At 53.7% G+C, this 109,489-nt stretch carries 130 protein-coding genes and 3 tRNA genes (2 of these 133 running past the window's edge); 53 read left to right on the forward strand and 80 right to left on the reverse strand.

Going from position 1 to position 109,489, the window contains the following annotated elements:
- On the reverse strand, positions 1 to 569 hold the 5' end (the start) of the coding sequence (locus ACYOR7_RS07340; RefSeq protein ID WP_479913524.1) for a thiamine pyrophosphate-dependent enzyme. 1,216 nt of this gene lie to the left of the window's left edge; 569 of the gene's 1,785 nt are visible here — the first part of the coding sequence; it begins with the start codon at positions 567 to 569; its stop codon lies beyond the left edge, outside the window.
- 133 nt (positions 570 to 702) lie between these two features.
- Between ACYOR7_RS07340 and ACYOR7_RS07345 the strand changes: the two genes are divergently transcribed.
- The 3 genes from ACYOR7_RS07345 (at position 703) to ACYOR7_RS07355 (ending at position 2,269) form a co-directional block, all read left to right on the forward strand.
- Entirely contained in the window at positions 703 to 1,344 is a 642-nt protein-coding gene (locus tag ACYOR7_RS07345; protein ID WP_479913525.1) for a 4Fe-4S dicluster domain-containing protein, read from the forward strand.
- A 47-nt stretch (positions 1,345 to 1,391) separates the two neighbouring features.
- Positions 1,392 to 1,868 carry a phosphopantetheine adenylyltransferase gene (locus tag ACYOR7_RS07350; RefSeq protein ID WP_479913526.1) on the forward strand — a complete coding sequence of 159 codons (477 nt, stop codon included), beginning with the start codon at positions 1,392 to 1,394 and terminating at the stop codon, positions 1,866 to 1,868.
- Positions 1,869 to 1,930: 62 nt separating this feature from the next.
- Positions 1,931 to 2,269 (forward strand): hypothetical protein, encoded by a 339-nt coding sequence (locus tag ACYOR7_RS07355; protein ID WP_294808139.1) that lies wholly within the window; start codon positions 1,931 to 1,933, stop codon positions 2,267 to 2,269.
- Here the strand turns inward: ACYOR7_RS07355 and ACYOR7_RS07360 are convergent.
- Positions 2,266 to 2,562, reverse strand: a complete 297-nt coding sequence (locus ACYOR7_RS07360) for a hypothetical protein (protein ID WP_479913527.1) — start codon at positions 2,560 to 2,562, stop codon at positions 2,266 to 2,268. The two genes, ACYOR7_RS07355 and ACYOR7_RS07360, sit on opposite strands and share 4 nt — an antisense overlap.
- Complete coding sequence (locus tag ACYOR7_RS07365) at positions 2,559 to 3,725, reverse strand: tryptophan--tRNA ligase (RefSeq protein ID WP_294808134.1); 1,167 nt, start codon at positions 3,723 to 3,725, stop codon at positions 2,559 to 2,561. Before ACYOR7_RS07365 ends, ACYOR7_RS07360 begins: the two co-directional genes overlap by 4 nt.
- Before the next feature lie 62 nt (positions 3,726 to 3,787).
- On the opposite strand from ACYOR7_RS07365, the gene pheS reads away from it, so the two are divergent.
- The 4 genes from pheS to sepF all read left to right on the forward strand — a co-directional run bounded on the left by pheS (position 3,788) and on the right by sepF (position 8,547).
- The gene (pheS, locus tag ACYOR7_RS07370) at positions 3,788 to 5,290 is read left to right on the forward strand and encodes a phenylalanine--tRNA ligase subunit alpha (protein WP_294808133.1); all 1,503 of its coding nucleotides are present in this window, start codon (positions 3,788 to 3,790) and stop codon (positions 5,288 to 5,290) included.
- Positions 5,278 to 6,930, forward strand: coding sequence for a phenylalanine--tRNA ligase subunit beta (pheT, locus tag ACYOR7_RS07375; RefSeq protein ID WP_479913528.1), 1,653 nt, complete (start codon positions 5,278 to 5,280; stop codon positions 6,928 to 6,930). The genes pheS and pheT overlap by 13 nt, the downstream gene beginning before the upstream one ends.
- Before the next feature lie 158 nt (positions 6,931 to 7,088).
- Positions 7,089 to 8,135 carry a tRNA (5-methylaminomethyl-2-thiouridylate)-methyltransferase gene (locus tag ACYOR7_RS07380; protein ID WP_479913529.1) on the forward strand — a complete coding sequence of 349 codons (1,047 nt, stop codon included), beginning with the start codon at positions 7,089 to 7,091 and terminating at the stop codon, positions 8,133 to 8,135.
- A 118-nt stretch (positions 8,136 to 8,253) separates the two neighbouring features.
- Positions 8,254 to 8,547 carry a cell division protein SepF gene (gene sepF, locus ACYOR7_RS07385; RefSeq protein ID WP_479913530.1) on the forward strand — a complete coding sequence of 98 codons (294 nt, stop codon included), beginning with the start codon at positions 8,254 to 8,256 and terminating at the stop codon, positions 8,545 to 8,547.
- Here the strand turns inward: sepF and ACYOR7_RS07390 are convergent.
- On the reverse strand, positions 8,539 to 10,422 hold the full coding sequence (locus tag ACYOR7_RS07390) for a beta-CASP ribonuclease aCPSF1 (protein WP_479913531.1): 1,884 nt from the start codon (positions 10,420 to 10,422) through the stop codon (positions 8,539 to 8,541). The genes sepF and ACYOR7_RS07390 overlap by 9 nt on opposite strands.
- A 140-nt stretch (positions 10,423 to 10,562) precedes the next feature.
- Here ACYOR7_RS07390 and ACYOR7_RS07395 point away from each other — a divergent pair, with 140 nt between their 5' ends.
- Entirely contained in the window at positions 10,563 to 10,871 is a 309-nt protein-coding gene (locus tag ACYOR7_RS07395) for a TRAM domain-containing protein (protein ID WP_294807608.1), read from the forward strand.
- Between the two features lie 4 nt (positions 10,872 to 10,875).
- Positions 10,876 to 11,949, forward strand: coding sequence for an NAD(P)-dependent glycerol-1-phosphate dehydrogenase (locus ACYOR7_RS07400; RefSeq protein ID WP_294807610.1), 1,074 nt, complete (start codon positions 10,876 to 10,878; stop codon positions 11,947 to 11,949).
- On the opposite strand, the gene ACYOR7_RS07405 is transcribed toward ACYOR7_RS07400, so the two are convergent.
- The 10 genes from ACYOR7_RS07405 to ACYOR7_RS07450 form a co-directional block, all read right to left on the reverse strand.
- Complete coding sequence (locus tag ACYOR7_RS07405) at positions 11,942 to 12,403, reverse strand: SRPBCC family protein (RefSeq protein ID WP_479913532.1); 462 nt, start codon at positions 12,401 to 12,403, stop codon at positions 11,942 to 11,944. The two genes, ACYOR7_RS07400 and ACYOR7_RS07405, sit on opposite strands and share 8 nt — an antisense overlap.
- A gap of 31 nt (positions 12,404 to 12,434) precedes the next feature.
- Positions 12,435 to 12,524, reverse strand: a tRNA-Cys gene (locus ACYOR7_RS07410).
- A 73-nt stretch (positions 12,525 to 12,597) separates the two neighbouring features.
- The gene (locus tag ACYOR7_RS07415) at positions 12,598 to 13,047 is read right to left on the reverse strand and encodes a DUF2171 domain-containing protein (protein WP_294807617.1); all 450 of its coding nucleotides are present in this window, start codon (positions 13,045 to 13,047) and stop codon (positions 12,598 to 12,600) included.
- A gap of 53 nt (positions 13,048 to 13,100) precedes the next feature.
- A complete protein-coding gene (locus ACYOR7_RS07420) occupies positions 13,101 to 13,640 on the reverse strand; it encodes an endonuclease dU (RefSeq protein ID WP_294807620.1) in 540 nt (179 codons plus the stop codon).
- Between the two features lie 75 nt (positions 13,641 to 13,715).
- Complete coding sequence (locus tag ACYOR7_RS07425; RefSeq protein WP_294807622.1) at positions 13,716 to 14,648, reverse strand: EF-Tu/IF-2/RF-3 family GTPase; 933 nt, start codon at positions 14,646 to 14,648, stop codon at positions 13,716 to 13,718.
- 40 nt (positions 14,649 to 14,688) lie between these two features.
- The gene (locus ACYOR7_RS07430) at positions 14,689 to 15,084 is read right to left on the reverse strand and encodes a PKD domain-containing protein (RefSeq protein WP_294807625.1); all 396 of its coding nucleotides are present in this window, start codon (positions 15,082 to 15,084) and stop codon (positions 14,689 to 14,691) included.
- Positions 15,085 to 15,156: 72 nt separating this feature from the next.
- Entirely contained in the window at positions 15,157 to 16,653 is a 1,497-nt protein-coding gene (locus ACYOR7_RS07435; protein WP_294807628.1) for an FAD-dependent oxidoreductase, read from the reverse strand.
- A gap of 169 nt (positions 16,654 to 16,822) precedes the next feature.
- Entirely contained in the window at positions 16,823 to 17,374 is a 552-nt protein-coding gene (locus ACYOR7_RS07440; RefSeq protein ID WP_294807630.1) for a hypothetical protein, read from the reverse strand.
- A 378-nt stretch (positions 17,375 to 17,752) separates the two neighbouring features.
- A complete protein-coding gene (locus ACYOR7_RS07445) occupies positions 17,753 to 18,046 on the reverse strand; it encodes a hypothetical protein (RefSeq protein WP_294807631.1) in 294 nt (97 codons plus the stop codon).
- A gap of 95 nt (positions 18,047 to 18,141) precedes the next feature.
- Positions 18,142 to 19,371 carry a multicopper oxidase domain-containing protein gene (locus ACYOR7_RS07450; protein ID WP_479913533.1) on the reverse strand — a complete coding sequence of 410 codons (1,230 nt, stop codon included), beginning with the start codon at positions 19,369 to 19,371 and terminating at the stop codon, positions 18,142 to 18,144.
- A gap of 270 nt (positions 19,372 to 19,641) precedes the next feature.
- Between ACYOR7_RS07450 and ACYOR7_RS07455 the strand changes: the two genes are divergently transcribed.
- Together ACYOR7_RS07455 and ACYOR7_RS07460 are read left to right on the forward strand one after the other, a co-directional pair.
- Positions 19,642 to 20,205 carry a methane monooxygenase/ammonia monooxygenase subunit C gene (locus tag ACYOR7_RS07455; RefSeq protein WP_294805111.1) on the forward strand — a complete coding sequence of 188 codons (564 nt, stop codon included), beginning with the start codon at positions 19,642 to 19,644 and terminating at the stop codon, positions 20,203 to 20,205.
- A gap of 82 nt (positions 20,206 to 20,287) precedes the next feature.
- Positions 20,288 to 20,521: a hypothetical protein gene (locus tag ACYOR7_RS07460; protein ID WP_479913534.1), complete on the forward strand. Its 234-nt coding sequence runs from the start codon at positions 20,288 to 20,290 to the stop codon at positions 20,519 to 20,521.
- Here the strand turns inward: ACYOR7_RS07460 and ACYOR7_RS07465 are convergent.
- The 5 genes from ACYOR7_RS07465 to ACYOR7_RS07485 are packed head-to-tail and all read right to left on the reverse strand — an operon-like array spanning position 20,514 to position 24,308.
- Positions 20,514 to 20,735, reverse strand: a complete 222-nt coding sequence (locus ACYOR7_RS07465) for a hypothetical protein (protein WP_294805115.1) — start codon at positions 20,733 to 20,735, stop codon at positions 20,514 to 20,516. The two genes, ACYOR7_RS07460 and ACYOR7_RS07465, sit on opposite strands and share 8 nt — an antisense overlap.
- A gap of 34 nt (positions 20,736 to 20,769) precedes the next feature.
- Positions 20,770 to 21,840 carry an FxLYD domain-containing protein gene (locus ACYOR7_RS07470; RefSeq protein WP_479913535.1) on the reverse strand — a complete coding sequence of 357 codons (1,071 nt, stop codon included), beginning with the start codon at positions 21,838 to 21,840 and terminating at the stop codon, positions 20,770 to 20,772.
- 21 nt (positions 21,841 to 21,861) lie between these two features.
- Positions 21,862 to 22,032, reverse strand: coding sequence for a hypothetical protein (locus tag ACYOR7_RS07475; RefSeq protein WP_294805119.1), 171 nt, complete (start codon positions 22,030 to 22,032; stop codon positions 21,862 to 21,864).
- 51 nt (positions 22,033 to 22,083) lie between these two features.
- On the reverse strand, positions 22,084 to 23,271 hold the full coding sequence (locus tag ACYOR7_RS07480; protein ID WP_479913536.1) for a ZIP family metal transporter: 1,188 nt from the start codon (positions 23,269 to 23,271) through the stop codon (positions 22,084 to 22,086).
- A gap of 8 nt (positions 23,272 to 23,279) precedes the next feature.
- Positions 23,280 to 24,308: a multicopper oxidase domain-containing protein gene (locus ACYOR7_RS07485; RefSeq protein WP_479913537.1), complete on the reverse strand. Its 1,029-nt coding sequence runs from the start codon at positions 24,306 to 24,308 to the stop codon at positions 23,280 to 23,282.
- 114 nt (positions 24,309 to 24,422) lie between these two features.
- Between ACYOR7_RS07485 and ACYOR7_RS07490 the strand changes: the two genes are divergently transcribed.
- Positions 24,423 to 24,986 (forward strand): DUF309 domain-containing protein, encoded by a 564-nt coding sequence (locus ACYOR7_RS07490; RefSeq protein ID WP_294805125.1) that lies wholly within the window; start codon positions 24,423 to 24,425, stop codon positions 24,984 to 24,986.
- Here ACYOR7_RS07490 and ACYOR7_RS07495 read toward each other — a convergent pair.
- A complete protein-coding gene (locus ACYOR7_RS07495; RefSeq protein WP_479913538.1) occupies positions 24,979 to 26,304 on the reverse strand; it encodes a CFI-box-CTERM domain-containing protein in 1,326 nt (441 codons plus the stop codon). The genes ACYOR7_RS07490 and ACYOR7_RS07495 overlap by 8 nt on opposite strands.
- Positions 26,305 to 26,398: 94 nt before the next feature.
- Here ACYOR7_RS07495 and ACYOR7_RS07500 point away from each other — a divergent pair, with 94 nt between their 5' ends.
- Both ACYOR7_RS07500 and rnz read left to right on the forward strand, forming a co-directional pair.
- A complete protein-coding gene (locus ACYOR7_RS07500; protein WP_294805129.1) occupies positions 26,399 to 27,289 on the forward strand; it encodes a ribose-phosphate diphosphokinase in 891 nt (296 codons plus the stop codon).
- Between the two features lie 51 nt (positions 27,290 to 27,340).
- On the forward strand, positions 27,341 to 28,267 hold the full coding sequence (gene rnz / locus ACYOR7_RS07505; RefSeq protein WP_294805167.1) for a ribonuclease Z: 927 nt from the start codon (positions 27,341 to 27,343) through the stop codon (positions 28,265 to 28,267).
- Here rnz and ACYOR7_RS07510 read toward each other — a convergent pair.
- On the reverse strand, positions 28,262 to 29,197 hold the full coding sequence (locus ACYOR7_RS07510; RefSeq protein ID WP_479913539.1) for a metallophosphoesterase family protein: 936 nt from the start codon (positions 29,195 to 29,197) through the stop codon (positions 28,262 to 28,264). The two genes, rnz and ACYOR7_RS07510, sit on opposite strands and share 6 nt — an antisense overlap.
- Positions 29,198 to 29,242: 45 nt before the next feature.
- Between ACYOR7_RS07510 and ACYOR7_RS07515 the strand changes: the two genes are divergently transcribed.
- The 3 genes from ACYOR7_RS07515 to ACYOR7_RS07525 are packed head-to-tail and all read left to right on the forward strand — an operon-like array spanning position 29,243 to position 30,519.
- Entirely contained in the window at positions 29,243 to 29,590 is a 348-nt protein-coding gene (locus ACYOR7_RS07515; protein WP_479913540.1) for a hypothetical protein, read from the forward strand.
- A 54-nt stretch (positions 29,591 to 29,644) separates the two neighbouring features.
- The gene (locus ACYOR7_RS07520; protein WP_294805135.1) at positions 29,645 to 30,070 is read left to right on the forward strand and encodes a 50S ribosomal protein L32e; all 426 of its coding nucleotides are present in this window, start codon (positions 29,645 to 29,647) and stop codon (positions 30,068 to 30,070) included.
- 2 nt (positions 30,071 to 30,072) lie between these two features.
- Positions 30,073 to 30,519: a 50S ribosomal protein L19e gene (locus tag ACYOR7_RS07525; protein WP_294805137.1), complete on the forward strand. Its 447-nt coding sequence runs from the start codon at positions 30,073 to 30,075 to the stop codon at positions 30,517 to 30,519.
- A gap of 9 nt (positions 30,520 to 30,528) precedes the next feature.
- On the opposite strand, the gene ACYOR7_RS07530 is transcribed toward ACYOR7_RS07525, so the two are convergent.
- Both ACYOR7_RS07530 and ACYOR7_RS07535 read right to left on the reverse strand, forming a co-directional pair.
- Positions 30,529 to 30,861, reverse strand: coding sequence for an MGMT family protein (locus ACYOR7_RS07530; RefSeq protein ID WP_294805139.1), 333 nt, complete (start codon positions 30,859 to 30,861; stop codon positions 30,529 to 30,531).
- 26 nt (positions 30,862 to 30,887) lie between these two features.
- Entirely contained in the window at positions 30,888 to 31,709 is an 822-nt protein-coding gene (locus ACYOR7_RS07535; RefSeq protein ID WP_294805141.1) for a D-aminoacyl-tRNA deacylase, read from the reverse strand.
- Between the two features lie 70 nt (positions 31,710 to 31,779).
- Between ACYOR7_RS07535 and ACYOR7_RS07540 the strand changes: the two genes are divergently transcribed.
- From ACYOR7_RS07540 to ACYOR7_RS07570, 7 genes are all read left to right on the forward strand, one after another.
- On the forward strand, positions 31,780 to 32,382 hold the full coding sequence (locus ACYOR7_RS07540) for a transcription elongation factor Spt5 (RefSeq protein WP_479913541.1): 603 nt from the start codon (positions 31,780 to 31,782) through the stop codon (positions 32,380 to 32,382).
- 60 nt (positions 32,383 to 32,442) lie between these two features.
- Positions 32,443 to 33,111: a precorrin-2 dehydrogenase/sirohydrochlorin ferrochelatase family protein gene (locus ACYOR7_RS07545; protein WP_479913542.1), complete on the forward strand. Its 669-nt coding sequence runs from the start codon at positions 32,443 to 32,445 to the stop codon at positions 33,109 to 33,111.
- A complete protein-coding gene (gene hemA, locus ACYOR7_RS07550) occupies positions 33,108 to 34,430 on the forward strand; it encodes a glutamyl-tRNA reductase (RefSeq protein ID WP_294805145.1) in 1,323 nt (440 codons plus the stop codon). Before ACYOR7_RS07545 ends, hemA begins: the two co-directional genes overlap by 4 nt.
- Positions 34,405 to 35,409, forward strand: a complete 1,005-nt coding sequence (gene hemB / locus ACYOR7_RS07555) for a porphobilinogen synthase (protein ID WP_294805146.1) — start codon at positions 34,405 to 34,407, stop codon at positions 35,407 to 35,409. Before hemA ends, hemB begins: the two co-directional genes overlap by 26 nt.
- 43 nt (positions 35,410 to 35,452) lie before the next feature.
- A complete protein-coding gene (locus ACYOR7_RS07560; RefSeq protein WP_294805148.1) occupies positions 35,453 to 36,073 on the forward strand; it encodes a hypothetical protein in 621 nt (206 codons plus the stop codon).
- Between the two features lie 52 nt (positions 36,074 to 36,125).
- Positions 36,126 to 36,203, forward strand: a tRNA-Gly gene (locus tag ACYOR7_RS07565).
- A 59-nt stretch (positions 36,204 to 36,262) separates the two neighbouring features.
- The gene (locus ACYOR7_RS07570) at positions 36,263 to 37,051 is read left to right on the forward strand and encodes a class I SAM-dependent methyltransferase (RefSeq protein WP_479913543.1); all 789 of its coding nucleotides are present in this window, start codon (positions 36,263 to 36,265) and stop codon (positions 37,049 to 37,051) included.
- A 2-nt stretch (positions 37,052 to 37,053) separates the two neighbouring features.
- On the opposite strand, the gene ACYOR7_RS07575 is transcribed toward ACYOR7_RS07570, so the two are convergent.
- Together ACYOR7_RS07575 and ACYOR7_RS07580 are read right to left on the reverse strand one after the other, a co-directional pair.
- Complete coding sequence (locus ACYOR7_RS07575; protein WP_479913544.1) at positions 37,054 to 37,236, reverse strand: hypothetical protein; 183 nt, start codon at positions 37,234 to 37,236, stop codon at positions 37,054 to 37,056.
- On the reverse strand, positions 37,229 to 37,690 hold the full coding sequence (locus tag ACYOR7_RS07580) for a hypothetical protein (protein ID WP_294805154.1): 462 nt from the start codon (positions 37,688 to 37,690) through the stop codon (positions 37,229 to 37,231). Before ACYOR7_RS07580 ends, ACYOR7_RS07575 begins: the two co-directional genes overlap by 8 nt.
- 170 nt (positions 37,691 to 37,860) lie before the next feature.
- On the opposite strand from ACYOR7_RS07580, the gene ACYOR7_RS07585 reads away from it, so the two are divergent.
- Together ACYOR7_RS07585 and ACYOR7_RS07590 are read left to right on the forward strand one after the other, a co-directional pair.
- Positions 37,861 to 38,061 carry a hypothetical protein gene (locus tag ACYOR7_RS07585; RefSeq protein WP_294805156.1) on the forward strand — a complete coding sequence of 67 codons (201 nt, stop codon included), beginning with the start codon at positions 37,861 to 37,863 and terminating at the stop codon, positions 38,059 to 38,061.
- A gap of 159 nt (positions 38,062 to 38,220) precedes the next feature.
- Positions 38,221 to 39,501, forward strand: a complete 1,281-nt coding sequence (locus ACYOR7_RS07590) for a hypothetical protein (protein ID WP_479913545.1) — start codon at positions 38,221 to 38,223, stop codon at positions 39,499 to 39,501.
- Positions 39,502 to 39,658: 157 nt separating this feature from the next.
- Here the strand turns inward: ACYOR7_RS07590 and ACYOR7_RS07595 are convergent, their stop codons facing one another.
- The 7 genes from ACYOR7_RS07595 to ACYOR7_RS07625 all read right to left on the reverse strand — a co-directional run bounded on the left by ACYOR7_RS07595 (position 39,659) and on the right by ACYOR7_RS07625 (position 48,433).
- Positions 39,659 to 41,287, reverse strand: a complete 1,629-nt coding sequence (locus ACYOR7_RS07595) for a hypothetical protein (RefSeq protein ID WP_294805159.1) — start codon at positions 41,285 to 41,287, stop codon at positions 39,659 to 39,661.
- 4 nt (positions 41,288 to 41,291) lie between these two features.
- Entirely contained in the window at positions 41,292 to 41,927 is a 636-nt protein-coding gene (locus ACYOR7_RS07600; RefSeq protein ID WP_479913546.1) for a hypothetical protein, read from the reverse strand.
- A gap of 309 nt (positions 41,928 to 42,236) precedes the next feature.
- Positions 42,237 to 43,829 carry an ATP-binding protein gene (locus tag ACYOR7_RS07605; protein ID WP_479913547.1) on the reverse strand — a complete coding sequence of 531 codons (1,593 nt, stop codon included), beginning with the start codon at positions 43,827 to 43,829 and terminating at the stop codon, positions 42,237 to 42,239.
- A 199-nt stretch (positions 43,830 to 44,028) separates the two neighbouring features.
- A complete protein-coding gene (locus ACYOR7_RS07610) occupies positions 44,029 to 46,101 on the reverse strand; it encodes a glycosyltransferase (RefSeq protein WP_479913548.1) in 2,073 nt (690 codons plus the stop codon).
- 62 nt (positions 46,102 to 46,163) lie between these two features.
- Positions 46,164 to 46,478: a 4Fe-4S dicluster domain-containing protein gene (locus ACYOR7_RS07615; protein WP_479914457.1), complete on the reverse strand. Its 315-nt coding sequence runs from the start codon at positions 46,476 to 46,478 to the stop codon at positions 46,164 to 46,166.
- A gap of 755 nt (positions 46,479 to 47,233) precedes the next feature.
- A complete protein-coding gene (locus ACYOR7_RS07620; RefSeq protein ID WP_366137843.1) occupies positions 47,234 to 47,527 on the reverse strand; it encodes a hypothetical protein in 294 nt (97 codons plus the stop codon).
- Between the two features lie 54 nt (positions 47,528 to 47,581).
- The gene (locus tag ACYOR7_RS07625) at positions 47,582 to 48,433 is read right to left on the reverse strand and encodes a sulfurtransferase (protein WP_479913549.1); all 852 of its coding nucleotides are present in this window, start codon (positions 48,431 to 48,433) and stop codon (positions 47,582 to 47,584) included.
- 97 nt (positions 48,434 to 48,530) lie between these two features.
- On the opposite strand from ACYOR7_RS07625, the gene ACYOR7_RS07630 reads away from it, so the two are divergent.
- The gene (locus ACYOR7_RS07630) at positions 48,531 to 49,343 is read left to right on the forward strand and encodes an NAD(+)/NADH kinase (RefSeq protein ID WP_294807136.1); all 813 of its coding nucleotides are present in this window, start codon (positions 48,531 to 48,533) and stop codon (positions 49,341 to 49,343) included.
- Positions 49,324 to 49,824, forward strand: a complete 501-nt coding sequence (locus ACYOR7_RS07635) for an NOB1 family endonuclease (protein WP_294807138.1) — start codon at positions 49,324 to 49,326, stop codon at positions 49,822 to 49,824. Before ACYOR7_RS07630 ends, ACYOR7_RS07635 begins: the two co-directional genes overlap by 20 nt.
- On the opposite strand, the gene ACYOR7_RS07640 is transcribed toward ACYOR7_RS07635, so the two are convergent.
- The 9 genes from ACYOR7_RS07640 to ACYOR7_RS07680 form a co-directional block, all read right to left on the reverse strand.
- Positions 49,814 to 50,584, reverse strand: coding sequence for a sulfurtransferase (locus tag ACYOR7_RS07640; protein ID WP_479913550.1), 771 nt, complete (start codon positions 50,582 to 50,584; stop codon positions 49,814 to 49,816). The two genes, ACYOR7_RS07635 and ACYOR7_RS07640, sit on opposite strands and share 11 nt — an antisense overlap.
- A gap of 31 nt (positions 50,585 to 50,615) precedes the next feature.
- Positions 50,616 to 51,347, reverse strand: a complete 732-nt coding sequence (locus tag ACYOR7_RS07645; protein WP_294807143.1) for an ERCC4 domain-containing protein — start codon at positions 51,345 to 51,347, stop codon at positions 50,616 to 50,618.
- 50 nt (positions 51,348 to 51,397) lie between these two features.
- On the reverse strand, positions 51,398 to 51,790 hold the full coding sequence (locus tag ACYOR7_RS07650) for a prefoldin subunit beta (protein WP_294807146.1): 393 nt from the start codon (positions 51,788 to 51,790) through the stop codon (positions 51,398 to 51,400).
- Positions 51,791 to 51,828: 38 nt separating this feature from the next.
- Positions 51,829 to 52,074, reverse strand: coding sequence for a KEOPS complex subunit Pcc1 (locus ACYOR7_RS07655; RefSeq protein WP_294807149.1), 246 nt, complete (start codon positions 52,072 to 52,074; stop codon positions 51,829 to 51,831).
- Positions 52,049 to 52,282: an eL43 family ribosomal protein gene (locus ACYOR7_RS07660; protein ID WP_148700187.1), complete on the reverse strand. Its 234-nt coding sequence runs from the start codon at positions 52,280 to 52,282 to the stop codon at positions 52,049 to 52,051. The genes ACYOR7_RS07655 and ACYOR7_RS07660 overlap by 26 nt, the downstream gene beginning before the upstream one ends.
- Positions 52,272 to 53,096 (reverse strand): exosome complex protein Rrp42, encoded by an 825-nt coding sequence (gene rrp42, locus ACYOR7_RS07665; protein ID WP_294807153.1) that lies wholly within the window; start codon positions 53,094 to 53,096, stop codon positions 52,272 to 52,274. Before rrp42 ends, ACYOR7_RS07660 begins: the two co-directional genes overlap by 11 nt.
- A complete protein-coding gene (gene rrp41, locus ACYOR7_RS07670; RefSeq protein WP_294807156.1) occupies positions 53,093 to 53,833 on the reverse strand; it encodes an exosome complex exonuclease Rrp41 in 741 nt (246 codons plus the stop codon). The genes rrp42 and rrp41 overlap by 4 nt, the downstream gene beginning before the upstream one ends.
- An 8-nt stretch (positions 53,834 to 53,841) precedes the next feature.
- The gene (rrp4, locus tag ACYOR7_RS07675) at positions 53,842 to 54,654 is read right to left on the reverse strand and encodes an exosome complex RNA-binding protein Rrp4 (protein ID WP_294807158.1); all 813 of its coding nucleotides are present in this window, start codon (positions 54,652 to 54,654) and stop codon (positions 53,842 to 53,844) included.
- Positions 54,655 to 54,769: 115 nt separating this feature from the next.
- Positions 54,770 to 55,459 (reverse strand): ribosome assembly factor SBDS, encoded by a 690-nt coding sequence (locus ACYOR7_RS07680; RefSeq protein ID WP_294807160.1) that lies wholly within the window; start codon positions 55,457 to 55,459, stop codon positions 54,770 to 54,772.
- 112 nt (positions 55,460 to 55,571) lie between these two features.
- Between ACYOR7_RS07680 and ACYOR7_RS07685 the strand changes: the two genes are divergently transcribed.
- From ACYOR7_RS07685 to rpsI, 4 genes are read left to right on the forward strand one after another with little or no spacing between them, the layout of a single operon-like run.
- Positions 55,572 to 56,219, forward strand: coding sequence for a DNA-directed RNA polymerase subunit D (locus ACYOR7_RS07685; RefSeq protein ID WP_294807162.1), 648 nt, complete (start codon positions 55,572 to 55,574; stop codon positions 56,217 to 56,219).
- 60 nt (positions 56,220 to 56,279) lie between these two features.
- Positions 56,280 to 56,630: a 50S ribosomal protein L18e gene (locus ACYOR7_RS07690; RefSeq protein WP_294807164.1), complete on the forward strand. Its 351-nt coding sequence runs from the start codon at positions 56,280 to 56,282 to the stop codon at positions 56,628 to 56,630.
- The gene (locus tag ACYOR7_RS07695; protein ID WP_294807167.1) at positions 56,623 to 57,084 is read left to right on the forward strand and encodes a 50S ribosomal protein L13; all 462 of its coding nucleotides are present in this window, start codon (positions 56,623 to 56,625) and stop codon (positions 57,082 to 57,084) included. Before ACYOR7_RS07690 ends, ACYOR7_RS07695 begins: the two co-directional genes overlap by 8 nt.
- Positions 57,084 to 57,530, forward strand: coding sequence for a 30S ribosomal protein S9 (gene rpsI, locus ACYOR7_RS07700; protein WP_294807171.1), 447 nt, complete (start codon positions 57,084 to 57,086; stop codon positions 57,528 to 57,530). Before ACYOR7_RS07695 ends, rpsI begins: the two co-directional genes overlap by 1 nt.
- Positions 57,531 to 57,570: 40 nt before the next feature.
- Here rpsI and ACYOR7_RS07705 read toward each other — a convergent pair whose 3' ends face one another.
- Both ACYOR7_RS07705 and ACYOR7_RS07710 read right to left on the reverse strand, forming a co-directional pair.
- The gene (locus ACYOR7_RS07705; protein ID WP_479913551.1) at positions 57,571 to 58,410 is read right to left on the reverse strand and encodes an adenylate/guanylate cyclase domain-containing protein; all 840 of its coding nucleotides are present in this window, start codon (positions 58,408 to 58,410) and stop codon (positions 57,571 to 57,573) included.
- Positions 58,411 to 58,579: 169 nt separating this feature from the next.
- On the reverse strand, positions 58,580 to 59,170 hold the full coding sequence (locus ACYOR7_RS07710) for a hypothetical protein (protein ID WP_294807982.1): 591 nt from the start codon (positions 59,168 to 59,170) through the stop codon (positions 58,580 to 58,582).
- Between the two features lie 289 nt (positions 59,171 to 59,459).
- Between ACYOR7_RS07710 and ACYOR7_RS07715 the strand changes: the two genes are divergently transcribed.
- Positions 59,460 to 60,323, forward strand: a complete 864-nt coding sequence (locus ACYOR7_RS07715) for a hypothetical protein (protein ID WP_479913552.1) — start codon at positions 59,460 to 59,462, stop codon at positions 60,321 to 60,323.
- A gap of 7 nt (positions 60,324 to 60,330) precedes the next feature.
- On the opposite strand, the gene ACYOR7_RS07720 is transcribed toward ACYOR7_RS07715, so the two are convergent.
- Genes ACYOR7_RS07720 through ACYOR7_RS07730 form a run of 3 tightly spaced genes read right to left on the reverse strand, consistent with a single transcriptional unit; the run spans position 60,331 to position 63,507 of the window.
- Positions 60,331 to 61,509, reverse strand: coding sequence for an MFS transporter (locus tag ACYOR7_RS07720; protein ID WP_479913553.1), 1,179 nt, complete (start codon positions 61,507 to 61,509; stop codon positions 60,331 to 60,333).
- A gap of 41 nt (positions 61,510 to 61,550) precedes the next feature.
- Positions 61,551 to 62,528: a mechanosensitive ion channel family protein gene (locus tag ACYOR7_RS07725; protein WP_479913554.1), complete on the reverse strand. Its 978-nt coding sequence runs from the start codon at positions 62,526 to 62,528 to the stop codon at positions 61,551 to 61,553.
- Between the two features lie 40 nt (positions 62,529 to 62,568).
- Entirely contained in the window at positions 62,569 to 63,507 is a 939-nt protein-coding gene (locus ACYOR7_RS07730; protein ID WP_479913555.1) for a magnesium transporter CorA family protein, read from the reverse strand.
- Between the two features lie 124 nt (positions 63,508 to 63,631).
- Here ACYOR7_RS07730 and ACYOR7_RS07735 point away from each other — a divergent pair, with 124 nt between their 5' ends.
- The gene (locus ACYOR7_RS07735; protein ID WP_479913556.1) at positions 63,632 to 64,378 is read left to right on the forward strand and encodes a DUF432 domain-containing protein; all 747 of its coding nucleotides are present in this window, start codon (positions 63,632 to 63,634) and stop codon (positions 64,376 to 64,378) included.
- On the opposite strand, the gene ACYOR7_RS07740 is transcribed toward ACYOR7_RS07735, so the two are convergent.
- Both ACYOR7_RS07740 and ACYOR7_RS07745 read right to left on the reverse strand, forming a co-directional pair.
- Positions 64,372 to 64,998, reverse strand: coding sequence for a nitroreductase family protein (locus ACYOR7_RS07740; protein ID WP_479913557.1), 627 nt, complete (start codon positions 64,996 to 64,998; stop codon positions 64,372 to 64,374). The two genes, ACYOR7_RS07735 and ACYOR7_RS07740, sit on opposite strands and share 7 nt — an antisense overlap.
- A gap of 47 nt (positions 64,999 to 65,045) precedes the next feature.
- Positions 65,046 to 66,557: a thioredoxin-like domain-containing protein gene (locus ACYOR7_RS07745; protein ID WP_479913558.1), complete on the reverse strand. Its 1,512-nt coding sequence runs from the start codon at positions 66,555 to 66,557 to the stop codon at positions 65,046 to 65,048.
- A gap of 319 nt (positions 66,558 to 66,876) precedes the next feature.
- Between ACYOR7_RS07745 and ACYOR7_RS07750 the strand changes: the two genes are divergently transcribed.
- Positions 66,877 to 67,344, forward strand: coding sequence for an Lrp/AsnC family transcriptional regulator (locus ACYOR7_RS07750; protein ID WP_294807321.1), 468 nt, complete (start codon positions 66,877 to 66,879; stop codon positions 67,342 to 67,344).
- 227 nt (positions 67,345 to 67,571) lie between these two features.
- Positions 67,572 to 68,120, forward strand: a complete 549-nt coding sequence (locus tag ACYOR7_RS07755) for a hypothetical protein (RefSeq protein WP_479913559.1) — start codon at positions 67,572 to 67,574, stop codon at positions 68,118 to 68,120.
- Positions 68,121 to 68,190: 70 nt separating this feature from the next.
- On the opposite strand, the gene ACYOR7_RS07760 is transcribed toward ACYOR7_RS07755, so the two are convergent.
- Both ACYOR7_RS07760 and ACYOR7_RS07765 read right to left on the reverse strand, forming a co-directional pair.
- A complete protein-coding gene (locus ACYOR7_RS07760; RefSeq protein WP_479913560.1) occupies positions 68,191 to 68,664 on the reverse strand; it encodes an Lrp/AsnC family transcriptional regulator in 474 nt (157 codons plus the stop codon).
- Positions 68,665 to 69,006: 342 nt separating this feature from the next.
- On the reverse strand, positions 69,007 to 69,171 hold the full coding sequence (locus ACYOR7_RS07765; RefSeq protein ID WP_294807312.1) for a hypothetical protein: 165 nt from the start codon (positions 69,169 to 69,171) through the stop codon (positions 69,007 to 69,009).
- Positions 69,172 to 69,310: 139 nt separating this feature from the next.
- Between ACYOR7_RS07765 and ACYOR7_RS07770 the strand changes: the two genes are divergently transcribed.
- The 3 genes from ACYOR7_RS07770 to ilvA all read left to right on the forward strand — a co-directional run bounded on the left by ACYOR7_RS07770 (position 69,311) and on the right by ilvA (position 71,731).
- Positions 69,311 to 69,856, forward strand: a complete 546-nt coding sequence (locus ACYOR7_RS07770) for a hypothetical protein (RefSeq protein ID WP_479913561.1) — start codon at positions 69,311 to 69,313, stop codon at positions 69,854 to 69,856.
- 165 nt (positions 69,857 to 70,021) lie between these two features.
- Positions 70,022 to 70,285 carry a DUF2024 family protein gene (locus ACYOR7_RS07775; protein ID WP_294807307.1) on the forward strand — a complete coding sequence of 88 codons (264 nt, stop codon included), beginning with the start codon at positions 70,022 to 70,024 and terminating at the stop codon, positions 70,283 to 70,285.
- A gap of 192 nt (positions 70,286 to 70,477) precedes the next feature.
- Positions 70,478 to 71,731 carry a threonine ammonia-lyase gene (gene ilvA / locus ACYOR7_RS07780; protein ID WP_294807304.1) on the forward strand — a complete coding sequence of 418 codons (1,254 nt, stop codon included), beginning with the start codon at positions 70,478 to 70,480 and terminating at the stop codon, positions 71,729 to 71,731.
- 9 nt (positions 71,732 to 71,740) lie between these two features.
- Here the strand turns inward: ilvA and ACYOR7_RS07785 are convergent, their stop codons facing one another.
- On the reverse strand, positions 71,741 to 73,141 hold the full coding sequence (locus tag ACYOR7_RS07785) for a hydroxymethylglutaryl-CoA synthase family protein (RefSeq protein WP_294807301.1): 1,401 nt from the start codon (positions 73,139 to 73,141) through the stop codon (positions 71,741 to 71,743).
- A gap of 268 nt (positions 73,142 to 73,409) precedes the next feature.
- Between ACYOR7_RS07785 and ACYOR7_RS07790 the strand changes: the two genes are divergently transcribed.
- Complete coding sequence (locus ACYOR7_RS07790; RefSeq protein WP_479913562.1) at positions 73,410 to 74,003, forward strand: nitroreductase family protein; 594 nt, start codon at positions 73,410 to 73,412, stop codon at positions 74,001 to 74,003.
- Here ACYOR7_RS07790 and ACYOR7_RS07795 read toward each other — a convergent pair.
- Positions 74,000 to 74,395 carry a hypothetical protein gene (locus ACYOR7_RS07795; protein ID WP_294807295.1) on the reverse strand — a complete coding sequence of 132 codons (396 nt, stop codon included), beginning with the start codon at positions 74,393 to 74,395 and terminating at the stop codon, positions 74,000 to 74,002. The two genes, ACYOR7_RS07790 and ACYOR7_RS07795, sit on opposite strands and share 4 nt — an antisense overlap.
- Positions 74,392 to 75,852, reverse strand: a complete 1,461-nt coding sequence (locus ACYOR7_RS07800) for a hypothetical protein (RefSeq protein ID WP_479913563.1) — start codon at positions 75,850 to 75,852, stop codon at positions 74,392 to 74,394. The genes ACYOR7_RS07795 and ACYOR7_RS07800 overlap by 4 nt, the downstream gene beginning before the upstream one ends.
- A 93-nt stretch (positions 75,853 to 75,945) precedes the next feature.
- On the opposite strand from ACYOR7_RS07800, the gene ACYOR7_RS07805 reads away from it, so the two are divergent.
- Entirely contained in the window at positions 75,946 to 77,097 is a 1,152-nt protein-coding gene (locus ACYOR7_RS07805) for a prealbumin-like fold domain-containing protein (RefSeq protein ID WP_479913564.1), read from the forward strand.
- Positions 77,098 to 77,142: 45 nt separating this feature from the next.
- Positions 77,143 to 77,766, forward strand: a complete 624-nt coding sequence (locus tag ACYOR7_RS07810) for a superoxide dismutase (protein ID WP_294804896.1) — start codon at positions 77,143 to 77,145, stop codon at positions 77,764 to 77,766.
- Positions 77,767 to 77,846: 80 nt separating this feature from the next.
- Here ACYOR7_RS07810 and ACYOR7_RS07815 read toward each other — a convergent pair whose 3' ends face one another.
- Entirely contained in the window at positions 77,847 to 79,100 is a 1,254-nt protein-coding gene (locus ACYOR7_RS07815; protein ID WP_294804894.1) for a hypothetical protein, read from the reverse strand.
- A gap of 69 nt (positions 79,101 to 79,169) precedes the next feature.
- Entirely contained in the window at positions 79,170 to 79,889 is a 720-nt protein-coding gene (locus ACYOR7_RS07820) for a YkgJ family cysteine cluster protein (protein WP_479913565.1), read from the reverse strand.
- A gap of 54 nt (positions 79,890 to 79,943) precedes the next feature.
- Here ACYOR7_RS07820 and ACYOR7_RS07825 point away from each other — a divergent pair, with 54 nt between their 5' ends.
- From ACYOR7_RS07825 to ACYOR7_RS07835, 3 genes are all read left to right on the forward strand, one after another.
- Positions 79,944 to 80,303: a hypothetical protein gene (locus tag ACYOR7_RS07825; protein ID WP_294804890.1), complete on the forward strand. Its 360-nt coding sequence runs from the start codon at positions 79,944 to 79,946 to the stop codon at positions 80,301 to 80,303.
- Between the two features lie 35 nt (positions 80,304 to 80,338).
- A tRNA-Gln gene (locus ACYOR7_RS07830) sits at positions 80,339 to 80,448 on the forward strand.
- A gap of 192 nt (positions 80,449 to 80,640) precedes the next feature.
- Positions 80,641 to 81,591: a hypothetical protein gene (locus tag ACYOR7_RS07835; protein ID WP_294804887.1), complete on the forward strand. Its 951-nt coding sequence runs from the start codon at positions 80,641 to 80,643 to the stop codon at positions 81,589 to 81,591.
- 12 nt (positions 81,592 to 81,603) lie between these two features.
- On the opposite strand, the gene ACYOR7_RS07840 is transcribed toward ACYOR7_RS07835, so the two are convergent.
- From ACYOR7_RS07840 to ACYOR7_RS07865, 6 genes are all read right to left on the reverse strand, one after another.
- Positions 81,604 to 82,563 carry a UbiA prenyltransferase family protein gene (locus ACYOR7_RS07840; protein WP_479913566.1) on the reverse strand — a complete coding sequence of 320 codons (960 nt, stop codon included), beginning with the start codon at positions 82,561 to 82,563 and terminating at the stop codon, positions 81,604 to 81,606.
- Positions 82,564 to 82,792: 229 nt separating this feature from the next.
- Positions 82,793 to 84,367 (reverse strand): phosphoenolpyruvate carboxykinase (ATP), encoded by a 1,575-nt coding sequence (pckA, locus tag ACYOR7_RS07845; RefSeq protein WP_294804883.1) that lies wholly within the window; start codon positions 84,365 to 84,367, stop codon positions 82,793 to 82,795.
- 125 nt (positions 84,368 to 84,492) lie between these two features.
- A complete protein-coding gene (locus tag ACYOR7_RS07850; protein WP_294804881.1) occupies positions 84,493 to 84,639 on the reverse strand; it encodes a hypothetical protein in 147 nt (48 codons plus the stop codon).
- Between the two features lie 127 nt (positions 84,640 to 84,766).
- A complete protein-coding gene (locus ACYOR7_RS07855; RefSeq protein ID WP_294804879.1) occupies positions 84,767 to 85,033 on the reverse strand; it encodes a hypothetical protein in 267 nt (88 codons plus the stop codon).
- Positions 85,034 to 85,060: 27 nt separating this feature from the next.
- Complete coding sequence (locus tag ACYOR7_RS07860; RefSeq protein ID WP_294804878.1) at positions 85,061 to 85,429, reverse strand: hypothetical protein; 369 nt, start codon at positions 85,427 to 85,429, stop codon at positions 85,061 to 85,063.
- Positions 85,430 to 85,462: 33 nt separating this feature from the next.
- Positions 85,463 to 86,278, reverse strand: coding sequence for a class I SAM-dependent methyltransferase (locus tag ACYOR7_RS07865; protein ID WP_294804876.1), 816 nt, complete (start codon positions 86,276 to 86,278; stop codon positions 85,463 to 85,465).
- Positions 86,279 to 86,353: 75 nt separating this feature from the next.
- On the opposite strand from ACYOR7_RS07865, the gene ACYOR7_RS07870 reads away from it, so the two are divergent.
- Complete coding sequence (locus ACYOR7_RS07870; RefSeq protein WP_479913567.1) at positions 86,354 to 86,782, forward strand: MTH1187 family thiamine-binding protein; 429 nt, start codon at positions 86,354 to 86,356, stop codon at positions 86,780 to 86,782.
- On the opposite strand, the gene ACYOR7_RS07875 is transcribed toward ACYOR7_RS07870, so the two are convergent.
- The 8 genes from ACYOR7_RS07875 to ACYOR7_RS07910 form a co-directional block, all read right to left on the reverse strand.
- Positions 86,779 to 87,087 (reverse strand): Rieske (2Fe-2S) protein, encoded by a 309-nt coding sequence (locus ACYOR7_RS07875; RefSeq protein WP_294804873.1) that lies wholly within the window; start codon positions 87,085 to 87,087, stop codon positions 86,779 to 86,781. The genes ACYOR7_RS07870 and ACYOR7_RS07875 overlap by 4 nt on opposite strands.
- Positions 87,088 to 87,126: 39 nt before the next feature.
- Complete coding sequence (locus ACYOR7_RS07880) at positions 87,127 to 88,254, reverse strand: DUF763 domain-containing protein (protein WP_479913568.1); 1,128 nt, start codon at positions 88,252 to 88,254, stop codon at positions 87,127 to 87,129.
- A gap of 6 nt (positions 88,255 to 88,260) precedes the next feature.
- Entirely contained in the window at positions 88,261 to 88,887 is a 627-nt protein-coding gene (locus ACYOR7_RS07885) for a DedA family protein (protein ID WP_479913569.1), read from the reverse strand.
- Between the two features lie 55 nt (positions 88,888 to 88,942).
- Positions 88,943 to 89,905, reverse strand: coding sequence for an ornithine carbamoyltransferase (gene argF / locus ACYOR7_RS07890; protein WP_294804867.1), 963 nt, complete (start codon positions 89,903 to 89,905; stop codon positions 88,943 to 88,945).
- Complete coding sequence (gene ftsY, locus ACYOR7_RS07895) at positions 89,877 to 91,415, reverse strand: signal recognition particle-docking protein FtsY (protein WP_479913570.1); 1,539 nt, start codon at positions 91,413 to 91,415, stop codon at positions 89,877 to 89,879. Before ftsY ends, argF begins: the two co-directional genes overlap by 29 nt.
- A gap of 20 nt (positions 91,416 to 91,435) precedes the next feature.
- Positions 91,436 to 91,987 carry a prefoldin subunit alpha gene (gene pfdA, locus ACYOR7_RS07900; RefSeq protein ID WP_479913571.1) on the reverse strand — a complete coding sequence of 184 codons (552 nt, stop codon included), beginning with the start codon at positions 91,985 to 91,987 and terminating at the stop codon, positions 91,436 to 91,438.
- Between the two features lie 83 nt (positions 91,988 to 92,070).
- Positions 92,071 to 92,685, reverse strand: coding sequence for an MEDS domain-containing protein (locus tag ACYOR7_RS07905; RefSeq protein ID WP_294804861.1), 615 nt, complete (start codon positions 92,683 to 92,685; stop codon positions 92,071 to 92,073).
- Complete coding sequence (locus ACYOR7_RS07910; RefSeq protein ID WP_294804859.1) at positions 92,682 to 92,978, reverse strand: winged helix-turn-helix domain-containing protein; 297 nt, start codon at positions 92,976 to 92,978, stop codon at positions 92,682 to 92,684. The genes ACYOR7_RS07905 and ACYOR7_RS07910 overlap by 4 nt, the downstream gene beginning before the upstream one ends.
- A 62-nt stretch (positions 92,979 to 93,040) precedes the next feature.
- Between ACYOR7_RS07910 and ACYOR7_RS07915 the strand changes: the two genes are divergently transcribed.
- Positions 93,041 to 93,454: a DUF1428 family protein gene (locus tag ACYOR7_RS07915; RefSeq protein WP_294804857.1), complete on the forward strand. Its 414-nt coding sequence runs from the start codon at positions 93,041 to 93,043 to the stop codon at positions 93,452 to 93,454.
- Positions 93,455 to 93,590: 136 nt separating this feature from the next.
- Here the strand turns inward: ACYOR7_RS07915 and ACYOR7_RS07920 are convergent, their stop codons facing one another.
- On the reverse strand, positions 93,591 to 94,631 hold the full coding sequence (locus ACYOR7_RS07920) for an NAD(P)/FAD-dependent oxidoreductase (protein ID WP_294804856.1): 1,041 nt from the start codon (positions 94,629 to 94,631) through the stop codon (positions 93,591 to 93,593).
- A 102-nt stretch (positions 94,632 to 94,733) separates the two neighbouring features.
- Here ACYOR7_RS07920 and ACYOR7_RS07925 point away from each other — a divergent pair, with 102 nt between their 5' ends.
- Positions 94,734 to 94,934, forward strand: a complete 201-nt coding sequence (locus tag ACYOR7_RS07925) for a hypothetical protein (protein ID WP_294804854.1) — start codon at positions 94,734 to 94,736, stop codon at positions 94,932 to 94,934.
- A 148-nt stretch (positions 94,935 to 95,082) separates the two neighbouring features.
- The gene (locus ACYOR7_RS07930) at positions 95,083 to 97,272 is read left to right on the forward strand and encodes an ATP-binding protein (RefSeq protein WP_479913572.1); all 2,190 of its coding nucleotides are present in this window, start codon (positions 95,083 to 95,085) and stop codon (positions 97,270 to 97,272) included.
- Positions 97,273 to 97,408: 136 nt separating this feature from the next.
- Here the strand turns inward: ACYOR7_RS07930 and ACYOR7_RS07935 are convergent, their stop codons facing one another.
- The 3 genes from ACYOR7_RS07935 to ACYOR7_RS07945 form a co-directional block, all read right to left on the reverse strand.
- The gene (locus ACYOR7_RS07935) at positions 97,409 to 97,789 is read right to left on the reverse strand and encodes a hypothetical protein (RefSeq protein ID WP_479913573.1); all 381 of its coding nucleotides are present in this window, start codon (positions 97,787 to 97,789) and stop codon (positions 97,409 to 97,411) included.
- Positions 97,790 to 97,910: 121 nt separating this feature from the next.
- Complete coding sequence (locus tag ACYOR7_RS07940) at positions 97,911 to 98,750, reverse strand: response regulator (RefSeq protein WP_479913574.1); 840 nt, start codon at positions 98,748 to 98,750, stop codon at positions 97,911 to 97,913.
- A gap of 164 nt (positions 98,751 to 98,914) precedes the next feature.
- Complete coding sequence (locus ACYOR7_RS07945; RefSeq protein ID WP_479913575.1) at positions 98,915 to 99,841, reverse strand: Lrp/AsnC family transcriptional regulator; 927 nt, start codon at positions 99,839 to 99,841, stop codon at positions 98,915 to 98,917.
- A 99-nt stretch (positions 99,842 to 99,940) separates the two neighbouring features.
- Here ACYOR7_RS07945 and ACYOR7_RS07950 point away from each other — a divergent pair, with 99 nt between their 5' ends.
- Positions 99,941 to 100,867 carry an NmrA family NAD(P)-binding protein gene (locus tag ACYOR7_RS07950; protein WP_294804844.1) on the forward strand — a complete coding sequence of 309 codons (927 nt, stop codon included), beginning with the start codon at positions 99,941 to 99,943 and terminating at the stop codon, positions 100,865 to 100,867.
- Between the two features lie 176 nt (positions 100,868 to 101,043).
- Here the strand turns inward: ACYOR7_RS07950 and leuS are convergent, their stop codons facing one another.
- The 5 genes from leuS to ACYOR7_RS07975 form a co-directional block, all read right to left on the reverse strand.
- Positions 101,044 to 103,935 carry a leucine--tRNA ligase gene (gene leuS / locus ACYOR7_RS07955; RefSeq protein WP_294804842.1) on the reverse strand — a complete coding sequence of 964 codons (2,892 nt, stop codon included), beginning with the start codon at positions 103,933 to 103,935 and terminating at the stop codon, positions 101,044 to 101,046.
- Positions 103,936 to 103,945: 10 nt separating this feature from the next.
- A complete protein-coding gene (gene alaS, locus ACYOR7_RS07960; protein ID WP_479913576.1) occupies positions 103,946 to 106,675 on the reverse strand; it encodes an alanine--tRNA ligase in 2,730 nt (909 codons plus the stop codon).
- A gap of 81 nt (positions 106,676 to 106,756) precedes the next feature.
- Entirely contained in the window at positions 106,757 to 107,104 is a 348-nt protein-coding gene (gene trxA, locus ACYOR7_RS07965) for a thioredoxin (RefSeq protein ID WP_294804838.1), read from the reverse strand.
- 33 nt (positions 107,105 to 107,137) lie between these two features.
- Complete coding sequence (locus tag ACYOR7_RS07970) at positions 107,138 to 107,323, reverse strand: hypothetical protein (RefSeq protein WP_294804836.1); 186 nt, start codon at positions 107,321 to 107,323, stop codon at positions 107,138 to 107,140.
- Positions 107,324 to 107,426: 103 nt separating this feature from the next.
- Entirely contained in the window at positions 107,427 to 107,606 is a 180-nt protein-coding gene (locus ACYOR7_RS07975) for a hypothetical protein (RefSeq protein ID WP_479913577.1), read from the reverse strand.
- Between the two features lie 152 nt (positions 107,607 to 107,758).
- On the opposite strand from ACYOR7_RS07975, the gene ACYOR7_RS07980 reads away from it, so the two are divergent.
- Positions 107,759 to 108,043, forward strand: a complete 285-nt coding sequence (locus ACYOR7_RS07980; protein WP_294804832.1) for a winged helix-turn-helix transcriptional regulator — start codon at positions 107,759 to 107,761, stop codon at positions 108,041 to 108,043.
- A gap of 24 nt (positions 108,044 to 108,067) precedes the next feature.
- On the opposite strand, the gene ACYOR7_RS07985 is transcribed toward ACYOR7_RS07980, so the two are convergent.
- The gene (locus ACYOR7_RS07985; RefSeq protein ID WP_366137428.1) at positions 108,068 to 108,517 is read right to left on the reverse strand and encodes an Lrp/AsnC family transcriptional regulator; all 450 of its coding nucleotides are present in this window, start codon (positions 108,515 to 108,517) and stop codon (positions 108,068 to 108,070) included.
- A gap of 195 nt (positions 108,518 to 108,712) precedes the next feature.
- A complete protein-coding gene (locus ACYOR7_RS07990) occupies positions 108,713 to 108,943 on the reverse strand; it encodes a hypothetical protein (RefSeq protein WP_294804828.1) in 231 nt (76 codons plus the stop codon).
- Between the two features lie 142 nt (positions 108,944 to 109,085).
- On the opposite strand from ACYOR7_RS07990, the gene ACYOR7_RS07995 reads away from it, so the two are divergent.
- Both ACYOR7_RS07995 and ACYOR7_RS08000 read left to right on the forward strand, forming a co-directional pair.
- Entirely contained in the window at positions 109,086 to 109,220 is a 135-nt protein-coding gene (locus ACYOR7_RS07995) for a hypothetical protein (protein WP_294804826.1), read from the forward strand.
- 52 nt (positions 109,221 to 109,272) lie between these two features.
- A protein-coding gene (locus ACYOR7_RS08000) for a hypothetical protein (RefSeq protein WP_479913578.1) crosses the window boundary here: on the forward strand, positions 109,273 to 109,489 show its 5' end (the start). 287 nt of this gene lie beyond the right edge of the window; 217 of the gene's 504 nt are visible here — the first part of the coding sequence; it begins with the start codon at positions 109,273 to 109,275; its stop codon lies beyond the right edge, outside the window.

Below are 109,489 nucleotides of genomic sequence, written 5' to 3' on the forward strand. Positions count from 1 at the left end.
GGCGCCGTGCAGGTGACAAGCGCGTCGGACGTGTGGTTGGCCACGTTGTGTCTCGAATACTGGCCGCGCAGCTCTTGCTCCTGCACATCTATGGGGATTGTAAGGTGGCTGACTCCCCTTTTTGCAAGGGCTGACCTGCACGCAATGTCGACTGCAGTCTCGGCGTGCTCGGGGCTGTTTATCATGTTGTTGTAGACAGACACGTCTGAAAAGAGCGCAACTAGGTCTACGTCCTGCTGGTAGCTTGACCCCATCATGTCAGAGTAGGTGCTCCCCGTGATTGCGATGACAGGCGCACCGTCCGCTTTTGCATCGTAAAGCCCCGTCAGCAGGTGTACCGCCCCCGGCCCCGACGTGGCGACGCAGGCGCCGAGCCGGCCTGTGTATTTTGCGTACGCGCACGCCATGAACGCGGCGGATTCTTCGTGCCGGACAAGGACGAACCGGATCTTGCTTGCCCTTCTCCTCAAAGCCTCGATGAAACCATTTATCCCGTCGCCCGGCAGGCCAAAGATGACGTCCACTCCCCAGTCCATCAGCGCTTCAGCGACAATGTCTGCGGTCTTCATGGAATTGTATTGCTTTTCTAGCCAATAAGGTTACAGCCAGTATCACACCCTCCCGCGCTCGTAGGCAACAGCTGGCCTAGGACAAATAACCATTTAATTAATAAATGAGTTGCACCACACCCATATCAGCATCATGTCTACCGCAACATCAACAGTCGCCGAGTATGTATGCGAAGACTGCGGGACACTTTTGACTCACACGAACCCGATTACACTCCAGAGCATGAAGGAGGTTCACGATCAACTCTGCGTAGTAAAGAGGCAGAAAACAAGGGCGGCGCAAGTGGCCGCCCCGCCGGCGCCCAAACCGGCGGCTGCAGGACCGGCAGCTGCGGCGGTTCCAAAACCGAGCGCGGCTCCGCAGCCGGCCATGCCAGCCCCAGCGGCACCTGCTGCGGGCGGAGGCAACACGACCATCTCACTCACAGGCTCTGGCACGAGCTATTCCAAGGTGGAAGGCCCGATAGACACGGGTTTCAAGAGCAAGCGCCAGATAGCAGGCCAGTTCAATGGCATCAACGTCTGGGGCCCGCTTGACGCTCCCGGACAGCTTGGAATATGGGGTACAAACGTCTGCGTCGACTTTGATATCTGCGTAGCGGATGGCGCGTGCATTGAAGCCTGTCCCGTCAACGTCTATGACTGGCTAGAGACACCCGGTCATCCTGCATCAGAGAAAAAGGCATTCATGGCAAGAGAAAAGGACTGCATCTTTTGCCTTGCGTGTGAAAACGTCTGCCCGCCGCAGGCGATCAAGATATTCCAGAAAAGCTAGTCATGCAGTATGTGTGTTAATATTTTTATTTATAGAGACACGTACGCTTGGAGTTGAAAAGATTCCGCGTCGTTGCGACGGGCGGGACGTTTGACGAGATCCATGCAGGACACATCGCGCTCTTGTCCAAGGCATTTGAGGTCGGCGACAAGGTGATAATCGGAGTCACGAGCGACGAGTTTGTAAGGGGCAAGAAAAGGATAAACCACGATTTTTCCCGGCGCGTCGCAAATCTGAAAGAGACGATAAGAAAAGAATTTGGCAACAATGTAAGCTACGAGATTGCAAAACTGGACAGCGAGTTTGGCCCTGCAGTCACGACGAGCGACGTGGGCGCGCTCGTGGCAAGCGCCGAGACGCAGGAAAAAGGTACAAGGCTCAATGAGATAAGGAGGAAAAACGGCCTTGCATCTGCAGAGATAATTGCAGTCCCACTCATCAAGGCAGAGGACGGAAAGCCGATATCTTCCACCCGCATACGCGCAGGCGAGATTGACGGAAACGGCAAGTTGTTAAAAGCCTGACAGGGCAGGCTCAAACTTGTTTGATTACCGGGATTTTATCCGCATCCGGCCGCAGTATAGCCGTGTCACAGGAACCTCCGATAGAATATGCTGCAAGCAAGATAAACAGCACGGTCAAGAACCTGCGCGAAGGGCTCGACCCGGACGTGCTTGCCTACTGGTTCAAACGCATCGAGGACAAGTCAAGGGAGCTCGTGCCGGAACACCTGAAGGACAAGGTGCACTTTGAGCAGGACAGGATATTGTGGATGAAGTTCAAGATGGACGTCTCAAAAAGGGCGGTGCCGACCGTAATGCAGGTTATAGAGGAATACATACCGATGATGCCCTACTCGACGGGCCTGTATTTCAGAAAGATACAGGAGATACTGACGGAGGAAATGAACAAGGACCTGCGCTAGCCCTTTTCTTCTTCTATTTTTATTTCCGCAACTGCGCCTTCAAAGTCGCTGGAGAGAATCATCGCTTTTCCCTTGGCGACGTCGCGAAGCAACGCCTCAAGTTTTGTCACGTTCTCCCCGTCCTTCATGACGACTGCGTGCGATGACTTGTCCTTTAGTTTTATCACTATCTCGTTGCCGATTACTGCCGTGACGCCGTCGACGTAGAAAGTGCCGTCCTTTTGCACGGACACGAGGCCAGCCAGCTTTTCTGCCTCGTACCGGTCGTCGCACGAAAATTTCAGGCGCTTCATGGCTCTACCGGCTTTTCATCGTACATGAATTTTGCCACGACGTCTTTTGCCCTTTCCCGCCTCTTCTTGAACTCGACCACAAAGGGCTTGGCCCCCTTTGCCAAGTCAGCCTTGCATTCTCCACACAGCAAGTTGCCGCTCTTGCACTTTAACATCCGTTCGTCGGATTGCTTTTCCGTGTCGAAAAAGTAGCGCAAGTACCAGAACACGGGGCAGCCCAGTGCGTTTGCACCCAGCTGGCGCTGGAGCGCGACGGTAGGCTGGCCTCCCGTGAACGCGGACGACACTTTTTTCTCCACGACTTCCGGTTCGTCCGTAGTGAATATCGCAGTCTCTGGCTTGGACGATGACATCTTGCCCGACATGCCCAGACCGGGCAGGAACTTGCTGTGCACCTGGGCAGGCTTGTAGTAGCCCATCCTGTCGGCAACGTCTCGGGTCATGCGCCAGTACGGGTCTTGGTCTATGGCGGCAGGGATAAGCACAGGGGTGTTTTTGCCCTCGATAATAGAGGGGAGGAAGCACGGCGCCGCCTGTATCGGAGGAAAGCCAATCATGCCGATGTTTGTGGAATTGGTAAAGCCAAAGACCGCCTTGGCCGTTGAAAACGTGATGCGCTTGGCAATCTCTGTCGCTATCGGGTACAGATGCTCAATATGCTTGGTGTCGACGATTATCCTCGTCTTTTTCGGGTCAAAGCCGACGGCGATGATGTCAAGTATGTTCTCGTACGTGTAGCGTTTCGTTTCTTCACGCGTCCTGTCCTGCCCGTAGAGGAATTTTTCATCGTCTGTCAATTGAAAGAGTAGTTTTGCGTCAAACTTGTCCTGCAGGTATTTCGTGAACATCCAAGGCATTAGGTGGCCCATGTGGACCATCCCGGAAGGTCCCCTGCCAGTGTACAGGTAAAAGTTCTCGCCCTTTTGCTTTCTGTCAAGCACCCAGTCAAAGTCGCGGTGCGAGAAAAAGTAGCCCAGCTTTAACATAGGGTGCACCTCGCCTGTCATGCTCTTGACCTTCTGCAAGAGCTCTTGCGTTATTGGCTGCGTGCCGAACTTCTCGATTAGCCGGGTATAGTCGATGTCGCCTTCAACTTCCCACGGAGTGACCGTAAAGTCATTGTTGTTCTTTTCTGTTCCTTCATCCGCGGGAGAAGAGGACATGATGATGCAAAAAGACATCGCGCTAACGTTTAAAAACTCTTCCCACCTGACAACCCTGAACAATGAGTAGCAGCGACGCCGCGGCGCTCCACCCGATAGAGCGGGCGATATTAAAGGCACTTTCAGGGAGGCAAGAGATATCAACCGAGAAACTCGCCGAAGCCGCATCGCTTTCAATCGACCAGGCAAGGCGCGGAGTCGAGTGGCTAAAGTTCAAGAACCTCGCCTCGGCAAGCGAGCTTGCATCTTTCACGGTTTCACTTGGCGCTGCAGGGACGGAAGCGGCGCAGTCTGGTTTGCCCGAGCGGAGACTCGTACGCGCAGTTAAGGAGGGCAAGACGACGATGGCAGACGTACTAACATCTGGCGCGCTCAAGGGCGACGAGGTGAACGCGGCCGTGTCGGGCGCAAGGCGCAACCGATGGATCGAGTTTGCAGAAGGCAACAGAATGTCCGCGACAGAGGCCGCAGGAGCGCAGTCGGCAGAGGAAGCATTGCTGGCGCGCCTGCAGTCATCATCATCAGGGAGCGTAGATTCTTCCGCACTTTTGGAGCAGGAAAAAAGGGGGCTAGACCTGCTGAAAAAGCGCCCCAACTACATCACAATCAAGGAACAGAAAGAGACGCGCGTTTCAATCACGGAGGCTGGCAGGGCACTCTTGCCGGCCATCGAAAACGAAAAGGCGCAGGAGCGCCGGCTCACCACAGAACTCATCACTTCAGGAAAATGGAAAGAAGTAGAATTCAGTGCGCTGGATGTCGAGGCGCCGGCGCCGGCAGTGTACCCGGGAAGGAGCCATCCGCTTGTCGACATTATCGAGGAGGTAAAAGAGATCTTTGTCGGCCTTGGCTTTTCAGAGATAGACGGCCCTATAGTGCAGTCAGGGTTCTGGAACTTTGACGCGCTCTATACGCCGCAGGACCACCCCGCAAGAGAGATGCAGGACACGTTCTACGTTTCCGGCGAAAGGCAGGCAATACCGGCAAGCAAAGATCAGACTACAAAAGTGTCAGGCGTCCACAAGCATGGATGGGGCGGCTGGAAACCTGAAGAGGCAGAGCGCGTTGTGCTTCGCACACATACCACCCCGGTCACGCTGCAGCACCTCGCAAAGCTAAAGCCAGAGGTCGCGCGTTTCTTTTCAGTCGGCCGCGTGTTCCGCAACGAAAAGGTGTCGTACAAGCACCTTGTCGAGTTCCACCAGGTCGAGGGCGTGGCGACAGCGCCAAAGGCGTCACTTCGCGACCTCATGGGACTGCAAAAAGAGTTCTATGCAAGGATGGGAATAAAAAAAGTCAAGTTCTGGCCGACGTTCTTTCCATATACAGAGCCGTCGCTTCAGAGCATGGTCTACAACGACAGGCTGGAAAAGTGGGTTGAGCTGTTCGGCATGGGGATGTTCAGGCCGGAGGTGACAAAGCCACTTGGGATAAAGAATCCTGTGCTTGCGTGGGGCGGTGGCCTGGAAAGGATTGCAATGCTGCGCTTTGGACTGGACGACGTGCGCGACCTTTACACCAACAGGGTTTCGTGGCTCAGGAGCGTGCCAAGATGCCAGTTGTAAACGTCGCGCTTGACAGGCTGAAAAAGTTCCTGCCCGGCGTCAAGGCAGAGAAGGCGCTTGACATGCTGCCGTTTGTCGGCCTAGATATTGAAGGCATGGACGGCAATATTGTAAGGGTAGAGTACAACCCGAACAGGCCGGACTTTTCGTCCGACTATGGGATTTTCAGGGCGCTTGCAGGGCTCGTTGGCAAGGAGGAAGGGATGCCGAAATTCAGGCTTGCCGGCAAGAGCGGCCTTGTCGTCAGCGTGGATAAATCGGTCAAGAAGGCCAGGCCGTTTGTGGTCGCGCTAGTCGCAAAGAATGGCAAGCTGGATGATGAGACGATAAAGCAGCTGATAGCGATGCAGGAAGACCTGCACAACGGAGTCGGCAGGCGCAGGAAAAAGGCGTCAATTGGCATCCACAACCTCGATGCTATAAAATTCCCGGTAAAATACACTGTTGCAGACAGCGACTACTCGTTTGTTCCGCTTGGGGGTTCAAAAGAACAGACAATCGAGCAGATACTGCAAGAAACCGAAACAGGCAGGATGTACGGCCACCTGCTTTCCGGACCGAAATATCCAATTATAACAGACGGCGCGGGGACGACGCTTTCCCTTCCGCCAATCATCAACGGCGAGGCGACCAAGGTAGACGAAAAATGCAGGAACCTGTTCGTGGAGGTGACTGCGACTGACATAAAGGCCGCCGGAGACGTGCTTGCGGTGATTGCAGTCACACTCTCTGACGCAGGGTTCCAGATAAAGACAGTCACGATAGCAGATAGCGGCAAAAAGCAAGAGACACCGGATGTGGCGGCAAGGAAAATGTCTGTCGATGCAGGATACATAAACGACATCCTAGGCCTTGACCTGACAGCAAATGAAATTGCAAAATGCCTGAAAAAGAGCAGGCTGGACGCCAAAGCGACTGGAAACAATAACAAGATAGCGTGCACGGTCCCGCGCTACAGGACGGACATCACCCACGAGATAGACCTTGCAGAGGAAGTCGCAATAGGCTACGGTGTCTATCGCATGGAGCCAAATTTCCCGGTGTCACCGACTTCGGGTCAGCGATCGGCGCTTTCGTCGCACTTTGCCGCGGCCAGGCAGGCGCTTACCGGCCTTGGGATGCTCGAATCGTTCAACTTTTCGCTCACTAGCAGGCAGGTGCAGTACTCGCTGTGCGGCAGGCCGGAAGGCGGTGTCCTTGCGGTGGATGGGACAAAGAGCAACGAGCACGAAGTGTTGAGAAGTTCGCTCGTCCCGTCGCTCCTGCAGTCGCTTTCTCGAAACGTGCATGAAGAGTACCCGCAGCGGCTGTTCGAGATAGGCAAGACTTTTCACAGGCAGGATGATGGCTGCCAGATAATCGAAAAGTGGCGCGTTGCGGCGGTGGTTGCGCACGGAGAGGCAGGTTACACAGAGATAAAGTCTGCGATGCAGGCACTCCTTTCGTCTGGGTTTGGCATGTCTGCGACCACAAAGGTGGCAGACGACCCGCTGTACATCAAAGGCCGGTGCGCCAGAGTGATAACAAACAAGGATGTGGGCATCATAGGCGAGATAACGCCACTTGCAATCGACAACTTTCATCTGCGCGTGCCAGTCGCGGCGTTCGAGATAGACCTGTCGGCGCTTTTGTCTCTATAGTAGCAGTAGTAAGCCACAAATAGCTACGCGCGCCCATTCTGTACACCCCGTTTAAAGAGCACGCAGAGGAGTCAAACGGCTAAAACCCATGAGCGCGTGTGAGTCAGAAGCGGGGCACACACCTTTTTATAACGAAACCGGCCACAACCACTCATATAATGTCGCAGCAGGACGGCCAAGAAAAAAACGACTCTGAGAAAAAGCAGCCAAAGGCAGTAGCGCTCCTTTCAGGGGGGCTGGACAGCAGCCTCGCAGTGAGGATGATGCTTGAGCAGGGAGTCGATGTCGAGGCGGTGGCGATAAAGACGCCGTTCTGCGACTTTGACTGTGGCAAGGGCTGCGGCCACAGGGTGAAGGAAGTGGCTGACGAACTGGGCGTGAAACTAAAGACGGTGTATTTTGGAGAAGACTATCTCCGTATGCTCAAAAAACCCAAGCATGGCTACGGCTCTGGCATGAACCCGTGCATCGATTGCAGGGAGATGATGTACGGCGCTGCAAAGGAGCACATGGAAAAGATTGGCGCCGACTTTATCGTGACAGGCGAAGTGCTGTTCCAGCGCCCCATGAGCCAAAATAATAGAGCGTTGCACATTATTGAAAACGAGACGGGCCTTGAAGGCAAAGTATTGAGACCGCTGTCGGCAAAGCACATGCCTGCAACCGACGCAGAGAAGGAGGGCCTGATAAAACGCGAGAACATGGGCGACATCAAGGGCAGGTCAAGAAAGGGCCAGCTGGCAATGGCCAAGCACTTTGGCGTCCAAGAGCCGCCAAACGCCGCAGGTGGATGCCTGCTTACCGATCCTGCATTTTCAAAGCGCGTCGAGGATGCTATGGAGCACGCAGACGACATACCCACGATAAACGACATTGAGCTCTTGAAGGTCGGGCGCCACTTCCGCATGACACCTGCTGAAAAGCTGGTTGTGGGCAGGAACAAAGACGAAAACGAGGTAATAAAGGCGTTAGTCGAGGACACGGACGTAGTCCTTGAGGCAAAGGACCATGTAGGGCCGACCTGCATACTGCGCGGAAAAAGCCACGACGAGGCAACGATTGCAAAGGCAGCCGGAATCGCCCTGCGCTACTCTGACGCACCCAAAGATACAAAATCCACGGTCAAAGTGACGATTGCAGGCAGGGAGCAAGAGCTCGAAGTGGCGCCGGCGGGCATATCCGAGACCGATGCCCTGCGCATCTAGCATTTTTTGCCCAAAATCGGACAATGCAACGCGTACATCGAAAAATCGACAATCCGGTGAACGACTTTTGACCACCTAGACTATTGAGAGCGAACCCGAATTTTCTCCTGCGAATCAAGTGACGGACAGGCCAACCACTACTCAAAAGGCGCCAGTGTACCTAAAGGCGCTGACCCTACGGGACGTCACGGACGCCCAGGGAGTGAAGGAAGACATTAAAAAGCACATGATAGTCATCCTCCGGGTGACTCCATTGGCGCAAAAGGACGTGGAAGAGCTGCGCAAGGTAGTGGAGGAACTATACTCTTATGCGCAGTCCATCGGAGGCGACATCGCGAGACTGGGCGAGGAGCGCATCGTGATAACGCCCCCGGGCGTCAAGATCTGGCGGGGCGCGTATGACCTAAAGTAGCTTTACCGCTTCCTGCACGAGCGGGTGCTGCGTCTGTATCTTGAATATCTTGTTTATCTGGCTTGCAAGGTTCTGCGCCTTTGGCCGCTCGCCGTGGTTCACGAGGACACGGCGCAGTTTCGGCCGAAGCCTGCTGACGTAGGCCATCAGCTGGTTGTAGTCGCTGTGGCTCGCAAAGCCGTCGATGCGGTCCACCTGACAGCGCACGTTTAGCGCCTCGCCGTTTATAGTTACTTGCCGGCTGCCGTCTAGGAGCAGCCTGCCGGGAGTATCCGGCGCCTGGTACGACACCATTATCACCTTGCTCGTCGGGTCAGAGGCTATCTGCTTCAGATATCCCGCAGACGGCCCGCCTATGAGCATCGACGACGGCGCAAGTATCACCGCCGGCTCGCCCTGCTTTGTTTCAAACGACTCGACGGTGGAAAACTGCGAGCCAAACGGGCTTTCTTCCGACTCGCTTATGCGCGGACGGAGGTCGCGTGACAGAAACTCTGGGTACGCCTCGTGTATGGCAGTTGCGTCAGAGATTATCTTTTCAACCAGTACGGGCACGTTTGTTATCCTGCTTGCCCTGCTCAGCAGGTCCAGCGTGAGCAACAGTTCCTGCGCGATTCCCGCCGCCGGCACAGGCAACAGAACGCGCCCGCCGGCGTGCGCGGCTGAAGTTATCATGCGTGCAAGGTGCGCCTCGGCTTCTTCTCGCGGGCACAGGACATCCTCCTTGCCCCCGTACGTGCTTTCGATAATCATCGTCTCGACGCGGGGAAAGTTCCAGTAGGCGTTGTCAAGCGCAAGCGTCTTGCCGAACTTCATGTCGCCAGTGTAGACCAAGTTGTGGTCGCCATTTCCGATGTGCAGGTGCGCCGAGACGGAGCCGAGCATGTGGCCCGAGTTTGAAAGCACGAGTTTCACGTCGGGCGAGATGTCAGTCACGACTCCGTGCGTAAGCGGTATCGTGTGAACGAGGGCGCGCTCGATGTCCTTTTCCGAATACAACGGAGTCTTGGACCTTTTGACATAGTCCTGCTGCAGTATCCCCATAAGGAGCAGGGTCGGCTCGGTACAATAGACGGGGCCGTCGTAGCCGTACTTGAACAGCGCCGGGACAAATCCGGCGTGGTCCATGTGTGCGTGGCTCAGGACGACTGCGTCTATCTCGTCCATGCCGATGCCGGCGACGTCAAACCTCGGGAGGGCCAAGAGCGAGTCTCTAGCGCTCTCATTTATGCCGCAGTCAAGCAATATCTTGCTCTCCTGCGTCGCAAGCAACATGCACGATCTGCCCACCTCTGCAAAGCCTCCAAGCGTCATCAGGCTCGCCTCCGCCTCGCCGATGAGCTTGTCGCGGAATATCTTGTCGCCCACCTCCCTGTAGAACCGGGTGCGCTCGGCGACCGTCTCACCCATCAACCGGTAAATATTTTCAATCGCGGCCATGCTGCGCGGGGCCTTTCTAATCCTGACGCGCCAGCCCGTCTTTTCAGCAAGGTCTATGTTGTCAAAGTCCTCGCCAGTCTGTGCAAGCATCCAGGGCTTTTTCGCAAACACCACGGCCTCGCCAAGCACGGGGTCGAAAAACGTTCCGGCGACTCCCACCTCCGCGGGTATCGATTTTGAGATTATCTGCGCGGACTGGGCCTGCGGCTTGCGTATGGACTCGTCGGTGCGCACCACGATGCGCTTTTTTATCGTGTTTACCATGTTTGAGACGACCTGGCTGTTCTGCATCAGGTACGCAGGGTTCTTTGAGTAGAGGGCAATCTTGGGCCCTTCGTACTCTATTTTCGTGAGCGCGGCCTCCTGTGGCAGACTCTGCAGTATCACCGCCATTATGTTCTGGCTGCCTTGCTCGCTTTGTGGCCTACGTTGCATTAATGCAATCTCACTAATTCATCATATGCAAGCATCAAAATAATGACGCCGGCTGGATATGCTTTGTAACGCGCCGCCCGTATTAAATATTTGGCCAAGGTTGAAATATCAACCTGCCATATCTAGTGCGAGATATACATTTGGAAGGCAGTTCCTCCGGCTCTCGCGGCCCCAGGCGCTTTGGAGGCCCCCGGCCGTTCCGGCTTGCGCCTTTAAGCGTCGGCCAAGAATATGATGTTACTATAGAGTCGATGAGCAGAAGAGGCGACAGCGGGGTCGCGAAAATTCAGGGACTGGTGATTTTTGTGGCAGGCGCCAAGGTGGGCGATTCAGTGAGGATAAGGATAACCAAGGTAGGAAGCGGCTTTGCGACCGCGGAGATCGCCGAAAGCATCGAGTCTCTTCCCCCGGAAGCCGAGGCCGAGACTTCGGCCGACAGCGACGAGTGAGCGAATGGTATCAGCGTCTCCCCCGTCCCACCTGATGGAACTGCCAAGGAAGATACTGATAGGCGAGCGGGTGATAGCAGAGGTGGGCCCATTTGTCAGATCGCTTGACATGTCTGCAAGGAACGTCGCAGTCATCACGGGCAAGATAGTCAAAGAGCGCGCAGGCGTGTTGTGCAATTCTTCGCTTGAGGATGCCATGCTGAAGGCAAAGTGGCACGTGGTGTCGGATGCCTCGATGGACACGGTCAACAAACTGTACGACAAGATAAAGGACGACAGGCCCGATTTCGTGATAGGGTTTGGAGGCGGCAGGTCGGTGGATGTCGCAAAGATGACGGCTTATAGGTTGTCAAGGCCGTTTCTGAGCGTGCCGACCTCGGCGTCGCACGACGGCATATCAAGCCCGTTTGTTTCTGTGAGGGGGATAGACAAGCCGCACTCTATAAAGGCCAACACGCCCATAGGCGTCCTTGCAGACACGCATCTTTTGTCGCAGGCGCCACCGCGCCTTTTGGCCGGCGGCTGCGGCGACTTGGTGGCCAAGATAACGGCGGTAAAAGACTGGGAGCTTGCAAGGGACGAAAAGGGCGAGTACTTTGGCACTTATGCGGCAAACCTTGCGTACATGAGCGCCCAGATAATACTGGAAGAGTCTGAAAAACTGAAAAAGAACGAGCGCCTAGGCATCAGGACGGTCGTCGAAGCGCTCATCAGCGCAGGAGTAGCCGCCTGCATCGCCGGGAGCAGCCGGCCCTGCTCGGGTGCAGAGCACCTGTTCAGCCACGCGCTAGAGTACGTCGCCGGGGGAGCAGAGTGCGGCCTGCATGGCGAGCGCGTCGGAATCGGCACGATAATGATGGCCAGGCTGCACGGCCTTGACTGGGAAAGCGTCAGGCAGACGCTGGAGGACATGGGCGCTCCTACAAAGGCGAAGCAAATCGGCTTGACTGAGGACCACGTGGTGCAGGCCCTCGTAAAGGCGCAGTCTCTCCGGCCAGACCGCTACACGATACTGAGCAAGGTAAAGATGGACAAGAAAAAGGCCCGCGAGCTTGCGGCGGCAACAAAGGTCATCTGAGCGCTTCTATCGTCGCGTCTTTCCGGTGTGCAAATATCTTTGCCAGCTGCTTTTCGGCATAGCCTTCAAGCGCTTTTCCGAGCGGACCGTAGCGCAATTCAAAGTCAACCTCGTCGATGACCGTGGTCCCGCTGATGGTTTTCTCAAACGAATGAGTGTGCTTCCACACCCTGAACCGGCCCTCAAGCATCTCGTCGACGTACGCATAAGGCTGGAGATGCGTTATTCTAGAGTGCCACCTGCTTTTCACTACCAAGTTTCCCTCCAGCCACACCTCCGTATCCTCTGCTAGCTGCCTGCCCGTGGTGCATCTTACCACCTTCAAGCCCATTTCGGGAGGCGTGATGACTTCAAGGTGGCCTATGTCAGTGTAAAAAGCCCATACCTTTTCGATTGGAGCATCCACTGTAAAGGCGTGCGAGAACTTGCGCAACAGGAAGATGAGAAATAGCAAAGCAATTTGACTTTTGTGTTATGAGAAAAGAAGGTGGGGAGGGGATTCGAACCCCTATAAATCCGCTGACTGCACATGTACAGTGCTGCAGGCGAACGCATGGCCGCTCTGCCACCCCACCGCTTGACATTCATTCTTGGTGGTTCTAATTTATACGTAAAGGTATTTTTGCAGAGCGGGCCATGCCACCGGAGCTAGTGCATAGCCTTGACGTGGTTGCTAAAGTCGTCGGCTGTTGGGAATTCCTTGTCGCAGATGTCACATTTGTATAGGAGTTTTGTTGGCGCCGTTGCACCGGAATAGACAGGGGGTGTATACCTTCTTGGGATTGTCAGAAACGGAGAATAGCCTGCCTCATAGTACGGATAGTCCTTGACATAATACCTGTACGGGTCGGGGTTTACGTTGCGCTCGTAGTTTCTCTTTACCTCGTCTTCGCTTACCCGGAGCCATAGCACATCCCCATCCCATCCTTCAACCTTGGATACGGGGATGTAATAATGGTGCACATTTACAAAGCCGCGCTTGACAACAATAAAGTCCCTGCTCACTGCCTCGACATCGCCAATGTCCTGATCATCGCTGGTATGGACCGATTCATTGATCATGCCAATCCAGCCGGATTTGCTTGGCGCGTTCTCCATACGTACTATCGTAAAAAACAAAATTAAAGAGTTTTTACACCATCTATTTTTTTTCATAAAGAGAGGGCAGAGCGCGCGGCTATCTTGGCAACCTTGACAGGCTCGGGCAGCGCCCCCTGCAGAGTAAAGGCGTTCAGAACTGCAAGGGCGCGTTTCTGCGTGATGCCCCAGTACCGTATGTACAGAGGCTTGCCTGTCCTGAGCGCCACCCGCTCCCGCTCTCCGAGCTTTCTGTACCTTTCCACCTTTTCTTCCCACCCTTTTGAAAAGTGGTGCCTGATGGCTCCTTCAAGCCCTTTTGAATCCTCAAACGTTATCGCAACCACTGGCAGGCCCGTGTCGTGCGAAATCTGCTGCCCGTCAATGATGTTGTACATGCTTATCACGAGGCCGCCAAGCAGTATGCAGTTGATGTCGTCACGCTCAAGCGACTGGCACATGGAGACAATCGTGTCTGTGGCGTCGTCGCCCCCGACGGTAGCCCGGCCAAACGCCATGCCGTCAATGACTAGGTCGCGGCGCATCACCACGCCGGCGAGGACCGAGCTTTTGGCAGCCTTTCTGAAACTCTCGGCCACTGCAAAGACGCGCACGCCCTTTTTCTCGGAATGTACCCTGCGGATAATAATTATTATCCGGCGCGCCTGTCGATAAGCGTTTTCTTGCTACTAGTACTGAAACACGCCCTTGCCGATAATCCTAGTGGTCTGGCTATCCGGCTTTAGGAGCACGCAAGTCTGTCCCGGCAGGTACACCATCGGCTTTTCCGGCGTTATCTCTAGCGTGTCGCCGGCAGCCAGTTTTACTTTCACCGGCCGTATCTGCATCCCCACTGACAGCATGTACATCTGGTTGTCGGCAAGCTCGCCTTTGAAGAACGGGCTTTTCTGGAATTTTGCAGTCACTGGGCCGGACGCCACCTTGACAGTGCCGGGGGCACATATCATGTCGCCCCGGGATATGTCGCCGGCAGAGGGGCCCTTTACCGCAAGGCCGACTCGCGCCGGGCTTGACGAATTTTCTACGGGGTCGTCGTGCATCTGTATCGACTTTACAAGCACGTTCTTGCCGGAGGGCTGGAGCGTCAGCTCGTCATACGCCTTGATGTTCCCCTGCCTCACAACCCCGAGGACGACCGTTCCGACGCCCTTGACATCAAACGCGTGGTCGACTGGTATCATCACCGGCCCGTCCTGCCCCTTTGGTACAAGCTTGGCCATCTCCTGCTTTAGCTGGTCCACGCTGTCTACGAACTGGTAGCCGGCAAGCGACGTACCTTTCAAGAGCGCCCGCAGTTTTTCCCTGTCGACTTCGTACGAGTGCAGCACAAAGCCTTCCTTGATTCCGGCATAGTCAAGCGCAAGCACCTGCTCGCCAAGGAACCTGTCCAGTTTTGACACATTCAGAATCGCGTATTCGGCAATGTTCACAGCCTGCATCAGGGGCTGTATCTTGTCGGGAAATGTAATTGGCACAGTCCAGGTGTAGACAATGTCCGCTGTCTTGCGGTCGTATATCGTGATGTCGGTGGACGTGCCCTTTTTTCCTAGCTCGCCTGCTATTGCAGGGTCGCCGAGCACGACAAAGTTGACGCTGTTCAATATGCCGCTGTTTCAGCCGTGCCGGTATAATGCTTTGCGGTCAATAGTCGAGCAGGTGGTCCTGCCGGGTAAAGTTTGCGCCTGGGGGATAGACGTCGACCATGTTTGATATGCTAGTCACCGTTCCGGCGGCGTCCGTCACCGCAAGGGTGACCTTGTAGCTTCCTTCCTTTGCATAGGCGTGAGTAGCGTTCTGCAGCTGCGAGACTGCTCCGTCGCCAAAGTTCCACGCATACCGGTAAGGCTCGACCCCGTCACGGGCGACGCCGACAAACGGCGCCTTTTCGCCTACTCTTATCTTGAAAAAGTTGTCCGCGTTCACGCGGAACGTCTTTGGCTTTTCTCCTAAAAATTTCATCGGGACAGTGTACGCCACCACGAGCACGACTGCGACAACCCCGATTATGCCGAAAACGAGCGCGCTATTCCTGCTCACCAAAGGCAACAAGAAACGCAGATCGCTTCGAATTTATAAAGATAAGCATATCCGTCATCCATCTCTTTTCTCTTAATCAGGAGGCATTCCTTCGTCCTCCTTGCCGGCAAGCATCCTATCGTACGACCTTTGCTTGTAATATTTTTCGTAAAACGATACGTGGTTGCCTTCCATGTGCATCAGGTATTCATGAACCCTTTGCGCCCCATCGCGCCCTTTTTCCATTGCCTTTACGATAAGGGTTTCACCGCTGGTGACGTCTCCTGCTGCAAAGACTCTTTCCACCGACGTCTTGTGATCGTCGCCAATCGCAATAGCATCGCGCTTGCCTGTCTTTATCCCCGTCTTTTTCTGCAGAAAAGAGTTTGGCCCTCTTCCGATGGCCACCAGCACGGTCGAGCAGGGCATTTTGAATTCCTTGCCCGCAGCAGGCTCTAGCTTTTGCTTTCCGGATTTGTCGTCGGGCGCGCTTTCGTGCAAACTGTCTATAAGAGCCGCATTGACGTGGCCGTTACTGTCGCCTTCAAAAGACCGGGCCTGTACGAGAAACTTGAATTTCACTCCCTCTTCCTTTGCCTCTTTAAGCATTATGGGGTCGGTGTGCAGTTCGGTCTCGGGCTGCCTGCACAATACCGTGACGTTTCCCCTTCCTTTTGTGAGCCTCAAAGCGGTCCTAGCGCAATCAAGGGACGTGTCTCCACCCCCTATCACAATGATTTCGGTGCCAAGGTCGTACCTGGGATTCTTCAAATAATTGTCCACTCCACCTGCAAAGACGCTTTCAAGAAAGTCATATCCCGACAACACTCCCTTCAGGTCGCTTCCGGGGGTATCGAGGTTCCGAGCATCCTTGCAACCGGTGGTAATCAAGACCGCGTCATTTTCATCCAAAAGCTGGGAGAGAGTAAGGTCCTTTCCTACAGTAACTCCGGTGCGGATGTCTATTCCTATCGCCTTGATTTTTTCAATTTCATCGCGCAAGACGTCTTTTGGTAGATGATAATCCGGAACTCCATACCACGCTGTTCCGCCGGGCATCGCGGATGCATCGTATATCGTGACCTTGTGGCCGTACCTCCTCAGAAGTTCAGAGCCTGCAAGACCGGCGGGACCTGCACCTATGACTGCCACCTTTTTTCCAGTATCAGGCTCGATAGACAAAGACGATGGCGGCTGCCGGTGCTTTCTCTCCCAGTCGGCCACATATCTTTGAATCAGACCTATCCCAATCGGCTGCCCGGACCACTTTAGCACGCAGGCATCTTCGCACAGTCCTTGCAGCTGCGGACAGCACCGGGCAGTTACGCCCAACAGAGGATTTGTCTCTCTGATCCGCTCATAGGCCGTCTTAAAGTCGCCTCTTGCGACAGCCTCGTTCATGCCCCGGACGTCCAAAAGGACAGGACATGCGTCGATGCACACAGGAGTTCCACACAAGAGGCAGCGCTCTGCTTCTTGCATGACCTCTTCCTGTGAATAGGGCTGCTGAACCTCTGAAAAATTGGTTTTTCGCTCTTCCGCACCTGCCTTGCGAAAAGGAAATCCGCCGACGCGGTTTGGCTCGACCATCAAGAATCAACATGAACTTTTTGCTTAATAGAGTTACTTGCGATTAGCAAATATCTGCAATGACAATAGTTAGTTTACGCGCCACATGCACGCACATATCTTGCTTCTTGTGTTTATGTGCGTAGTATGCATACCACACATTCATGACAAAGATTGCTTGTTTTCCAGATCAAGCCGACGCGTATATGAGGTACGAGATTGCAGCAATAAACAGCCCCACGTCTGCCAGTTCGTCGTCTAGCTGCACTCGATGGCCCCGCTCTTCTGTTCCCAAGCCGGATGCTTCGCCCACTGCTGTGCCGCGCAGTCTCTTTATCTTGTCCCTCAAGTTGCGGTGATGGTAGTCGATTTGTGAAAGCTCGGCATCATCGTCATCAAAACCGTCCAGCCTGCTGATGTACCTTACGGCACCATTGACGTGTTCGTCCCAGTGCTTGCCCGCAGGGTGGCCAGCCATCATGTAAAAGTTGCCGTTGTGCTTGAACATCTGTTCACGTACAACAAACACCTCATCTTTTGATGGAACGTCGCCATCGGCGTCGCGCCGGTCTTTTGCTCTTGCCAATTTGCGCACAGAGAAGGAAAAGGGTCGGAGTTCTCCATGCACACGCCTATCAAGCGACCACTCCATGCCGTCTTTGTGCCTTACAAGTCTGAAACCGTTGTCGTCGTTTTCTTTTTTTATTTCAGCGATCTCTTTTTCATCGCCAGAGAATATCACAGCATCCGGCTGCTGTTTTGATTCTCTGTGTATTTTTTTAACTATGAAATCCGAGGCAATTCTACCTTGTACAAATTATGCACAAAAAACGCTTTTATGCTTTCTTTCTTCAAATCAGAGACAGAGCAGAAAAATCACGGAATAATATATACACCCACAACATGACGACGTACAGAAAAATTGTATGTTGCCTTCTAACGCTCAAAAATGAAAAGATCCTTGACGTTGCTGAACTGATGGCAGTTTGGACACTCAAACGTCTCGTCGTCAATCCGGTTAAGATCTGCAAGCAAAAAATCAAAAGCGCATGAAGGACAGAAGGTGTGTTTCATCTTGTATGTGTGCAGATTATTATCTGCCAACGAGGACTAATTAACGCTAGCCGGGAATGCCAACTTCGTCCATCGTGAACACAAAGCGGGAACCCGCGTACGTGTCCTCGGTGCCCTCGCGCTGCCAGTTCACCTTGTATTCTTTTGTCACCTGCTTGCCGATTATTTTTATTGAAGTCGGCAGGTCCGCAAACAGTTTCTCCACCTTTTCCGGGTTCTTTGTCATGAGGACGGACCTGCGCCTCTTCATCAAGTATTTCACGGCGACATTCCGGTGCACGTGCCCTTCCACAGGTATCTGCTCCTTGCCGGTGTCAATAGTAAACTGGCGCTTGGCCATCAGCTGCTACTAGAATCAAAGGGATGGATAGAAAAGCTTTGTGGTTTTTATAGAAAAAGAAAAGGGGAGGCGTTGCCTCCCATTGGGGGGCTTTTTTAACCCGTGGAGTTGCCGCTCGTCGTGGCGTTACCACCAGAGGTAGCGTTACCACCAGAGGTAGCGTTACCACCAGAGGTAGCGTTACCACCAGAGGTAGCGTTACCACCAGAGGTCATGTTGCCAGTCGAGCCTTCCATCATGGAGCCGCCCATCGTGGCGTGCTGGTCAAGCCATGCCTTTGATGGAACCTGCGCCTCCTTTGGAATGTCGCCAGGAGTCGAGCTGTCGTCGGCGACTACCACAAATGCTCCGCCCTTTACGACATGAGCCATGTTGTGGTCGACACCCACATAGGCGCCCTTCTCAGGGAACGTAGACTCGATCACTGAAGCAGAGCCCACTGGGACCCACCAAGTCTCTTCGTTCCTTTCAGGAGACATGTTCCTGCCCTTGAACGAGCCATCCTTTACGTCAATCTGGCCCGCGATGAAGTGGAAGGAAACTCCCTCGTTCGGTCCTGGAGCCACGATGTACCACCTTGTGAGTTCACCCGGCTTTACCTTAAAGACCGTGGCGTTTGCATTCAGAGTGAGCTTGACTGCGCTACCGACGGCTGGTGCGTACTTGTGTGCCATGCCGTTGGTGAGGATGAGGTCAGGCTGCTGCATTGCAAACTTTGTGATGTTAAATGAGCCTACTGTGCCGTTTGTGCCGGCGAATAGACCCTTGTCTGCGCTGTTGTAGATTTCACCGAATACAACGTAGAACTCCTTTGCCGGCTGCTCGTTTGTCGCGTGGACTACGAATCCGCCGTACATGCCGTTTGCAATGTGCTCCCAGACGCCGTTCAGACCGTCAGCACCGCAGTGGTACAGAAATGCACCAGAGTTTGGTGTGCTAAAGGTCCAAGACTTGGACTCTCCAGGGGCAACGTTGCCAGAAAGCACTTGACTCGGGCCGATTGCTGCGTGGAAGTCGATGCTGTGGATCTGCTTGCCTTCATTCTTCAAGGTGATTGACACAGTGTCGCCCACGTTTGAGGCCATAACGGGACCAGGAATGGTGCCATTGAAGACCATGGCGTTGTACATTATTCCGCCAGGATGCAGAACGTCGTCAGGAGCCACTTGGACCTCCTTTTCGCTTGCGATCAAGGTATAGTGTCTAGTGACACCAGTTGGGGCAGCCTGTGCAGCTGAAAGTGGGAATCCGTTAAAAAGCGGACTGAAAATTAGTCCCACTACCAGAACACCGGCAGCCAACCCTGCAATGATTGCCTTGTTCATTGCCTCCGATAATCAACGTGATCTATATAAGACTTGTCGAGAGTACGCTTGCTTTTGAATGCAGCATTTGTAAGCGCATTCCTGATGCTATATTCATTTTCTATAATCTACATATTAACATAAATATCTACTAGTATGATATAAGAGATGTTTTTTCTATATATCCCTATATGGAAATATACCATCTATATAGCCTATAACGGGAAATTGATCAAATAGTACTCAATATTGGGTACGTTAATAAGCAACCTCTCCACCTAAGAATCTGCCATGGCTCTCATACCATCACTCATACCGAAGGAAGTCGAGATACAGCGGCTGAGAAAGATTTACGTCTTTTTCATCGTGCTGGCATCCATCGCTTTGTCGGTAGAAGTCGACAACTACGTAGACGGCTCGCTGCACCAGACGTCCATCCGCGACTCGGCCTTTACGCCTGCCCACTGGTGGCTGTACAGCCACTTTGTCGCCCTTCCCGTAGGCTGGGGAATGGTGGCGATGTACGACAGAAGAGTTCCCATCCTACGGGGCCCCGGAAACTCGATGAACACAGGATTAAAGATAACCATCATAGGCTATCTTGCGACCATGTTCACAGTCGGCGTAAACGAAATGTGGCACTTTTGGATGGTCGAAGAGATCTTCTCTGTTCCTAACCACTGGATGTTCAACATGGGTGTCGTTGTGGCATTCATGGGCGCACTTGCATACGTGGTAAGGGTGTACGCAAGGATGGTCGAACTGCAGCAGGAAACGCCGGCCAAGAACCCGCACATAGCAGAGATGTACAAGCTGGCACTGGAAGGCAAGCTGTACAGCAGGTCAATCCCATAAGCACTCTCCCTCCTCTTTTTCATTTTTTATTCTGACTTTTGTACCCAGTGTCTTTAAATTGCCTGTGAACGGCTGTACGGCATTGCCGGCGTATGGCGGTAAGAGGTTTCCAAGGGCGGCCCGCAGGGCCAGAAAGCCCATGCAGGACAACTGGGCCAAGGTGCCCAAGGGCAAGTGGCTGAAATGCACGTATGGCCGGTGCGGCCATGAATGGCAGTACTTTGGCGGCCACAGCTGGGCGGAATGCCCGCTTTGCCACACCACCAGCAAGGTGTCAGTCGCCATCCGCAACTACAAGGAAAACAGAGTTAGCTGACAAAAAGCGAGTTTTCGTCCTTTGCCATCGACAGCTCCACGCTGTTTCTGGGCTTGTCGTGCACTATTAGCAAGGCTCCCGCAGTTTTGTATTTCGTGGCAAGCGTTTGCAGGTGAAAGTTCAAAGTATACAGGTCTGAAAACGACTCGGATTCTATCAGAACGAGGCTGTCGTCGTACAGCTCTAGGCGTGTCCCGCTTTCGGACTTCTCCACTTTAAAGATGTGCCACACAGCCCAGAGGAAAATGTCACGAGATTTTAAATGCTGCCTTGTTCAGCCTTGCCGCGGCTATCGCGGCGGCTACAAGGGCCGCAAGTGCAAGGGCCGCAAACGGAAACTCGGGCGCGTTGCGCACTCCTTGGATCTGCACACTATGATTGCCCGGTGGAACGAAAAAGTCCACGTACACTGTCTTGCCGTCGGCCTTGACTGTGGCGCTGTCGTACGGCTTGCCGTCCATGATGACGGCAACGGTTTGGTTCTGCGTCATCTGCGGGATCTTTATGCTCGCCGGCCCGCCTTTCGGGTTGTAATGCGTGATGTCAAAGGCGATGCTGTCGGTCGCGTTGTCGTACCTCAAGCTGCCCACCTTGGCGATTGCGGTAAAGTCGTACGGTATAAAGCTCCCGTCGCCGGTGGGCAGCGTGGATACCGGCGCGTCAAAGTCGACGCCGGCGCAGCTGTAGTAGTAGACCTTGGCCTTTACGGACGGATCGGGCGACGCTGTAAACGTTGCCTCCTCGCCGGGCTTTAGCACGGGCACGACGTTGCTCCTGACAGAGTCAATGTCCGTCAGGTTTTCATCGTGGACAGAGGCGTAGATAAAGACGTTCCTGAGCTCGGTGCTGCCCGTGTTCTTCATGGTGCCGGCGAGGACGCGTCCTTCCCCCACCGCCATGTTCGTGTAGTTGAGTAAAAGAGTGTCGTAGAAAGGCACGTCGACCTGCTTGGCGCTTGCTACGTATGGCTTGCCTGCCGGCACAACCCCCTCTGCAAGCTGGAACTTGAACGGGGCGCCCTTTGTCGGGTGTATCACGCTCCCGTACAGGTTTTCATAGAGCGTCGAGGCGTGTCCGGAACCGTCAGTGACGTTGAGCGCCATCGTAACGCTCAGCGGCCGTGTGCCGTGGTTGTTGACGATCCCGACTACATTTTTCACCCCGTGCGCGTCCACAAAAGAGTAGTCAGAATTCTTTAGCTCTATAGAATCGTCCGCGTTTGCAACCGCTATTATTGGACATGTGGCAGCAGAAAGCAGAATAATGGACAGCGCGGCCCACGTCAGCAGGCGCATGGACGGTGGTGCACGCCCCGGCAATTTAAAGCCCTCCCCCAGCAACTAGCCGCCGGCGTTCTCGCCGGAAAAGGCAAGGTGGTCGTGGTAGACATTTATCAACTCGTTTATCGCCTCCCCAAAATCGATGTCGCGCTTTTTTTCATGCGACATGTCGGTCCTGATGGACGACAGGCGCTTGTACGTCTGCTCGTCTATTGTCAGTGTCTTTCCCATAATCCTATGGAAAAATGCCCCCAGGATGATATAATATATTTGCCTTGCATTTCATACGAGAAGAGACGTCAGGTACATGACCAGCATGCCAACTGCGATGCCTCCCGCCACCGGCCCGCTCAGGAAGGGTCTGCCTGTATTCTCTTCTTTCCGGCCTGCGTACTTGAATATCGCATAGACCACCTGGAACACCGCGCCGGCGCCTACTGCAAGAAACACCACCGACGCGATGGGCGAGGCGACAAAGCCCCCCACCCACGCCCCGACGATAGCAGGCGCACCAGCGATAAAGCCGAGCGCGGCAAGTCTGGTCACCCTTGGCTTTTCCCTTGCAAGAGGCGCCACGATGGCGAGGCCCTCAGTTGTGTTGTGCAAAGTAAAGCCCACGATGAGAAAGGCTCCCAGCGCGACCTCGCCGGCCACCATCGAGCCGCCTATCGCAAGGCCCTCTCCCATGTTGTGCAGGCCAATCCCTATCGCTATCATGAGCGCCACCGCCATGGGACCTGTCACTTTCGCAGTTGCCGTTGTCTTGCCCCGTTCCATCAGCTTTTCAGATGCGTACAGCAGCGCCACGAACGACACCACCGCCACGGTGGCGATCAGCGCCTGGCCATGGAACGCGCTTGCTACGCTCTTTGCGGCTAGCTCGTTTGCCTCCACTAGCGCGTCTATGCCGAGGAACAGGAGCAGGCCGGCGGTAAAGCTGAGGAAGAACAGGTACTTGCCTGCCGACAGTCTTCTGAGGAACGGGAGCCACAGGAGGCCGATGAGCACAGGGATTATTCCGACGTATGTGCCAAGGAGCGCAAGGAGCGACACCTGCCCTGCATCCGGCGCAGGGGTCAATATTGCTGCCGGGACTGTCTTGGAAAAGCGCACGCCGTCCGAAGTCATGATGCCTACCGTGTAAGGCTTGCCTTCCACCCAGTCAAACGGTATGGCGACTCTGGCCTCGCCAAAGCGAGCAAGGGCCTTTGATGGCTCGATTGCCGCCGGCACTATCCTGTCGTTAACATCCACCTGTGCTATCTCTATTCCCTGCGGACCTGTGTTGCGCACGTGCGCGATTATCAGTTTGCTTGCAAACTCTATTCGCTCGATTGTGACGTCCGGAAGTGGCGCCCCAAAGTTGAGAAGCGTGTTTCCGGGCCACAAAAGAAACGCTATCATCCCTGCCAGTATCACGATAGGTATCAGCGCGCTTGCCGCTAGCTTGGCATTCGTGACGGCCACCACTACCCCATTCACTCCTTTACGAGGAATACTCCTTGCCAGCCCTTCTCTGCAAACTCGGTCTTGTGGGCGTGGAACATGTACTGGCCCGGATACTTGTACGTGAATTCCAAGATGCCACGCTCGCCCTGGCTCATCGTCACCATGTCGGTGTATTCGTCAGGCGTGAGGCTCGTGCCTGTGCGGTACAGGTTAAAGAGGTTGCCGTGCAAATGGAAATTGTTTATCTGGTCAAGTTCCAGTATGTTGACGAGGTACACGCGCACCAGCTTATCCTTTTGTATCTGAATGGGGTGGTGCATGTAGTAGAACGGGATGCCGTTTACCGTGTAGAAATTGTTCTCGCCATCAAAGTCAGTGTCGTAGCCGTTCATCATCATTACCATCTCGTCTGCAGAGGGTCTGGGCGTCTTGGGGTCCACGATAAAGACGCCGTACAGTCCGTGCCCTATGTGCTCCTCAAGGGGCTGGATGTGGCAGTGGTACAGGAACAGGCCAAAGGGTGCGGCGGTAAACTCGTACGTGAACCGGCCCCCCGGCGCCACCTTTTCAAACACGCCGTCCATTTCAGCCGCATGGATGCCGTGGAAGTGCATCGTGTGCGGCCGGGTGCCGTTGTTGATGAAGTTGATGCGCACAAGGTCGCCTTCAGTGGCGCGAATCGTCGGCCCGGGGACGGTGCCGTTAAACGTCCACGCGTTGAAAAAGACACCTGGCGAGACTTCGTAGGTTTTCCGGTCGTCTGCCACTATCGTGAATTCGCGCAGGGTCGTCCCGTTTGCCAGCTTGGACACGTGCCCGTAATTGAACTCGCGCAGGTACTTGTCAGGATCGACCACCGCGTTTTTCAGGTCCATGCTTTCGTGCTCTGGGTCGAGCACGTCGCCGGTGGTGGCGTACGAAGTGAGGCTGTGGCCCGTCACTATCTTTTCCGTGCCCTGCGCGCTTGCACCAAAGCCGAGGGACGAAAGGGCGACCGCGGTGCCTGCTACTGCCACCGCTACGACTGCCAATAACAATTTGTTACCCGACAACGACAAGCGCGATACGCAGTTGATAGTGTTAGTCTTGATAATAAATGTTAACCTAGTCTAACATTCTTAGACTAGACTATTTCGCGAAGTTTATCTTTGCATCTGCCAAAGTCAATGCTATTGCAGAGGTACTTTGTCCACCTCAAGAATGGAATGTATACACCAAAGGACGCGACTGTTCTCCTGACAAGGGCCCGCGAGCTGGCAGGGGAAGAGGCCATAATCCGCGACTCGCGTGTGTCAAAAAAATACATCGAGTTTGACACCAGCGTCCCGGACGGCACGGAGATAGGCGATCTGGTCGGCAGGCTCCAGAAAATCTCGCCCCTTGCAAGCTATGAGCACATCGTCGAGAGGCACGTGGAAAAAGAGGAAGCAATCGAGAGGGCGATAGAGCTCTTTAACGAGGAGAAGTACTGGGGCACGCACGAGGCGCTTGAAGCAGTCTGGAAAGAGACGCCGTCGGGCCAAGAGCGCGACCTTTTAAACGGCATAATACTCGTCGCGGCGGCGTTCGTGCACGATGAAAAGGACGAGCAAGAGATCTGCATTTCCATTCTCAGGCGCGCAAGGAAAAAGCTCGACGGCGCGAGGGGCAGGTATCACGGCATAGACATGGATAGGTTCGTAGAGCGGGTGCAGGGAATACTGAACTCAGGCGTGATAGAGCGGTTCACTATCTGACTGCCCGAACTACTGCAAGAATCACCGTGCTTATCGCAGACAGCACCAAGAGCGCGCTGCCAAACATCAGGGCTTCAGTAGACTGCGCCGCTTCGCCTGCCGCGACTGCGGCGAGGCTTGCCGCCCACGCAGCGACAAGGACGTATTTTGCGTACTTCATGTCCCACTGTTTTTTCCTGCTGGCGACTGCAATCACCGCCGACAGCGGCGCAAAATATAACAGGCCGATGAGCGAGCTGGCAGTCAGGCCGGCGCCCACTACTGCCGCTTCGTTGTTGAAAGAAAGCGTGTGAAAGACTGAAGTGCTCAGGTCAAGTATCCCAAGGAGCGGGTAGACGGACGTGCGCACTGCACCCCTGAGCCAGTCTTGGCCCCGCTCATAGTCTGCGACGTTGGGGCTGAACGAGTAGTACCAGCCGTTAAAGACGTTCATGAAACTTGCGCCGGCCATTGTCTTGAGCGCAAGGCCATCGCGAAATTCGCGCAGCTCCTGCACCTGCGGCGCAAGCTCGCTTCCAAACGCCGCGGTGGCTATCAGGCAGCCGCTCTTTGTGCCGTTGTTGCTATTGTTTGCAGGAGTGCCAGAGTTTGCTCCTAGGCCGGATGCCTTGTACACGGCAACGTCAGAGACGTACTGATCAGAGTCGGCTACAAGAGAATAGCTTGCGGCCTTGTACGTCTGCAGGCGCTCGGCCACCACTATGCTAGAGCCGGCTGTGTCCCCGGGCGCCAAGTCTTGGACTACTTGGCTCTCGCTCTCTGCAGGGGCCTCTCCTATCGCCACGACCTTGCCGGCGCTGTCGTACAGCGTCGCTATCGCTATCGGGTTTGTCACGGTATCGTTGCCGCTATTTTTGACGCTCACGTTGATGTAGTAGACGCCGAGCACGTCAAGGCGCGAGTTTGACGAGACCAGGGTCAGGCTTGCGGGCTTGTTTTCTGTAAGCTGGCCCACTGCCGAAAGGGAATAGCTGGCGACCTTGTCCACGGTCGCAGGGTCGAGGTAGACCATGTCAAAGGGCGCAAATCCTCCAGGGTCTATCACGCGCAGTTTCGGCGCCTGCTGGTACTGCGAAAGGAGCTTGCCACTTGCGTCATAGAATGACGCCGTTATCAGGATGTCCTTCATGGCGTTTGCAGACTCGTTCTTTATCTCGCCGTAGACATGCAGTATCTTGGACTCGTCTATGTACTTGGTCTCATTCTGGAAGGAAAAGGCGGTCTCTGCGGTGGCGATGTGCTGCGATGCGACAACAGATGACGTCAATAGCGTTGAAATGATGATTGCAACGATCGTCAACAGGCCGCGCGTGTACACACGTTGGATCGGAGTTTTTGGATATTTAAATCTGAAAAACCGGCTGGCAGCAACAATAGATATTAAAAGACGTAGAAGCCAACAGGTGGCGTACTTGGCAGCCGACACCATTTCTGTTGTTGCAGGCCCCTCATCGCCCGAGCTTGCCACCGGTATTGCAAAGCACCTTGGGGCAAAGCTTGTGCCGGCGGAACTGCGGGTTTTCTCTGACGGCGAGAGCAAGATAAGACTCGCCGCGGGCGTCGGCAGGAAATGCGCCGTCGTGCAGTCGGCCTACCCGCCCGTCGACACCCATCTCTTGCAGGCCATGATGATGATTAAAAAGTGCTCTGACGACGGCGCAGAGGTATGCGCCGTAATACCGTACCTCGCCTATGCGAGGCAGGACAGGGCTTTTCTTGAAGGCGAGGCAGTGAGCGTGGCGCTGGTTGCCAAGCTGCTTGCGGCGGCTGGAGCAAAATCGGTCGTCACAGTCGACATCCACAGTGAGTCGGCCCTTGCATTCTTTACAAGCATAGCGAACGTTTCCTCGATACCTCTCCTTGCAGCCCATGCGGCAAGAATGAAGCTCAAAAACACGCTCGTGGTGTCGCCTGACACGGGAGGCATTTGCAGAGCGCAGGAATTTGCAAGGCTGTTAAAGACAGACATGATTGCCCTGAAAAAATCACGCGACAGGAACACCGGCGAAGTCACGGTGGAGCAAAGGATAGATTCTGACGTTTCCGGCCGCGATGCGATACTGATAGACGACATGATAAGCAGTGGCGGCAGTATCGTAAAAGCAGCAGAGGTGCTGCGCAAAAACGGCGCCGGCAAGATATATGCCATGTGCGCGCACGCGCTTTTGATAGGCGACGCGGCTTCAAAAATAGCGGCTGCAGGCGTGCAGGAGGTAATAGCCACCAACTCTATACCGGGCAGGCACGCATCAGTCGACCTGAGCGGGGCGCTTGCGGAGGCCGTGCGCAAGATCTTATTATGACAAAGTTAAATCAGGCTTTTGCCTGCACTATATAGCACACTCTTGGCAAACATGCAGATTGTGTTCCTCGGCACTTCTTCAGCGGCTCCGACTGCTGACCGTGGGCTTTCGTCCATCGCCATAATGCGCGATGGCGAGCTCTTGCTGTTTGACGCCGGCGAGGGCATGCAACGCAACTTCATCAAGGCCGGCCTAGGCATGAACCGCAAGATGAAGGTGTTTGTCACGCACATGCACGCCGACCACTGCGTCGGCCTGCTCGGGCTGTTGCAGACGATGTCGCTTCAAGGGCGCGAAAGGAGGCTGGACATTTACGGCCAGCCCCGGCTCAAGGAATTCCTGCTTGAAAACATGAGGATAATCAACTTTGGCCTGACCTTCGAAGTTGCAATACACACTATCGAAGGCGAAGGCGTCGTCGTACAGGAAAGCGACTACAAGATAACCTGCTGCGAAGCCAAACACTCTGTCCCTGCCCTTTCGTACAGGCTGGACGAGTTTGACAGACCCGGTGCCTTCAATGTCGAGCTTGTCAAAAAGATGGGCATACCGGAGGGCGAGCTATACAGCAGGCTGCAGCACGGACAAGACATCGAATACAAGGGCAAGATGGTCAGGTCGGCAGACGTCGTCGGGCCTCCAAGGCCGGGAAGAAAGATAGGCATATCCGGCGACACCAGGCCGACTGAGAAATTGACGAAATTCTTTTCAGGGTGCGACGTGCTGGTGTTCGAGTCGACGTACAGCCACGACAAGATTACCAAGGCGCTTGAAACTTTGCACTCGACGGCCACTGAGGCGGCCACCGTCGCAAAACAGGCCGGCGCAAAAAAGCTGTTCCTGACCCACTTTAGCGCGCGCTATGACGAGACATCAGCTCTTGTAAAGGAGGCATCAGCTATACACAAAGACGTCGAGGCTGCAGAGGATTTGAAACAGGTGGACATCCCGTACCCACCATCATCATTATCATCATAGCTTTTTCACAAATCGTGCCAGGCCGTCCGCGTCGCTGACGGAATCAAGGTTTCCCTTGCCTGCCAGGATGTATGCGGCGCCAAAGTTTGGGTATGCTTCCCTGCACGTAAAGAGGGTCAGGATCCCGCCGCGGTGGTCCACCCTGTAGCCGCGGCACGGCTCGTGGCCGCGGACCACCACTTTTGTGCCCGTGGCTTGCAGCCACCGTTCTGTTACCACTCTTCCAAAGTGCCTGCCTATACCTCTCCACGAAGGCTCCCAGTCCTCTCCTTCTTCAAGCGGGCGGGGGTCATTCCACAGCAGTTCTTCCATCACCCGGTTCTGCAGGTGGCTTTTCTGCGCAGTCGCTATTTTCTGCCTCCAGTCGCCTATGGCATCGGTCGGCAGGCCGCCGTGCACCAGAAACAGCCTGCCCTGCACCACGGTGGCAAGCGCCATCAGTCCAAATAGCGCAAGCGTCCTGCTGTAGACAGCCCTTGCTTTCGTACCAAACCTGTCCTCCATGCTGTACGACAGATCGTGTGAGGGAAACGGGAACTCGGCCGGCGCCTCGTGGTTTCCGCGCATCAAGATCACAGAATCGGGGTGCGCGTGTTTCAAGTGGCATATGGCGTACAGCACGCCCATAGAATCACTACCCCTGTCCACATAATCTCCGAGAAACACCATCTTGTTTTCCGGATTTGACAGGAACTTTTCGTAGCCCATCTCATCGAGGATCTGAAAGAGCGTCCGCGAGTCGCCGTGCAGGTCGCTCAATATCGCAAGATTAGCATAATCATATATTTCGACAAGCCCGCCCGTTACGGTTCCGCCGGCTATTTTGCCGCGCTTTTGCTCCTGCTCCAGCGCGGAAATGCCCTGTTCCAGCACCCGCGAAAACTCGGACGGCCCGGCGGTGGCAGAAAGGCGTGCAATCTGCGACAACATGTACTATTGGCCTGCTTGCTAATTACCCCTGCGGAAACGGCTATAATGCACGTACGCATTGCAGGCTCTGTGCAGGATCTGTGGCTTGAAGTGAGGGCTTGTCAGCAGCCGACGGCGGCAACGACAAAAGAGCTTGAATACGAGACGGTGCTCCGTATACCGGCCCTTTCAGAGGCGTTGAAAGCGGTGGAAAAGGCCAGCCTCGACGCGGCAAGAAAGGGAGGAAACACCATGTGGGATTATTCTCGCAAGCTTGACCCCAAAGAAATAGAGAGCGTCATGGGCCTGTTTTCAGGGTCGCAGGAGAGGGACGACGGCAGGTCTACGTCCAGATCGGCAGACTACTCGTACTATGGCAAGTGTTACACCTTGACGCTGTTTGCGTTCAAGTGAAACCATGCGAGTAACGTATTTATTTAAAACAGGTATTCATGCCTGCGTATCGCTATGGTGATTAACGGAGAGTTACTTGCCGCAAGGAAAAAGGTCGCCAGCAAGCGCCCCAAGTTCGTCCGTCAGGAGAGCTGGAGGTACGACAGGCTTGCAGAGAATTGGCGCAAACCAAAGGGCAAGGACAACAAGATGAGAAAGCAAAAGGGCGGATACCCGGCTATAGTCAAGGTCGGCTACCGCGGCCCCAAGGCTGCAAGAGGTCTTCACCCGTCAGGCTACACCGATAACATCGTCTACAACGTCGCGGACCTTTCCGGCCTAGATGCCAAGAAGGACGCAATCAGGCTTGCTCGCACCGTCGGAAGCCGCAAACGCAAAGAGATAATCGAGCAGGCCGCCAAGTCAGGATTCAAGATATTGAACGCAGGCAAGCTTGCTCCAAAGAAAGAGGAAGAAGCAGAGAAGGAGGAGACCAAGTAAAGATGGTCGTCAACATCCGCAAAAAGCGCGAGCTTGTCGCAAGGATTCTCGGCGTGGGCGTAAACCGCGTGCGCTTTGAGCCGGACAAGCTTGAAGACGTTGCCGATTCTATTACCCGCGACAACATCCGCTCGCTGGTCAAGAGCGGCGCCATCTGGACTGTCAAGCCAAAGGGCACTTCAAGGGGCAGGGCGCAGAAAAAGCGCTCGATCTGGAAAGTCCACGGCAAAGGTCAGGGCTCCAAGAAGGGCAAAAAGACCGCAAGGGTCGGCAAGAAAGAGGTGTACGTCGTTCGCGTCCGGTCGATGCGCTACCATCTTCGCGTAATGAAGGAGCGCAAGGACATCACGAACGAAATCTACTGGAACCTCTACAAGCAGGTAAACGGCGGACATGTGAGATCGCTTGCGCACCTGCGCGACCTCGTAAAGGAAGCCAAGACCCGCTAGACGGGTTCCCTACTTTTCCCTTTTTAGTTTCAATACCGCCCTTTTCTTTTCAAAATCCACTATCCTGTCGCCGTCAAACTGCAGCCCTTCTTTTGCCAGAATCTCCTTCTTCATCTTGATGCCAAACCCATATCCGCCAATGCCCCCGTCTGACGCCACCACGCGGTGACACGGAACAACAAAAGGTTCAGGGTTTACGTTCATTATCTTGCCTATTGCCCTTGCCGCTCCGGGGAATCCAAGCGCCTGTGCAAGGTCGCCGTACGTCGTGACCTGCCCTTCCGGCACAGTCCTTAAAAGGTCATAGACGTCCTTTGCGTCAAGCCGGCGGCCAGTCCTCATGCAATCGGGATGACGTCACGCGTATTTCAAACTTTCAGGATGGCAAGGCCTGTGCCTTCGGCCATTTTTATCATGCGGTCCTTGTGGCTCCCAAGGCCCTTTGCGTCAAGCACGATGTGCGTCACCTTCTCGGCGCTTTTTTCGATCATCTGTGCAAGCATTGCCTCATCAATCGCGTCCAGCGCGTGCTTTGACGCCACTGCCGCAAGCCCGAACTCGGACTCTAGCAAGAGCTTGTTGAACTTTGTCGGATAGTGCGTACCTCCGATTGCGACTCCCACATTTTCACAAGGCGCAACGCCGTTGTTTGCAAGCACGCCAAGAAGAGAGTCGCACATCGCTTTTGCTGCGCTCCGGTCGGCCCACTGCTTTTCCGACGAGCCAAGCTCCACGAAAAGCACGGGCTTTTTCAGCGATGTCGGCCCGTGGTGCGTCGCCTCAATTATAACGTCATATCCTGGCGTGTTTGCGCTTGTTATCGCCTTTAGGTACGCCTTTTGCAGGCTGGGCAGGGCAACGGCTATCTCTTTTGGGTTGCCGCCAAAGGGCGCATCGGAAAAATTGCCCGTGCAATGGCAGGTGAGCGTCGGGATTCCGCTGTCCGACCGGTGCTTTGAGAGGAACACGAACGCCCTTGCATCTGGAAACGTCAAGTCAAGCGTCTCCAGAGTCAGCAGGGACGCGTCTGCCACGTACAGCTTGGCGCTGTGCGCGGGCGAGGAAAACGACTGCCCCTCTCCGCCGTCGTGCAGGCCATCCGGCGCAAACCCCTGCTCTGACTTTAAATAGTCGGCCATGGTCACGCCTGCAAGGTCCTGGCTTGAGGCGACAAGTATGAAATCTCTCAACGTGAACCAGCACTTGTATGTAGAATTTAAATAAATTTATAAATTGTATCGACTTTTCGCTTTATGGCTTATGAGTGATCCGAGAGAGGACCAAGAGGAGGATCTAGACTTATCTTTAGATAACGATAATCAGGGTTTAGAGGACGAGAAGGCTCCGCAGGGCAAAAAAGAGACGGGGGCGAAGCCAGCTCCTGCGGCGGCAGCGGTAGCGCAGAGCGACAGGCCAGCAAGCGACAGCAGGTTCTTTGCCATCCGCACTACAGGAGGTCAGGAGCGCATGGTCGCAGACATGCTATACACAAAGGTCACGGCCAAAAAGATAGGCATACGCTCAGTCCTGGTGCTTGACAGCTTTAAAGGTTACATAATAGTCGAGGCGCCGGACGCAAACGTCGCGTATGAGGGGCTCGCGGGCATCAGGCATGTGCGCGGCCAGATACGAGGCGACCTGCCGTTCAAGGACATTGAGGGCTACCTCATAAAGAAGCCCACAGTTACTGAACTGAACATCGACGACACGGTCGAGGTCATCGCCGGCCCGTTCAAGGGCATGAAGGCCAAGATAACCCGTGTCGACTATGAGAAGCAGGAGGCGACAGTCGTGCTCCTGGACTCGCCCTACCAGATACCTGTCACCGTGGACGCCAACTACTTGAAAAAGGTAGCCCATTGACTGAAGGATTAAATAAAGAAGGGGGCAAATCCACCGGTACGGCTTTATGGTGTTATTTGCTTGATAGTTGACCTGAACCTGAAGGGCAAGCACGCCATAGTGATAGGCGGTGGCACAGAGGGTGTAAGGAAGGTCAACGCGCTCTTGGGCCAGGACTGCAAGGTCACGGTAATCAGCAACCGCTTTAACAAGTACCTGCGCGACCAAGAAAAGGCAGGCAAGATTGAAACAGTAAAGGCGACGCTAAAGGACGCAAGCATTCTTGATAGTTATGACAGCCCGTTTTTGGTGCTTGCCTCCACCGACGACAGGGAATTAAACCGCAAGCTGTGCCAGAAGGCGCGGGAAAAGGGCGCCTTTGTTTATTCGGTCGACGACCCGCAGTACAGCGACTTTTCGTACGCCTCTGTCGTCAACATCGAAGGTGTGATGCAGGTCGCCATTTCCACGTCGGGCAAGAGTCCCATAATGGCAAGGCAGGTGCGCATACGCGCCGAGCGCGTACTGAAGCGCATAATAAAAAAGGCGGACATTGAAAACGCCAAACTGCAGGAATTTGCAAGGAACGCGGCAAAGCCGAAACTAAAGACCGTGGAGCAGAGAAAGGAATTTCTATATTCTCTGCTGCATGATTCACGCGTGCAGAACCTTATTAAGGAAGACAGGATTGAAGATGCTAAAAGCACGACGCTTGAGCTTTTGCAAGAGTGGGTGAAAAAGAGCAAATGACGGCGGCAGCAATAAAGGCACACGACTCTTCTTCCTTCGCCCTGCCCATTCAGGTTATCAACGCTAGAGTAACCTACAAGAACGCGCCGATACATCTTTTGGAAAAATTCACGTTCAAAGACGTCGAGGCCGCGCACAGGGCATTCGTTGACGGGGCAGGAGTAGACGAGTGCGTGATACTTCAGACCTGCAACCGCGTCGAGGTGTTTGCGGCAGCAAAGAACGCGGACGAGGCAAGGGTCCTTGAACAGTGGGCCAAGGCCGCCGGCCTTGAAAAGCACGACCTTGCAAGCGTCGAGGTCAGCACGGGCAAGGAGGCGGTGATGCACCTGCTAAAGCTGGCGTCCGGCCTCGACTCGCTAGTGGTGGGCGAGGACCAGATACTAGGGCAGGTCAGGCGCGCATTGGAATTTTCGCGTACAAACCGCTATGCAAGCGCAAACCTGGCGGCGATATTTGACAGGGCACTCAAGGTTGGAAGCAGGGTCAGGACAGCGACAGGCATCAACAAGGGCAACGTATCGATTGCGTCGGTCGCCGTGAATCTTGCCGACGAGTACTTTGACGACATGAAGTCCAAGAGGGTGATGCTTATCGGCTCTGGCGAGGCGGCAAGCCTGGTTGCAAAAGTATTGAAGAACAGCGGAGTCGATTTTATGGTGACAAGCAGGACGTACGAGCGGGCAAGGTCGTTTGCAGAAACGGTGGCAGGAAGGCCGGTCCCGTTTGACGCGGCGCTTGACATGTTTGCGCAACTCGACCTGATATTCGTGGCGTCGACTGCCCCCTACTTTCTCATTACGTACGAGAGGATGCAAGAAGCGGCAAAGGGTCGCAAGGACGCCGTGATGATATTTGACCTGTCAAACCCAAGGACGGTCGATGAAAAGGTGGCGACTATCCATGGCGTGAAACTGATAAACATGGACCAGATAGCAGAGCTTGTAGAAAAGAACATGCGCTCCCGCATGAAGGAGGCACAGGCGGCCGAAAAGATGATTGAAGGTGAGATAAAATCGGTCGACGGCATGATGAAGCGCATGAAGGCAGAGCCTGTGGTGGTGTCGGTGTTCAAAAGCGTCGACGCGATACGCGAGCGTGAGCTGAAAAAGGCGCTTTCGATGCTCGGCAAAAAGGATGGCGCGGACGGCGACGCCAAGGTCATCGAGCAATTGTCGTACGCCATAGTTGAAGGCATACTTTCTACGCCGATGAATTATTTGCGCAAGGAGATAGAGGGAGGCGGCAGGGACAGCGAAGAGCTGATGAAGATGGTAGCCAAGATGTTCAAGTATGAAGACGAGAAAAAGCAGCAATAATAACGGTTTTCCAGACGTCAGGCTCAGGCGCCTCAGAAAGACGCCAGCAATCCGCGACCTCTTCCAAGAGACCCACCTTTCGGTCAAGGACCTTATAGCACCGGTTTTCATCGAGGAGGGCCTGAAAAAGCCGCAGGACATCGGCTCGATGCCGGACATCAAGCGTTTCCCGCTTTCAGGGCTTGCAACTGAAGTGGAAGAGCTGTCGGACCTCGGCGTCAAAGCGGTAATCCTCTTTGGTCTGCCGGCAGAAAAGGACGACAAGGGCTCGCAGGCGTTTGCAGACAAAGGGATTGTTCAAAAAGCAGTCGAGCAGGTGCGCAAGAACTTTGGCGACAAGATTGCAGTGATAACGGACGTCTGCCTCTGCCAGTACACGTCGCACGGCCACTGCGGCATCGTAATAGACGGCAAGATTGACAACGATTCAAGTGCAAGCACGCTCGGCAAAGTCGCGGTGAGCCAGGCGAGGGCCGGCGCGGACATCGTCGCGCCGTCTGCCATGATGGACGGTCAGGTGCGCGCTATACGCACCGCGCTTGACGACGCAGGTTTTTCAGACACGGCGATAATGAGCTATTCGTCAAAGCAGGCATCCCCACTGTTTGCGCCGTTCCGGGACGCGGCGCACTCGGCCCCAGAGTTTGGCGACCGCAAGACGTACCAGATGCCCTTTTCAAACCCCCGCGAGTCAATGCGGGAGATAGAGCAGGACATTTCAGAGGGCGTCGATGCGATTATAATAAAACCGGCCATACCGAACCTTGACCTCATCTACCAGGCAAGCAAGGCTACCAGCCTGCCCATATGCGCGTACAGCGTGTCAGGCGAGTACGCGCTCATGAAAGCTGCTGCGATGGAAGGTTGGATAGACGAGGACGCGGTAATGACGGAATTTCTGACTGGAATAAAGAGGGCCGGCGCGGACATGATTATCACGTACCAAGCCAAAAAGATGGCGAGGCTCCTGTCAGAATAGAGTAGACGTTTTTATTCCAGCCTGCCGCCAAACATACATACACATGTTTGCAGCCGACGCGGGGTCCGAGCGCGCAACTAGCATCGAAGACTACCAGAACACCTGCACCGAGTTCATAATCGACATCAGCAAGGACTATAAGGATTGGGTGGACCGCTACCAGCTTGGCGAGCAGGAAACAGCGCGGCGCAAGGGCGTCATCGAGAACATTGTCAAGACCACGAACGACTGGATAAACCGCTTTGGGACTACGATAAAGAAAATAGACATCATCATGAACGACGGCGTCAACAAGATGGCCGAAAACACCGCCGGCTACCCCTTTGGCTTTGAGGCGCTCGTGCTTGGAAAGAGCAGGTACACGACGCATCCCATAGGTGACGTGAGGATAAACGTCAAGGCGATGCCGAGGCCCGGCAGGCTCGTCAGGATTGGAAACTACCAGAAGGACGAGCTCTTGCTTCTAAATGCCAGCGCGCAGATGGGCTTTGCGCTGAGCCAGGAAAGCAGAAAGGGCGCAGACATACTGGACGACTATATCATAATCGACGCAAAGAACTGCCAGCGGGGCGACGTGCTGTCGCTCACCGTGGTTGCGGAAGAAATTCAGGACGATTACGTGACTGAAAGCCGCGGGTATTCCACGCTCGTGCTGCTTGTCTGAAGAAAAGCAAGGACATGTTTAAATTACCTAGACTAAACGACAGTTATAGCGTGCGACGGTCGTCCAGTTTGGTCTAGGACATCAGATTGCCAATCTGGTAACCCGGGTTCAAATCCCGGCCGTCGCACCATCGTGTTTTCATCGCAAGCCGCAATCGACTTAAAAGCGCGTCTTGCCAATGCTTACAGATTGCGAGACGAACAACAGCACGCGCACAACGAGTCCATAGTGTCACAGTTCACAAAGCAGGCGGCCTCTTTTGCCAAGATGAAAGAGCATTCCAATGAAGACGAGTTTGAGCTGATGTATTCTCTGACAAAGATCAACTCAGATGATAATGTCCTTGACGTCGCCTGCGGCCCCGGCATAGTGGCGTGCGCCCTTGCAAGGGTAGCGAGACACGTGACTGGCATCGACATCACCCCGGCTATGATAGAGCAGGCAAAGCTCCTTCAGACAGAAAAGGGATTGAGCAACGTCACGTGGAAGGTGGGCGATGCAAACCCGCTGCCGTACAAAGACTCTACATTTTCGCTCGTGGTCACGAGGTACAGCTTTCACCATTTCCTTGACCCGCGTTCTGTGCTGTACGAAATGAAGCGCGTGTGCGCCCCGGGAGGAAGGGTGGTCGTCATAGACGTCACACCGCCGGAAGGCAAGGCCGACGCCTACAACCGCATGGAAAAACTGCGCGATTCTTCGCACGCAAGGGCGATGCCGCTTGCAGAGTTGCAGGGCATGGTGGAGAAGGCAGGCTTCACAGAGCTAGAGACAGGCTTTTACAAGCTCGACGTGGATCTTGAAAAGATATTGAACGCGACGCTAACAAAGCCGAAAGACGCAGAAGAGGTGAGGCGGTTGTTTGCAGACGACCTGAAAACCGGAAGCCTCGGTGTGGGAAGCTACCTGAAAGAAGGCAAGGTTCGTTTTGCGTTTCCCATCACGATAATCGTCGGTAGAAAGAAGAAAAGCGTCTGATGTCATCCTGCGCTTCCGCACGCGCAGAATCCGTACTCGTCGATGCGCTTGCCGCACGTCGGGCACTTTTCCCCGTACTCTACCTCCCACGCGCGCTTGCCGAACAGCTTGAAGTGGTCGTCGTCTTCTTCGGAGAACTCTTCTTCTTTCTTCTTTTTGTTTTTCTTTTCTTCCTCTTCAGCCATCCTTCATACCCCGCGCGACGCGGTTCTTGGCGTTTGTCTTTATGATTTCAAGCGCCTTTTCCGCCGCGTCTTTTTTTGGCAGCTGGATCATGAAAACGTTCTGCGAGTTTGTGTACGTTGTCTCGCTTGGGCCCATTGCAATCATGCCGCTTTCCGCAAGCGCCTCGAACCATTCCAGCATGTCGTTTGCATAAAGGAGAAAGTTCTCTTCAAAGTCCGTGTCACGGAACTTTATGTCGACGTCGACAAACACATCGCGCCCGTCGTAAAATATGTCAAGCAGGGTATCGGCAGAAACGCGCTTGCCGTAGATCTTGCCAAGCGTCTCCTCGTATTTCTTGGGACTTACCAGTATGCAAGGCACCTTGCCGCCAGAGAACTCGACTAGCGTGGCCCCCTCCTTGTGCAGGTTGGCCTTGAATTCTTCAAGCGTGGTAAAGTTGCGCTTGGGCACGGCATACTAATTTTGCAGGCACAGGATAAGAGCTTTGTCTTGGTTACGAGCGTCTAGATCCACCCATCCTTACGTCATGCGACGTAGACTGTGTCGTTTTGAAATAAAACAAAGAAAATTGTTTAACGTGTTAACAGAGCATCATATTTGATGTTGGTGATGACTAAAACTTGCCAAGCGAAGACATGGAACGGTTGAAAGAGATATTGCAAAAAGAGATTAACGACATAAGGAAAGGTATCGAAGATAACCGGTTGCGCGATTTTGAAGAGATGGGTCGCACATTCTCCCGTACGGCAGATAGGAACGACCGGATAAGAATAAACACTTTGAGGTGGGTGCTGGGCATGATAGAGACGCTGGATCGTTAGGTAGTACGTTACCAGATAATGCTATGATTTTATGATCTAACAACAATGATATATAATATTCAATGATTTTATATATTTTATAATAGAATTGCATTTTATAGATAACTTATGTAGGGATTTTGCTCAAGGCTTTAAAGTAAAGGATCTGTTCTCACGTCAATGTCAAGTAAGACAAAGAAGAAGAGCAGCATGACGCTGACGCTCTCGATATTAATAGTCGGTATCGCGCTTGCGGCGTACGCGTTCATGCCAGTTTCCACTTTTGCGGCCGATCTCGGGAACGGGACAGCAACCACCTCGTCTCCTGCAGATACCGGAGGCGAACAAGGCAGCAGCAGCGACGACAATAACAACAATGACAACCTTCCTGCAGCTACCAGCAACAATAACGATACAAGCTCGACTCCTACTACTAATGATGACCAAGCTCTAACCCCCGACTTGGGTGCTTCAAACAATGAAAATCAGACGGCCGCTGCTACGGCTCCAGACCTTTCCGGGCCTGCAAGCAATGACACCGGCGACAACAACAATACAGTGACGACTCCATCGGAAAATAACGACAACAATAACACAACTGCGGCCACTGAAGCAAACAACAACACTGCTCCAGAGAACAATGACGACAATAGCAACACTGCTACGACAACTCCCAACGACAGCAACATGACAAATAACAACCCATCAGAAAACGGCCCCACCGCGACTAATCCCGGAGAGAACAACACTACAGCAAACGCTCCTAAAGAAAACAGCACGATAACTACTGCCCCGCTAGAGAACAATACCGCGACGACTCCCGAGAATAAAGATAACAGCAGCACAACCACGACCTCGCCACAGGAGAACAACAGCGGGAACAGTGGCAGCGGAAGCAATGACAACAATAAACCACAGGGCTTCAACAACAATGGCAGCAACAACAACGGTGGCAATAACGAACAAGGCGGAAGCGATCACAACAAGCAGGAGAGAAAGCTACATGACGACAGCAAGGATGTCCAAGGCCCCAAGTTTTACAAGTACAAGCACAAGCAGCATGACAACGAAAATCAAGGCAGTGACGATAACAACAACGGTAGCCACAGAGAAGAGCACTACAGCAGCCAGCACAAAAAGTACTTCAAGTACAAGCACGACTTTACCTACTACGAAAACATAAAGATAATCATACACCACTTTTACTTCAAGGACTTTGCAGGCGCGGACTTTTTCGTGCACTTTGACTACGAGCACCGTACTGGCAATGTGATGATATTCTTTGACCACCCCTTCAAGGGTCACGAATATGACGACGAGGGCCACTTTTACTTTGACGACGACGGCAACGAGTACCAGTGCGACGAATACTACCAGGGCTCAGTGTACTACGAGTTTGAGAACGCCTTCTACAAGTGCAGTGACCTGACTGCAAGCGAGGATTTTGAAGGCGAGTACTAGAACAGCACTCCCAGGGTCAGGGCGGGCGTGATGACTTAAAGTCATCACGCCTTGCGCCTTTTTCCTCTTTTCTTTATTGAACAATAATCAAAGATTGATGGAAAATTGGGGTTTTTAGCGCCGCATCGGCGCCTGAAAAAAAAACAGAGAAGGGGTATTAGCAGATGCGTATGGACTTGGCCAGCATTATGGCGCGCTGCGAGTCGTCTTCCATCATCTCGTTGTTCTTGTACTTGTTGCTAAAGTAGATGAGGTCTATCATCTTGCAGCGGTCCATCGTCACGACTGCGCTCCCGTTCGTGCCGGCAGTCGTGTTGGCGTTTGTCAGTATGACCAACTTGTCTACAAAGCCCGTGGTTTTCAGCGTGTTTGATATCTGCTCAAAGCTCTTGGCGTGGTCGCGGTTTATCACGACTGTTATCGCCACCTTTGTTCCGTACGGGTCAGAGAACATGACGTCTACTCCGCTCCCGTTGCTCTTTTGCGGCTTGGCTACCGCGCCCACTTCGTGCGCATAGTTGACGAGGTTGCGCACCGCGTCCTTTACTCCCGATTCGAGCACGGAAACGTCGCTCGTGCTCCTGCGGATCTTTATGAAATCAGATATAGGCACATCCATGACGCTTCCGCGTATGCGCAAGCCTGGATAGACGTTTTTGATGGTCTCGTCGATGGCCTGCTCGTCGATTATTGACGCCTCGCGCTTGCCGGCATTTTCCGTGGCGTGGTACATGATGTTCAGCATAGAGCGCACGTTGCGAAAGTCGGCAAACTCGTCATAGATTACTTTAACCTTTGCCGCAAGGTCGCGCTCCTCTTCTTCGGTAAAGCACTTGCTTGCGTCGTGGAAGCGTATGTACTCCATGATGATGTCAAGTATCTCCTCGTACGTGTTCGAGCCTGCAAGGTCGACCTTGTAGTTGGCCTTTTCCAGCCTGTCAAACACGGACGCGTTTGCCTTGCTGATGTCGTCGTACGAGGACGGGGTGAATATCAACATCAGCGCTGCCGCCGGCACGTGTGCGTTTATCACTGCTTTTACAAACTCGGTCGTCTCCCTGTCGGCGTCAAACTCGTCCAGCTGGAACACCGTCACGCGCCCAAGAAAACGCAGGTTCAAAGACGCAAGGGCTGCCAGGCTTGCGATGATGTCTTCAAGCGTCGAGACGTTTGCCGCGTCCGCCCGGAACTTGCCCTCCACCACCAGCTTTAGTATCGCCACTTCGACGGGCGAATACTCTTTTCTCAGAGTTTCTGAAAGCGCAGTGTAGTTGGGTACAAGCTCGTTGTTCAGCAAGAGTTCCGCCTTGTCGAACAGGCGTTTTCCGGTGATAGAATCCATAAAGCCATAGTTGAATATCTTGCGCGCAGTAGACGACTGCTCTGCTTTTGCCAGCAGGTGCTTTACCACTGCCCTGCGCATCTGGGATATGTACTCGTCGGTGAAGCCTCCGAGCATTGCAGAATACAGGCTGTGCATGTTGCGTGGCGATATCTGCGTCAGGTCGACGTACGATATCACCGTCTTGTCCTCGACTTCCTTGAGCCCCTTTATGTGGAGCGCAAGGTGTGTCTTGCCGGACCCGACATCTTGGATTATCGTGAGCAAGCGAAAGTCCTTGTCGGTGGCCTTGCCTTGTGCGACTTTGCCGTGCAGGTCAGAAAAGCACGCAAGGACAGCCGCCTTGGCCTCCTTATGGCGCTTGCCTCCAAGGATCTTGGCGTCAATCAAGGTCGGAGTCGGGCTGCTTGGGTAAGGGTTTCTGTCCAGCCTGTATGGATACATCCTGCTAGATGCACCTCACAAAGCCGTGCAAGAGGCCCCGGACCATCACGCCTTCGCCACCACCGGTTGAAAGCTCGTACTTGTCCTGGTACTGGCCCGTCAGTTCGCCCACCAGATGGTAGAAATCGTCACCGGTTATGCCGCATCTTGCGCACACGTCGCTTCGAACCTTTGCCAGCTCTACCCATCCGATAGAGGAGGACGAGTTGGCAAGCGCGCCGTCAAACTCTTTTTTAAAGTCGCTGACGCTCATGCTCCTTGCGGGCGCGGCTGACGCCGGCACGCCCCTGGTCTCTGCCCGTTCCGTAACAAGCCTTGCCAGGTTTGAGATATTGTTTGCAAGCGCCTCGACTGCACGGGAAACCTCGCGGTTCGACGCGCTCACGGTCTCTTCGAGCGACTTTATCAGGTCGTACGTCAGCCTGAACCTCGGGTCGCTATTGAGAAGGCTCTGGATGTAGTGGTCCTTGTGGAAGCAATAGTAGGCGCTTGCGCGCTTGTCCACGAAAACCTGCCCCTTGCTTACGAGGCTCTCCAGTGCAACGTCGATCTCGCCAAATTCCTTGCGAAGATCGGCCTTTTTGGCACCGGCCGACCCCGCAGAAAGGATCCTTTTCTCCAGTCTTTCCTCTGCGGTCATGAGATAGAGGTTCAAAATTGTTATTTAAACCAGAAAGCGACTATTTGCTGCATTGTGGGTGAACTAAATTGAACAAGTGACGAATAACGGTTAATATTGCGCGTCGCCCGCACTTGAGATGGGATGATGATTACTATTACTGCAACATATGATGAAAGTACTAGGGTATCTGACCAAACCTTTCTAATTCTTGCATAATTTAGAATCTTGATTTTGCTCGGCTTGTTATATCACTCACAGCGAGTATTTGCACGATCATCGCCGCGATTGCAACTTGGCAATCTGTGTGTAATTGATTGATTTATGCTTTTACGGTCTTTTGAACGACACCCGAGGGAATGTTACCTTGATGGGGTGTCTGAAGGCAGGATGCGTCATGATGACTTCACCCTTGTTGAGCCTGACTATGTTGCCCTTTGTGTGCTCGCTTAACATGGCGTAAGAGGGTGTCGCAAGTTCTGTAGCGCCGAGCTTGGAAAATGTGTGGGTGCCGGTGTTTTCGTGCAGGGCTCCGTCGACTGTGCTCTTGAACTGCTGGGCAGAAAAAAGCAAGGTATTTCTCGCCTTGCCAGCGATGACCGTCCTCATTATCTGTTCCGCGGTGGCGGACATCCTCTTAACTCCGGGGACAGAGCTAGGCAGAAACCTATTGATCTCATCGACGAATATTATCATGTACTTGCCGGATTCTGCACTTGTCAGGCGCTTGGCCGCATACATCTGGTCTACAGCGCGCATTACGTCACCGACAACCAGCGACTGTTCCTCAAGCGTCGGGAGCCTGGCGATGTCAATGACGTACACTTGCCCCGCCTTGATCTTCTTGACTTCACTGCCCAGATACACGCTAGTCTTGCGCCTGTCTACAAAGAGCGGCGACTTTCTGAACTTGTGCAAATAGCCAAGGAAATGCGCAAGGGCGGATCTGTACGAAACTACCTCTTCCGGGTATTGGGTAAAAGCTGCCAGGTCGCTCCATGTTGTTATCTCGTCAAGGCCGTTCTTGATTGGCCACGATTCGTCAATATGATTGACAATAGACAGGATTTCGTCGTAGCGTGGATCTGCCGTTTGCGAAAACAAGAGCTCAAGCCGGTCATGTATATCGCCAAGCTCGTATGAATACGGCTTGCTGTTTTTGGGCACCAGGACCGAGTTGGGATTGCCGTCGCTTCCCCTTGGCAAATAGTAGATGACGTTTGAAAACGGCTCTGTATCCAGACCCAACAGCTTGAACAATTTCGCATCTTCCTTGCTGAACTTTTCATCATCCTTGGAGTCTATCTGAAGAAGCTCTTGCTCTTTTGTGTTAAAGATAATGATGGCTACGCCTTCTCTTGAGAGCTTTTGGGATGCCGACTGGAGCAGAAAGAGCAGATAGCTGGTCTTGCGATTTCCAGATATGCCGGCGGCATTAATGTGTGCAGTGTCCGGACCTGCCAGGTAAGACACGTCAAGAGAAAATGGGATCTGTAGGCCGTTTGTCAGTTGGATGACTCCGGCGGGCACAGGGTTTAGCATTTCGGGGATGCCGAGGGCATAGAGAACCTCATTTTCATCTGCAAGACTGACCTTTCGGCCGGGCATTACTGGTATGGCTGAGGAAGGGGTATTTGCCAAGATTGCCGCCTTGGCCACCATCATACCATTAGAGTATGCGTCAGCCTCGTCCAACGGCACCACCTGTAGGTTGTCCACTATGCCTATTACCCTGTCAGCTTTCGCATTCTTGACCGACACGAAATCAAACGGTCTAACTATGGCGTCAGCCTCCACCGAGAACCAAAAGTTCTCGATATCGCTGAGGAGGGTCTTGGAGACTATGGTCGAGCCGACTACATCTTTCTTCTGACGTGCGGAGCTTCTCACGTCGCGGGACTCCGGCAACTTGCTGCCATCCATTTTACTGTAGGCAGTATTTTTTAAAAAAGATTCGACTTGAGGACGATTTCTTTAGTGCTAGTAGAAGTATACGACTGATTTTTTGCTTGGCTTGGTAGAAATGCAAATCATCAATCATCAAAAAAATCAGCAGACCCTCCGCCAGAGATAGTATTATCTTGTGAAAATTTTTGTGGTGCCTCTGATCAAATTATCATCATCATGTCTGCATTGCCGACGCTGTCTCGGCCCTCTGGTGCCTCGTCCTTGCGTGCTTTACTGCGGCAAACACGGACAGTATGACTCCTACCCACGCCGCGCCAAGGACAATGTTTTGCGGACTGACATAGATGTACGGTATAGCCTCGTGCAGGTTTGCCTGTATCTCTAGCGCGCCAGCGTGCATGTCAATAAGCGCAGCGTTGTAGCCTTCGTCGTGCGGCGACAGGGTCGACAGTGCCTCAGAGCGGGCGACCATGCCGTCCAGCTGCGCGTTGATTCTTGCAAAATCAGTCCGGTAGGTGGAAAAGAACCACACAGGGTTGCCGGTATCCGGAATGAACCTCTGCGCGAGCCTCGTGTAATCGGCCAGCTGCTGCGGAGTCTGCGCGGACTGGGCCCTTGCGAGCAAACCAGAAGCCTCCTGCAGCGGGTAAATGGACGTATGGTAGCCATAGTACGCAACGCCGGCCCCAAGGACAAGGAACGCAAGGACGCCGGGCAAAAGCAGGCGCTGGCCCACGCTCTTTTGCATGGGGACAGCAACGACGACAACGGCATCTTCCTGTCCTGCTGATTTTTTGGTCTTTTTCTTTTTCTTGCCAAGCTGCGAGTGTGCGATACTGAGGTACGCCACGTATATGAACCCGATTGTAGGCAATGCGATGAGCGGAGTAAACAGTGCGTTATGCGAGAATATCGCCACGAATATCGATATGCATCCATAGAGCGCAAAGAATATCTCTAGCAGAGTGGTTTTCGTGAACGGCAGCGCGTACTCTTTGTTGCGCCAGTCCTCGCCCTTTTTCACGATGCCGAACTTTGGTGTCCTCAGAAACTCGCTCTTGCGGCCAAACAGCGCGTCAAACACTGCGACAGAGTTGTTGACAGAGATGCCGGCGCCGAAAAAGTGCAGGAACATGAACTGCAGCCCCTTGTGCTTCCAGCCTTTCTTCCACACCTTGTTTATCACCACTAGATAGCCGCCGGGACCAAGTGCCGCGTACATGGCAAGCACGAACAGGGGAGCCAGGTTGCTCTCATAGAGCTTGTAGTTCATCGCAAGGAGCATCGGAAATATCAGAAACTGCGCAAGAAAGAGCGGGTGCGCAATGTGCCGAGTCATGTGTATGAACGACTGGACCTTGGACTCTATGGGCACCTTTCTGTGTGCCACCACGTCTGTAAGCAGCTTTAGCGCGACCTGTATCGAGCCCTTGGCCCAACGGAACTGCTGCCTCTTGGCCGCGTTCATCTGCACCGGCAATTCAGCATCGACGACATAGTCGTCAAGGAACATGCACTTCCAGCCCTTCATCTGCGCCCTGTAGCTCAGGTCCATGTCCTCCACGAGCGTACTAGTCTGCCAGCCACCAGCATCGCTGATGCACGACGTCCTCCAGATGCCGGCGGTGCCGTTAAAGTTCAGAAAGATTCTGCTGAGGCTCTTGGCCTTTTGCTCGACTAGAAAGTGCAGGTCAAGCGACACGGCCTGCGCCTGCGTCATGGAAGAATAGTCCTCGTTCACGTGGCCCCACTTGCACTGCACAAAGCCCATCTTGGGGTCGGAAAAGTAGCGCAAAAGGTGCTTCAGAAACGACGAGGGCGGGATGAAATCGGCGTCAAATATAGCGATGAACTCGCCCTTGGCGCTCTTCATGCCGGCTTTGAGCGCGCCGGCCTTGTAGCCTGACCTGTCCGCCCGGCGTACATGGACGATGTCAAAGCCCTTGAAGCGGTATTCGTCGACGATGGAGCGTATCAGGTCGACTGTGTCATCGTCCGAGTCGTCGAGCACCTGCACCTGCATCTTGTTCTTGGGATAGTCCATTCTGCACACGGCGTCTATCAGGCGTCTTGCGACGTACTTTTCGTTGTACAGCGGCAGCTGCACGGTGACTGTCGGGAGCAGGGCAAGAGGAAGTTCGGGCACCTGGCGCTTGCGCCTTTCATGGACCTCGTTGTGGCGCGATTGGATTGCAAGGTAGTAAAAGTTCAGAGTGTAAAACATCGTGACCCAAGTAATGATGAGAAAGATGACGTACAGAAACGTACCTGGACCATACATCACCATTTTTGAGACTATACCTCTATGCAGTATTTAGTATTTATAGCTACTCGGCAGAGCTTCTATTATTATCCGCCTTTCTGGAATATCTTGATCGCCTGCGGCGGGCAGACGTTCTCGCACGCGATGCAGAATATGCAGTCCTTTTCTCTTGCCATGAACGCCTTTTTCTCTGATGCAGGATGTCCGGGTGTCTCTAGCCAGTCATAGACGTTGACGGGACAGGCTTCAATGCACGCGCCGTCGGCTACGCAGATGTCAAAGTCGACGCAGACGTTCGTGCCCCATATTCCAAGCTGTCCGGGAGCGTCGAGCGGGCCCCAGACTGCGATTCCCTGGTACTTGCCGGCCTGCTGCCTCTTTTCCTTGAACTTTACATCAATGGGCCCTTCCACCTTTGAATGTCCGGTGCCGGTGCCTGAAAGCGAGACGGTGGTGTCGCCACTTCCTCCTGCTGCCGGCGCCTGCGGCGCGGCCATTGCGGGAGTTGCCGCCGGCTTTGGTGCGGCCGACGCTTGCGCCGTTGGTGGAGGCGCAATCGCGCTCCTCGCCTTGGGGTTCTTGGCAAGCGGCGTGAGCTCTTCGAGCTTCTTTATCGCCTGCTCCAGCGTCAGCTTTTCCACTTTCTGGTACTGGGCAATCATCTTGTCGCCAATCTTGGTGTTGCGGATTATAGTGTCGATAATCATCTTGGCGTTCTTGTCCGCCGTTGCGCGGTAGTTCTTTATCCAGTAGGGATCGCCAAAGTATTCAATCTGCCTTATCTGGTAAATGAGGTCGACGACCTCGCCCGTGACAATTTCAACCGTGATGTTAAGGTCCGCCGAAAGGTCTTCCCCGGTCATTGGGTCGACACCCTTCTCTGTCCACTTGTAAGTGACGTATATCCTGTCTGCGTGGGTCTGCATGGTAAAACCGGCAGGGCGCAAGTCATTCTGGATGCTTGCGATGTCGGCCTTGTCGGTAATCTCGACTGGAATCCTGTAAATGCCTAGCTTGCTGCCGTGGAGCGGGTAGACGCCCCTCTTGGCAGTCTCTGACAGCATAGTCCATACTCGGTCCTTGAGCAGGGCGGACATTGATGTCTTAACTAGGATTTTGAATAGCCTAAAAGCATTTCGCTTTTCTTTTTTTCTATCTAGTCAGAGTCGTCCGGGCAGGTCATCTCGCGGATGGCCTTGTAGCGCTTCTCCATCTCCTCGGCTTTTGTCACAACCTGCTCTAGCGAATACTGCGACTTTGGAAAGTACCAGCGTATCCCGACCCTGTGGCCTATTCCATCCATGTCGTATATCATGCCCCTTTCGACTTCAACGCCGTGCTTTTCGTCGATGATGCGCTCGCGCACTTCAAGGCCTCTCTTTGTCTTGTCCTCCATCACGAAATGCGGCGGCCTGTCGTAGATAAAGTAGAACTGGCCGCGCTTTACCATATCAGAAGGGTCTATCTGTACGTGTCCCACAAAAGAAAGGGAGGAAATAAGGGCTTATTTCTCTATCGGGTTTCCTATCATGTTGCCCCATTCAGTCCACGAGCCGTCGTAGTTGCGGACGGACGGGTAGCCAAGCAGGTATTTCAGCACGAACCAGCTGTGCGACGAGCGCTCGCCAATCCTGCAGTAGCACACCACTTCCTTGTCCGGCGTCACGCCCTTGCCCTCGTACAGCGCCTTTAGTTCCTCCGCGCTCTTGAAGGTGCCATCGGTGTCCTTGACTGCCTGAGCCCACGGGATGTTCTTTGCGCCGGGGATGTGGCCTCCGCGCTGGGCGTGCTCCATCGGGTACTCTGGCGGGGCGGTTATCTCACCCGTGAATTCCTTTGGAGACCGGACATCGACAAGGACTATCTCCTGGGCCCTTTCCAACGCGCGCCTGACGTCGGGCATGAATGCGCGGACGCCCTCGTCGGCGGGGTTTGCCATGTACTTGCTTGACGCTGGCGCCGGCTCGTCCTTTGTGTATTCGCGCTTTTCTAGCTCCCATTTCTTTCTGCCGCCGTTCATTATCTTGATGTTCTTGTGGCCATAGTACTGGAAAACCCAGAACGCAAATGCCGCAAACCAGTTGTTGAAGTCGCCGTATAGCACAAGTTCGGTGTTGGCAGTCGCGCCAACCCTGCTCATCAATGCCTCGAACTGCTGCTTGCTGATGATGTCGCGCCTGACAGGATCATTGATGTCGCGCTTCCACCAGACGAGGTGGGCGCCTGGCAGATGCCCCTGCCTGTAGGCGTTTTCCGGGTCATAGTCGACTTCGAGTATCTTGATGTTCTGGTTCTTTAGGTTGCTTGCAACCCAGTCGGTCTCGGTGAGGACTTCGGGATGAGAATAGCTCGCCATATTTGAGATGCCTTTCAGTTCTACTTAAAATCTTTGGAAGATACGTAGCTACGCAAAACGCATTTTAAGACGCCAAGATAGCAATAACAGCAGAGAGATGGCCAAGGTCCGCGCCGTGGCTATGATAACAAAGAGGAACAACGCCGAAGCCAAGGCGGCTGCTGAAAACATAGCAAGGATGCTCGATTCAAAGGGCGTGTCAGCGTATGCGATTTCGCCCCTGAAGATTAAAGGCATCGACACTATCGAGCCGGCAGAGGTGAAGGACAGAGCCGACCTCGTGTTTGCCCTGGGCGGGGACGGCACCACGCTAAAGGCGTTCCGTAGCATACCCGGCGATGTGCCGCTTCTTTCCATAAACGTCGGCGGCCACAGGGGCATACTGTCCGAAGTCGACACGGACAGCATGGAAAGCGCCATCAGAGACATACTTGACGGCAAAGGTTTCTACGATTCAAGGATAAGAATACAGGCGTTTTCAGGCAGGACGGCGTTTCCTCCGGCGCTCAACGAGATACTGATAACGAGGGCGGACCTTTCCCGCACGCCGACCATTTCCATAAAGCTGATGGGAGACGAAAAGAGCCACAGGATGGACGGCATCGTCATTTCGACTCCCACCGGCTCGACCGGCCACAACCTTTCAATCGGCGGGCCGGTCCTGCACGAGGGCATGAGCTGCCTCATCCTCAGCCCAATAGCTCCGGTAAACAAGATGCCGCAGCTCGTGATACCGATAGAGGAAATAGTGGTGAAGAGCAGCCACAAGTCGCACCTTGTGATAGACGGGCAGGAAAACCATATCATAAAGGCAGGGCAGGAGGTGAGGATCGCGCGGTATCCCCACGACGTGCGTTTTCTGCGCCTCAACAAGAAGGGCATGAGGCAGCTTGCAAAACTCGGGTTCTAGAGAAGAGCTTGCACTTGATGCAAGCGCGTTCTATGCTGGAATCGCGTTTCTGTCCGGCGCAAAATGTGTAACAACAAGCGCCGTCTTTGACGAAATAAAGCACGTCAAGGCTGCGGCTCTTGACGCTCTGGTGCACGCAGGAAACCTGCAGGTGCTCGACCCGGACAAAAAAAGCATCGATGCAGTCGCGGCAGCCGCAAAAAAGACAGGCGATATTACAAAACTTTCAGCCGCCGATGTTTCGATACTGGCACTTGCCCTGGAGCGCAAGGCTACTTTAGCGTCAGACGACTATGCGGTTGCAAACGTCGCCGCGACGCTTGGAGTCAAGGTAGTAGCGTCGTCCGGCAAGGGCATCAAAGAGACGCGCAGATACATAACGTACTGCAGCGCGTGCAGCAAGGCGTTTTCTCCCACAGAACAAGAGTGCCCGCTGTGCGGCAACAAGTTGAAGAGAAGATACAAAAAGATTACCGGATAGGGTTTCTGCGCATAGCCCAGTCGATTATCGAGCCGTCGTACAGCCTGACCCTTTCATAGCCGGCGAGGCGAAACTGCATGTACTTGTGCGACGCCCGCATGCCCGAGTGGCAATAACATACCACCTCTTTGTCCGGCGTTATCCCCTTACTTTCAAACTCTTTTTTCAGGTCTTCCGGCGAGAGAAACGCAGCGCCGTTTTCGCCTACTCCCTGCTCCCAGTCGTGCAGGACGGAATCCGGCACCCTTGCCTGCATGTGCTCCTGCGGAGTCCTTGCGTCCACCACCACGAACGACGGGTCGCCGGCTTTTGCCTTGATGGCCTCGGCGTCTATCCTTATCTCCGCCCTCGGCTTTGATGTAAACTGCGCCGGCCTAGGTTGCGCCTCGTCTCTCGTGACAGGCAGGCCGATGTGCTTCCACACCGAAAAGCCGGTGTCCAAGAGCGCGACGTCGGGGTGGCCGTGGTACATTATGCTCCAGGCGACCCTTGCCGCTGTCGGGTCATCCTGCTCGCCGTACACCACCACCTTTTTTGAATCGTCGACGCCGTAACTTCCAAACACTTTTTCTGCCTGCGCGCCTTCTATCACGAGGTTAGCGCCGTTTGGCGCGACTGTTGTCACCATCTCTATGCCGAGTGAAAGGGCATTTTTGATGTGGCCAAAGCGGTAAGGCGTCTGGCCCCGCGTGTCAAGTATTACTACGTCAGGGTTGTCGAGGTTGGCTGCAAGCCACTTGCTTTCGACGGTCAGCGTCACGGGGCAGGGTTTTGCATCTTGATTTTATAATTCATTGGCTTTCTTCTTCAAAGAGCGTCCTCTGCACCACGCTGTCCGCCTTGGCCGCAGAGTCGAGGATCTTTCTCAGGCGCTGGGCGCGGGCAAGGCCAAAACCGGGAATTGTCGCAAGTTCCGCCGCCGACGCGTTGAGCGCGCGCTGTGGCGTCTTGAACTTTTCAAGCATCCTTGCGGCAAGCTTGTCTCCCACTCCGGGGACAGATGACAGCACGTATAGCTGTTGCAGATAAACCGGGTTTTCCTTGCGGATCTTTTTCAAGAGCGGGCCAGATGCTATTCCGTTCTGCAAGCCCTTTGCGGCAAGCGTGCCGAGCAGGACGGCTGTATGCTCGGCATCCGGCGCGTGCAACACAGGTATGCGGAACTCTATCGCCACGGTCGCAAGTGCGTCAAATGCAAGCGGCAGACGCTCTTCCATTTTTTTCCTTTTTTCCTCTTCCTTGACATCTTCAGGGATTTCCGCAAGTCGTGTCAGATCGCCCTGGATTATGACAACCGGCTTTGGATAGTGCTTTACCAGCTGCGCGCACTGGACGTACAGCCGGCCGTCGTAAATCGAATGAACCAAGTCGTGCACGGTCTTGCGCTCTACTGCAGTGTCCGGAGAAACGATGTAATCGCCGACTGTTAGCTGCGCAAAATCGACAACTATGCCGGACTTGCGCAGGATGTCAGGGATGCCGCTAGGGCGCTCCCTTTCGTCGACTACGATGCGTGCCGGCACGAAAATATGAAATGCCAGTCGGGGCTATATTTTTTCTTTCTTTTGCTCACTCATTCAGCCTTTGGCTTTGGACCGGGGCCTGCGGCTCCGGGGCCACCGCCGCGGATCATCTCGTTTATCTTGGTCTCGACTTCCTTGAGGTTGTCCTTGACGCGCCCTTCCTGCTTTTCAAGCACCTTGACGCGGGTGGCTGACAGCTCTTTCTTTTCTTCAAGCTCCTTTACCACTTCGTCTTTTTTTGCCTTGACCATCACAGAGCCGGCGGCCTTGTAGACGGCGTCTTCCGGGCCAGCCTTATTCAGCTCTTCAAGGGCGCGCTCTGTCTCCACCGCCTCGACTTCAAGCTGCTGCTTTTGCATCATTATAGCTTGCAGATTCTGCTGCAGCTGTTGTAAGCGTGATACTTGCTCTCTAAGCCACGGTGGAAGTTCCTGTTCACTCATGTTGCTATTCGAAAAACGTTAAGCACACCAACATAAAATCATAGCGTTAGGCACCGGTGCGCCGCATCAACCAAGCGCAGATACGAGTTGACGTTTGCGCGCAGAGACGCAAGGTCGTCCGTTTCGACGGAAAAGGTGAGAGAAGAGCCGGAAACTTTTATTTCCAGCCTTTCGTTTTTTCCTTGCAGCTTTTTCAGGTCTGGAGCCAGCGCGGAATAAATCGGCCGTGCCTTTGGCCCCTTGACCTTTATCCTTATTTCAGCTCTGCAGGCTTTCGAGGTCAATGTCGTACGCGCCCGACGCTATCTTGAAGCTGCACTTGGGGCATTCCCAGATGCCGGAGGCGATTCTGCCGAACCTCAGCGACCCGCAGGACGGGCAGCGGCGCTTCTTGTGGAGCGTGCGATAGACCTTGCCGTAGCGCTTGCGGACCGTGGCGCCGAACTTGACGCCCTGGCCCTTCAGTGCTGTAGAGCTCTTTTTACGTGCCATACTTCGTTATCTCCTTCATCTTGGCGCGGACTTCCTCTCCTTTAATTCTTGCTGTCTCGGCAGCCTTCTTTATCTGCTCTATCGTGAACGAGCCCGTGTAGCCCTTTTGCAGCGCGCAATAGCCTTCGTCCGATGTCGTTATTGTAATCCTTGCGTCCATGGCGCCCTCTTCTTCTGCCGTCGGGTCGACCAGCACCGCGTCGCCTATCCTGACTTGCGTGATGGATATCGGGATTGTAGTGACAGGCATTGGCATAGTCTTGCCAGTGTCCACCACCTTGCCGTCCTGCATTTCAAGGATGGGTATCTTGGCAGTCAGGATTGCCGCGACGGTCGCGTACGATGTTGCATCAAAGAGGTTGCCGTCGGCGTTTAGCACGCTGCAGTCCACGAATATCGTGTACACGACCTTGCCCTCGACAAGCACCAGCTTTTCAAGGTCGACGGTCTCTGACTCGCGAACTCCCCTGTCGACGACGCGTGCAAGCTCTATCACTTCTTCGTCTGGGGGGCCCGGCTCGACATGCGGCGACGCGGTCGGCAGGACCTCGGCTGACACGATGAGGGCACCCTTGTTCTCAAGGCCCTCAAACGGCTCGCCGGTGTCCACCTTGACGCCTGCAATAACCTCCGAGTTGCCCAGCCTTACGCGGGCAGACCCGTTGGCCTTCTTTATCACGTCTATCTCTATTTCAAGCGGCCTCTGCTCGTCAAACGCGCGGCCGTCAATCCTCTTGCCCTTTGCCATCGAGTCAAGCATCTGCTGCTTGCGCAGGTGCTCCACTATTATCGAGGAACGTTTTGATGTGCTCATTGTTCTTCCTTGACCTCCGTTTCATTGCCAAAGTATTTCTGCATCAGCGCCTGGCGCTGGATCTCGTAGACCATGTTGCAGCCAGTTATTGCCTTGTCGAGGCATTCGCTGAACTGCTCCTTTGTCAGTTTGCCGTCCAGCTGCATCAAAGTCACCTGACCGAGCCTTGGCATGTACGCGACTGGCATGTCTGCGCCTCCTTCCTTGTCCTCGGTGTCGTTGATGTCAAGGACGATTTTTTCGTCGACCTTGCCTGCGGCGCACGCAGCGACTATGTCGCGCATGTTGATGCCGGCGTCTGCCAATGCAACAGAAGCAGCAGTGATGCCAGCACACCTGGAACCGCCGTCTGACTGCAGCACCTCGACAAACACGTCAATTGCTGCGCGTGGGTAGTCCTCAAGCATTAATGCCGGCTCTAGCGCCTCACGCATCACCTTTGAAATCTCGACTTCCCTTCTGGAAGGCGCAGGGTTTTTGCGCGTATCGGTAGAGAACGGCGACATGTGGTATCTGCAGCGCAGAACGCACCTGTCTGGCTGCGCGAGGTGTTTTGGGTGCACCTCCCTCGGCCCGTACACCGCCGCCACTATCTTGTTCTTGCCAAATTCAATGTAAGCCGAGCCGTCGGCGTTTTTCACGGTGCCGACGACTATTTTGACGTCACGCAGCTCGTCCATCGTGCGCCCGTCTGTCCTCTTGCCGTTTTCATCTATCAAATTTCTTGTCTGTGTCATTTTTGATCTTAAACCTCCGTTCCTTCTCCTTCTGCTGCTGCGGTAGATTCATTTGCAGAAGAATCCGCAGAAACTGTTGCTGTTTCCTGCGGTGCTTGCGCCCCACTACTGCCGTTGCTTGCCGACGACGGCGCTTCTGTTGGCGCGTCCGGCACGTTGAGGAGGACCTTGATCCTCTGTGTCAGGTTGGCAGTGTGGGCCTCGTCTTCCACCATCCTGATCGCCTTTACAGCCTGTTCCACTCCTTCCGGGCTTCTTCCCGTCACGACTACGATGCCGTTCTGGCCGATGAGCACGCGCGTCTGCGTCGCTTGCTCTATCGTCTGTATCATAGAGCCGCGCTTGCCTATCAGGCGAGGAACCCGGGTCGCCGAGATCTTTAGCAGTTCGCCCTTTGGTATCTTGCCAAGGTCGCGGTCCTGAAGGGTCAGCATCGGGTCGCGCGTCCTGTCAAAGGCTGCCACCCTTGCAGTGATCATGTCGCCTACCGCAAGGTGCTTTGTCATGTCGTCCCTTGCCGGCGAAAAGTCCCTGCCAAAGACGTCGGACGCGGGAAGGTTAGCCGAGAAGCACGAGTTGATGTCGACTTCCCACGAAAGCGAGGTGTGGTCGACTATCTTGCCTATCACAAGGTCGTTTACACGGGGAATGTAGACTCCGGACAGCGGTATCACCTTGACGCCGTCCCTGCCCGCCTCTGCAATGCCAATGCGGGTTGCAATCAGCGCGTTTCCCGACCTGACTACGTTCATTATCGGCCTGTAATTCCCCTCGACTATCTTGTCGCCGGGGATAACGTATCTTCTGCGCACATCATTCATATACGCTAACTCACCACGGGGCAAAGCCCGTCGCAAAACGACTGTTCCATTCCATTATTTCTTCTCCTTGTGGGCAATTATAATAGCTGACTTATATTTTAAGTGGGCGCCGTCGCTACGCCTCTTTCACTTCGGCCGTGCCCTTGGTCACAGAGCCGAGCCGGTCAATGAACGCTCCCCTCATTCCGGCGTTCATCTCAATCACCACTCTCAGCGAGCCGTCTGCCTGCCACTCTTCCCCCTTTAACTCGCCTGCCGGCTTTATCACGCTGTACGACTGGCCGGCGTACTGCGGAGGCACCCGGACTATCAGCTTCAGAGTCTCTGACTTTAAGGGCAGTATGGCGCGCAAGGCATCGACTACATCTTTGGCCTGGTCCTCCGCCTTTTTGTGCGGGTCGATGCTCACCCTTGCCTGCTCCATTGCGGCCTCTATTCTGGTTATCGGGTGCGGCAGGTGCGACTTGGGGTCCACAAAGCTGTGGTGGATATAAGCGACAATCTGCTTGCGCTTTTCCTCGACCATCTTGCGGCGCTGGTCGGTTGTGAGGTTCAGTTCTCCGCGGGCAAGTATCTGCTTGGCCACCTCCGCCTGATCGGTAGTCTTGAAGTGCTTCATGAGTTTCTCGCTGGAGGCGCGAGAACCCTTGTTTGCGTCAGAGTAGACCTCGTCGGAAACAAGCACGCTAGAGATGTCCGCCCTCTTGCCCAGCTTGTACTCAAGGGCAGGGTCCGGCTTGACCAGCAGCTCAAACTTGTCGCCTTCCAATGCCAGGCGAACCACCGTGAACTTTGTTTCCGTCATGGAAGTTTGTTGACTCTGCGTATATTTATGCGTGTCAGGCGGCCGGGTACGCCCGATAATTTTTGCAAGTTTCGGTAGATTTTTAAGGATGTTTTGGGAACTTTCGGAAGTATTGGTTTCTCCTTCGGTCGAAGTTGTTGAAAAATCAGATAACAAGATCGTTGCCAGGTTTAACAATATTCCAAGGCAGTACGTGAACGCGCTCAGGCGCCTTGCCATAAGCGAGGTCCCGACGCTTGCAATAGATGATGTCGTCATCCTCGAAAACTCTTCGGTCATGCACGACGAGGCGGTGGCCCACAGGCTCGGCCTCATCCCGCTCAGGACCGATCCTGGCAGGTTCGTGATGCCCCACGAGTGCGACTGCGGCAGCACGCTTGGTTGTGCCAAGTGCAGGGTTTTGCTAGTGCTCGACGCAGAGGCGACTGACAAGACCAAGGTCGTCACCTCCGGCGAGATGGTGTCAGAAGACGAGATGGTCAAGCCCGTGAGCAGAGACATTCCGATTGTGGTTCTTGCACCGAGCCAGAAACTGAAATTCGAGGCATACGCCCGGCTTGGCATCGGCAAGCAGCACGCCAAGTGGCAGCCGACTTCGGCGGCCGTGGTCAAGGACGGCAAGGACGAAAGCGAGATAGTGCTTGTAATCGAAACGAACGGCGCGCTCACAGCGGAAGAAATACTGAAGGAATCTACAGAGCGCCTGCAGTCCAAGATCAAGAACTTCAAGCAGGTCATAGGCTCGCTCAAGACGCCATAGTGAGCCTAGGTACGTTTATTTGGGGATTCTAGATTTAGGAGCGTAGAAAGAGGACGTATTATGTTCGCTAACACTCTAGTCGACAATACCGTTTGGACCCTCCGCAAGGCGGCCAAGAAGAACAAGGCTCCTATCTGGAAGGACCTCGAAAGCCGCGTTTCTGGCCCGAGGTCCAACAAGAGCGAGGTCAACCTGGGCAAGCTTGCGCAGGTCACAAAGGCAAGCGAGGTCATCGTGGTCCCGGGCAAGGTGCTCGGCACCGGCAACCTTGGCCACAAACTGACAGTCTGCGCGTTTTCAATATCAGAGTCGGCCGCAAAAAAGATCGGCGACATGGAAGGCAAGGTGGTAAGCCTTGACGACCTGATAAAGAAGTATCCGGATGGAAAGGGCGTGAGGATAATTGGCTGATAATACCAAGAAACCGCAAACCATAGTCGTCGACGCGACGAACTGCATCGCAGGCAGGATGTGCTCGCACGTCTCAAAACTGCTCCTGCAGGGAAACAAGGTCGCAATCGTTAACGCGGAAAAGGCGATGCTCTCGGGCAACCGCTACAAAGTCATTGAACAATACAAGGAACACCTTGAGATTAATTCAGTCACCAACCCGATTCACGGTCCGTTCCACCCGAGGAGGCCGGATACAATGCTCACAAAGATGGTGAGGGGCATGGTACCAAAGCAAAAGACTACGGGCATTGAAGCTCACCAGCGTCTCAGGGTATATATCGGGGTCCCAGAAGAAATGAAGGCTGCCAAGATGCAGTCGTTTGAGGATTCCAAGATTACCAAGCCTGAAGCCTACTACATCTCTGTTGGCGACGTCGCCAAGCAGATAGGATGGAAAGGAGTGCCATCGTAATGACAAGCAAGCTAGATCTTTATCCGGGCCAGAGAAAGGCCAGCAAGGCCGTGGCGACAATCGCCAAGGGCTCTGGCAGAGTCAGGATAAACAACATACCGGCGGAACTCGTGCAGCCAGAGGTTGCAAAGGAGCTCTTGCTCACCCCGCTCACGCTAGTTGGCGAGCAGCGCAACAAGGTTGACATCAACGTGCAGGTTGCAGGCGGCGGCTTTATGGGCCAGGCGTTTGCGAGCGCAGTCGCCATTTCCCGAGCGCTTACCGGCGACGTCAAGGGCGACAAGGACCCGAAAGAGCACCCGTTCCCAAAGAGCATCAGAGAAGAGATCCGCAAGAAACTGACAGAGTACGACAGGCATTTCCTCGCAGGCGACCACAGGCAGTCTGAATCAAAGAAATTCGGTGGTCCCGGCGCAAGGCGCAGAAAGCAGAAATCGTACCGTTAGATCTTTTTTCTCTTTCTTTCCTTTTCCTTTTATCACTTTACTACTTGTTTTCCATCAGCGTATAGACTCTGTAGACCTTGTCCGTCACGCGGTCCCGGTACTTCCATTCCTCGGTCCCAAGCTTCATCTCCTTGAACTTGTTTTTCTCCGACGGGTGGAGCAGGTCGTAGACGTCCTGCCCTATGGATATTCTGTTTGAGCCGGTCAGCGACGTTATCTTGGCCGCCACGTTCATGCAGTAGCCGAGGATGTCAATGGGCGAGCTCTTGTCGTGGCCGTACTGCACGATGACGTTTTCGCCCACGTCCATGCCTATTTTCACGCCAAGCTCAGGATAGTCGTACTGGTTCAGGATCGGGTTAATGCCGTTTTTCACGACGGTTATCATCGACCGGGCGCACTGGACCGCCCTGTCGCAGGCGCTGAGCCGGTTGTAGCTTGCAGGGAAAAACGCGATTACCGCGTCGCCCACGTATTTCAGGACATACCCCTGGTGGCTTTCAACCACGGACGACATTTCTTGAGTGAACGCGCGGATGATTGTCACAAGCTTGTCAACGGGGAGCGTCATGCTCATGTTAGTCGAGCCCACGAGGTCGGCGTACATTATGACAAGTGGGATCTTGCTGCTGACATGGGACAGCAAATATTCCTGCCCCGGCTTGAGCGACGAGTCGTACTGGTAACGGCGCTTTAGGGCGCGCCACAGCCTGTCCTGCGTCTGCGCAACTAGCGTCTCCGAGTCGACGACTATAGCCTTTTCCTCGGCAGGATTGTTTCCACCCATCATCATCCCGACGAGGCTCTTGCTCGTGCTACCGTTGTCCTCGGCCTTGTCCTTTCTGGCCTCCTTTTTATCGTCCTTTGCTTCCGGGGCCACGCCTGCCTTCCCATATTGGAACCCGCGGGATTTAAAGTCATTGAGATTTTGCAGGATGTAAGACCATCTTTGACACGGGTTTTACATGTCATAACGGACAGACTTTGAAAAAAGAATGAGGGGCGAAAGCCGCCTCCTTTGGTATTATTCCTAGAGTGGACGGCTACTACTAGTAGTTCTTGCCTTTGTAGTCGTCGTGGCTGTGGTAGTCGCTGCCGTGCTTGTCGTCCTTCGAGTCGTGCTTGTCGTGGCTGCTGTAGTCATGGTGCTTGTTGTCTTTGTAGTCATGGCCGTTGTCGTGGCTGCTGTAGTCATGGTGACCAGAGTAATCGTGGTTGTCGTTGCCATTGTCGTCGCAGTTGTCGTTGCTGCTGTTGTCATAGCTTGACCAGTGATAGTCGCTGTTGCTGTCATCGCTGCTGCAATCGCAGTTGTTGTCGTTGTTGTTGTAATCGTCGTTGTTGCAGTCACACTTGTTGTCATTGTTGTAGTCGCTGCTGTAGTCGCGACCGTTGTCGTCGTTGTTGTCGTTGTTGCAATCGCAGCTGTTGTCATCATGGTTGTTCTTGTCATCATAGCTTGACCAGTGATGGTCGCCGTTGCTATAGTCGCAGTTGTTGTCATTATGGTTGTTGTCATCGTAGCTTGAGGTTGCAAATGCAGCCGTCGGCAGTCCTATCGCCGACGATGCAAGTACAAAGCCCATTGCCAGGATTGCAACAGTCAGCACGTTCTTCTTCGTTCCTGTTATACTTGACATTAGAACGGGGCGACCATCATCATTTTAAGGGCTTGATTAACTATGGAATGTTATTACCTTACGCCAAAATTCTATCGCTATTGCACTCTAGGCAAAACCACAAGAGGCGCGTGGGTGTAACATGCCTCAGTAGAAGAACCAAGCCAAGCCATCGTTTTATCGAATGACGTGAGGTATTGTAGTACTGTATGCATCATAGAAACATAGTCGTTATTGCACAAGACAGAGCCTGTGCCCTATCTCCGCCATTTCATTGAGATTATATGTCAGGACGGCACACCACGGCAGGATGAGGCTCCCGCTCAAGGGCACGGATTATTTCAGCAAAAAAGTCAACTCGGCATTTGAGGACATCCAGGCAGAGTTCCTTGAGGCGGTCAAGCCGGCAATAGCCATGCAAAAGTCGCACGCGATGTTAGGCGACGGCACCGTCACGCAGACGGACACCTTTGACCCGCAGAACGTGCAGACGTTCTATCAGAGGCTGACAAACAGGATGGAAGGCTGGCTTGCAGGAGGAATTTCAAAGTCGGTCACAGACGACCTCCACAGGCTGTTCTGCCAGTTCAACAAGGATGTCGGCAAGTACTACATCTCTGGCTACTTTGGCATCCAGTTCCACGCACTGCCGTACTACAAGGCAGACAAGCGCGTGATAGAGGTCCAGAAAGAGCTTGCCAAGATAGCCGACGACGCGACCGCGCTGTACGGCGGCATCAGGGACAACGCAGACAAGGCGCTTGGGCAAGAGCTTGAAAAGCGCGGCCTTGCGGAGATGGACTTTGAGGGCCTGTTTTCCAAGATGTTCGAGGACGAAAAGCTGGCAGAAGAACTTGACAAAAAGGCCGCGTCGGTGGAAGGCCAGGCAGAGTTCCAGAAGATGGGCGAAAGAAAGAACGCGCTGTTTGCAGAGCTTAACGACCTGATGATAGAACTTTATCAGACGTCGCCGGTGCCCATAGACTACAACAGGCTGATGCAGGGCGAAGAAGGCGCCTGCACGTACTTTGACATAGAGCTGATAAAGACCGGCGCCAAGAAGTCGATAAAGCGCGAGGCAATGTTCGAGACAGGCAAGATACCAAAGGTAGACGCAGACAGGGTGGCAGGCGAGCTTGCAAGTGTGGCAAGGGCCCTGAAAAAGGCCAAGTAATAGCCTCTCATTTTTTGATGATGAACGCTATCATTGCGGCTGCAGCTAGTGCAGACGTTATCATGCTGTAGGTCGCGGCAAGCCCGATTCCGGATGAGTCGAGCAGAAAGCCAAAGACTACGTTTGCCGCAAGGAACGAAAACCCTGCTACGAGGTTGTAAAGGCCGTAGGCGGTGCCCCGGTGCTCGGCTGATACGTACCGGGGAATAACTGCGCGCTGGACGGTCTCGGCAAGCCCGACGTACGCTCCGTACACCACGGCCAAGACATACGCCTGCGCCGCGTTCGCACTTGCAAGCATCAAAAACGCGCTTGCCGCAAACACGCCGTATGCAAGTGCGAGCATCCTTTCCTTGCCAGCCTTGTCTGCAAGGATGCCAGCGGGATACCCGATGGCCGCGTGGGCCGCGTTTATGACAAGGTAAACGAGTGCCACGCTGCCTTCCGGGACCCCTAGGTCTGACGCGCGGACAAGCACGAACGAAAAGTTGAACGCGCCTATGCCAAAGACAGCCATTATTGCAAGTAGGGCAACAAACTTCCTCTGCGAAAGGACTGCCCGGACGTTTGCTGATACTGACCTTGACCTTGAAGAGGAAGAAGGTGCAAGACGCTCTTTGACAAACAACACGAGCAGGGCGACTGCAACTGCGCCGGGCAAGAGCGAGGCGTAAAACACGCCGGAAAACCCGATGTACGGAAAAAGTGCAAATGCCAAGGCAGGCCCGACGATTGCGCCGGCCTGGTCCATAGTGCGATGGATGCCAAACGCCCTGCCGACTTTGGCCTCCGGCGCCGACTCGCTTATCAGCGCGTCGCGGGGCGCGGTACGGACTCCTTTTCCCACCCTGTCAAGTGAGCGCACCACAAAGGCGTCGACCCATCCGGCGGCCGCGCCGAAAAAAGGCTTGCTTGCGGCCGAAAGCGAGTAGCCAAGCGCCACGAGGGGCTTGCGCCTCTGCGACCTGTCAGAGAGCGCTCCTGAGCCCATGCGGACGGAGTAGCCGAGCATCTCGCCCATGCCCTCTATGAGGCCAAGGAGCGTGCGCGACGCGCCGATGGGCCCCGTGAGGAACAGCGGGAGCAGCGCAAAGACCATCTCCGACGAGACGTCGGTGAAAAAGCTGACAAAGCCGAGCGCGTAGATGTTCTTGCGGCCGGCCTTTTCTTTTTCCTCCTCGGTCAACGTCCTGCTAACTACGCGCCGCGCTTGTATCTATTGCGCCACTAGTCGTTGCGGTCGTCATCGACCACTTCTTCAAGGTTCACGCCGGCGCTAGAGCTGGAGACGGGGCCGGGTGGCAAGGCTGATGTTGGCGCGCCCTTCCTTGTCGCCTTTTTCCTTTGTTGCTGCTGCCGGACATAGACGACCTGCTGCGGGAAAGGTATCTCTATGCCATTTGTTTCAAGCTCCCTCTTTATCTGCTCGACGAGCAGCTTTTTCACGTCAAACCACACGGTAAACGGCACCCAGCACCAGATGTTGATGTTGACGGCCGACGCGCCTAGGCTGTCCACGTACACGTCGGGCGCCGGCTCGACTAGCACCAGCGGTGTGTCCTTTAAGCTCTGCTGGATTATGCCTATCGCCTTTTGCGCGTCCGAGTCGTACGAGACTCCTACTACGAGTTCCACCCTGCGCGCCGCGGCGCCGGAAAAGTTGCGTATCTCTGACAGAAAGACGTCGCTGTTTGGCAGGCGCACGTACGTCCCGTCGAACATGCGCACACGCGAAGAAAGGGCGGTTATCTCGACGACTACGCCGGCGACGTCAGGGAGCTTACCCGTTATGAGGACAGGGTCCCCTATCTTCAGCGGCTTGTCTATCTGCAGGAATATTCCCGAAATCAAGTTCGAGAACAGCGACTGCGTGGCAAAGCCTACGATGATGCCGGCAAACCCGCCTGCAAGGAACAGGCCAGAGAGATCAAGCCCCGAGACTCCAAGTGCAGAGAGCAGCGCTATTGCTATGATACCATAATACACGGTCCTGCCGGTGGCCTTCCTTGCGTCTGTTGGAAGGCGCGATCCGAGATACTTTAGCATGACGAGCCGGACCGTGTGCGCTATGGCAAAGCCGGCCACGATGATCGCAAGCGTGAGTATGATAGAAAACGGCGTCACCTGGACCCCAAAGAGGTCAATCGTGCCTGGAAGCCCAAAGACTGAAGTCGAGTTGTTGCCAGACAAGGATCCTGCCGCCAAGACAGCTCACATTGAGCCTTCTCAAATATGTATGTGTTTTTTAGATCCAGCCTAGCCGGCGGAAATGCAACATCATGGCCCCTGCGGCGACGCTTGACGCAAGGACGACCAGCGCAAACGTGGTATACGACCCGAGGAACGTCGTCCACGGCCCGCTCCCTATGCCACCGGGTAATTCCACGTTCATCCCGTAGAACGAGCCCAGTATGGTCGCCGGCATCGAAAGCGTGAATATTATCGTGAGCACCGCAAGTATCTTGTTGGACCTGTCGCTGCTGTGCATAAAATCGGTGTCCTTGAATATCTCTATCGTGTCCTTGGACTCGTCAAGCGTCTCTATCACCTTGTCGATGTGGTCCTGCACATCGTCGTAGTACGGGGCGAGGTCTTCCTCCGAAAAGCGCGTGACGTCCTTTGCCACCAGCTCTGCAAGCGTCCTGCGCATCGGAATAGCTATGCGCCGAAGAGACGTGACTTCCCTGCGCAGGTACGATATTTCTCGGGCCACTGCCACACGCTCGTCAAAGACTGCGTCCTCAATGTCTTCCATGTTGCCCATTATCTTGCGCACGTTGTTCAAAAGCTCGTCTACCAGCGCGTCGACCAGGCTGTGGTACAGGTAGCCGGCAGATCTCCCCATCAACTCTTTGCGCACGCTCTCGCTACTTTCGCACGCGTCAAACGTGTCTGCCACCGTTTTCAGGTCTTGCTGGTGCACAGTCACAAGGTAGCCCGGGCCGAGAAACGCCGCAAGCTGGCTCGGCTTTGGAACGCGCTCTTGCGTCGCAGTTGGAAAGTGCAGTATGACAAAGACATGGCTCTTGTAGCGGTCGATTTTGGGTATCTGGATTTTAGAGACACAGTCTGCCAGGTTCAGCTCGTGGAACGGAAAGCGCCGGCCTAGCTCGCGCATGTCATCGCGGGTGGGTGCAGAGACGTCAATCCACGCAAAGCCTTCGTTTTCCAGCTGCCTGAGCATGTTCGTTCATCTATCACTGTTGAAAAAAGAGCTATTACTGTGTATTGCCGCTTGTACACACACATGTATTTTTTTCTGGGCTGGAAAAACATTTACAAATCGCAGGTTCCGTTGTCACAGATGTTTGCAGGAGCTGTTTGGGCGCCACAAGTTCCAGCCGGGGTCGGAGCCGTTTGAAATAACGTTTCGCGACCAGAAAATAACAATCGTCGCAGGAACCGCCGGCGCCTATTCGTACAGGCGCTACTCTGCCGGTGAGCTTGCCGCAGAGACTACCATAATCTCCGACAGTGGCGACGGCGTGGTTGTGGGCATCTTTCCCATAGCCCCGCTCCTCACCCCAAAGCAGGTGGCCAAGAACGTGTACATCAAGTTCAGGTCGCCCGTCGTCATGGACCAGAGAAGCGACGCGGTTGTGTACACAAAGATTCCAATAGAGATAGGTGTGTACCGCCAGTCGGACGACGAAGAACTCTTGATAGACGCGTTCTCGCTTGCACCTCAGAAATACGCGCTGTACGGCTCGCCAGAGGCCGGCACGGTCTGCCGCTTTTCAGAGTCGGAGACAAGCACAACAGAGGCAGGCATTTCAGCAGAAAAGTACACAGAGGCTACGGTGAGAATCAGGATAAGCAACGCCATCGACAACATAGTCAGGGTAAGCAAGGTCATAGTGCCCATGGACGGCGTCGTTCTGGACCACACGCAGGACGGCGCGTGGGTGCCCGGCGGAGTCGACGTCCGGCTCGACATGGCCTTTGGCAAGGACATCGTAAACGTCCGCATCAACACCAAAGTAAAGCGCGCCGACAAGACCAGCATCGTCAAGAGGGAAGAGACGCTGGCGTTCATGATGGACGCCGGCTACTGAACCGTGTGTATGAGCTCCACCAAGTTTCGCTTTGGCTTTGGCTGCAGCATCTTTTGCGGGTAGCCGATGCACAGTATCGAGGACGGCACGAGCTCCGTTCCCAGCGCGGCCATGACCTTCTTTTCGTCTATCATGCCTATCCAGACGGTGCTCAGGCCGAGCGCGTGCGCGGCCAATTGCGCGTACGCGGCCGCAAGCGTGGCGTCCTGCACAGAAAACTTGCGTATGATTTCCGGCGGAAAGTTCAGCTTTACCCGTTGCGGGTTCATGCAGAAAACGAGCACCTCTGGCGCGTTCACGTACGGCTGCCTGTTTGCGGCCTCGACCAGCCTTGCCTTTACGTCTGCCTTTTTGACGTTGAATATCTCAAACCCCTGGAACCCGCCAGCGGTCGGCGCCGTGTCAGAGGCTGCAAATATCATGTCCATCTTCCAGTCCTCCACCTGCCGGCCCTCGAACTTGCGCTGCGACCTGCGGTTCAGCATGACGTTGAATATATTGGTCTGGAGCACATCCTCGGCTCCTTCCGGCGCCTGCTGCGCGACCTCCTCCTTTGGGTACAGCTTGTCGCTTTCTTCGCCGGCATAGAGCTTTGAAAACACGTCAGATGGGTATGACATATGCTGTTGCTAGATTTGTGCGCAGTGCAGAAAAAGGTTTCTTGACGCTATTCTTCTTTTATGGCAAGCGTCTTTAACACCATCTTGTCAAGGTCGAACATCCTGACCAGGTGGTTGTTTGTGTCGGCAATGTACAGCACGTTCCCTTTTTGCTTGACATCTGAAGGCTCGAATAGCCCAAGCGTGTCACACGCAGGGTCGTCTACCCTGCACATCGTCTTTTCTCCTGCATTGCCGACCACGGTTGATACCTCCTGCTTGTCAAGGTCTATCAGGCGTACTGCGTGGTTGTAAGTATCGGCGATGTAGATCTTGTTGCCGGCGCAGTGTACTCCTAGCGGGTGTTGCAGTCGCGCGCTTGCAAGCGGGCCGTCCTTGAACCCAAACTCGAAAAGCCCTTCGCCCACCACTGTCTGCACCGTCTTTTTGCGCAGGTCAAGCAGTCTGACAGCAGACACCTCGCTGTCTGCCACGAGCAGAAAACTGCCGTAGATGGAAAGGCCGCTTGGCTGCGCAAACTGGGCTTCGGAAAAAGAGCCGTCGACGATGTTCTCGTAGCCGCTGCCGGCAAACGGGCCAATCTTGCCCGACTCGACGTGGTAGGCCCATATTTGGTGCAGGCCGGCCATTGCGATGAACAAAAAGCCGTCCGAGTATGCAAGGTCCCAGGGCGAGCTCAGCTGCGTCATCTTGCCGTCCTGTGCGCCGGAAATCCACGCACCCTGCCTGCCGTCGCCGGCAAGCGTCCTTACTTTTTTTGCAGGTATGTCGATTTCCCGGAGCGCGTGATTCTCAGTGTCTGCAACGTATATCTTGCCATCTCCAGTCCACGCAATACCCTGCGGGCGGAAAAAGCGCGCCTCTTCAAAACTTCCGTCGCGTAGATCCCGCGCCGTGCCCCCGACCTTGTGGATTATCTTGCCATTTTCAGAGTCGACTACAAGCACGCGGTTGTGATTTGAATCGCTTATCGCAAGCATCTTGCCGTCCGGCGAAAACGCAAGCTTGCCCGGGTATGAAAGCACTCGGCTTTGCGCCTGCCTTGGATGTTTTATCTCAATGGGCTCTTTTGCAAGCGTCCCTGCGGCGCGGTGCTGCTCCAGCAAGACCCCGATGACGTCGTCAAGCTCGTCTTTCTGCCCCTCGCCGGCCTGCTGGTACACGATGCTGCCCTTTGGGTCTATGATGACAATCGTAGGCCATGCAGTCACGTTGTACGAGCGCCAGACCTTCATTTCTTGGTCGACAAGCACAGGGTGGCGTATTTCATAGCGGCCCACCGCCTCCTGCACGTTTTGAGCCTGCTGCTCGTTAAAGAATTTCGCGGAATGGACGCCTATGAACACGACGGGCTGGCCGCGGTACTTTTTCTCCAGCCAGTCAAGCGTGGGAAGCGTGTGCATACAGTTTATGCAGCAATAAGTCCAGAAATCAAGCACGACGACTTGGCCCTTCAAGCCTGCGATTGAAAGCGGCTTGTCCGTGTTGAGCCACGTAAACCCCTCTGGGAATTCCTGCGCCTTGTAGCTGCCGGCGTTTCCGGCCATCCTGTTGAACATGTGCAAAGGCACTTCCAAAAGATCGGATTTAAACCATCAGTATCAGGCTTTTTTCTTTGGATGATGATGCAAAGCCTGAAACAGTACGGTGTAGATAATTTAAAGAAGCATACTGCAGTTGCGTTGTTTTAGGAATCACCTTTTGCGGCATCCTTGCGTAAATAGTTGCCTTTAATGCAACATAAACCACAATCATCTACATTTCTGCATAAAAACTCACAATACTGGCTCATACGGTCAGAAAAGATGAATTCGATAGAGAAAAGTTAGTCAAACTGCATTACATTTAATAGTATTTGGATATATAGTCACTGTACCTGTGAAGTCGCTTTCAAGGGTAGACAAAGATCTTTTAAAGATACTTCTCACACCAGACGGCAGAGTATCGTCAAAAGCAATTGCAAAGGCTTTGGGCGTCCCCGCAACCACCATCCAGAGACGCCGGCGGAAGCTGGAAGAGAGCCTCCTGACGATGACGTACTCGCTGGATTTGAAAAAGTTCGGCTGGCACAGAGTAGATTTTCTTATTGCCACAGAGAAGGGCAAGACCATGTTTATCGCAAGACAGCTGATAAAACTGGACGAAGTGGTCTATGTCGGAAGGAGCATAGGCCAGCAGACCATCGACCTGCATGTCCAGGCAATTCTGGAGGGCAACGCAGACATACTTCGCATCATGGAACTGCTAAAGGCGATGCCCGGAATCAAAGACGTGGTGTGGAGCGAGATAGTCCAGGTGATTGGGAAAAAATCATCGGTTCCCATGCACATCCTTGAAAAGCTCTGAAAGACGTTTTAACAGAGAGTTCAACGCGGGAAAAGAGATACTGTCTAGGATAGGTTAGAAAGAGCTGCGTAGCAGCGAAAAAAGCCTTTTTCGTATCTGTCAAATGACAAAAAATGCATGGGGGGGTAAAGATATGGTTTTTTGTAACGGTAGGCGATCTCTTTCGTTCATATAATCCATTATTGTTTAATACAACAGGGCGGCATAATAGGTGGGGCAGGGCATTCTTGTCTGAGCACATCAATCATCTGCCGGATGACGGCGATTCAAACGCACGTGCGGATCTGCGTTTGGACGAGGTCGACCTGAAGTTGATTGATCTCCTGATGTCCGGCCACACGACCCGGCAGAGTGCTCAACTTTTGGAAAAGCCATTAAGCACCATCCAGAGAAGGGCCCGGTTGCTCGTACAAAACGGAGCGATAAAGCCGACCTTTGAACTCGGGTATTCAAAACTCAGGATAAAGAAGGGGTTTCTGCATGTCTATTTGAGCGATGGAAACATCAAGTCCACGGTGGACAAGCTGCTTGCGTACGACGGGGTCTTTTGCGTAGGCGTGCACCTGGGCAACTCTGACATAATCGGCACATTTGCCTTCAGCGACAGCCGGCAGGTACTCGACCTGATATCTCGGACAAAGGAGATGGAAGGAGTCGAAAGAATCGTGTGGTCCGAGGAGGTATATGCTATTTCTACAAGCCCCAAGCTGACAAAAATACTCGGAAAAAACGGACACGGAAAAGCAAGCAAGTATTCCTATTCCGCGGCAAAATAATTTTTTACAATCGACCAGTTTTTCACGCTTTTATTAGCAGACGAACATGCGTAGGCGCCCTACACGCGTATCAGATGCAATCGATAAGGTGTTCCGGCACGGCGGCCTTTTGCACGACACGCTGTATGGATTCTGACCAGATAGCGTCCCTTACGCCGTCCATGCTCTTTATGGTCTCCAACATGTTGAGTATCTCTTCGTTGTCCACCAGGATTGTTTCGACTTTCAGGTCGATTGTTGGCTGGCCTATGCTCCTCGTGACAGAGACAACTTGCTTCATTTTTTCCAGCCTCTTTGTTATCGTCATCGTCTTGCCGTTCTGCGTCGAAATCAAAAAGTCAACGTGGCGCCAGCCGAACCTCTTTAGGTTTATGCAATAAGACGTATTCAGTATGTCCTCGTTTTCCAGCCTTTTTCGGCGCCTCTGAACGGTCGTGGCAGGAACCGACAACCTTTTGGCTATTTCCTTTGAACAGATGATTTTGCCGTCGTGGGGTGCAAGAATCATTTTCAGTATCTCCTTGTCCAGCGCGCTAAGTTTCATTATTGATGACCCATCCGGATTCCATGCTTCTTTTTCTGCGATACATGCGATGCCGTGTGAATTCAGGAGAATTGTAAGGCTATTTAAGATAATCTTTTTGTACCGACAAAAAAGTCACTTTCAATAAGAATAGTTGTTTAAAAGCATAAGAAGAATGATTTTCGCCTCATCTCTTTCTTTCACACATGTCGAGAAGCTACAAGAAGAGTCAAGGATTTGCCCGCATTCGCCGTCAAGACAATAATTATTTCATTATGGCTGTGCTTGTACGGCTTGCGTGGATACGTGTATGTCCGATTCCATCTTCTTTTTTTGCCATGCAAGAGATGAGCACACATGCAGTCATTGTAAAGGAGTTTCGTATTCTGCTGCGGACGAGCACTCGTCGCAATACCTTCGGACTATGGTGCAGTTTTCCAGCTCGAACAGCGCTTCTTTCGTCGCTACCTTTGGACACGTCATACAGTATGATGGCGCTTGGTTCTTTTTTGTCTCGACAGCCCTCATTTTGGACGGTTTTAGCATGATTGTGGGTATAAAAGAACCAATATTAATGTGATTATGCATTTAACAAATTCAAATGGCCGGCAAAGTGGTGTTTTTGCATAACTTATTAATATTTGCCATACGGTTTAATTTTCGGTTTGTGAAAAAAATACTGATTGCCGAAAACAATCCAAGTGACCTGTCCTTTTACGAAAGTACATTGCAGAAATCAAACTATTGCGTCACTATTGCCGCAAACGTCCAAGAGTTCCTGCAAAGATACAAGTCGGAATTAGAGCACGCCGTTCTTGCGGCAAGGGACAATGGCCATTCTTCTCCCTCATCCAGCATTGCCCTGCCTTTTGACGCCGTCGTACTGAACCACAGGGCTTCGGACGGGGACGGGCTGCAGGCTGCCAAAGAAATCTTGTCGGTCAATCCCCGCCAGAGAGTCGTCTTTGTCTCTGGCTCTGTCGAACATACCGAAGAATTGCACAAAGAATTCTATAGTAGGGTGGACGTTATCCAAAAACCCTTCCAGCCGCAGGCCCTGACAGAGCTAATAGAGAGTGCCGAAGTCTACAACGCCCTTGGCAAACTGGGCATGAACGTGGAGAGGATAAAGGAGTGCGACCTCTACCATTTCCAGCTTGTGGACCTGCTTGCCGCCTGCCTGACCCTTTTAGAGGCGGAAACTGGAAACTGAAAAAAAATAATCAGAACGCTACTTTTTGTTCCCGGCCAGCCACTGCTGAACTAGATTGCCCGTCAGGGACCTGCAGCATGCTAGTAACATAGAACAATTACCACCTTTCTCACAAGGTGAAAAGCGGGCTCATAGATTAAATACCGTCTTTCCGGACTTTTTTACATGGAATGCGCAGTTTACGATACATACGTGCAAAAGAAGGACGGCAAGACAATGCACTTTGACGTCGTGGTAGAGGCAAACACTCCCCACGAAAAGGCCATCGGGTACGGCCAGGAATGGCTTGCGACCGTGGGCCAGGCAGGTCAAAAGATGACCTCAGAAGAATGCCAGTTCTGCCACATTCAGGAAGCCCCGCCGTTTGTAGAGAAATCGATAAAGCAGCAGGGGTACTGGATTCAAAAGATGGAAGGCTGCCCTAACTAACTAACTAGTAGGGCCTTTTTTTCTTCTCTTATTATTATTTTACCCACTGCGCGGTTTTTGCCATTTTATCGATCTCATCTTCAAGCATCACAAGCCTCCGTAGCCTAAAGCCGTGCCTGTACGCTTTCGAGTCTTGTGTAAGACACAAATTATAATTAAGGCGCTTGGCTGTTGTTGCCCTGCATATCCATAATGAACGATGACAGCGTGTGGAAGTCTGACAGGAAGCACAAAGTCCCGACCTACGACGACATTGTAAGGGCAAGGGGACTGTTAGAGGGCACCATCAGAAAGACGCCGCTTCAGCGTTCCAGCACGTTTTCAAAACTTGCAGGCACAAATGTGTTTCTGAAACTCGAATGCCTGCAACTGACCGGCTCGTTCAAGGTGCGCGGCGCGCTTGCCAAGGTGGGCAGCCTGACAGAAAAGCAGGCAGGCTATGGCGTGATTGCGGCATCTGCAGGCAACCACGCGCAGGGAGTGGCCTATGCAAGCGCAAGGAAGAACGTGCCCTGCACGATTGTCATGCCGCAGAACGCGTCGCCGGCCAAGGTCGCGGCCACAAGGTCGTACGGCGCGGAAGTGGTCCAGAAGGGCTTTAACTACGACGAGGCGTGGGAGGCCACGCAGGAAATCGCAAGGCAGGAGGGCAGGACCATCATCCACGCGTTTGACGACCCGGACGTGATAGCGGGACAGGGGACCATTGGCCTTGAACTCTTGGAGGACCTTGCAGACGCCGACAGGATATACCTGCCAGTTGGAGGCGGAGGGCTTGCAGCAGGCGTGTCCATCGCAATCAAGGCGAAAAGGCCAAACGTCAAGATAATCGGAGTAGAGTCCAAGGCGTTTCCGGCAATGAAAGAGTCGATAGCAAAGGGCTCGCTCCAGTCGGTAAAGGCAGGCTATACCATAGCAGACGGCATCTCAGTCAAGAGCCCGGGCAAACTCACGTACGAGATACTCGGCAAGCACCTTGACGACATTGTGCTGGTGGACGATACTGCGATAGTAAAGACGATGTTCCTGCTCATGGAGCGCGCAAAACTGGTAGTCGAGCCGGCGGGCGCCGCAAGCCTTGCTTATCTTCTCTCAAACGGCCGCCCGGCAGGCAAGAGCGAGAAAGTTGTATCACTTTTGTCGGGCGGAAACGTCGACATGTACCTACTAGGCCAGGTGGTGGCAAAGGGCCTCATGCAGATGGGCAGGCTAGTCAAGATATTCATCCTGCTCCCGGACAAGCCGGGTGCACTCAGGGAAGTGGTTGACGACATTGCAGAACTGTCCGTCAACATTGTCGAGGTGGAGCACGACAGGCTCTCGTCCAACATCCCCGCAGGGACAGCAGGCGTCTACCTGAGCCTGGAGCTTGAGAATGAAAAGCGCTCGCAGAAACTGCTCGACTTTATGAAAAGAAAGGGAATAGAGTTCAAGGTAGTCAGCTAGATATACACACTAGCTGACATAGTCGTATTCACGGAAGCCGGCCTTGTCCGCGGTGCTGCCGCCGAGTTTCACGAGCACGAACTCTTTGTGCGCCTTTGCCACCGCAGAGTTGAAATCAAGCTCCTTTCTGTGAAGGCGCTCGTACTCGTCTATCGACAGTTTCATGCGGTCGCCGATGTCGTTCTCAAGGTCCAGGCTCTTGACGATCTCCTTGTACGTGGGCTGAATCATGCCGGAAAAGACCATGGCGCTGCTTCCGCTCCCGTACGAGCCAAAGCCGACGCGCCTGCCCTCAAGGTCCGTGCCCTTTTTGAACTCGAATTCAAGAAGGCTGCGGAGGCCCATGTACATCGAGGCAGTGTATAGGTTGCCTATCTGCGCCGACGCTTCAAGCGAGCTTGCCATCTTTTTCTCGTACGTCTCGTTGTAGAACGACGTCTGCATAAACGCCCTGCGGAACTGCTCGTCTGACTTCATGAAATCAGTGTCAGCAAGAATGGACTCGATTGTGCCCCTTGGGTCCTTTGGCTGCGGCTCGTCCTTGCCGATCTCCTTCGTGATGTGCTTCCAGCGCGGGAGATGGCGCCACTCGTGCCTCAAAAGGTACGCAAGTGCTTTCTCGCCCATCCTGCGGTACGGCAGGTGGACGGAGAAAAAGTCAATGTGATCGGTAATTGCTTCGCCCTCGTTCAGCTTCACCAACCCAGTTTTCAGGGCCTTTTCCTTGTAGGCGTCAAAAGCCTTCCTCACCTGTATGAGGTAGAGAAGGTTGGAGTAGCCGCCGTTTACGAGCGGGGTTTCCTTGCCAAAGGGCCTGTAGAAATCATATTCGTTTTTGATGACGGTGGAGGCGACCTTGGGATCAAAAGCCATCAGGCGTGGCTCCTCCTTTATCAATAATGCAACGGCTCCTGCGCCTTGCGTGTACTCGCCGGCAGAGCCAAGGTCGTATTTTGCGATGTCGCTGACGATGACGATTGCGGCCTTGCCGCCGTTCTCCTCGGCGCGAATCCAGTTGGCGTTGTCGTGCAGCGCATACGAGCCAGAGACGCAGGCGAACTTGCACTCGATGCCGCCGGCGTGCTCAAACGAGCCTTCGCCGTACACCTGCTCCAACATGCCTATGACAAAAGAGTTGAGGGCTTTGGATTCGTCAAGTGCTGATTCTGTAGCGACATAAAGCCTGCCGATGTCCTGCGGGTGCAGGTGCGCCTTTTGCATGAGCTTCAGGCACGCGTTTGCTGCCATGCAGGCAGGGTCCTGGTTGGTGTCGGCAATGGCCATCTTGCGGATACCGATGCCGTACTCTAGTTTCTGTGGATCAATTCCTCTAGCTTCGGCAAAATCCTTGTAATCGATGTAAAGCTTGGGGACGTAGATCGCCAGATCATCAATCCCTACGGCTGGCATATCTACATTCAAGATAGCCACTAGTCATTTAAAGGTATTTCTTGAGCTATTTGACCTGCCCATGGCAGCTTTTAGACCCAATCTTGCTCTCATGCGGCGCCATCAGGTTTAAATTATCTCGTTGCATAACGGTTCATACATCGACCAAACCGATGGGGAACAAACGTCTGGTCGGCGTGGTCAAAAGCTGCGTCCGGCCAGGCTATTATTATTAATCATCTCGTTTCCACCAAAACAGAGAAATTCCCTTTTCCCTTGACGCGCATTCATGGACAAGACAGCCAAGGCAGACTATCCCATAAACGGCCTCATCGCCAAGAGGTGGAGCGCAAGGGCGTTCTCCGACAGGCCCGTGGAAAAGGAAAAGATAATGTCCCTTTTGGAAGCCGCGCGTTGGGCGCCTTCAAGCTCTAATGAGCAGCCGTGGCGGTTTATCGTCTTTACCGCAGCTGAAAACAGCAAGGAAAGGCTGGAGGAGGCGCAGTCGGTGCTTTCTGAAAACAATTCGTACGCCAAAAAGGCGCCCGTGCTCATGTGCGCCGCGGCAAAAAAGACCTACACGCACAACGACAAAGACAACAGGCATTACATGCACGATGTCGGGTCTGCGACTGCGTACATGTTCCTTGAAGCATACAGCCAGGGCCTTGCGATGCACGTCATGGGAGGCTTTGACGCAGAAAAGGCAAGGCAGGTTTTTGGAATACCAGAGAGCTTTGAGCCGGTCACGATGATAGCGATAGGGTACTACGGCAACCCGGAGACGCTGCCGGAAAAAACAAGGGAAAGAGAACTTGCGCCAAGGTCTAGAAAGCCCGTACAAGAGTGGGCGTTTTTGGGCAGGCGGGGCGAGAGTATCTAGACCACCATTATCTCTATTTCATCATAGGCGTCTTTTACCGCAAGCAGGAACAGGTCGTCCTCGTATATCAGGAGCCAGTCCTTGACGCCAAGCACGGGGACCTTGCGAGCCAGTACCTTGCCCGTCTCGTTGATGGTGGTGATGATGTAGGCGTGCTTTGGCAGCCTGTCGCCCAGCCTGAACAGCGTCTCTTGCAGGTCTATGCCGAGACGGCCGCCTTCGATGTTGATGTTTACAATATCACCTAGCCGGTTTTCCACCTTGGCAGTCACGTAGCTCTGGCCGACAGAGAACTGCCGGACGTGCAGCATCACCCTGTTTGACGCCGGGACGCGCGGTATCTCGTGATAGGTCTTTTCCGACAGTTCGTCGTAAAAGCCGCCCTCCTTCATTTACCGGTCTTTTTTTGCGCCATCAGTCTCTGCGCCACGACGACTGCGGCAAGAGCGCCGGCGACTGCCACCATCGCGCCAGCAGGAAATTCAGGCACCACTACCGTCCCTCTCGCCACGCCGTTTCTCGTGAGGTCAGGGGCCTGTCCTTCCTTGACGAGCCCCTTGACTGCGACTTCGACGCGATAGCTCGCATCTGCAGGGAAGTTCAGCGTCTGCTCGCCGGCTCCGCCCTTGGCGGTCTGGTCTGCCTTTGTAAATACCTCCTTGCCAGTGTTGTCAAAGACTTTCAGGTCGTACTTTACGTCGTCGGTGATGTTGGTGCCGGCAAACGCGTCGACAAACTGCATGTTGAGTTTTGTCTCAGCACCCGCCTTTAGCTGATCAGGAGTCCAGTTCAGGAGCACGTGCACGCCGCCCGTGTCGGTGGATATTTCGCCCGACGTCTGCTGGCCTGAGGAGGCAGCTGATTGGGGAGAGAATGCAAATGCCATCTTTCCATCGGCAGGAGGGTCGTTCCTGGCCATGTCCAGTATGTCGTTCTTGTTTATCAGAAAGTGCAGTATGAGGTTGTTCTCGTCAGAGAACGGGTCGATTGCCAGCATCCTGCCGGCTATAGGCTTGCCGTTGACCTTGGCGTCAAACGTGTTTGCGTCTCCTACGCCCGCCCACGCCTTGGGCACCCTTACCTCTTCATGCACGAACATGTTTGGAGCATTCTGTATCCTTGAAATATTCCAGTTAAAGGGCATGGCCCAGGAATAGGTCCTTTGATTGGCGTTGAACTTGAAGTCTTCCACCTTGTCGTAGTACGAGATTATCGACATCGGATAGGTCTTGCCTTCTGCAGACTGGACGTTCTGGCTGAACACGTCGCCCACAGAGAGGGCGGTCTCGAACGTCTTGACGTCCTTATCTGCAAATAGGTTCTGAGGATAGTCGATGCCATGGACCTCGACATGGATTCGGTACAGTCCACCGTCTAGCAGCACTGGTCCGCTTACATTTACCGTACCTCCTGGGTCAGCCTGCCAAGCGTTGGTGAATGCATCTTTGTTTCCCTGAACCTGGACGTCGCCTGGCTGCGGCTTTACTTTAAGAGTCAGCAATCCATTTTGGCTCACAAAGAAGTCTTGTAGCAGCGGTTTGGCATTCGGATCAAGGCCCTTGTATATGGCTATCAAGAGATTCGGGTACTTTATGGTCTCGTTGGTCTTGGCGTCAAACAGCCGGAACTGCAGGAAGGCATCCTGCTTGGATTCTGTCGTCAAAATGGGCGGGTTAATCTTGACAAAAAGCGCGGCTTGTTTGTTTCCAAATGTCGCAGGGGGAAGATTCTCCTGCGTAAGGCCGTCTGCAAACGCCTTTTGCGGAGCAAAGGTCAAAGCAAGGACGGAGGGCAGGACGAGGACGGTGATAAAAGCGACGGCTAGAAGTTTTCCCCTACCAGTATTCACGCGCTCAATTCCGCAAACTGCATATTTAATCGTGATGGAAATTGGACGCGATGATTTAATTACCGTGCAGGCAAAGCAATGACAATACTCTTGTTGTCGCCAAAGCAGAGCCTCGCATTGGCAATAGCGCTTGCCGCGGCCGTGACCGTGGCCGCAATTATAGTGTCGCTTCCAAGGGAGCAGAACAGGCCGGGTGCGGCGCAGGACGGAGCCAAGGGCGCCGGCTCGATAACAATCGTCACGGTTTCCGGAGGCGCACTCGTGACGGGGGCCACATACTCCATCACGCCAAACCCGTACACGGGCGCCAGCACGTACAGCGTGCAGGACGGAGGCAGAGACGACGCAAACCAGGCGGTAGGGATTATAGTCATCACAGGCATAAAGGACGGCAACTATACCGTTTCGCAACAACAGGCGCCTCCCGGCTATGGCAGGGACGAGGCTCCAAAGAACATAGCAGTAGGCGCAAGTGGCGCGACTGTTACGTTTGCAAACGCGGTTCCGGGACTTGCGGCTAACAACAGCACCCTGCAGGTGCACGACATACTTTACACGGCCAAGTTCGAGTGCGGCACGATTTCAGGCGACGAGGGGCCGCTGCGTCCGGGCCACTATGACACAGACATCGGCGTCCTGAACAAGCAGGACTTTCCGGTAAAGCTCACGTGGAGCGCGGTGGTGAACAACGGCAAGGCCACCAACTCTATCCTAAAGACGCTCGAGCCGCAGGCTTCGACCGGCATCGTGTGCAAGGACCTGCGCAAGCTGGTCGGAGGCAACAACAATAGCACTTTTGTCGAGGGGTTCGTCATAGTCGACGTGCCGGTGGACAGCGGCCTTTTGAGCACGCTTTCAGGCGGCACCGCGGTGGTCGGCAGGCAGGGGACGAGCATCGACATACTGGACGTGCAGGTGTTCTACACCGCAAACGCGCTGGAGCAGCTGCCGCACGAAGTGCTCGTGGACAAAATAGTCTTTACAATAACAAACGACACGTCGGGCAAGATACCCAAGGAGACGGTGGGCAAGACGCTCGACGTGACTGTCAGATCAGGATTCAACGACATCTCTGACCCCGTTGAAAAGGTAAAGGAAGCGCTTGCAGAAAAGTACGGCCTGAGCGCGCAAGAGCTTGCTTCGCTTGCAGTAAAGGTGGACAGCGTCAGTGTAGGCGCCGGCACGCTGATAGACGACCACGCGCTGTCGCTTTCGCGCGTCCCGCCGCAGGCAAGCAGCAGCTAAAAAACGCCGCTAAAACAATATATGCCCCGGCGGCCATCTCACTGCATGGCTAACTTTACTCTCCCACAATTACCATACGCGTACGACGCGCTCGAGCCGCACATTGACGCCACCACCATGCAGATACACCACACCAAGCACCACCAGGCGTACACCGATGGCCTGAACAAGGCGGTTGGAAACCTGGACGCCAAGTTCCAGAGCATGGATGTTGTCGATATCCTGAAGAACATTGACACCGTGCCGGAAAGCGCAAGGGGCGCAGTCAACTTTCACGGCGGAGGATACAACAACCACACGCTCTTTTGGAATAACATGAAAAAGGGCGGCGGTGGCGAGCCATCAGGCGAGCTTGCGGACGCGATAAAGAAGGCGTTTGGCAGTTTTGCAGATTTCAAGACGAAATTCCAGGCAGACTCGGTCGCGGTGCAGGGAAGTGGTTGGGGATGGCTGGTAAAGAACGGATCTGGCGGCGTGCAGTTTATCACGATGCCAAACCAGACGAGCCCGTGGACGCGCTGGAAGGCAGAAAAACTGACTCCACTTTTGGGTCTTGACGTGTGGGAACATAGTTACTACCTCAAGTACCAAAACAAGCGCGCCGACTATGTCACCGCGTGGTGGAACGTAGTCAACTGGGACGAAGTGGCGAAAAGGTTCAAAGCTTAACCGTTGCATCGCGCTGTAGCCAATTTTCAGGTACAGCGCCTTTTCTTTATTCAATTTTACCATCTACTGCACCAATTTTATCAATTAACAGAAAGTCGTTTTTGAAAGTTATAGATGTTGATCATGTAATCTTTGTTCAACCATTTAAGCAATTTATTATAAAGAGAGGAATCGAATTTTTCTAACAGTCTATCTGCAACATTGAATCCCATCCCAGCTAATGCACCTTCTGTTATACCTACTCCTGCACCAAGCAAGGATGTTGCAAAACTTCCTATCGCTGCAACTCCGATACTTATCCCAGCTTTAGTTATTTCATCGGTTCTCTTTATCTTCTCTGCATCTTTCCAGATGTTGTCCATAACTATACCAAGTTCATTTATGTCAGACAGAATCTTAGTTTGCTCCCGGTCACGGATAGCCTTATCAACAGACTCTAAGACCTTGTAAAGATCATTTTGTTTATACTGTTCTATTACACTCACACATCCATAGTATGAAGAAGGATTTAATGTCATCTTCTTCATGAGGAATGATCCAATTTCTACAGGATATTTGGAAGACTTGTTATCTTGGGCACCCAACAACTGCGCTTTCAGAAAGGCAAGATTATAATTTGCAGGTAAGGCTTCAAATTGAGGTCCAGTAAGAAGGCTATACGCAAAGAATAGCCCACTTGCCATATCAGGATCACTTATCATTGTATCAGAGATCATGGCTACAATATCATCCATTTTCAACATCTTCAGCTTCCCATACGTAAAGGCATGATTATTCATCAACGCAGAGTAGTAAGCTCGACTTTCTCCATTTGACGTAATTCGTTGATACATAAATTTCAGATAAGATCTACTTGCAAGTTCATCAAACTCATCATGCCAAACATCCCATGTTTTGCGATTAGCAAACTTATCCAGAGGAATTGGTTGTAGCATAGGAGGTTTCAATTCTTCAAGAATTGGATCTAGGCGGTCCAAACCCTCGTATTCTATAGGCGTCATATTTAGAACAAATTGCACTCGTCCAGTTTCCTTTGATAAATCAATTAACTTTGGAATATCCTGAACTTCAAAGCCATTCATGTCTAGAAGGTTTTCTTTACTAACATTAAACAAAGGAATCAGCAATGTTCCTGCAAAAGGTATTTGCGACCAAATCTTCTCTTTGATCAAGTCATAGGATGTTTCTGCGCGTACTAAAGGCAAACGCGCATTTGCAAACCTTTGGGCATTAGGAAATACCGCGCCATCAATACCAGAATCGACTTGTTTTCGATAGTTTTCATATTCCGCGATTTCTTTTGCTTGATAGTCCACTAAGAATTCTTTCTTCATCTCAGCTGCTCTTGTTTTTCAAACGGAATACATTATTACCGATACTTTAGGATTCTTATTATCTAGATATTATCCATTTACAAAATTGATAAACCCGTAATTTTCCCGCGTCGTCCTCTGCACCGCCATGTTGTAGCTGTATATTTTTGGCGCGTATTCCTGCAGTACGGGCATGATGCTGTCAAGTGATTTTTCAAGGTAAAATCCGGGGCAGTCGCCGGTGAACTGGAACGTCGCGTGCACCACAGGCTTGCCGAACCTGTCAGATTCAAGCCACGACGCAAACGGGTAGAGCCAGCACACTCCCGGCTTGTCGGGGTGTATCCCGCAGTAGCCCTTGTCGTCGAGGAACCGGCATCGCAGGGGCGTGCCGTCCTCTTCCTCCTTTTCGTCTTTTTTGCGCTTGAGCGATAACATGCTCAACGTCGTTATGATGTTGCCAAAGGCTTCCTGCTCCTGCCAGCTTGAAATCCTCGCCTCGTTCCGTACAAATTCTACTTTCGAGTCGTAACCGAGCTTTTTCGCAATCAGCGTGATATCGTCCTTTGTCAGCGGCAGCCTTCCCTGCCTTTCGCAGCAGTTGTGGCAGTCGGGCCACAGGCACTTCCAAAGGACGTACAGGCCGTCGCGGGAGAGTGCTGGCACGTGAAAGACAACTCCCCCGACATTTACCTGATTGTCGACAATATCGTCGCGCATTCCCACCTGCATGTTATACAGTTTTTTGTCGACAGGCCACTTTTTCACCAGCATGTCAAGCGAGTCTTTAACCGAATTACCACTCTGCAAAGTTGCGATTGTCTTAAATTATAAACCCGGCGGTGTTTAAATGTACTCTAGACGATGTTAAAGAGCCCTCAAGAAGAGAAATCCGTGGAAAAGAACGAGGACAAGGGCAAGCACGCGTCTTCCACCGAGAACCGCAGGATGGTGTGGGAAAACGTCGTCTGGCCGCTCATACTCGACATCAACCGCTCGTACTTTACGCTAAAGGAATACCACGCAAAGAGGGACGAGTTTTGCAGGGCAGCCGGCATTCCGCCTTCAAGGGTGGCTGGCGGCTTTGTCTCGCTTCTGATAAAAGGCATCATAGCCCGGAACAAGAACATCTATTCAATCCATTACCGGCTCATACCCTACATGCGCAAAAGAGCGGCTCTGGAGTACGGGCAGGTAATACGCGAAGTCAACACAAAGCGTTAGAGTCAAATAGAGGACGCGTAGCCGCTTTGTTGGTCAGCCCGGTCGTCTAGTGGCCAATCTCCGGTAGGGCTAGGGATTTCAGGCTCTGGATCTCTTAGAGAAAAGAAACCTGGAGACAGCAGTTCGAATCTGCTCCGGGCTACCATTCTTCTTCTATTTACAAAAAAGATTCTTGCTCTGCGCGCATTTGCTGGTAATAATGCACCTGATTACTTTTTTTTGACAACGACTTGTACGCACATGCATATTTCCATATGAAAGAAAATACATGCGGAGTAGCAGGTGCTTGATCCACGTACAGAAATGGTTATAAATTAGCTTGTAAACATATCGAATAATGGCAACGGACGCACTATCGGGGCCTGAATCGGTGAAAAATGCCGCAAATTTGTTTGCGGTTCTGTCAAGAAGGGACACGCTGGCCCTTTTCCTGCTAGTCAAGGACGGCCTGAAATCCGAACTGCGCACGGCGTCGGATCTGGGGCTTTCAAAAAAGCAGTACTATACGAGGCTCAACCAGCTAAAGGACGCGGGGCTCGTGGAGAAATACGGCGATACTTATGTCTACACCACGCTTGGAGACATTATACACAAAAAGTACGTGTCAGGGCTTGTGGAAAGAGTCAGGTTCGCAAAACAATTCAAGATGATAGATGCCCTGAAGAAGGCGAGAGAATTTTCCCAAGACGACATCTCGCAGTTTACCAGAAATATAGCCGGACTTGACATTGAAGAATCGTCACCAAAAATCGAGCTCGTCTGGACCTACGAGGAGGCTGCATCCAAGCTGGCCCAGACCATAGAATTTGCAGAGAAAGAGATAGTCTTTGCCACCAGGTTCCTCAACGAGGTGCTGATAAACAGCATTCTCAACAAGACGAAATCGGGCGTGAGCGTAAGGATACTGGCCGACAGAAAGATGGTCGACAGCTTTGCTGAAATGGAGAGAAAATACCTGAATTTGACTGACGAGCATTCCTCTGAACGCCTGAACGTGGTAAGGAATCCATGGTATCCAAAGAACATCGAGAGGCGGATAGCAGACGTCCCGTTCAGCATGTCCATAATAGACGGCAGGTACGCCGGTTTGGAACTGATGGGCAAGAACAACCCGGACAAGTTCACAGGGGCCATGTTCATAAACGACAGGAAGGTTTGTGCAGGGCTGCGTGAATTTTACCAGAAAGCGTGGGACGGCGCCTCGGAAGACACCTCTACGATAGCGCGTAATGACGACCAGCGCGCGTTTGCAAGGAACAGACGTGGCAATCCACTGGCTGGTTATTGATTAACTGGTTTTTTACAGGAACGCAATCAGGGTCGAGATCTGCAGTGCAGCATGAAGCAGCCGCATGGCTGGCCTTGCTCGACCTCTTATCCACCCGGCATCTTCCATCTTTCTGCTTGTCTTGACAATAAGAGCCGTAGCGGCAAGGCACGTGCCAGCTATCATGTACACCCCAAACGAGCCGTTCTGAAAAGCCACTATCTGGTAGGATTGATGCGCGACTATTAGCAGCAGAAACAGGATGACAGGCACGGAAAACATGATAATCAGCGTCGTCCTCGTACCCAGCACGATTGGAAAGGTCCTCCGCCCGGAGACCCTGTCGCCCTTGAGGTCGCCAATGTCGCCAAGAGGCCCCAGCACGAAAAAAAAGAGGAAAAACGAGAGCGCCGCATAGGCCACGGGAAACGAGATGTTTGCAACTGCAGTCCCGCCCAGAAGCGAGGAAAGCGCCGCGCCTGCCGCGGTGGTCACTGTTTTCAGCGGGAACTTTTCTTTCAGGTTGAACCGGGGGTGCGAATATGTCACGCCAAGGGCGATGCACAGCGACGCTATGAGCAGTGTTTGAGTGTTTATAGAGGCTGCAAGGGCCAGCGACGAACCGAACAAGACCGAAACCAAACCGGCGAGTTGCTTCCTCGAAGCCTTTCCAGTGACTGATGGCCTCTTGGTTTTGTTTATCCTGTCAACCTTAAAGTCGGTAGCGTCGTTGTAGATGTACGTGGCAAGTGCCAGAAAGTAGCAGGCGGCTGCCGCGCGCAGCGCGACGAACACGTCGTAATTCCCGTTTGAGCCTATCAGGAACGAGATAAACGTCGCAAAGGCAAAGATGTAGACGTTGGACCGGGCTTTGACATAGTGCAAAAAGAGCAAAAGTTGCTGCTTGACGTTTTTTTCCCATGCACCCGTTGCTGGGGTCCTCGTTTGGAGTATTCCGGAAGCTTTTTCCTGATTCGCCTCATTCCTGTTCAATAATGACCATGAGGGGGTTGTGTAAGGAGATTAATTTAGTTGATGAAGGGGCAATCCAGACGGCAGTATTGTTTGAATACGGAGCAGTATTTCAAGTAGTTTCTAAAAGCGGACATTAGGCGGGAGCATATCTACAGCTATAGAGACGAGCCCTCCGACGCTTCTGGCTATTCGACAAGAGCAAAGGCTGTTGCCATATTAGGCCTAATCCCTGCCAAACGATGACACGCTAGGGCTTTGGGCCGGCGCTTGTTATCTCTTTTGACACGCTGCCGAATTTCTCAAAGTTCTTGGCAAACAATGCCGCCAGCCTCTTTGCCGCGGCGTCGTACCTGTCCTTGTCGTGCCAGGTGTTGCGCGGGTCAAGCACTTCCGCAGGCACGCCGGGACACGACGTGGGCATGTCGAGGTTAAAGATTTCGTGGTGCTTTGCCGGCGACTTTTCAATCTCGCCCGAAAGCGCCGCAGTTACCATGGCGCGTGTGTACGAAAGGTTCATGCGCTTGCCTATCCCGTATGGTCCACCGGTCCATCCCGTGTTTATCAAATAAACGCGTGTACCGTGCTCGTCCATTTTCTTTCCAAGCAGTTTGGCGTATTGCTGGGCGTGCAGGGGCATGAACGGCCCGCCAAAGCACTGCGAAAACGTTTCCTTTGGCTCTGTTATGCCGCGCTCTGTCCCGGCAAGCTTGCTCGTATAGCCGGACATAAAGTGGTACATCGCCCCTTCCTTTGTCAGTTTCGCAATCGGCGGCATGACACCAAACGCGTCCGCTGTCAGGAATATTATGACCTTCGGGTGGCCGGCGACGCTCGGGATTATCGCGCCGTCAATAAAGTCAAGCGGGTAGACTACGCGCGTGTTCTCTGTCAGGCTGCCGTCAGCAAAGTCCGGCTCCCGGATGCCGTCTGCTATGACGACGTTTTCCATCAGCGAGCCGAATTTTATCGCGTTCCAGATCTGCGGCTCGTGCTCCTTATTCAGGTTGATGCACTTGGCGTAGCATCCTCCCTCGAAGTTAAAGATGCCATTGTCCGACCAGCCATGCTCGTCGTCGCCCACCAGCCTGCGCTCAGGGTCTGCCGAAAGCGTGGTCTTGCCGGTGCCGGAAAGCCCAAAGAACAGGGCGACGTCGCCTCCCTTGCCCACGTTTGCAGAGCAGTGCATCGGAAAGACGCCCTTTCTTGGAAGCAGAAAGTTCATTATCGAGAACATGGCCTTTTTTATCTCGCCTGCGTACGAGGTCGAGCCTATCAGGACCAGTTTGCGCTTGAAGTTGATTATGATAAAAGTCTCTGTCCGGGTGCCCTCGCTTGTCGGGATTGCGGCAAAGTCGTCGGCGGAAATGAGGGTGAACTCGGGCTCAAAGCCTTTTTTATCCAGCTCATTGTGGTCGGGCCGGATGAAAATCTGCCTGGCAAAAAGGTTGTGCCACGCGCGGTTGTTTATGATTCTGATTGGGAGGCGGTTCTCGGGGTCGGCCCCGACGTAGCCGTCAAACACGAACAGCTCCTTGTCCTCGATGTGCTTTTTCATCCTGCGGTATATCCTGTCAAAGTTCTCCTCGGATATTGGCCGGTTGACCTTGCCCCAGTCGACGGAGCCGTGCGTGACGTCGTCGTCGACTATGAACTTGTCGTCCGGCGACCGGCCTGTGAACTTGCCTGTCCTGACAGAGAGCGCGCCCGTCGACGAGAGCACTCCCTCCTTGGATTGAAGTATCATCTCTACCAGAGCCGGCACAGGCAGGTTCATGTGGGCATTGACAAGTTTGATATCCAACGTTGCGAGTTCTATCATCATGAGGTTATAATCTTTGGGTTGCCCGGAACCATATAATCTAGCTAGGCAAATGCGCGTCGAAGAATGACTATAACAGGTCACTATCTTCCGGTTTTGTTTACTGTACACGCACACACGCTGTTTTTCTACATGCGCACGGCTTTTACAGGCTTTTTCTTTTGCGGTTGCTGTACCTGACCGCCGTAGCGCACCTTGAGATTCAGTATGAACCTGTTTATCTCATCCGGCGTCAAGAGCACCATGTCCTCCCCCGATGACACGTCTAGAGCCAAGCTTTGTGTGAGGGGAAGCTGGTAGCTTAAAAAGATTTAGAAGATTTCTACGCTCGTTTTTACTGCAAGCTGCGGAGGGGAGCTCATACGGGCGTTTTGCATGGGCGGGCGCAGCTATAGCGCTTTGCTACCTCGAAAATGCGCGGCGGACCTCTGGCGTGCGGCTGGACAAAAGCGAGAGGAACTCGGAAAACTCGGCGTCCGTCGCGTTGCGCCCGAGGATGCGCCGGGTCTGGTAATGAAACGAGTTGTAGATGCGGCCAATCGCTATGCCAAAGGCAAAGTCGCTCCCGGCTGCAATGCCAAGGCTTTTCTGGATCTCGTACACTTCGCCGGCGCTTGCTATGGCCTCGTCTATCTTGGCCATGACTGCCTTTTTCACCCGCAAGTCCACGATGAGGCAATACGGCAGGGCTCGTTATTAAAAGAATCCAAACTGCGACGACTCTAGGTCTGAAAGCAGGCGCACCTGGACGCCCCGCATCCTGGCAGCAAGCTGGGAGTTTAGCCAGGAGGCAAACTTTTGGTCAAAGGTCGCCCCCTTGGACCGCAGAATGTCGCAGTCCGGCAGGCCAGAGAACCGCGTGGCTACCGCCTTGTCTACAGAAAGCGTATAAAACGTCCAGCCAAAGGCCTGCTCTGCCGGTCCTTTCTCCAGGCGGGGTTCGACTCCGACCATCCGAGCCATGTTTTCAAGCAGGTCGGACACGAGCAGGCTTGCCCTGTCATAGTCGATGCAAGCGATGTGGAGGGCTATCCTGTCTGGGTCAAACTCGGGACGTGGCCGCATGAGGTAATTTGCAGAGAGAAGGTAATAACCTTGTTAGCAGCAGCCCATCTTGTCGTCGCCATCAGGAATAGCCATGCTTTCGCTCTTTGGGTCGCGCGTGAAAAGATCCTTCATGTCTATTCCGAAAAATTCGCGCAGGATGCCAAGGTACGAGTCGACGGGCGGAGGCACGCCGTCCTCGCACGTGACACCCATGTTCCACGCGTTTATCCATATCACCATGCTCTGCAGCATGTTCACAAAGCGCCGGTATTCTCCCGGCACGACCCCCAGCGCGTCGATGTAGCGCTCTGCAAGAAGCCAGGCGGCGGTAAAGTCGATGCACTTGTTGCCATACACTGCCCTTATCTGCTGCCGGACGGACGTCGCGTACTTGAACGGCTTTTTGCACACAAAGAACGGAAAGTCCACATTTTGCGGGAGCATCATCCCCGGCGGGGACCATATCGTTATTACGCGGGCGCCGTCCTTCAATTCTTTTCGGAATTTCTTGACCATGGCGTCTACTACCCCGGGGTCGCTAAACCAGAACAGGACTGCGGTGGCAGAAGAGATGTCCGCGTCGCGTATATCGCCTGTCAGAATCTCGGCGTTTTTCAGCCGGGCCGTCTTGCGCCGTGCTCTTGCGGCCACCTTTTCGTCTATCTCTATCCCTACCGCCTTTTTGACGCCGAGTTTTGCCGCAAGCGCTACTGCCTCGCCCTGGCCGCATCCCAAGTGGAAAAAGGTGTCGCTTTTTTTCAGGCCGGCCAGCTTGAACATTTGCTCTATCGCGTGATCCGGCAGGGCAACTGTCTCTCCTTTCACAACGTTTTGGGGAAGCGTCGACATGAACTCGGCTATGTTCAACTACAGCGGATCTGGAGGCCGGATAATAAAAAGCCACGGAAAACTGTCCTTTGGTCGGCGTTTAACACGGTCAAGATGGTTCTTCCTCAAGAACTTTGTCATAAAGAAGAAGAAGAAGAAGAAGAAGAAGAAGACAAGCGGCTAGAAGAAGGAAAAGTAGTAGTAAGTGTTTTAGCCCGGCCGGGCGCTTTCACCTGCATGGCAGTGCACGCAGAGATAAGCGTGATACCGATAACGGGCCGGACCAGTATGGGAAAGGAAGTCGCGCTTGCGTTTGACGCAATAAAAAAGACAAAGGGCGTCAGGGCGACTCTCACGGCACTTGGCACCCAGATGGAAGCGGAGGACATTTCCGCGGCGCTTGCGGCCGTAAAGGCGGCGCACGCCGCGGTAAAAAAAGCCGGCGCAGCGAGGGTAATCTCGTCGGTGAGGATTGATGAGAGGCTCGACAAGGACCAGAGCCTTGAGGCCAAGGTCAGATCCGTGAAAAAGAGGCTTGCCTAGACTTCGACGTAGACGGTGCCGTTTTCCACCGACACCTTGTACGAGCCTATCGGCTTGAGCTTTTGCGGGAACCACGTCATCTCGCCTGTGGTAAGGTCCCACTTTGCCCCGTGCCACGGGCAGGTCAGTTCTTTTCCGTTGAGAGTCCCTTCGTGGAGCTCTGCCCCGGCGTGGTTGCAGGTGTTTCCCGCAGCGTAGAACTTGCCTCCAATGTTTGCCACAAGCACCTCCTTCCCGCCAGCCGTCACGTGCGTCATCTGACCAAGGCCTATCTCTGCTGCTTTGCCGACAACAACTTTAGCCATATGTATACGCAGGTTTTTTGTAAAGGCGCTATATTATTTTTAACTTTGTAGAGAAGGAAACAGGGTCTCTGAGAATTTCGCCAGCTTTATCAGCGCGTCTGCGCGCTCCTCCCGCTCCAGCTGTGCGCCGTCAATTGCGCCTTCCAGGTACTTTATCGACTGGTCGTACACCTTGCGCGCGACTGGGTGAGGCACGCCGTCCTTGCCTCCGTGGGCAAAGCTGTATTTCACGGGGTCCTGCCACGACGCCGGCGTGCCGTGGATGAGCTCCGACACGAGCGCAAGGGCCCTCACGGTCGCGGCGCCTACCCCCTGCATCGACAGGAGCTCTTCATAGTTTTTCGGCTGGATCTCGTATATCCTCTTGAAAAGATCCCAGTCTAGCCGGCGGGGCATCTCGTAGCCTGACATGTTCTTTACGGTTTCTCCTCCCAAGAGCCACTGGTCAAGCGTGTTTTCTGCAGTCAGCTTGTATATCGACGATTTCAGGTTGTTCATGTCGCCGCGCACAAGATCGAGCGAGACCTTCTGGCTTTCCTGCGACCCTGTAGAAGTCATGTCAAGAGCCCTTGTTTCTTTTTGCTCGCAGATGATGCCGGCGTGCGGCTCCTGTACAAATCCTCGCAAATTGTCAGAGACCCAATGGTAGCGCCGGGCCATCCTGTTCTCTGCGTTCATGCCCTGCTGCACCACCGCCCAGTCGCCCCGCTCGTCAAACAGTATTGCATGATGGTAGAGCGAGTAGCCGTCCTGCACCGCCGCGCTGTCCACCTTGGCAGACATTTTGCTTGCGTACAACAGCGACTCGGTTTTCGAGGAAGATAGGCCGAAATTCCCGGCAAGTTTTGGAATCTCTGACATGGCAGAGGTCGCTTTTCGACCCTTGCCGCCTGCAATGGCGATGCCGTGCACGTCGGGCGAAAGCGACTGCTTTAGCACGCCCGTTACGACAGTGGTCACGCCGGAAGAATGCCAGTCAAAGCCGAGGACGCAGCCAAATGCCTGGAACCAGAGCGGATCGGAGAGCCGGCGCAGGAACTCTTGCTGGCCGTAGGAATCGACAATCACCTTTGCCATTGCGTGCGACAGTCTTGTCATCCGGCGCATAAGGTATGCCGGTGGGTGGCCGGTGTGCAGGGGCAGGTTGATAAACTGGGTTCGGCGCAAAGCGCGTCACTCTACTGGCTTGGACACCTTTCTGCTTTTTGCAACGAACCATATCGCGAACGCGGCGATGGCGACTGCTGCCGCAACGTCGAGGTATATCGAATAATGGTCGATGTTTTTCCAGTTGCTTCCAAGCTGCATCCCGGCGTACGTGAGCATCGAATTCCATATCAGCGAGCCGGCAAAAGTGTAGACGACGAATTTCTTGAAATTAGTCCTCCCAAGCCCCGCGGGAAGCGAGACATAAGTCCGGATGGCAGGAAGCAGCCTGCCCACAAACGACGTCCGGTCGCCGTACTTGGCAAACCACTGCTCGGTCAGCTCCAGATGGCGTTTCTTGAAAAGGATGTACCGGCCGTACTTTATGACAAACGCCCTGCCCACCTTCAGCCCGAGGTAGTACGTCAGAACAGAGCCGGCTAGGTTCCCAAGCGAACCGGCGAGCACGACTCCGATTATGCTCAGCTCGCCCTTTGCGACAAGAAAGCCGGAAAACGGCATGATGATTTCGCTCGGTATTGGGATGAGCGCGCTTTCAAGTAGCATAAGGCCGAATATCCCGAGGTAGCCGGCGCCGGCGATGAAAGACGTTATCGCTCCAACGATTGGCCCCAGGATTTCGAGAAGTACCAAAGCAAAACCTTGACGAAATTGTGCTGTTAATTATTTATCTCTATCGTGCTGCAAGTCAGGCGGCCTTTTTCTTCATGAGCATGTACAGGACGGCCTTTTGCGCGTGCAGCCGGTTTTCCGCCTCGTCCCACACCACGGACTGCGGACCGTCGATGACGTCGGCAGTTACTTCCTGCCCGCGCTTGGCTGGCAGGCAGTGCATGAAAATCGCATCCTTTTTCGCAAGCCGCATTATTCCGGCGTTCACCTGGTACTTTGGGAGGAACACCGCCTCCCGGGTCGCCCGCTCGCCCTCCTTGCCTATCGAGATGAAAGTGTCGGTGACGATGACGTCGGCGTCCTTTGCGGCAGTTGCAGGGTCTGCGGTAATCGTTATCCCGGCGCCGGTCTTTTTGCCCTCTGCCATGGCGGTTTTCACGATGTCTTCAGGGGGCTCATAGTCTGCAGGGCATGCAGCCGCCATGCTCATCCCGGTCTTTGCGCAAGCAAGCAAGAGGTCGTTGCAGACGTTGTCGCCGTCGCCAAGCCAAGCCACGCGCAGGCCATTTAGCTTTTTCTTGTGCTCTTGAATAGTCAGGAGGTCGGCAAGTATCTGGCACGGATGGAATGCGTCTGACAGCCCGTTGATGACCGGTATCGAAGCAGAGCTGGCGAGCTTTTGCACGTCGGCGTGGTCGTACACGCGTGCCATCAGGCAGTCGACATAGCGCGAAAGGGTCTTTGCCGTATCCTCTATCGTTTCGCCCCGGGCAAGCTGTATGTCTGTTGCTCCAAGGTATATCGCGCTCCCGCCAAGCTGGTTCATGCCCACTTCAAAACTGACGCGTGTGCGCGTCGACGGTTTCTGGAATATCATGCCGAGGGTTTTTCCGCGCAACAGTGGGCGGGCCTTTCCTGCCTTTTGTTCCCGCTTTAGTTGTGCAGCCAGTTTCAGTATGGCCTGCATGTCCGCGGCCGACAGGTCCTGTATGCTGAGCAGGTCGCGCTTGTTATTTGAGAAGGTCTTCGATGTCTTCATCTGTCAGGTATACAACCTCGTCTTTATTGCTGTCCTTATCATCTTTGCGCTTTTTCTTGTCCTTTTCCTCTTTCTCCTTACGCTTGCGCTCTTCCTCTTCGCGCTTTTTACGCTGATGGTCCTCGTCCTTTCTGCGCTGCTCTTCTTCTTTGCGCCGGCGCTCTTCCTCTTCCTCGCGCTTGCCCGATTCTTCGGCCTTGCGTCGTTCTTGCTCTTCTTCGCGCCTGCGCCGCTCTTCGCCACTGTCGTCCTTTTTGCGGCCAAATAAGCCTCCAAACCGGCTCTTCTTTTCCTCCTTTGGCTCTTCCCTCATTACAGGTTCCGGCGCGGGAGGCGAAGGTGGCGGTGGTGGAGGAGGAGGGCTTGCCTGCGCAGGCGCAGGAGAGGAGGGCGGAAGATCGCGGTCATCGTCCTTTGCAGGCTCTTCTACGCGCGGGGCAAATATCGGCGACGCGCTTGTAGCCGCCACTGCAGCTTCTGGCCGCGGCTCTTCTTCCTGCGCTTTTGGCTCTTCTCTCACCACAGGTTCCGGCGCGGGAGGCGGCGGGGATGGTGGTGGAGGAGGAGACGCGGACATCAGGTCCTGCACGCTCACAGCCGTACTTCCAAACAGCGACGTGATGAACTTGTCTGGGTCGAAAGGTATCATGTCATCGTAGCCTTGGCCGACTCCCACATAGGCAATCGGCTTGGAAGTGATGTGCGCTATTGAAATCGCGGCGCCTCCCTTGGCATCGGCATCTATCTTTGTGAGGATGGCGCCGTCAAAGCTGGCGTACTGGAAGAACTCGCGGGCCTGGTTTATCGTGTCGTTTCCCGCAAGCGAGTCGCCCACGAACAGCTTGATGTCCGGCTTGACCACGCGGACTATTTTGGACATTTCGTCCATGAGGTTCTTGGACGTCTGCATCCTGCCGGCGGTGTCTATCAAGACGGCGTCGATGTAGTGCTTTTTCGCATAGTCTACGGCGTCTCGGCCGACCGCCGACGGGTCTGCGCCATACCTCTGCGCAATCACTTTTAAGGAAAGCCGCTCGGCGTGCTGCGTCAGCTGCTCGATTGCGCCGGCCCTGTGCGTGTCGCCTGCCGCGACTACGACTGAAATGCCGCTCTTGCGCAGCAGGTTCCCAACCTTGGCGACCGTGGTCGTCTTGCCGGTGCCGTTGATGCCAAGAAACACGATAACAAACGGACCCTGCTTTGCCTCTTTTTTTGCCTGGATTTTCTCTATAATGTCAAGCCTGCCTGCGCGGGCAAATATCCCGGCAACAGTTTCCTGCAGTTTTGATTCGATTATCTGGCCGGCGTCCTGTCCCTTTTCCAGCTTTAGCCCAAGGAGGTCCTTTTTCAGCTTGGCAGACAGGTCGTCTACAACCTCCTGCGCAACGTCGCTTTCAAGAAGCTCTATCTGGAGGTCAAGGAGAGTCCCGTCGAGTATCTTTTCGTTTATCTCCTTCTGGCCGATGCTCTTTGCGGCGCCGGATAAAGCCTTCTTGAGCTTGTCAAACATCTCTATCGCACGTTCTGATATTAGCCCTGGCGCGACTGGGCGGCGCGGAGCATCATGTTCACCTGCTCCTGGACCTGCTCCATCTGCATTGCGATCTGCTGGCGCTGGCCTTCAAGCTGCCTCATGGCGACTTCGTACTCCTTTATTCGCGCCTCGACGTAGTTGAGCGCGTCGTCCCTGCTTTTTTCAAGAGTGACACCCGAGTTCCCGAGGCTCACCAAGAGTTTCTTTGCCGCCGGCACGCTCGTCTTGACATATACGCCTATTCCAACAGGCATGAGGGTCTCGCTGTCCGAGTCCGCGCTTATGCCCTGGATGGTGGCAGACGCGACTCGCGCCTCTTCAAGCATCTTGCCGACTGCCGCCTGGCGGTTCATGATGTCGTTCATGTACGCCTCCAGCACCCTGCCCTGCTGGACCATCTCGTTCAGCTGTTGTTCTAGCGCGTGGGCCTGCTGCTCGTGCCCGCGGGAATGTTCGTGGCCGCCGTGGGAATGATCATGAGGATGATCGTGATCGTGGTCATGATTATGCGAATGATCGTGAGAGTGCCCGGATGAATCGGTATGCATTTCTATCAACCTCACTGTCCCGGCACGATTTTTAAAGCTTTAGATCGTGGCGTTGTTAAAGCGCATGGCTTGCCGGATTGCTACTATTCCACATCTTCTTCTTCGAGCAGTGCAGTTTCAAACGCGACCGCCCTGTCAGGCTCGGACGCGTATATAACGTGGTGGTGATTCTTCAAGAGCCCCCGTATCCATTCATCCCTCATTGACTGCTCTATCCCGGAGATGTCGTAGTAGCACAACTGCGAATTGTCAAACTCTGCAAAATGCTCGTGGCCCGTTTTTTCCACGGTCATCCCCCGCTTCATCCCTTCTATCGTCGCCGTGTCCGTTATCGTCCTGCCGACAAACCGGTAGGGCGGCTTCATGCCCCTGACAGCTTGTTCCCTTATGCCTTTGAGAGTGCTCAGCGCGTCGAGCTTGTTCTCATCTGACTTTTCGATGTGGAAGATCCGTAGCGAGTTTTTCTTTTTGTACGAATCGACGTCAATGCCCTGTGCAGACAGCCTTGCCTCAATCTTTTCCGGCTCGTCTGGAGTGAAAAAGATGCACGATTCGCCTTTCCCAAGGCCGTTCTGCAGGTAGCGTGCTATTATCAGGTCCGCGTATTTCTGCTCGTCGTACAGGAGGACTAGGTGGTTGTTCCCCTCCAGCCTGTCAAGGAACTTTACCGGCCGGTAATCTTGTTGTTTGCCGCTCAAAAAATCTCCCTCCCTGAAACGTCCAGGTACTTTACCCCCATTTCAATCACAAAGCCCCTTATCCGGTCATAGTCCTGCAAAAAGTCCCGCCCCTTCTCGGTTATACCGAGAGGCGCCTGCGTTATCATTGCCTTGCCTTCCAGCTCGTCCAGGTACCGGGCAAGCTTGTCGTAGGCAAGGTTGCTCAGCGTCTGCACCCTCGTGGGTTTTGCCTCGCCGTTTGTCATTTCCAGCTTGATTGCGCTGAGGATGTCGTTGTATATCTCCATCTTGTTTCGCTTCGGCTTTGGCAAGCAACATTCGTGGCTCTCTCTAATTAATAAGCCTCCCCTTGGGGAGCAACGCCTTTTATGCCATGCACGAAAATACAGCCATGAACGACGCAAAATCTGCAATGCAAGAAACAGAAAGCCACCTCGAAGTCTTTTTTTACAGGGTGCCGAAAAAGAACCGCGCCGCCATCGAAGAAAACCTGAACAAGTTCAGGCCGTGGTTCAAGAACCAAGGAGTTGGACTGGAATACTATCGCCTTGGCGATTACTACAAGCCCATGGAAGGCATGGAAGGTCTCGCAGAGACGCTCTCGGCCTCTAAAGACGAGGACATCTGGGCGGAGCTGCAGCACTTTAGGGATTTCAAGCACCGCGAGCAAGTCTACGCGGTGATGATGCAGGACAAGAGCATAGAGCAGCTCGGAAGCGAGTTCTTTGGCCTCATCACGCAGGGAAAGAGCCTTGTCACAGGCGGGTTTGACCGCCTCAGGGCTTAGGCGCGGCAGGCATTCATGCACAGAACCTGCACGCGACTGTCATCATGATCAGCGTCGCAGTCGCTGCGTTTGCTTTTCCGTGCCAGTCTTTGTCTAGCTGCGAAACGTGAAAAAAGAGCGCTGAATAAAGGTGCTTTTAGACCTGCGAGACCTTGAGCATGTCGGCCATCCTGACTGCCATGCCGTACCGGTCTTCCTCGCCCTTCATGTGCCGGTAGATCTTTAGCATGTCCGGGCCGTGCCTTATCATGCTGAACTTGCCCTGTATCTTTAGCTGCACGAACTTGAAGATGAGCGAATATATCTCGAACTTTTTCATCACCGCGTCGCGGTACGCCTTTGGGTCGTGCATATTCTGTACGAACAGGTCGGCGCACCAGGTAGACGGGATGATGCCCTCGCCGAGGAGCGCAAACACCGTCCCTATTGACTCGCCGACTCCGACCGTTTTCCTGCCGTCGGTGAACGGCTCGCAGTTTGCAGGCGGGCTGATGCGCACCGGCCTGCCCACCTTTTTTATTACCTCGCACTCGTGCTTTTTCAAAAACTCTTCCACGAGCGGGTTGTGCGCCTTGGCAAAGTCGCCGGCGCCAATGTGCGCGTAGCCGTTTCCAAGCGGGAAATACCAGAAATAGCCAGTCATCGACGGAAACGCCTTCAGGTAAAAGTCGTCAAACGGCTCTCGCCCCGGCGTGTAGCGCACCTTGTACTGGACGCAGGGTATCCACAGCTCGTTCTCTAGACGTGGCAGGTAGTTGCGGTGAAAGCCTGTCGCGTCGATGATTACGTCGAAATCCGGTTCCAGCTCCTCCTTCCGGGGCGCCCTGCCGAACTTGATGTCAGTCCCTTTTATCATATCCTGGATGAGCTTTAACTTGTCGTAGCTGACCATCCCCTTTAATTTCAAATCGACATAATCGGATTTCAGGTCGACCTTCATGCTCCTGCCCTGATGGAGGACATAGTTGTCGAAATCCAGGCCGCAGTTTTTCGCAAGGCCGGACATGACGTTTTCGCATGTCGCCCACGCGCACACGGCGTCGTGCTGTTGCTCCGGCATACGCTCAAAGCCTGTCACGTGCACGTCGCGCATGTCGGAAAGCCGGTTCACGAGGTACGCGCCGGCCACGCCGATGCCCACGACTGCGACCTTCATCCTCGTGTGCCTGTTGGCCAAGTAGCAATAAAAACATTGGCAGAAGAGGAGAGAGTGAGAGGGAGAGAGGACATGTACACCACCAAATGGATTATCTAACGGCTCTGCAGAAATAGGGGCGTATTGTCAAAGCCGAAAATCCAGATGCCCGGCGCCGCCCGGGTCGGAATAGCCCTGCTTGTAGTCGGCGGCCTGATAGTTGGCCTTGGGACGTACTACGACAGGGGCGCAGTCTCGCTGTACGGGCTGGGTATGGTCGCCGGCGGCTTTGTGTTGTACATGGGCTCATCGATAAGGGCAAAGAGAAGGGTAAGAAGGAGCTAGCGAGACTGAAAAAAAAGAGACGGCAGGTCTCTTGGGGATTTAACGAACTAGTACAAGATAATCATAGAAGCGAGAGTAAGATAAGGAACTATATTCCAAGCAACCACATTCTTTTATTATTTCCTGCGCTATATAGTAGCATAGTTTTATGAGTCAGCTAGCACCTGACCACAAGAGAGAAGAAGAAGAGAAAGAGAAAACAGAGGTTCTCTACGGCGTCGAGAACGCAGTAGGCAGGGGAGTCAGGTTCATGTCGAACGTGAAAAAGCACATGGACATCTGTTTTGACAGCAAGGGGCCGTCCATAGTCGTCGGAGTCGACGCATACAGGAACGGGTACATCAACATCAGGAAAAAAGGCGGAAAGATAAGGGCCTTTACCGAAATCACCAAGGAAAATGTCCGCGATTGCAAGGAACTCATGAAGGTGGTCGATGAACTGCGCCACCTTGACGGTGTCAAGGGCGGAATAGCACTTAACGAAGACGAGTACATGGCGACTACGTGCTTGGAGGAAGGCAAGCCCCTGACGCAGGTCATCTACAGCGATGCCCCGGAAATGGTAAAACAGGGACAGTACATCTTTGACACTTTATGGAGCAAGGCCGTGCCGGCAGAACACAAGATAAGAGAGATTGAAGAGGGGATAGAGCCGGAAAAGACAGAAGTCATAACAGGCACGGAGCGCATAATCGACATTACGCTGCGAGGTTTTCTTGCCATAACAAAGAGGTTTGACAATTGTACAGATTATACCGGACCGCATGCATTCGTCAGGGTTGAGCCTATATTGAAAGGGCTTGTTGACCTTAAAAACAGAGGAATACTGCTAAGGTTCATCACCGAGATAACGAAAGAAAATGTTTCTGATTGCAAAGAACTAATGAAAATAGTCGAACTGCGCCACCTAGATAACGTTAAAGGTAATTTTGGAATAGCTGATGGAAGAGATTACCGAGCCAGCGCAAACGTCAAAAACGGGCAATCCCCGTCGCAACTTGTCAGGAGCACAATTCCGCAATTTGTAGAACAGCAGCAGTATTTCTTTGAAACCCTGTGGGAAAAGGCGACGCCTGCGGGACAGAGGATCAGGGAACTGCAGGAAGGCGTCTCGCCGGAATCAATCGAGACCATAACCGACCCTCGTAGGATCCAGAATCTGGCGTTTGAGCTCGCCTCTTCGGCCAGGAGCGAGATCCTGGGGATTTTCTCGACTTCAAACTCTTTCAGGCGCCAACAGCGCGCCGGATTGATACGGATGCTGGCAGAAATGACGAGAGCACAGGATGTGCAGATCAGGGTCATGACGCCGATTGACGACGCAATCAGAGATAGGATAGAGAAATTAAGAGGAAAACTGCAGCAAAAAATTGAGATCAGGAACCTCGAACCGCCCCTGCGGACCAGAATATCGCTCCTGATTGTGGATAGAAAATACTCGCTTGCGGTAGAAGTGAAGGACGACACAAAAGAGACCACTTTTGAAGCAATCGGCCTTGCCACGTACTCGAACAGCAAGGCCACGGTCTTGTCGTACGCCTCGATATTTGAGAGCCTGTGGAACCAGGCCGAACTGTACGAGCGGATAAGGCAGTTGTACGAGCAGCTGAAAACATACAGCGAAATGCAAAAGGAGTTCATCAACATCGCTGCCCACGAGCTGAGGACGCCCATCCAGCCGATAATCGGGCTGACAGAGATCCTGTGCCAGAAGGAAAGCAGCGGCGGCAGCGATGGTAGCAGCAGTGGTACTGGCGAATACCGCAAGCTGCTTAAAATCATCAACAGAAACGCAAACAGGCTGAACAGGCTCACAGAGAGCCTGCTGGACGTTGCAAAGATAGAGAGCAAGTCTCTGCGGCTGGACAAAGAAGTGTTCCTGCTAAACGACGTGATAGTGGATGTCGTCGCGGATGTGGAAAAGTCAATCGACGTTGACAAGGTAAGACTGTTGTTCCTGTGCCCCGGCAAGAGCATCTTCATAAATGCCGACAGGGGGAGGATAATCCAGGCAGTATACAACCTCGTGAACAATGCCGTCAAGTTCTCTGAGAGAGGAACGGTGTTTGTAACGCTTGAGGAAGAGACAAACGATGCCGGCCAGTTTATCATCATATCAGTCAAGGATTCCGGCGCCGGGATAGACCCCGAGATAGTATCGAAATTGTTTACCAAGTTTGCCAGCAAGTCAGAGAATGGAACGGGGCTTGGATTGTACATTTCAAAAGGCATCGTGGAAGCTCACGGAGGCAAGATATGGGCCAAGAACAACAATGAGGGCAGGGGCGCGACGTTCGCGTTCAGCCTGCCTCTTGCCGCAGGCAAACACGCGGATTGATAATTATTCTCTTGGGCGCGTTCCAGACTGGCTGGCATGTACGTACGCCAAGGCTGCAAAGGATAGCAAAAGAGGAGGTGCATGTGTGTGTCGTCAGGAAAGAAACAAAGATTGGATTGTTTTTTAAAAAAGCAGATCAGAGGCGCATGACATCATGTACCTCCGAAAGAACTACTGTCGAGCCGTCTCTGCCTACCACTGCCCTTACGAGGTTCACCAGCCCTTCTGCCTTGTCAGAGTCAATGATGGACACCACGGTTCTTCGATCAGAATTGCTGATTTCCATGTGTCCTGTTCCCCTTTGGATGTCGATTGTGTATTTTTGCTTCTTGCACCCACATGTTTTTGATTCGTAGATGCTGGCCTGCTGGTTCATCGTATCGAACGCCTCTATCACCTCTCCGCACATGTCCGTCGGTATGGTGAATTCGACTCTCATCTTGGCAGAAAGCGCCTTTTCCGACAGTTCTTGAGTGGCTGCGCGGGTTCTGAATTCCAAGTGATCTGGTTTTTCCACGAACAGGATTATGTGCCTGCACGAATTAAGCGTCGCTCACCGGCGGGTAACTGATCCGCTGATGCTTACCAACAGGTAACTGTTGTGCAGGTAACTGCTGCCTCAAGACGACTTTTTTTGCTTACTCTTGGCCAAAGACTTCGTTGATTTTTCTCAAGAAGGACTCTTTATCGACCGGCTTTTTCAGTATGTCTCCCATGGTGATCCCTGACAGGATGCTGACCATCTCCTTTGCCGCTTCAAGGGCGGATATGAAGATGATTTTGCATGAAGGATTCGTGGCCTTGAGGCTTTGATATAGCTGGAGCCCATTGAGTCCGGGCATCCTTATGTCGAGGATTACGAGGTCGTAGTAGGAAGAGGGCCTTGCGGTAAATTCACGCAGCGCACTGTATGCGTCCGAAAACGCCTCCACGTTGTAGCCTTCCGAGGTCAAAAAGTACTCATAAGTCAGTACTATATCTGGTTCGTCGTCCACTATCATGATATTGCGAGGCTTGTTTCCAGCGGTAGCGCTAACCGGGCCGGTCTGGGCAGGCTCCTTGATGATTTTTCCAGCTCTTGATGACGACAATAAAGGGCGACTGGACGGCTGCTGTTTTTGTTGTTTCTCCTTCTTCTCTTCTTTATCCTGATAGCCTCCTTTGGCTGGCCGGCGTTTGTTGTCCATGCTGACAGCAACAGCCACCGTTGTATCTGTGGACGCATCTAGCAATTTGGCGCTAACCTGCCTTCCGACTTCGGTGATGGAAATGCAGTCTCCTTTGTCGGAGGAGCCCATCTCTATCCATCCAAGCAGTTTCAGCATCTTGATGTACCTCAGGCAGACGTTGTAGTTCAAGCCTGTTTTTTGGGCAAGGTTGGTCTTGTTTATCTGCCCACCTGCCTCCAGCGTATCGAGCATCCTCTTTGTGACGTCAAAGGAAAACGAGCCAGAGACCCCTTCTCTATGCGCGACCATCTGTCAATGCACATGATATTGTACGTGACATGTGCATTTATGATTAGCGTGTGTGTATGTGTGCCTTTATGACACATGCGCAGTCTCACTGTACGGGCCTGGCACATGGCGGCCGGCGGCTTGGCAATAGCCTGAAATAGTGGTATACAATGCTTCTTCCTGCGTCAAACTAGGAGATCGTTCCTGCCGTGTTTTATCCTGTCGTCGATTTCCTTCAGCATCCAGTCCTGGTACGTTTCGGCCCTGAAAGGTATGAACACCTCCACCCCTTTGACCCCATCCAGCGATTCAATCCTTTTCAGCGCAGGGTCGATGTCGAACATGCTCCGGGCGATGAGCTGCCAGGTCACCACGTCCTGCTGGATAACCATCGGAAAGGCCATGACAAAGTTCTTCTCCAGCTCTTCGTGTATCTGCCTGCTGGCTTTTTGGCTGTTTTTCCCCTCCAGCCGGATGACCATCCCGAACCTGACATATCCTTGCATCTTTGTCGGGTCGGTGTAGATTCTAAAGTCCATTATCCGGTTCTCCTTCATTTTTGCAAGCCTGCTGCTCACCGTCTTGGAGCTGACTGCGACTCTTTTGGCTATCTCAGAGATCCCCATCCTCGGGCTGGCCATCAGGCATTTCAGTATCGCAAAATCTGTTTCTCTCAGTTCCTGTCTTACCGGAGGGTATCGTCCTACGATGCAGCTCTTGATGATGGCCGGTTTTAGCGCGTCAGCAAGCAGAGAAACTCGCTCTTCTTCCCGCTCCCTTATGGCAACTATGATCAGGGAAATCCCGCCGATGCAGTCCAGCTTTGTCACCGGCTCGCCCAGCAGCCGGAGGCGGCTCAAAGTTTCTCCCATGGTCTTGCTGTCTCTGATTATCAGATGGCAGATTTTGTGATACCCAAAGACTGCGGGGTTTACGGACATTACAAACGCGTTGATGACGCCAGTTGAAACCATCTTGTCAACCCGCGTCTTTGCGGCATTTTTGCTCAATCCTACCGAAGCCCCGATGCTCCTGTACGACACCCTGCAATCCCGGAGCAGCATGCGAATTATGTTGATGTCTGTTTTGTCAAATGTGGGAGCTTTTGCCAATGAAATTCAGTACATAATGGCAATTATTATATCCCGATTTCTGTTTTGGTCAGTTTCACTTGACCCGGATTTATTAATTTTAATGCAATACCCAGCGGCATGGCAAACAACAATGGGACGGCGTACGCCGTCGTCGGAGCATCAGGCAACACCGGCAGAATAGTTGCCGAACAGCTGCTGGCATCAGGCAAGAAGGTAAGGGCGATTGGCAGAAACGCGGATCATCTGAAGTCTCTGGTGGACAAGGGGGCAGAGCCATTCGTCGCCTCTGTCGAGGACGAATCCGCGCTGACCAAAGCCTTTACCGGCGCGCGAGCCGTTTATTCAATGATCCCGCCCAACATGGCGGCAGCGGATCGGACCTCTTATATTGATAGAGTCGGAGAAGCCCTTGCAGGTGCCATTGCAGACGCGCACGTCCCATACGTGGTCAACCTGAGCAGCATGGCGGCCAACAAAGGCGAACAGGGGTTCCAGAGAAGGATGTACGAGCAGGAGCAGCGGTTAAACAGGCTTCCAGACGCCATCAATGTCGTCCACCTGCGCCCTCCAATGTTCATGGAAAATTTCCTTGCATCCATCAATGCCATCAAGAAGGCGGGCGTCATCGCTTACCCTATCAAGCCCGACATCGGCATTCCAATGATTGCGACGCAGGATATCGCGTCAGAAGCGGCAAGGCTGCTGCTTGGTTTGAATTTCAGCGGCAAATCCACGAAAACTCTGCTTGGACAGAGGGACGTTTCCATGGCAGAAGCTACCAGGATAATCGGCAGGGCGATAAACAGGAACGTAAGGTATGTGCAGGTTCCTTATGATGAACACATAAAAACTCTGGTACAGGCAGGAATACCTCTCGACGTAGCAAATACGCTGACTGGATTATATCGGCGCATGAATGAAGGGGTGGCCATCCTTACAGAAAAGAGAACGAGCGAAAACACCACCCCGACATCATTTGAGCAGTTTGCGCAGAAATTCGCGGCCATCTACAACAACAACAGTAACGATAGCGAGGCCCAGTAAAGGAGAATCAAGAATAACATAGTGGCAAAGACCAACATAGTCAAGGAAAATCAAAAGTGATGGCGGCGGCTGCTGCCATCATAACCTAGGACTGCCTGTCACGTCATCTTTTCCTCTTGCTTTGCCGATGCCTCCTCTTTAGCAGCAAAAAGAGAAGGCCGGCGACACGAACGACATTATTCCATGTAGACGGCCGGCTTGAATGGTCTTGCAAACTTGGCTTTGGCCTTGGGGTCGTATTTTGAAGCGTCGTCTTCGGCGTATACGAGCACTTCTGCTCCGTTGAACTCGTGCGATAAAAGGCCGGCGGCGTCCTTGACGGCAGAGCTCTCGTCAAAGCCTTTCAGTGCCGTGCGCCTGGTGCGCGCCTCAAGTGGCGTCGAGAGTATGTCGTCCTGCATCTTTTTGACGAGGTTAGGGTCCGACTTTATCTTTGAAGTGTCAGGGTTTGCGATAAGCTGCTTCATCATGTCGCCAAAGTTCGTCTTGCCGGCCGTGACGTTTTCAAGCACTATTTTGTAGGCATTGCTTTTCCAGCCGGCGCCCGTATAGATTACAATTTTCTTGGGTGCGATTTTCGTCACCTTGACAATGTTGGCAATGTCGGCGACGAGACCCTGTACCAGAAATTCCGATTCTTCTGCCACAGAGTCTGTCTTGCTCTCGTCGGCCGCCGGCCAGCCTGCGGCGGTTATCATCTCTTTGCTTCCGAGTCGCTCCCACACCTCCTCTGCGGTAAACGGCGCAAAGGGGGCAAGCATCTGGACCTGCGCCTTGACGTACTCTTTGAGTGCAGACGCGACTGCAAGCGAATTTTCCCGGCCCTTTGCGCGCACGCGCCTGTCGTACCACTGCAAGTCTTGCTCCAGTGTATAGAGTATATGGTGTATGGATTCTCTGACGCGCAGCCTGTCCATAGACTCGGCAGTCTGCGCCGCGGTGCGCACGAGCCTGCTTGCGAGCCACCGGTCTTCCACCTGCTCTGCCGGCACATGCCCTGCGCCTTTCACTCTCTCAGCCATCTCAAAGACGCCTGCAAGTTTAGACTTTATTCCCCTCGCAGTGTCGAAGGAAAAGTCGGCGTCCTGCAGTATCTCTGCCGAGACCAGCATCGCCAGGCGTATAGTATCGGCCCCATGCTCCCGTATAGCCGCGCGCAATGGGATGATGTTGCCAAGCGACTTGCTCATCTTTTTTCCTTCCATGAGCACCGAGCCATTGACGACTATTTGCCGGGGCCAGTTGTCCCTTTCAAAGATGGCGACGTGGTTGAATATGAAAAACGAGAGATGGTTTGGCACGAGGTCGCGTCCAGAGTGGCGCGAGTCGACTGGATAGAAGTACTGAAACTCGGCGCGTATCTTTTCTATTGCAGGCACGCCGGATTCTTTGGCGACTTGGCTTGCGTCGCCCTGCCCAAAAAGCACGTAATCAAAGAACGAGTCAGAGATTGTCTCGGCGTTGGGTATCGTCCTGTCGTTGACATACTTGGCTATCGTGTAATAGGCCATATAGATTACAGAGTCAGACAAACTTTCGATTATCCATTCCGGGTCCCACGGAAGCTTCGTGCCAAGGCCCGACTTGCGTGCACACGCCCTTTCGCGCAGCCAGTCGACGACGTAGTCGAACTCTTGGCGGATGTCCTGTGGCACGATGTCCATCTTTTGGATGCACTCGTGCGCAAGTGCCTTCCACTCTTTGTCTCCGTAGTTGAGGAACCACTGGTCGCTCAACAGCTTGACGACGCATTCTGTCCCGCACCTGCACCTCACCGGCTTGTTCGTTAGCTCATACATGACAGATGTCAGGCCGGCGGAAGCTATCTCGGCTTTCAATTCCTCCTTTGCCACCGACACGGGCTTGCCGGCGTACTTGCCAGTGTTTTCCATCATCCTGCCCTTGTAGAACTCGTGCGAGTACAGATCGCTGGTAGCCTTTTCCGGCCTGTCGCTTCCTGCAGGAGCCTTGGCTATCGCCTCTGCAGCAGGGATAGCAGAATAGCCTTCTGACTCGATTATCTTTATTGGTTCTGCAACTGCGGTTATGCCGTATTTCTGCTGAATTGCAGTATCGCTTTTCAGGTCTGCAAGGGCCTGATAGTCGTACGGCGCGTGCGCCGGGACGGACATCACTATCCCCGTCCCGCTGTCAGCCTCTACGAACGATGCGGGATACATCGGCACCTTGGCGCCGTTGAGCGGGTTTGTCAGCTGCCAGCCGACCATCTCGCCACCCTTGATTGTCCTAGTTATCTCTACTACGTGGTTGAGAAATTCCAGCTTGCGCGCAGCCTCCCTGCTCACCACCCAGCGCTCCCCGTCTACCTTGGCCTCGACGTACTCGACATCAGGGTTGACCCACATGTTGGTGACGCCAAACAGCGTCTCTGGCCTCAAGGTCGCCGCAGGTACTACCAGCCCGCTGTCGTCGTGCGCAAATTTTACAAGCACGTATTCGGTGAAATCCGGCTCGACGTCGCCCATCGTGTCGTGCTGGCTCACAGGATTCTGGTCGCGTGGGCACCAGCCCACTGGATGCGATCCCTGCACGATGAGCCCTTTCTTCCGGAGCGTGCGGAACTGCCACGAGATGAATTTTGAATATACCTTGTCAATCGTGGTGAACTCGCGGCGCCAGTCCATTGAATATCCCATCTCCTTCATGCCCTGCTTGATCTCGTTGTGGAAGTAGCTGGCTATCTTCACCGGCTCGACAAACGTGGCGATGATGTCGTCCGTCAGTTTGTAGACGTTGTGGAAGGTGTCAAGCAGGTCCTTGTCGCCGGCAGCGACTCTGCGGGACATGCCAAGGATTGGAGTGCCCGTGTAGTGAAAGCCCATCGGAAAGAGCACGTTGTAGCCTTTCATGCGCATGTAGCGGGCGTGCGCGTCTGCAAGCGTGTACGTCCGGCCGTGGCCGATGTGCTGGGGAGAGTTCGGGTAGGGGTACGCGACTGTGACGAAATATTTTTTTCTTGAAGGGTCAGGGTCTGCCTGGAAGAGCTTTTGCTCATCCCACCTCTTGATCCATTTTTCCTCGATCTGGTGCCAGTCGCTTCCGCTCATTATAAAATCATCATGCCTTTTTTGCTGCCGCTACCATCTCTTCGGCTGAAAGGAGGGCTTCTTTGATCTTTTCCTTCAGCCGGCCACCGCCCTGCCCAAAGCGGTCGTCTCCGCCTCCAGAGCCACCGAGCTTGGCTGACACCTGCTTGGCTATCGCGCCTGCCTTTGCTTTCTTGCTCGCCTTTTCGCCTGCAAACACGATAACTCTCATCCCGGCACCCTTTGCGACAAGCGCCACGTACACGAGCGACGGGTCAACCTCTATCGCCTTTTCCCCTACTGCAATGTGATAATCCTCGTCCAGCTCCTCGTCGTACGTGCTGTACAATTTGACATCGCCGAGGTTCTTTGCCTGCTCTGATGCGCCCTTTGCCATGGTCTCTGCCACCGTGCGGAGCATTATACGCATCTTTTTCTTGGCGGACTCGGCGTCGTCCATCGCCTTTGTGAATGACTCTAACACCTTTTCCCTGCTTGAGCCTAGCGCCTGTGCTATGGTCGATAGCTGCGCTTCCTGGTTCTGCATGTAATTGACAGCGGCCTCGCCTGCCACGAATTCCAGGCGCACTACGCCGTCCTGGATTCTTTCAGACTTTACTATCTTTATCAGCCCGATTTCGCCGGTGCGCCTTACATGCGTCCCGCCGCATGCCTCGATGTCCCAGTTGTCGATGTTGACGATGCGCACGTTGCTTGTTGGCACGACTCCTCCCTGGTAAATCCGGAAACTGTATTTCTGCTCGGCGTCGCCCCTGTCGTAGAATTTTATGTCCACCGGCAGATTCTTGCGCACGGCAATGTTTGCAGTCTGCTCTATCCTTTGCACGTCCTCCTTTGAAAGCGCGGAATGGTGCGTGATGTCGAGCCGGCCATAGTTTTCCTCCTTGAAGGCCGAGTTCTGCCATACCCAAGAGCCTAGGTTGTTCCTTGCAGACGAGTTGATGACATGTGTGGCAGTGTGGTGCTTGGTCACCATGTCGCGCCTGCGCCCGTCCACGATGCCTTTCACGGCCTGCCCTTCCTGTAAATTGCCACCTTCTATCCTGTGGACCACAATGTCTGCCTGCTTTGTCACTTCAACGACCTTGGCGCCGGAAATCTCGCCCGTGTCCGGCTCTTGCCCACCTCCTCGCGGGTAGAACGCCGTTCGGTCAAGGACGGCATATTTGCTATCCACTACCTTGAGCACCTTGGCGTCAAACTCGCGTATCGACTCGTCCATGTAGTAGAGAAGCTCCGTGGCAGGCAGTCCTTCGAGGCCGCGCACCGGTTTGGCCTTTTCCGTGCCGCCGGCGACGCTAGTGTGCAGCTCTGCAAGTTTCGTGTAGAACGTGGAAGGCACAGTAGAGATGACTCCCTGCTCTGCAAGATAGTCGGGCGTTATCCCGTCTGACTCGTACAGCCTGATGAGGTCGGCGACTTCGAGCTCGCCGGATTTCTTTGTCTTTAGCGACGCCACTATGCCGTTCATGCGCTCGCGCGAGCCGGAATAGCGGCTGGATTCCAGCCCGAGGATTGTGCGCACGTCCTCCCGGTGCTCCTCAAGCTCTGGATACATCTGCTTCAGGTAGTCTATCTGGATGCCGGCGACATCCTCCAGCTTGACGTTGTTCCAGTTCAGGCGCTCCAGTATTGATAGAGCTCTTCTGAGTATAACGCGCAGGTTGTAGCCCCCGCCCACGTTTGACGGGAGCGCGCCGTCGGATATGGCAAAGAGCAGCGTGCGCACGTGATCTGCGACCGTGTACACGGCCTCGTGCGGAGCGACCATCTTGGCAAGCTGGTCGTACGAAAGGCCCATCTCGCGGGCAAGTATTGCTTTTAATTCCTTGACATTTCCCTCCGTCGTTTCGAGTTTCGACGCGACTGCGCCAAAGTACTTTGACAAAAACTCTGCGTTGCGGTCTGTCCCCGTCATGTCCAGCATTTTTCCAAGGACGGGCCCAAAGCAGCAGTCATAGCTGGTGGGAGTGCCCATCGTAACCCACGAAAAGCGCTCCAGGCCGGCACCCATGTCTATTATCTTGTTTTTCATGACGCGATAGTTGTTTTCGTCGCCCTCAAACTCTGTAAAGACGGCGTTGCCAAGTTCAAGGCCGCGCACGAAATATTCAAGCGAGTAGCCAAACGCACCGGCGCCCATCCACACGTCTTCGACGAACGTTATCTCTTCCGGCCTTATCCCAAGTCCCTGCGTGAGCATACCATAGTCGAGCTCTATGCAGCGGTCCTTCCAGTAACCGCCCGGGGCGTCGGCGTTGCAGGTCTGGCCTATCATGCAAAAGCCGGTGTAATGCCGGCCGGAAAGCCCGACGTTTTCAATGTCGTTGAAACGGAGGCACATCTGCGGCACCACGAGCGGGTTTGCAGGCAATTCAAACACCACCTGGTTGTTCATGACGCGCTGGAAATCAACAATCGACGCTATCGTGAAATACAGGTCGTCGCGCCACCTGCACACTACGGGGTAGCGCCTGACTATCTCGTGGTCGTTTTTTGCAAAGAATTTCTCAGTCTCTTTCCACGCGCCGACATAGTCGAGGCGCTTGTCGGTCGGCGGCCTGCCAATAAAACCGTAATTTTCGTGGTCCGGGCACGACTGTCTGTCCATGAGCGTCCAGAAATGCTTGCCGCATAGGTTGCACTGCCTGCGCTGGAACCCCATCTGGTCAAACAGCGCGACCTTGTAATAGCGGTCAGGGTTTTGTGAAAACATTGCGGCGAGTTCTTTCTTGCCCAAGTGTATGTTCTCTCGTGTATTCTTGCTGTTATCGCTGGCTATGCGGTATTAATGCTTTCGTTGAAAATGAAAAAGAGACGTTCACGCTTTTGCAAGCGTGCTTTCGATGAACTTTAGATACGACTCTTTTGGCATCGCGCCGATGGTCCGGCCGATTTCCTTGCCACCCTTGAAGAGGATAAGCGAGGGGATTGACTGGACTCCGTACTTCATCGCGATCTCTTGGCTTTCATCCACGTTGAGCTTGGCGACTTTGATCTTGCCAGCCATTACCTTGGCTATCTGCTCCACCGCGGGGCCGACCATCCTGCACGGCCCGCACCACTCTGCCCAAAAGTCGACGAAAACCGGGAGGTCTGACTTGATAACCTCAGAGTCCCACGTCTTTGTGTTGACGTGCGAGACGTTGTTTGTGGTACTAGTTTCCATGGCATTTCATTGTACAAGACGGTATTTTAACGATCAGCGTCCGCCGAGGCCAAGCGAGACAAATTCAGACACCAGCTTGATAATAAAGGCAATGCCCCCCACCGCCCCGAGGCCAAGACCTACCAGGCGCAAGTGCTGGGTATAGTCTTCTCTGCTAGTCTTCTTGGTCAGCCGGAGGGTCTGGATAATTTCCCCTATCTTGCGCTCGACCATCGACATATTATGCGCAAAGATGACTCCATGCGCTATATAAAACATCGGATTAAGATTAAACAAACAGGCGGCCTGTCTTGCGATTACTTGCTTATCGTGCGTCAAATCGCTATCCCCTGTGGCACGCTTTTTTGTGCCCGCGCAACACGAACTGGATGAGCTGCTCCCAGTCGGCCTCGTCAGCGGTCCTTGCCTTTTCTGCTTCTGCAGGGAGCGCGTTGCACAGGTTGCACGGTACAGAGTGCGACATTTCTTGCCGGTGTGAGCTTGAATCAGAAAATTCTGTCATTTGTCTCTTCCCCTTCTAATTTTTCTATTTTGGACCATTGCAGCGACGCTTTCTTGCACTTGTACCCTTTGGCAGATTGCAACTTTATTATATTAAAGTTTCCTGTAGATAGCTATCGAAAATTCATTTTATTACATGGGCGGTGCATCTACATGATGGCGCATTCGCCCAAATGGGGGCTGGTGTACATGCTTGCCCAGACGTATGCGCTGGACATGCTCGAAGCGGTGAGCAAAAAGCCGTTGCGGTTCACCGACCTTGAAAGCCACAGCCCAAACGAGAGAACCAGGTCGCAGCGGCTCAAGGACCTTGAGGACGCCGGCCTGATAACGACCATAAGCCTGAAGACAAACAAGAGATACTTTGTTCACTATACTGCCACGAACAAGGGCAGGCAGGTGCTGCAAAAGGCAAGAGAGCTTGCGGATATGGCCTAGATAGATGGAAGTAGCTGTGGCAAGCTAGCGGGATATCCCGGCCTGCTGTGCGGTGTAGAGCGGCTCCTTCTCGGTGCGCTGCATCTCGACAAAGGTCTCGGTGTTCTGTATGCCCTCTATCTTGCCGATGCGCTCGATGACCACGTTGTGCAGCTCTTCAAGCGTGTGCGCGCTGACCGTCACTATCATGTCGAACCTGCCGGTCACCTCGGACACGGATCTCACCTCCGGGATCTTTAAGAGCTCGCCGTGGATGGGCTCCTTCAGCTTGGGGTCGCGGTTTATGCCGACTGTCGCCTTGACGTTTATGCCGAGCATACTCTCGTTGACGACGACCGTGAATTTCTTGACCAGGCTGCGCTTGGACAGGCGCTTTATCCTGCTGTACAGTACGGACGCGTTTATGTTCAGCTTTTTGGAAAGACGTGGTACAGAAATGCTGGCGTCCCTTGTGAGTTCGGACAAAATCCTCATGTCAAGCTCGTCAAACTTGTGCAAACTCTCTCTACCTCCCTAACCTTTGGCGGCTGTGTTAATAAATGTAATTCTGCGCCGATTACGATGCTAAAATGTGATTACTTGGTCTGGCAATTTTGGATTTCTGAAAAAACTCGCGCCGTCCTGGCCAACTTTAGCTTGCCTGTGCGCAAAAAATAAGGAGTGGGTCTCTCACTGGATCTTGTAAGCAGAGAGCTCCTTGTACAGAAGGTTCAGCGACACCTCGGCGCCATTGAACCCTTCGACGAGCATCTTGGGCACCTTGTATTCCCGGCCTGAACCCTTGTAGATGGTCACGGTGTCTGCGTCGTCGGCGATTATGGTGCCCACGTCTACCATGTCCTTGGAGCGCACGTTCTTGTGCATGACCCTTTCCCAGTTGAGTACCGCTGGCTCAGACATGCTCTATATCAATATTACATACTGCAAACGGATATTTAAGAATAGATGATTGTTCTCTATTCAAACACATAATTCTTTGATAAACATCCTATAATATAAGAATAATTATGCTTAAATAATCAGGCAGAGATAGAAAAGTGCCATGTACTTTATGGACACCTACGCCGAGTATGCGACGTTCGCAATAGCCGTGCCTCTCGTGCTGTGGTTCGTTTACACGCACTGGAGGGAGCTTAAGGGGCTGTCGCTGCTTGAAAGAAAAAAGGCGGCCGCGTAGCCGAGGGACAGCAAGTATTATATAATTTACAGGACTGATTTTCTGCAAGCACATGTTTGGAAAGGGCGGAATAAAGCCGGGCGAGTTTGTCTTTGTCGCGCAAAAGGACGGCCAGTACAGCAAGATAGTGATAGGCAGGGTGCAGGCGATAAACGGAAGCCGCGTCCACATTGTCGGGACGGCCATCCGCCCGTCGGGACTCATCGAAAGGGCAAGTGCTGGTAAAGCCGGCGACCGCTCAAAGCAGGTGCTAGGCAACCCCGATCCGA

The sequence above is a fragment of the Candidatus Nitrososphaera sp. 86-2 genome (assembly GCF_056726185.1).

What these genes read in the sequence shown, in the direction of transcription:
- ACYOR7_RS07915 (WP_294804857.1), top strand. Translation starts at nt 93,041, where the DNA reads ATGCACGAAAATACAGCCATGAACGACGCAAAATCTGCAATGCAAGAA.
- ACYOR7_RS07390 (WP_479913531.1), bottom strand. Translation starts at nt 10,422, where the DNA reads ATGCAACGTAGGCCACAAAGCGAGCAAGGCAGCCAGAACATAATGGCG.
- ACYOR7_RS07680 (WP_294807160.1), bottom strand. Translation starts at nt 55,459, where the DNA reads ATGACGGAAACAAAGTTCACGGTGGTTCGCCTGGCATTGGAAGGCGAC.
- ACYOR7_RS07975 (WP_479913577.1), bottom strand. Translation starts at nt 107,606, where the DNA reads ATGACAGAATTTTCTGATTCAAGCTCACACCGGCAAGAAATGTCGCAC.
- trxA (WP_294804838.1), bottom strand. Translation starts at nt 107,104, where the DNA reads ATGGAAACTAGTACCACAAACAACGTCTCGCACGTCAACACAAAGACG.
- ilvA (WP_294807304.1), top strand. Translation starts at nt 70,478, where the DNA reads ATGAACGATGACAGCGTGTGGAAGTCTGACAGGAAGCACAAAGTCCCG.
- ACYOR7_RS07650 (WP_294807146.1), bottom strand. Translation starts at nt 51,790, where the DNA reads ATGAGTGAACAGGAACTTCCACCGTGGCTTAGAGAGCAAGTATCACGC.
- ACYOR7_RS07930 (WP_479913572.1), top strand. Translation starts at nt 95,083, where the DNA reads ATGAGTCAGCTAGCACCTGACCACAAGAGAGAAGAAGAAGAGAAAGAG.
- ACYOR7_RS07605 (WP_479913547.1), bottom strand. Translation starts at nt 43,829, where the DNA reads ATGGATGGCAGCAAGTTGCCGGAGTCCCGCGACGTGAGAAGCTCCGCA.
- ACYOR7_RS07810 (WP_294804896.1), top strand. Translation starts at nt 77,143, where the DNA reads ATGGCTAACTTTACTCTCCCACAATTACCATACGCGTACGACGCGCTC.
- ACYOR7_RS07590 (WP_479913545.1), top strand. Translation starts at nt 38,221, where the DNA reads ATGTCAAGTAAGACAAAGAAGAAGAGCAGCATGACGCTGACGCTCTCG.
- ACYOR7_RS07445 (WP_294807631.1), bottom strand. Translation starts at nt 18,046, where the DNA reads ATGGCCAAGCGCCAGTTTACTATTGACACCGGCAAGGAGCAGATACCT.
- pckA (WP_294804883.1), bottom strand. Translation starts at nt 84,367, where the DNA reads ATGATGATAGAACTCGCAACGTTGGATATCAAACTTGTCAATGCCCAC.
- ACYOR7_RS07980 (WP_294804832.1), top strand. Translation starts at nt 107,759, where the DNA reads ATGATGGCGCATTCGCCCAAATGGGGGCTGGTGTACATGCTTGCCCAG.
- ACYOR7_RS07970 (WP_294804836.1), bottom strand. Translation starts at nt 107,323, where the DNA reads ATGTCGATGGTCGAGCGCAAGATAGGGGAAATTATCCAGACCCTCCGG.
- ACYOR7_RS07575 (WP_479913544.1), bottom strand. Translation starts at nt 37,236, where the DNA reads ATGGCTGAAGAGGAAGAAAAGAAAAACAAAAAGAAGAAAGAAGAAGAG.
- ACYOR7_RS07990 (WP_294804828.1), bottom strand. Translation starts at nt 108,943, where the DNA reads ATGTCTGAGCCAGCGGTACTCAACTGGGAAAGGGTCATGCACAAGAAC.
- ACYOR7_RS07380 (WP_479913529.1), top strand. Translation starts at nt 7,089, where the DNA reads ATGTCGCAGCAGGACGGCCAAGAAAAAAACGACTCTGAGAAAAAGCAG.
- ACYOR7_RS07515 (WP_479913540.1), top strand. Translation starts at nt 29,243, where the DNA reads ATGCACGTACGCATTGCAGGCTCTGTGCAGGATCTGTGGCTTGAAGTG.
- pfdA (WP_479913571.1), bottom strand. Translation starts at nt 91,987, where the DNA reads ATGCATACCGATTCATCCGGGCACTCTCACGATCATTCGCATAATCAT.
- ACYOR7_RS07620 (WP_366137843.1), bottom strand. Translation starts at nt 47,527, where the DNA reads ATGGTAAAGCGCGGCCAGTTCTACTTTATCTACGACAGGCCGCCGCAT.
- ACYOR7_RS07530 (WP_294805139.1), bottom strand. Translation starts at nt 30,861, where the DNA reads ATGAGGACTGGCCGCCGGCTTGACGCAAAGGACGTCTATGACCTTTTA.
- pheS (WP_294808133.1), top strand. Translation starts at nt 3,788, where the DNA reads ATGAGTAGCAGCGACGCCGCGGCGCTCCACCCGATAGAGCGGGCGATA.
- ACYOR7_RS07600 (WP_479913546.1), bottom strand. Translation starts at nt 41,927, where the DNA reads ATGACCGCAGAGGAAAGACTGGAGAAAAGGATCCTTTCTGCGGGGTCG.
- ACYOR7_RS07815 (WP_294804894.1), bottom strand. Translation starts at nt 79,100, where the DNA reads ATGAAGAAAGAATTCTTAGTGGACTATCAAGCAAAAGAAATCGCGGAA.
- ACYOR7_RS07790 (WP_479913562.1), top strand. Translation starts at nt 73,410, where the DNA reads ATGGACAAGACAGCCAAGGCAGACTATCCCATAAACGGCCTCATCGCC.
- ACYOR7_RS07745 (WP_479913558.1), bottom strand. Translation starts at nt 66,557, where the DNA reads ATGTTCAACAGGATGGCCGGAAACGCCGGCAGCTACAAGGCGCAGGAA.
- ACYOR7_RS07435 (WP_294807628.1), bottom strand. Translation starts at nt 16,653, where the DNA reads ATGGTCGAGCCAAACCGCGTCGGCGGATTTCCTTTTCGCAAGGCAGGT.
- ACYOR7_RS07610 (WP_479913548.1), bottom strand. Translation starts at nt 46,101, where the DNA reads ATGGTGATGTATGGTCCAGGTACGTTTCTGTACGTCATCTTTCTCATC.
- ACYOR7_RS07765 (WP_294807312.1), bottom strand. Translation starts at nt 69,171, where the DNA reads ATGAGGGCTGTCGAGACAAAAAAGAACCAAGCGCCATCATACTGTATG.
- ACYOR7_RS07690 (WP_294807164.1), top strand. Translation starts at nt 56,280, where the DNA reads ATGTTCGCTAACACTCTAGTCGACAATACCGTTTGGACCCTCCGCAAG.
- ACYOR7_RS07345 (WP_479913525.1), top strand. Translation starts at nt 703, where the DNA reads ATGTCTACCGCAACATCAACAGTCGCCGAGTATGTATGCGAAGACTGC.
- ACYOR7_RS07595 (WP_294805159.1), bottom strand. Translation starts at nt 41,287, where the DNA reads ATGTATCCATACAGGCTGGACAGAAACCCTTACCCAAGCAGCCCGACT.
- ACYOR7_RS07730 (WP_479913555.1), bottom strand. Translation starts at nt 63,507, where the DNA reads ATGCTCAGGCAGCTGGAAAACGAAGGCTTTGCGTGGATTGACGTCTCT.
- hemA (WP_294805145.1), top strand. Translation starts at nt 33,108, where the DNA reads ATGACGGCGGCAGCAATAAAGGCACACGACTCTTCTTCCTTCGCCCTG.
- ACYOR7_RS07710 (WP_294807982.1), bottom strand. Translation starts at nt 59,170, where the DNA reads ATGTCAAGTATAACAGGAACGAAGAAGAACGTGCTGACTGTTGCAATC.
- rrp4 (WP_294807158.1), bottom strand. Translation starts at nt 54,654, where the DNA reads ATGAATGATGTGCGCAGAAGATACGTTATCCCCGGCGACAAGATAGTC.
- hemB (WP_294805146.1), top strand. Translation starts at nt 34,405, where the DNA reads ATGAAGACGAGAAAAAGCAGCAATAATAACGGTTTTCCAGACGTCAGG.
- ftsY (WP_479913570.1), bottom strand. Translation starts at nt 91,415, where the DNA reads ATGTTTGACAAGCTCAAGAAGGCTTTATCCGGCGCCGCAAAGAGCATC.
- ACYOR7_RS07475 (WP_294805119.1), bottom strand. Translation starts at nt 22,032, where the DNA reads ATGGGAAAGACACTGACAATAGACGAGCAGACGTACAAGCGCCTGTCG.
- ACYOR7_RS07660 (WP_148700187.1), bottom strand. Translation starts at nt 52,282, where the DNA reads ATGGCACGTAAAAAGAGCTCTACAGCACTGAAGGGCCAGGGCGTCAAG.
- pheT (WP_479913528.1), top strand. Translation starts at nt 5,278, where the DNA reads ATGCCAGTTGTAAACGTCGCGCTTGACAGGCTGAAAAAGTTCCTGCCC.
- ACYOR7_RS07950 (WP_294804844.1), top strand. Translation starts at nt 99,941, where the DNA reads ATGGCAAACAACAATGGGACGGCGTACGCCGTCGTCGGAGCATCAGGC.
- ACYOR7_RS07785 (WP_294807301.1), bottom strand. Translation starts at nt 73,141, where the DNA reads ATGCCAGCCGTAGGGATTGATGATCTGGCGATCTACGTCCCCAAGCTT.
- ACYOR7_RS07740 (WP_479913557.1), bottom strand. Translation starts at nt 64,998, where the DNA reads ATGTCATACCCATCTGACGTGTTTTCAAAGCTCTATGCCGGCGAAGAA.
- ACYOR7_RS07455 (WP_294805111.1), top strand. Translation starts at nt 19,642, where the DNA reads ATGGCTCTCATACCATCACTCATACCGAAGGAAGTCGAGATACAGCGG.
- ACYOR7_RS07940 (WP_479913574.1), bottom strand. Translation starts at nt 98,750, where the DNA reads ATGGTCGCGCATAGAGAAGGGGTCTCTGGCTCGTTTTCCTTTGACGTC.
- ACYOR7_RS07715 (WP_479913552.1), top strand. Translation starts at nt 59,460, where the DNA reads ATGAGGCTCCCGCTCAAGGGCACGGATTATTTCAGCAAAAAAGTCAAC.
- ACYOR7_RS07415 (WP_294807617.1), bottom strand. Translation starts at nt 13,047, where the DNA reads ATGGAGAACGCGCCAAGCAAATCCGGCTGGATTGGCATGATCAATGAA.
- ACYOR7_RS07510 (WP_479913539.1), bottom strand. Translation starts at nt 29,197, where the DNA reads ATGTTGTCGCAGATTGCACGCCTTTCTGCCACCGCCGGGCCGTCCGAG.
- ACYOR7_RS07540 (WP_479913541.1), top strand. Translation starts at nt 31,780, where the DNA reads ATGAGTGATCCGAGAGAGGACCAAGAGGAGGATCTAGACTTATCTTTA.
- ACYOR7_RS07625 (WP_479913549.1), bottom strand. Translation starts at nt 48,433, where the DNA reads ATGGCGAGCTATTCTCATCCCGAAGTCCTCACCGAGACCGACTGGGTT.
- ACYOR7_RS07860 (WP_294804878.1), bottom strand. Translation starts at nt 85,429, where the DNA reads ATGCGGCCACGTCCCGAGTTTGACCCAGACAGGATAGCCCTCCACATC.
- ACYOR7_RS07520 (WP_294805135.1), top strand. Translation starts at nt 29,645, where the DNA reads ATGGTGATTAACGGAGAGTTACTTGCCGCAAGGAAAAAGGTCGCCAGC.
- ACYOR7_RS07875 (WP_294804873.1), bottom strand. Translation starts at nt 87,087, where the DNA reads ATGGCTAAAGTTGTTGTCGGCAAAGCAGCAGAGATAGGCCTTGGTCAG.
- ACYOR7_RS07995 (WP_294804826.1), top strand. Translation starts at nt 109,086, where the DNA reads ATGTACTTTATGGACACCTACGCCGAGTATGCGACGTTCGCAATAGCC.
- leuS (WP_294804842.1), bottom strand. Translation starts at nt 103,935, where the DNA reads ATGAGCGGAAGCGACTGGCACCAGATCGAGGAAAAATGGATCAAGAGG.
- ACYOR7_RS07365 (WP_294808134.1), bottom strand. Translation starts at nt 3,725, where the DNA reads ATGTCCTCTTCTCCCGCGGATGAAGGAACAGAAAAGAACAACAATGAC.
- ACYOR7_RS07870 (WP_479913567.1), top strand. Translation starts at nt 86,354, where the DNA reads ATGGTTCTTCCTCAAGAACTTTGTCATAAAGAAGAAGAAGAAGAAGAA.
- ACYOR7_RS07835 (WP_294804887.1), top strand. Translation starts at nt 80,641, where the DNA reads ATGGCAACGGACGCACTATCGGGGCCTGAATCGGTGAAAAATGCCGCA.
- ACYOR7_RS07560 (WP_294805148.1), top strand. Translation starts at nt 35,453, where the DNA reads ATGTTTGCAGCCGACGCGGGGTCCGAGCGCGCAACTAGCATCGAAGAC.
- rnz (WP_294805167.1), top strand. Translation starts at nt 27,341, where the DNA reads ATGCAGATTGTGTTCCTCGGCACTTCTTCAGCGGCTCCGACTGCTGAC.
- rpsI (WP_294807171.1), top strand. Translation starts at nt 57,084, where the DNA reads ATGACAAGCAAGCTAGATCTTTATCCGGGCCAGAGAAAGGCCAGCAAG.
- ACYOR7_RS07450 (WP_479913533.1), bottom strand. Translation starts at nt 19,371, where the DNA reads ATGAACAAGGCAATCATTGCAGGGTTGGCTGCCGGTGTTCTGGTAGTG.
- ACYOR7_RS07985 (WP_366137428.1), bottom strand. Translation starts at nt 108,517, where the DNA reads ATGAGGATTTTGTCCGAACTCACAAGGGACGCCAGCATTTCTGTACCA.
- ACYOR7_RS07400 (WP_294807610.1), top strand. Translation starts at nt 10,876, where the DNA reads ATGGTATCAGCGTCTCCCCCGTCCCACCTGATGGAACTGCCAAGGAAG.
- ACYOR7_RS07630 (WP_294807136.1), top strand. Translation starts at nt 48,531, where the DNA reads ATGGCCAAGGTCCGCGCCGTGGCTATGATAACAAAGAGGAACAACGCC.
- rrp42 (WP_294807153.1), bottom strand. Translation starts at nt 53,096, where the DNA reads ATGAGCACATCAAAACGTTCCTCGATAATAGTGGAGCACCTGCGCAAG.
- argF (WP_294804867.1), bottom strand. Translation starts at nt 89,905, where the DNA reads ATGAAGACATCGAAGACCTTCTCAAATAACAAGCGCGACCTGCTCAGC.
- rrp41 (WP_294807156.1), bottom strand. Translation starts at nt 53,833, where the DNA reads ATGACACAGACAAGAAATTTGATAGATGAAAACGGCAAGAGGACAGAC.
- ACYOR7_RS07360 (WP_479913527.1), bottom strand. Translation starts at nt 2,562, where the DNA reads ATGAAGCGCCTGAAATTTTCGTGCGACGACCGGTACGAGGCAGAAAAG.
- ACYOR7_RS07775 (WP_294807307.1), top strand. Translation starts at nt 70,022, where the DNA reads ATGGAATGCGCAGTTTACGATACATACGTGCAAAAGAAGGACGGCAAG.
- ACYOR7_RS07795 (WP_294807295.1), bottom strand. Translation starts at nt 74,395, where the DNA reads ATGAAGGAGGGCGGCTTTTACGACGAACTGTCGGAAAAGACCTATCAC.
- ACYOR7_RS07525 (WP_294805137.1), top strand. Translation starts at nt 30,073, where the DNA reads ATGGTCGTCAACATCCGCAAAAAGCGCGAGCTTGTCGCAAGGATTCTC.
- ACYOR7_RS07760 (WP_479913560.1), bottom strand. Translation starts at nt 68,664, where the DNA reads ATGAAACTTAGCGCGCTGGACAAGGAGATACTGAAAATGATTCTTGCA.
- ACYOR7_RS07825 (WP_294804890.1), top strand. Translation starts at nt 79,944, where the DNA reads ATGTTAAAGAGCCCTCAAGAAGAGAAATCCGTGGAAAAGAACGAGGAC.